Source organism: Pontibacter sp. LHS2 (genome assembly GCF_058932845.1).
Window position 1 is genome coordinate 288,357 of the sequence record NZ_JBZYWG010000004.1, and the last position, 115,343, is coordinate 403,699.

At 48.5% G+C, this 115,343-nt stretch carries 103 protein-coding genes and 1 tRNA gene (1 of these 104 only partly in view); 70 read left to right on the top strand and 34 right to left on the bottom strand.

All coding sequences use genetic code 11. The features are described 5' to 3' along the window. From AC5FX6_RS19155 to AC5FX6_RS19200, 10 genes are all read left to right on the top strand, one after another. A protein-coding gene (locus tag AC5FX6_RS19155; RefSeq protein ID WP_493598570.1) for an exodeoxyribonuclease III crosses the window boundary here: on the top strand, positions 1-248 show its 3' portion. 514 nt of this gene lie to the left of the window's left edge; the window shows 248 of its 762 coding nt (coding positions 515-762); the start codon falls outside the window, past its left edge; it ends in the stop codon at positions 246-248. A gap of 157 nt (positions 249-405) precedes the next feature. Further along, positions 406-3,714 carry a DUF4175 family protein gene (locus AC5FX6_RS19160; protein WP_493598571.1) on the top strand — a complete coding sequence of 1,103 codons (3,309 nt, stop codon included), beginning with the start codon at positions 406-408 and terminating at the stop codon, positions 3,712-3,714. 31 nt (positions 3,715-3,745) lie between these two features. Then, positions 3,746-4,171 (top strand): ATP-binding protein, encoded by a 426-nt coding sequence (locus AC5FX6_RS19165; protein ID WP_493598572.1) that lies wholly within the window; start codon positions 3,746-3,748, stop codon positions 4,169-4,171. After that, entirely contained in the window at positions 4,155-4,583 is a 429-nt protein-coding gene (gene ybeY / locus AC5FX6_RS19170; protein WP_493598573.1) for an rRNA maturation RNase YbeY, read from the top strand. The genes AC5FX6_RS19165 and ybeY overlap by 17 nt, the downstream gene beginning before the upstream one ends. A 67-nt stretch (positions 4,584-4,650) precedes the next feature. Next, complete coding sequence (gene mnmG, locus AC5FX6_RS19175; protein WP_493598574.1) at positions 4,651-6,513, top strand: tRNA uridine-5-carboxymethylaminomethyl(34) synthesis enzyme MnmG; 1,863 nt, start codon at positions 4,651-4,653, stop codon at positions 6,511-6,513. Beyond that, positions 6,514-7,401, top strand: a complete 888-nt coding sequence (locus AC5FX6_RS19180; protein WP_493598575.1) for a class I SAM-dependent methyltransferase — start codon at positions 6,514-6,516, stop codon at positions 7,399-7,401. It abuts the gene before it with no gap. A 76-nt stretch (positions 7,402-7,477) separates the two neighbouring features. After that, positions 7,478-9,088 (top strand): Ig-like domain-containing protein, encoded by a 1,611-nt coding sequence (locus AC5FX6_RS19185; RefSeq protein ID WP_493598576.1) that lies wholly within the window; start codon positions 7,478-7,480, stop codon positions 9,086-9,088. Positions 9,089-11,002: 1,914 nt separating this feature from the next. After that, entirely contained in the window at positions 11,003-13,081 is a 2,079-nt protein-coding gene (locus AC5FX6_RS19190) for a cation:proton antiporter domain-containing protein (RefSeq protein WP_493598577.1), read from the top strand. Next, entirely contained in the window at positions 13,071-13,559 is a 489-nt protein-coding gene (locus AC5FX6_RS19195) for a DUF4385 domain-containing protein (RefSeq protein WP_493598578.1), read from the top strand. The genes AC5FX6_RS19190 and AC5FX6_RS19195 overlap by 11 nt, the downstream gene beginning before the upstream one ends. A 91-nt stretch (positions 13,560-13,650) precedes the next feature. After that, complete coding sequence (locus AC5FX6_RS19200; protein ID WP_493598579.1) at positions 13,651-14,106, top strand: hypothetical protein; 456 nt, start codon at positions 13,651-13,653, stop codon at positions 14,104-14,106. 381 nt (positions 14,107-14,487) lie between these two features. Here the strand turns inward: AC5FX6_RS19200 and AC5FX6_RS19205 are convergent, their stop codons facing one another. Beyond that, positions 14,488-15,624, bottom strand: coding sequence for a hypothetical protein (locus AC5FX6_RS19205; protein WP_493598580.1), 1,137 nt, complete (start codon positions 15,622-15,624; stop codon positions 14,488-14,490). A 228-nt stretch (positions 15,625-15,852) separates the two neighbouring features. Here AC5FX6_RS19205 and AC5FX6_RS19210 point away from each other — a divergent pair, with 228 nt between their 5' ends. From AC5FX6_RS19210 to AC5FX6_RS19235, 6 genes are all read left to right on the top strand, one after another. Further along, a complete protein-coding gene (locus AC5FX6_RS19210) occupies positions 15,853-17,355 on the top strand; it encodes a glycine--tRNA ligase (protein ID WP_493598581.1) in 1,503 nt (500 codons plus the stop codon). A gap of 277 nt (positions 17,356-17,632) precedes the next feature. Further along, the gene (locus tag AC5FX6_RS19215; RefSeq protein WP_493598582.1) at positions 17,633-19,279 is read left to right on the top strand and encodes a mechanosensitive ion channel family protein; all 1,647 of its coding nucleotides are present in this window, start codon (positions 17,633-17,635) and stop codon (positions 19,277-19,279) included. A 418-nt stretch (positions 19,280-19,697) separates the two neighbouring features. After that, a complete protein-coding gene (locus tag AC5FX6_RS19220) occupies positions 19,698-19,859 on the top strand; it encodes a hypothetical protein (RefSeq protein WP_493598583.1) in 162 nt (53 codons plus the stop codon). A 309-nt stretch (positions 19,860-20,168) separates the two neighbouring features. After that, positions 20,169-22,661 carry an efflux RND transporter permease subunit gene (locus AC5FX6_RS19225; protein ID WP_493598584.1) on the top strand — a complete coding sequence of 831 codons (2,493 nt, stop codon included), beginning with the start codon at positions 20,169-20,171 and terminating at the stop codon, positions 22,659-22,661. A gap of 1 nt (position 22,662) precedes the next feature. Further along, the gene (gene ileS, locus AC5FX6_RS19230; RefSeq protein ID WP_493598585.1) at positions 22,663-26,016 is read left to right on the top strand and encodes an isoleucine--tRNA ligase; all 3,354 of its coding nucleotides are present in this window, start codon (positions 22,663-22,665) and stop codon (positions 26,014-26,016) included. 95 nt (positions 26,017-26,111) lie between these two features. Next, complete coding sequence (locus AC5FX6_RS19235) at positions 26,112-26,732, top strand: lipoprotein signal peptidase (protein ID WP_493598586.1); 621 nt, start codon at positions 26,112-26,114, stop codon at positions 26,730-26,732. A gap of 76 nt (positions 26,733-26,808) precedes the next feature. Here AC5FX6_RS19235 and AC5FX6_RS19240 read toward each other — a convergent pair whose 3' ends face one another. Continuing rightward, on the bottom strand, positions 26,809-27,471 hold the full coding sequence (locus AC5FX6_RS19240) for an HAD family hydrolase (protein ID WP_493598587.1): 663 nt from the start codon (positions 27,469-27,471) through the stop codon (positions 26,809-26,811). Positions 27,472-27,577: 106 nt separating this feature from the next. On the opposite strand from AC5FX6_RS19240, the gene AC5FX6_RS19245 reads away from it, so the two are divergent. The 8 genes from AC5FX6_RS19245 to AC5FX6_RS19280 all read left to right on the top strand — a co-directional run bounded on the left by AC5FX6_RS19245 (position 27,578) and on the right by AC5FX6_RS19280 (position 37,844). After that, on the top strand, positions 27,578-29,413 hold the full coding sequence (locus AC5FX6_RS19245) for an ABC transporter ATP-binding protein (RefSeq protein ID WP_493598588.1): 1,836 nt from the start codon (positions 27,578-27,580) through the stop codon (positions 29,411-29,413). A 172-nt stretch (positions 29,414-29,585) separates the two neighbouring features. After that, on the top strand, positions 29,586-31,844 hold the full coding sequence (gene rnr / locus AC5FX6_RS19250; RefSeq protein WP_493598589.1) for a ribonuclease R: 2,259 nt from the start codon (positions 29,586-29,588) through the stop codon (positions 31,842-31,844). Between the two features lie 8 nt (positions 31,845-31,852). Then, positions 31,853-32,827, top strand: coding sequence for a polyprenyl synthetase family protein (locus AC5FX6_RS19255; RefSeq protein ID WP_493598590.1), 975 nt, complete (start codon positions 31,853-31,855; stop codon positions 32,825-32,827). 199 nt (positions 32,828-33,026) lie between these two features. Next, the gene (locus AC5FX6_RS19260) at positions 33,027-33,653 is read left to right on the top strand and encodes a rhomboid family intramembrane serine protease (protein ID WP_493598591.1); all 627 of its coding nucleotides are present in this window, start codon (positions 33,027-33,029) and stop codon (positions 33,651-33,653) included. Positions 33,654-33,756: 103 nt separating this feature from the next. Continuing rightward, entirely contained in the window at positions 33,757-34,230 is a 474-nt protein-coding gene (locus AC5FX6_RS19265) for a fasciclin domain-containing protein (protein ID WP_493598592.1), read from the top strand. Positions 34,231-34,351: 121 nt separating this feature from the next. Next, entirely contained in the window at positions 34,352-34,789 is a 438-nt protein-coding gene (locus AC5FX6_RS19270) for a hypothetical protein (RefSeq protein ID WP_493598593.1), read from the top strand. A gap of 190 nt (positions 34,790-34,979) precedes the next feature. Beyond that, entirely contained in the window at positions 34,980-36,758 is a 1,779-nt protein-coding gene (locus AC5FX6_RS19275) for an SLC13 family permease (protein WP_493598594.1), read from the top strand. A gap of 360 nt (positions 36,759-37,118) precedes the next feature. After that, on the top strand, positions 37,119-37,844 hold the full coding sequence (locus AC5FX6_RS19280; RefSeq protein ID WP_493598595.1) for a DUF2490 domain-containing protein: 726 nt from the start codon (positions 37,119-37,121) through the stop codon (positions 37,842-37,844). Positions 37,845-37,894: 50 nt separating this feature from the next. Here the strand turns inward: AC5FX6_RS19280 and AC5FX6_RS19285 are convergent, their stop codons facing one another. Further along, positions 37,895-39,745, bottom strand: coding sequence for an ABC transporter ATP-binding protein (locus tag AC5FX6_RS19285; RefSeq protein WP_493598596.1), 1,851 nt, complete (start codon positions 39,743-39,745; stop codon positions 37,895-37,897). A gap of 139 nt (positions 39,746-39,884) precedes the next feature. On the opposite strand from AC5FX6_RS19285, the gene AC5FX6_RS19290 reads away from it, so the two are divergent. The 4 genes from AC5FX6_RS19290 to AC5FX6_RS19305 all read left to right on the top strand — a co-directional run bounded on the left by AC5FX6_RS19290 (position 39,885) and on the right by AC5FX6_RS19305 (position 42,263). Next, on the top strand, positions 39,885-40,328 hold the full coding sequence (locus AC5FX6_RS19290) for a toxin-antitoxin system YwqK family antitoxin (protein ID WP_493598597.1): 444 nt from the start codon (positions 39,885-39,887) through the stop codon (positions 40,326-40,328). A 43-nt stretch (positions 40,329-40,371) separates the two neighbouring features. Beyond that, complete coding sequence (locus tag AC5FX6_RS19295; RefSeq protein ID WP_493598598.1) at positions 40,372-40,725, top strand: energy transducer TonB; 354 nt, start codon at positions 40,372-40,374, stop codon at positions 40,723-40,725. A 125-nt stretch (positions 40,726-40,850) separates the two neighbouring features. Next, positions 40,851-41,783: a hypothetical protein gene (locus AC5FX6_RS19300; protein WP_493598599.1), complete on the top strand. Its 933-nt coding sequence runs from the start codon at positions 40,851-40,853 to the stop codon at positions 41,781-41,783. Positions 41,784-41,810: 27 nt separating this feature from the next. Next, positions 41,811-42,263: a hypothetical protein gene (locus tag AC5FX6_RS19305; protein WP_493598600.1), complete on the top strand. Its 453-nt coding sequence runs from the start codon at positions 41,811-41,813 to the stop codon at positions 42,261-42,263. Positions 42,264-42,858: 595 nt separating this feature from the next. Here the strand turns inward: AC5FX6_RS19305 and AC5FX6_RS19310 are convergent. The 3 genes from AC5FX6_RS19310 to AC5FX6_RS19320 are packed head-to-tail and all read right to left on the bottom strand — an operon-like array spanning position 42,859 to position 46,603. Further along, positions 42,859-43,908, bottom strand: coding sequence for a glutathione synthetase (locus tag AC5FX6_RS19310; RefSeq protein WP_493598601.1), 1,050 nt, complete (start codon positions 43,906-43,908; stop codon positions 42,859-42,861). Positions 43,909-43,934: 26 nt separating this feature from the next. After that, positions 43,935-45,791: a peptidase MATCAP family protein gene (locus tag AC5FX6_RS19315; protein ID WP_493598602.1), complete on the bottom strand. Its 1,857-nt coding sequence runs from the start codon at positions 45,789-45,791 to the stop codon at positions 43,935-43,937. Beyond that, on the bottom strand, positions 45,788-46,603 hold the full coding sequence (locus AC5FX6_RS19320) for an N-formylglutamate amidohydrolase (protein ID WP_493598603.1): 816 nt from the start codon (positions 46,601-46,603) through the stop codon (positions 45,788-45,790). The genes AC5FX6_RS19315 and AC5FX6_RS19320 overlap by 4 nt, the downstream gene beginning before the upstream one ends. A 232-nt stretch (positions 46,604-46,835) precedes the next feature. On the opposite strand from AC5FX6_RS19320, the gene AC5FX6_RS19325 reads away from it, so the two are divergent. From AC5FX6_RS19325 to AC5FX6_RS19345, 5 genes are all read left to right on the top strand, one after another. Further along, a complete protein-coding gene (locus AC5FX6_RS19325; RefSeq protein WP_493598604.1) occupies positions 46,836-47,018 on the top strand; it encodes a hypothetical protein in 183 nt (60 codons plus the stop codon). A gap of 64 nt (positions 47,019-47,082) precedes the next feature. Further along, on the top strand, positions 47,083-48,660 hold the full coding sequence (locus AC5FX6_RS19330) for a rhomboid family intramembrane serine protease (protein WP_493598605.1): 1,578 nt from the start codon (positions 47,083-47,085) through the stop codon (positions 48,658-48,660). A gap of 82 nt (positions 48,661-48,742) precedes the next feature. Next, on the top strand, positions 48,743-48,952 hold the full coding sequence (locus AC5FX6_RS19335) for a hypothetical protein (RefSeq protein WP_493598606.1): 210 nt from the start codon (positions 48,743-48,745) through the stop codon (positions 48,950-48,952). Between the two features lie 6 nt (positions 48,953-48,958). Next, positions 48,959-49,330 (top strand): hypothetical protein, encoded by a 372-nt coding sequence (locus tag AC5FX6_RS19340; protein WP_493598607.1) that lies wholly within the window; start codon positions 48,959-48,961, stop codon positions 49,328-49,330. A 176-nt stretch (positions 49,331-49,506) separates the two neighbouring features. Next, positions 49,507-50,238: a head GIN domain-containing protein gene (locus AC5FX6_RS19345; protein WP_493598608.1), complete on the top strand. Its 732-nt coding sequence runs from the start codon at positions 49,507-49,509 to the stop codon at positions 50,236-50,238. 76 nt (positions 50,239-50,314) lie between these two features. Here the strand turns inward: AC5FX6_RS19345 and AC5FX6_RS19350 are convergent, their stop codons facing one another. The 5 genes from AC5FX6_RS19350 to recF all read right to left on the bottom strand — a co-directional run bounded on the left by AC5FX6_RS19350 (position 50,315) and on the right by recF (position 54,620). Then, positions 50,315-51,694 (bottom strand): M28 family metallopeptidase, encoded by a 1,380-nt coding sequence (locus AC5FX6_RS19350; protein ID WP_493598609.1) that lies wholly within the window; start codon positions 51,692-51,694, stop codon positions 50,315-50,317. A gap of 147 nt (positions 51,695-51,841) precedes the next feature. Beyond that, entirely contained in the window at positions 51,842-52,402 is a 561-nt protein-coding gene (locus tag AC5FX6_RS19355) for an acyl-CoA thioesterase (protein ID WP_493598610.1), read from the bottom strand. A gap of 54 nt (positions 52,403-52,456) precedes the next feature. Further along, the gene (locus AC5FX6_RS19360) at positions 52,457-53,113 is read right to left on the bottom strand and encodes a hypothetical protein (protein WP_493598611.1); all 657 of its coding nucleotides are present in this window, start codon (positions 53,111-53,113) and stop codon (positions 52,457-52,459) included. A gap of 28 nt (positions 53,114-53,141) precedes the next feature. Continuing rightward, positions 53,142-53,465, bottom strand: coding sequence for a DciA family protein (locus tag AC5FX6_RS19365; RefSeq protein WP_188501016.1), 324 nt, complete (start codon positions 53,463-53,465; stop codon positions 53,142-53,144). Positions 53,466-53,513: 48 nt separating this feature from the next. Continuing rightward, positions 53,514-54,620, bottom strand: a complete 1,107-nt coding sequence (gene recF, locus AC5FX6_RS19370; RefSeq protein ID WP_493598612.1) for a DNA replication/repair protein RecF — start codon at positions 54,618-54,620, stop codon at positions 53,514-53,516. Positions 54,621-54,752: 132 nt separating this feature from the next. On the opposite strand from recF, the gene pdhA reads away from it, so the two are divergent. From pdhA to ribH, 3 genes are all read left to right on the top strand, one after another. Continuing rightward, positions 54,753-55,799, top strand: coding sequence for a pyruvate dehydrogenase (acetyl-transferring) E1 component subunit alpha (gene pdhA / locus AC5FX6_RS19375; RefSeq protein WP_299989856.1), 1,047 nt, complete (start codon positions 54,753-54,755; stop codon positions 55,797-55,799). Between the two features lie 117 nt (positions 55,800-55,916). After that, the gene (locus AC5FX6_RS19380; protein ID WP_493598613.1) at positions 55,917-56,636 is read left to right on the top strand and encodes a tetratricopeptide repeat protein; all 720 of its coding nucleotides are present in this window, start codon (positions 55,917-55,919) and stop codon (positions 56,634-56,636) included. Between the two features lie 158 nt (positions 56,637-56,794). Next, entirely contained in the window at positions 56,795-57,271 is a 477-nt protein-coding gene (gene ribH / locus AC5FX6_RS19385; RefSeq protein WP_493598614.1) for a 6,7-dimethyl-8-ribityllumazine synthase, read from the top strand. Positions 57,272-57,356: 85 nt separating this feature from the next. Here the strand turns inward: ribH and AC5FX6_RS19390 are convergent, their stop codons facing one another. After that, positions 57,357-57,953, bottom strand: coding sequence for a DUF3575 domain-containing protein (locus AC5FX6_RS19390; protein ID WP_493598615.1), 597 nt, complete (start codon positions 57,951-57,953; stop codon positions 57,357-57,359). A gap of 344 nt (positions 57,954-58,297) precedes the next feature. On the opposite strand from AC5FX6_RS19390, the gene AC5FX6_RS19395 reads away from it, so the two are divergent. From AC5FX6_RS19395 to AC5FX6_RS19440, 10 genes are all read left to right on the top strand, one after another. Further along, positions 58,298-58,687, top strand: coding sequence for a TraR/DksA family transcriptional regulator (locus AC5FX6_RS19395; RefSeq protein ID WP_493598616.1), 390 nt, complete (start codon positions 58,298-58,300; stop codon positions 58,685-58,687). Positions 58,688-58,699: 12 nt separating this feature from the next. Continuing rightward, a complete protein-coding gene (scpB, locus tag AC5FX6_RS19400) occupies positions 58,700-59,260 on the top strand; it encodes an SMC-Scp complex subunit ScpB (protein ID WP_493598617.1) in 561 nt (186 codons plus the stop codon). A 90-nt stretch (positions 59,261-59,350) separates the two neighbouring features. Further along, positions 59,351-61,213 (top strand): pseudouridine synthase, encoded by a 1,863-nt coding sequence (locus AC5FX6_RS19405; protein ID WP_493598618.1) that lies wholly within the window; start codon positions 59,351-59,353, stop codon positions 61,211-61,213. Positions 61,214-61,216: 3 nt separating this feature from the next. Next, positions 61,217-61,939, top strand: a complete 723-nt coding sequence (locus tag AC5FX6_RS19410; protein WP_493598619.1) for a type III pantothenate kinase — start codon at positions 61,217-61,219, stop codon at positions 61,937-61,939. Then, entirely contained in the window at positions 61,932-63,227 is a 1,296-nt protein-coding gene (gene bamG, locus AC5FX6_RS19415; RefSeq protein WP_493598620.1) for a BamG family beta-barrel-assembly machinery protein, read from the top strand. The genes AC5FX6_RS19410 and bamG overlap by 8 nt, the downstream gene beginning before the upstream one ends. A 94-nt stretch (positions 63,228-63,321) precedes the next feature. Beyond that, the gene (gene lptC, locus AC5FX6_RS19420; protein WP_493598621.1) at positions 63,322-63,858 is read left to right on the top strand and encodes an LPS export ABC transporter periplasmic protein LptC; all 537 of its coding nucleotides are present in this window, start codon (positions 63,322-63,324) and stop codon (positions 63,856-63,858) included. After that, positions 63,858-64,031, top strand: coding sequence for a hypothetical protein (locus tag AC5FX6_RS19425; protein WP_155800937.1), 174 nt, complete (start codon positions 63,858-63,860; stop codon positions 64,029-64,031). Before lptC ends, AC5FX6_RS19425 begins: the two co-directional genes overlap by 1 nt. Before the next feature lie 13 nt (positions 64,032-64,044). After that, entirely contained in the window at positions 64,045-65,343 is a 1,299-nt protein-coding gene (locus AC5FX6_RS19430; RefSeq protein ID WP_493598622.1) for a hemolysin family protein, read from the top strand. 74 nt (positions 65,344-65,417) lie between these two features. Further along, the gene (locus AC5FX6_RS19435) at positions 65,418-67,523 is read left to right on the top strand and encodes a peptidylprolyl isomerase (RefSeq protein WP_493598623.1); all 2,106 of its coding nucleotides are present in this window, start codon (positions 65,418-65,420) and stop codon (positions 67,521-67,523) included. 140 nt (positions 67,524-67,663) lie between these two features. Continuing rightward, entirely contained in the window at positions 67,664-69,499 is a 1,836-nt protein-coding gene (locus AC5FX6_RS19440; RefSeq protein ID WP_493598624.1) for a tetratricopeptide repeat protein, read from the top strand. 12 nt (positions 69,500-69,511) lie between these two features. Here the strand turns inward: AC5FX6_RS19440 and AC5FX6_RS19445 are convergent, their stop codons facing one another. Next, positions 69,512-70,132, bottom strand: a complete 621-nt coding sequence (locus AC5FX6_RS19445; RefSeq protein WP_493598625.1) for a hypothetical protein — start codon at positions 70,130-70,132, stop codon at positions 69,512-69,514. A gap of 288 nt (positions 70,133-70,420) precedes the next feature. On the opposite strand from AC5FX6_RS19445, the gene recJ reads away from it, so the two are divergent. Further along, positions 70,421-72,136, top strand: coding sequence for a single-stranded-DNA-specific exonuclease RecJ (gene recJ / locus AC5FX6_RS19450; protein WP_493598626.1), 1,716 nt, complete (start codon positions 70,421-70,423; stop codon positions 72,134-72,136). A 50-nt stretch (positions 72,137-72,186) separates the two neighbouring features. On the opposite strand, the gene AC5FX6_RS19455 is transcribed toward recJ, so the two are convergent. Together AC5FX6_RS19455 and AC5FX6_RS19460 are read right to left on the bottom strand one after the other, a co-directional pair. Next, the gene (locus AC5FX6_RS19455; RefSeq protein WP_493598627.1) at positions 72,187-72,471 is read right to left on the bottom strand and encodes a hypothetical protein; all 285 of its coding nucleotides are present in this window, start codon (positions 72,469-72,471) and stop codon (positions 72,187-72,189) included. An 81-nt stretch (positions 72,472-72,552) separates the two neighbouring features. Beyond that, the gene (locus AC5FX6_RS19460) at positions 72,553-73,416 is read right to left on the bottom strand and encodes a glycoside hydrolase family 25 protein (RefSeq protein WP_493598628.1); all 864 of its coding nucleotides are present in this window, start codon (positions 73,414-73,416) and stop codon (positions 72,553-72,555) included. A gap of 200 nt (positions 73,417-73,616) precedes the next feature. On the opposite strand from AC5FX6_RS19460, the gene lptB reads away from it, so the two are divergent. Both lptB and AC5FX6_RS19470 read left to right on the top strand, forming a co-directional pair. After that, positions 73,617-74,348 (top strand): LPS export ABC transporter ATP-binding protein, encoded by a 732-nt coding sequence (lptB, locus tag AC5FX6_RS19465; RefSeq protein WP_493598629.1) that lies wholly within the window; start codon positions 73,617-73,619, stop codon positions 74,346-74,348. 80 nt (positions 74,349-74,428) lie between these two features. After that, positions 74,429-75,961, top strand: coding sequence for a GH3 auxin-responsive promoter family protein (locus AC5FX6_RS19470; RefSeq protein ID WP_493598630.1), 1,533 nt, complete (start codon positions 74,429-74,431; stop codon positions 75,959-75,961). 101 nt (positions 75,962-76,062) lie between these two features. Here AC5FX6_RS19470 and AC5FX6_RS19475 read toward each other — a convergent pair whose 3' ends face one another. The 5 genes from AC5FX6_RS19475 to gltX all read right to left on the bottom strand — a co-directional run bounded on the left by AC5FX6_RS19475 (position 76,063) and on the right by gltX (position 79,605). Next, on the bottom strand, positions 76,063-76,269 hold the full coding sequence (locus AC5FX6_RS19475) for a hypothetical protein (protein WP_493598631.1): 207 nt from the start codon (positions 76,267-76,269) through the stop codon (positions 76,063-76,065). 55 nt (positions 76,270-76,324) lie between these two features. Then, a complete protein-coding gene (locus AC5FX6_RS19480) occupies positions 76,325-76,699 on the bottom strand; it encodes a hypothetical protein (protein ID WP_493598632.1) in 375 nt (124 codons plus the stop codon). A gap of 50 nt (positions 76,700-76,749) precedes the next feature. Further along, positions 76,750-77,517: a TIGR00266 family protein gene (locus tag AC5FX6_RS19485; RefSeq protein WP_493598633.1), complete on the bottom strand. Its 768-nt coding sequence runs from the start codon at positions 77,515-77,517 to the stop codon at positions 76,750-76,752. 44 nt (positions 77,518-77,561) lie between these two features. Further along, entirely contained in the window at positions 77,562-77,930 is a 369-nt protein-coding gene (locus AC5FX6_RS19490) for a hypothetical protein (RefSeq protein ID WP_493598634.1), read from the bottom strand. A 133-nt stretch (positions 77,931-78,063) separates the two neighbouring features. Further along, the gene (gene gltX, locus AC5FX6_RS19495; RefSeq protein WP_493598635.1) at positions 78,064-79,605 is read right to left on the bottom strand and encodes a glutamate--tRNA ligase; all 1,542 of its coding nucleotides are present in this window, start codon (positions 79,603-79,605) and stop codon (positions 78,064-78,066) included. Positions 79,606-79,770: 165 nt separating this feature from the next. Between gltX and AC5FX6_RS19500 the strand changes: the two genes are divergently transcribed. Further along, entirely contained in the window at positions 79,771-80,793 is a 1,023-nt protein-coding gene (locus AC5FX6_RS19500; protein ID WP_493598636.1) for a YihY/virulence factor BrkB family protein, read from the top strand. Positions 80,794-80,850: 57 nt separating this feature from the next. On the opposite strand, the gene AC5FX6_RS19505 is transcribed toward AC5FX6_RS19500, so the two are convergent. From AC5FX6_RS19505 to AC5FX6_RS19515, 3 genes are all read right to left on the bottom strand, one after another. Beyond that, positions 80,851-81,447, bottom strand: a complete 597-nt coding sequence (locus AC5FX6_RS19505; protein WP_493598637.1) for a hypothetical protein — start codon at positions 81,445-81,447, stop codon at positions 80,851-80,853. Positions 81,448-81,554: 107 nt separating this feature from the next. Then, on the bottom strand, positions 81,555-81,908 hold the full coding sequence (locus AC5FX6_RS19510) for a hypothetical protein (RefSeq protein WP_493598638.1): 354 nt from the start codon (positions 81,906-81,908) through the stop codon (positions 81,555-81,557). A 168-nt stretch (positions 81,909-82,076) separates the two neighbouring features. Next, a complete protein-coding gene (locus AC5FX6_RS19515; RefSeq protein ID WP_493598639.1) occupies positions 82,077-82,457 on the bottom strand; it encodes a RidA family protein in 381 nt (126 codons plus the stop codon). A gap of 49 nt (positions 82,458-82,506) precedes the next feature. Here AC5FX6_RS19515 and AC5FX6_RS19520 point away from each other — a divergent pair, with 49 nt between their 5' ends. Continuing rightward, positions 82,507-83,190 (top strand): 3-hydroxyacyl-CoA dehydrogenase family protein, encoded by a 684-nt coding sequence (locus tag AC5FX6_RS19520; protein WP_493598640.1) that lies wholly within the window; start codon positions 82,507-82,509, stop codon positions 83,188-83,190. A gap of 91 nt (positions 83,191-83,281) precedes the next feature. Here AC5FX6_RS19520 and glmS read toward each other — a convergent pair whose 3' ends face one another. The 3 genes from glmS to AC5FX6_RS19535 all read right to left on the bottom strand — a co-directional run bounded on the left by glmS (position 83,282) and on the right by AC5FX6_RS19535 (position 87,390). After that, positions 83,282-85,117: a glutamine--fructose-6-phosphate transaminase (isomerizing) gene (glmS, locus tag AC5FX6_RS19525; RefSeq protein WP_493598641.1), complete on the bottom strand. Its 1,836-nt coding sequence runs from the start codon at positions 85,115-85,117 to the stop codon at positions 83,282-83,284. A 94-nt stretch (positions 85,118-85,211) separates the two neighbouring features. Next, the gene (locus AC5FX6_RS19530; protein WP_493598642.1) at positions 85,212-86,591 is read right to left on the bottom strand and encodes a DUF4270 domain-containing protein; all 1,380 of its coding nucleotides are present in this window, start codon (positions 86,589-86,591) and stop codon (positions 85,212-85,214) included. Further along, positions 86,575-87,390, bottom strand: a complete 816-nt coding sequence (locus AC5FX6_RS19535) for a glycogen/starch synthase (RefSeq protein WP_493598643.1) — start codon at positions 87,388-87,390, stop codon at positions 86,575-86,577. Before AC5FX6_RS19535 ends, AC5FX6_RS19530 begins: the two co-directional genes overlap by 17 nt. A gap of 137 nt (positions 87,391-87,527) precedes the next feature. Between AC5FX6_RS19535 and panC the strand changes: the two genes are divergently transcribed. From panC to AC5FX6_RS19570, 7 genes are all read left to right on the top strand, one after another. Further along, positions 87,528-88,382, top strand: a complete 855-nt coding sequence (gene panC, locus AC5FX6_RS19540; RefSeq protein ID WP_493598644.1) for a pantoate--beta-alanine ligase — start codon at positions 87,528-87,530, stop codon at positions 88,380-88,382. Between the two features lie 97 nt (positions 88,383-88,479). After that, complete coding sequence (panD, locus tag AC5FX6_RS19545; protein WP_116545020.1) at positions 88,480-88,827, top strand: aspartate 1-decarboxylase; 348 nt, start codon at positions 88,480-88,482, stop codon at positions 88,825-88,827. A 9-nt stretch (positions 88,828-88,836) separates the two neighbouring features. Next, entirely contained in the window at positions 88,837-89,880 is a 1,044-nt protein-coding gene (locus AC5FX6_RS19550; protein ID WP_493598645.1) for a lysylphosphatidylglycerol synthase transmembrane domain-containing protein, read from the top strand. Next, on the top strand, positions 89,864-90,352 hold the full coding sequence (gene rfaE2 / locus AC5FX6_RS19555) for a D-glycero-beta-D-manno-heptose 1-phosphate adenylyltransferase (RefSeq protein WP_493598646.1): 489 nt from the start codon (positions 89,864-89,866) through the stop codon (positions 90,350-90,352). The genes AC5FX6_RS19550 and rfaE2 overlap by 17 nt, the downstream gene beginning before the upstream one ends. A gap of 15 nt (positions 90,353-90,367) precedes the next feature. Then, positions 90,368-91,045 carry a zinc metallopeptidase gene (locus AC5FX6_RS19560; RefSeq protein ID WP_493598647.1) on the top strand — a complete coding sequence of 226 codons (678 nt, stop codon included), beginning with the start codon at positions 90,368-90,370 and terminating at the stop codon, positions 91,043-91,045. 192 nt (positions 91,046-91,237) lie between these two features. Next, entirely contained in the window at positions 91,238-92,377 is a 1,140-nt protein-coding gene (locus AC5FX6_RS19565; RefSeq protein ID WP_493598648.1) for an acyl-CoA dehydrogenase, read from the top strand. A 158-nt stretch (positions 92,378-92,535) separates the two neighbouring features. Continuing rightward, entirely contained in the window at positions 92,536-93,459 is a 924-nt protein-coding gene (locus tag AC5FX6_RS19570; RefSeq protein WP_076421288.1) for an AraC family transcriptional regulator, read from the top strand. Here the strand turns inward: AC5FX6_RS19570 and AC5FX6_RS19575 are convergent. From AC5FX6_RS19575 to AC5FX6_RS19585, 3 genes are read right to left on the bottom strand one after another with little or no spacing between them, the layout of a single operon-like run. After that, a complete protein-coding gene (locus AC5FX6_RS19575; RefSeq protein ID WP_493598649.1) occupies positions 93,442-94,203 on the bottom strand; it encodes a phosphoglycerol geranylgeranyltransferase in 762 nt (253 codons plus the stop codon). The two genes, AC5FX6_RS19570 and AC5FX6_RS19575, sit on opposite strands and share 18 nt — an antisense overlap. Next, positions 94,181-94,816 (bottom strand): hypothetical protein, encoded by a 636-nt coding sequence (locus AC5FX6_RS19580; RefSeq protein ID WP_493598650.1) that lies wholly within the window; start codon positions 94,814-94,816, stop codon positions 94,181-94,183. The genes AC5FX6_RS19575 and AC5FX6_RS19580 overlap by 23 nt, the downstream gene beginning before the upstream one ends. After that, positions 94,813-95,187 carry a phage holin family protein gene (locus AC5FX6_RS19585; RefSeq protein ID WP_493598651.1) on the bottom strand — a complete coding sequence of 125 codons (375 nt, stop codon included), beginning with the start codon at positions 95,185-95,187 and terminating at the stop codon, positions 94,813-94,815. Before AC5FX6_RS19585 ends, AC5FX6_RS19580 begins: the two co-directional genes overlap by 4 nt. Positions 95,188-95,339: 152 nt before the next feature. On the opposite strand from AC5FX6_RS19585, the gene AC5FX6_RS19590 reads away from it, so the two are divergent. After that, positions 95,340-96,437 (top strand): tetratricopeptide repeat protein, encoded by a 1,098-nt coding sequence (locus AC5FX6_RS19590; protein ID WP_493598652.1) that lies wholly within the window; start codon positions 95,340-95,342, stop codon positions 96,435-96,437. On the opposite strand, the gene AC5FX6_RS19595 is transcribed toward AC5FX6_RS19590, so the two are convergent. Together AC5FX6_RS19595 and AC5FX6_RS19600 are read right to left on the bottom strand one after the other, a co-directional pair. After that, entirely contained in the window at positions 96,434-96,940 is a 507-nt protein-coding gene (locus AC5FX6_RS19595; protein WP_493598653.1) for a TlpA family protein disulfide reductase, read from the bottom strand. The genes AC5FX6_RS19590 and AC5FX6_RS19595 overlap by 4 nt on opposite strands. 280 nt (positions 96,941-97,220) lie before the next feature. Next, a tRNA-Phe gene (locus AC5FX6_RS19600) sits at positions 97,221-97,296 on the bottom strand. Between the two features lie 168 nt (positions 97,297-97,464). On the opposite strand from AC5FX6_RS19600, the gene AC5FX6_RS19605 reads away from it, so the two are divergent. From AC5FX6_RS19605 to AC5FX6_RS19620, 4 genes are all read left to right on the top strand, one after another. Then, complete coding sequence (locus AC5FX6_RS19605; RefSeq protein WP_493598654.1) at positions 97,465-98,838, top strand: 4Fe-4S dicluster domain-containing protein; 1,374 nt, start codon at positions 97,465-97,467, stop codon at positions 98,836-98,838. 162 nt (positions 98,839-99,000) lie between these two features. Further along, on the top strand, positions 99,001-99,819 hold the full coding sequence (locus tag AC5FX6_RS19610) for a (Fe-S)-binding protein (RefSeq protein ID WP_299984094.1): 819 nt from the start codon (positions 99,001-99,003) through the stop codon (positions 99,817-99,819). Between the two features lie 17 nt (positions 99,820-99,836). Then, positions 99,837-100,319: a hypothetical protein gene (locus AC5FX6_RS19615; RefSeq protein WP_493598655.1), complete on the top strand. Its 483-nt coding sequence runs from the start codon at positions 99,837-99,839 to the stop codon at positions 100,317-100,319. A 25-nt stretch (positions 100,320-100,344) separates the two neighbouring features. Then, on the top strand, positions 100,345-102,291 hold the full coding sequence (locus AC5FX6_RS19620) for a CHU_0125 family OmpA-like outer membrane integrity protein (protein WP_493598656.1): 1,947 nt from the start codon (positions 100,345-100,347) through the stop codon (positions 102,289-102,291). Between the two features lie 97 nt (positions 102,292-102,388). Here the strand turns inward: AC5FX6_RS19620 and AC5FX6_RS19625 are convergent, their stop codons facing one another. Further along, positions 102,389-102,937: a hypothetical protein gene (locus tag AC5FX6_RS19625; protein ID WP_493598657.1), complete on the bottom strand. Its 549-nt coding sequence runs from the start codon at positions 102,935-102,937 to the stop codon at positions 102,389-102,391. A 224-nt stretch (positions 102,938-103,161) separates the two neighbouring features. On the opposite strand from AC5FX6_RS19625, the gene AC5FX6_RS19630 reads away from it, so the two are divergent. The 3 genes from AC5FX6_RS19630 (at position 103,162) to AC5FX6_RS19640 (ending at position 106,099) form a co-directional block, all read left to right on the top strand. Beyond that, a complete protein-coding gene (locus AC5FX6_RS19630; RefSeq protein WP_493598658.1) occupies positions 103,162-104,331 on the top strand; it encodes an AIR synthase related protein in 1,170 nt (389 codons plus the stop codon). Positions 104,332-104,500: 169 nt separating this feature from the next. Next, on the top strand, positions 104,501-105,199 hold the full coding sequence (locus AC5FX6_RS19635; protein WP_493598659.1) for an outer membrane beta-barrel protein: 699 nt from the start codon (positions 104,501-104,503) through the stop codon (positions 105,197-105,199). A 168-nt stretch (positions 105,200-105,367) separates the two neighbouring features. After that, a complete protein-coding gene (locus AC5FX6_RS19640) occupies positions 105,368-106,099 on the top strand; it encodes a proline and serine-rich protein 1 family protein (RefSeq protein ID WP_493598660.1) in 732 nt (243 codons plus the stop codon). Positions 106,100-106,272: 173 nt separating this feature from the next. Here AC5FX6_RS19640 and AC5FX6_RS19645 read toward each other — a convergent pair whose 3' ends face one another. Continuing rightward, entirely contained in the window at positions 106,273-107,265 is a 993-nt protein-coding gene (locus tag AC5FX6_RS19645; protein ID WP_493598661.1) for a helix-turn-helix domain-containing protein, read from the bottom strand. A gap of 217 nt (positions 107,266-107,482) precedes the next feature. Here AC5FX6_RS19645 and AC5FX6_RS19650 point away from each other — a divergent pair, with 217 nt between their 5' ends. The 3 genes from AC5FX6_RS19650 (at position 107,483) to AC5FX6_RS19660 (ending at position 113,455) form a co-directional block, all read left to right on the top strand. Continuing rightward, positions 107,483-110,494, top strand: a complete 3,012-nt coding sequence (locus tag AC5FX6_RS19650) for a SusC/RagA family TonB-linked outer membrane protein (RefSeq protein ID WP_493598662.1) — start codon at positions 107,483-107,485, stop codon at positions 110,492-110,494. Positions 110,495-110,521: 27 nt separating this feature from the next. Then, positions 110,522-112,039 (top strand): SusD/RagB family nutrient-binding outer membrane lipoprotein, encoded by a 1,518-nt coding sequence (locus tag AC5FX6_RS19655; protein WP_493598663.1) that lies wholly within the window; start codon positions 110,522-110,524, stop codon positions 112,037-112,039. A gap of 75 nt (positions 112,040-112,114) precedes the next feature. Continuing rightward, positions 112,115-113,455 carry a PepSY-associated TM helix domain-containing protein gene (locus AC5FX6_RS19660; protein ID WP_493598664.1) on the top strand — a complete coding sequence of 447 codons (1,341 nt, stop codon included), beginning with the start codon at positions 112,115-112,117 and terminating at the stop codon, positions 113,453-113,455. A 105-nt stretch (positions 113,456-113,560) separates the two neighbouring features. On the opposite strand, the gene AC5FX6_RS19665 is transcribed toward AC5FX6_RS19660, so the two are convergent. Next, entirely contained in the window at positions 113,561-114,058 is a 498-nt protein-coding gene (locus tag AC5FX6_RS19665) for a DUF4293 domain-containing protein (RefSeq protein ID WP_493598665.1), read from the bottom strand. Between the two features lie 64 nt (positions 114,059-114,122). On the opposite strand from AC5FX6_RS19665, the gene AC5FX6_RS19670 reads away from it, so the two are divergent. Beyond that, on the top strand, positions 114,123-115,322 hold the full coding sequence (locus AC5FX6_RS19670) for a thiolase family protein (RefSeq protein ID WP_493598666.1): 1,200 nt from the start codon (positions 114,123-114,125) through the stop codon (positions 115,320-115,322). Positions 115,323-115,343: the final 21 nt, after the last annotated feature.

A 115,343-nucleotide genomic window follows, 5' to 3' on the forward strand; every position in this document is an offset into this window, starting at 1 on the left:
CCGAAGAGCGCAATTGGATGACGAAGTTCATCGATAGTGGCTTTGTGGATAGCTTCCGCCATTTCAACAAGGAGCCGCATAACTATAGCTGGTGGAGCTACAGAGCAGGGGCACGTGCTAAGAATCTGGGTTGGCGAATCGACTATAATATGGTGACTGGGAACTTACAGGAGCGTATGCAGCGGGCGGCCATTCTTCCTGAGGCCAAACACTCTGACCACTGTCCTGTTTTATTGGATATTATATAGTAGCGGGCACTGTACGTATACTAAATCGTCCGTACAGATAGTTAAATAGTAAAGGCTTTAGGAGATTCTCTTAAATTTCTATATTTTAAGAACTTATACCTTTAAGGTTAATCATTAGCTATAAGAATGGGTAAGTAACGATTAAATAACTAGGCAGATGAATCAGCACGATGCGATGGACAAGCTGTTATACCAGCTTCAGGCCTTTAAGAAAAAGTTCTACCTCAACCTATTGTTGCGGGGGAGCATTTTCGCCATAGGCTTGCTAATGTCTATCTACATCATTTACAGCCTGTTAGAATACATTTTTTACTTTCCTGTCTATGTACGGGCCTTTCTGTTATTCTCTTTTGTAGGCCTCACCCTATACGCACTGGTCCGTTGGATCATTCTACCGCTTTCAGCCTTAACAAATCTACGCAAGCTTCTCTCTGATGAACAGGCAGCTGCCCGGGTAGGGGATCACTATCCTGAGATAAAGGATAAACTCCTGAATGCCATTCAGTTGAAAGACCTTGATCGTACAAATGAACTTATTGCCGCCAGTATAGCCCAACGCTCTTCTCAACTTGTCAATTATCCTTTTGAGGAAGCAGTTACTTACCGCGAGAACAAGCCCCTCCTGAAGTACATTGCGCTTCCAGCTGCTATTATGTTATTGGTGGCCGTGCTTTACCCTACCATATTTGTACAGGGTACGGAGCGTATCCTCAATTATAAGAAACACTATACTCCATTGGCCCCATTCCAGTTTGTTGTGGAGAATGAATCTTTACAGACATATAGAGGGGAAGACTTCGAACTGAAGGTACAGCTCGAAGGCAAGACTATACCTAGTGAGGTATACATCCACTACAATGGCAGACGCCAGCGATTGCAAAAGAGCACCGATGGCTATACCTATACCTTTAAGCAACTGCAGCGACCGGTAGAGTTTCAGCTGGAAGGCTCCGGTTATATGTCCGATGACTATAACCTGCAACTTCTCTCCAGACCTAACCTGAAGAACTTCCACATGGAAGTGGCTTACCCCGCTTACCTGAAGCGGAAGCCTGAGCTAATCCAAAACACAGGGAACGCCACTATACCTGCCGGCAGCACCATCACCTGGAATTTTGATGCTACTGAAACGGAGCGTATCGAACTCAACTTTGAAAACCCCGAAGAGACTCTTGTAGCTGAACCTAAATCCGATTTATTCATTGCCAGCAAGCAGTTTACCGAAAGCCAGAGCTATGGAGTAAACTTACGGAATGCCCATAGTACCAACAAGGAAGAGATCAATTACCAGATCACCACTATACCTGACCGTCACCCGCAGATCTCATTAGAGCAGTACCACGATTCTGCTTTATACCGCTTTGTAGTACTAGCCGGTGAAATATCAGACGACCATGGTTTGACTCGATTAGTACTGAACTACAAGGTAACTAATGATAAAAATCCGCAGGCCAGGTATAAAAGCTTACCAATTGGGCTGAACCGACAACAACTCAGCCAGACTTATTACCACCAATGGAATACCGCTAGTCTGCAGCTTAATCCAGGTGATAAATTAGAATACTTTGTACAGGTATGGGACAATGACGGACTGAACGGGCCAAAGAGTGCGCGTACGCGTGCATTTGAACTTCGGGTGCCTAGCCGCCGTGACTTGGAGCAGGAACTAAACAATAATGCCCAGTCGGTAGAGAGTCAGCTGAGTAAATCTCTGGAAAGAAGCACAAAACTGAAAGAAGAATTAGCCCGATCCGAAGAAAAGATGAAAACCAAGCGCGACCTGAACTGGCAGGACAAAAAGCAGCTGGAAGATCTGGCAGAGAAACGCAAACAGCTCGAGCAGGACATCTCTTCTATGAAAGAACTGTTTGATGAGCTTAACAAAAAGCAGAACATGCTTTCAGAACAGGATAAGCAGCTAGCTGAGAAAGCACAGGAGTTGAAAAAACTGATGGACAGTCTGCTGGACGAAGAGACCAAGAAACTGTATGAAGAGCTGGAAAAGCTGTTGCAGGAACAAAACCCGAAAGACTCAGAACTACAAAAACTCTTAAGCAAGCTAGATAACCGTGAACGTAACCTGGAGCGAGAACTTGAAAGGGCATTAGAGTTATTCAAGCAGCTTCAATTTGAGCAAAAGCTTGACAATATTACCAATAAGCTGGAGGAGATGGCCAAAGATCAGGAAGAACTGGCTGATAAGACTGCACAAAAGCAGGAGGACAACAAACAGCTGAAACAGGAACAGGAGAGTATACAAAAAGACTTTGAGCAGCTCAAGCAGGACATGAAAGACCTGAAAGAGCTCAACGACAAACTTCAGAACCCAAACCAGATGGACGAGCAGCAGATGCAGCAGGAACAGCAGCAGATAGAGCAGGACATGGAACAAGGGAAGCAGCAGCTTGATAAGAACCAGAACAAAAAAGCCAGCGAATCGCAGCAAAAGGCAGGGGAGAAGATGAAGCAAATGGCTCAACAAATGGAGCAGATGCAGAACAGCATGAGCATGGATGGCATGCAACAGAACCTTGACAACCTCCGCGATATTCTGGAGAACCTGATTAAGCTGTCTTTCGATCAGGAAGGGCTGATGAAATCATTCCGGGGCGTTAACCAAAGTGATCCGCGTTTTATATCCCTGTCCCAGCAGCAGCTATCGTTACGTGACAACGCTAAAGTCATTGAAGATAGTTTGTTTGCGCTTGCCAAGAAGGTATTCCAACTTGAGTCGTTTGTAACACGTGAAGTGACTCAAATGAACCAGAGTATGGACAACAGCATGAAGGAGCTCCGTGACCGTAACGTAGGTCGGGCTACCGCCCAGCAGCAATTGGCTATGACTTCCATGAATAACCTGGCCTTGATGCTGAACGATGCGTTGAAGCAAATGCAGCAGGCAATGCAGCAAATGCAAGGCAGTATGTCCAGCAAACAGAAAGGAAGTAAGCCTCAACCCGGTGATTTTGGTCAGATGCAGGACGCTTTGAACAAAAAAATCGAAGAATTAAAAAAAGGTGGCAAGTCAGGTAAGGCACTGTCTGAAGAATTAGCTAAATTAGCTGCGGAGCAAGAGGCTTTGCGTAACGCCCTGAAGGAAATGGAAAAGCAGGGACAGAAACCTGGTGAAAAGGGCGGAAACGGTGAGTTAGGAAATATCAGTAAGATGATGGAACAAAGCGAGACTGATCTCGTTAATAAACGTTTGACTGAGCAGACCATCATGCGGCAGCGCGAAATATTGACTCGTTTGCTGGAAGCAGAGAAGTCTATGAAAGAGCGGGAGCTGGACAACAAACGGGAAGCCAAGAGCGCTCAGGATGTTGCCCGTAGAGTTCCGCCGTCATTTGAGAAGTATTTAAGAACAAAAGAAAAACAAACGGAATTGCTTCAAACCGTATCACCGGCCCTTACGCCGTACTACAAACAGAAGGTTAGCGAGTATTTCCAAAATATGAGTAACTAATACGCACCTTATAGCATCACTAACAAGTAATATGAATCAGGTTAAAATTCAGATTCCTTCCTTAATCGAGAACATCCGAGTTATAGAAAGCTTCATAGACAATTCAAAGGAAGAATTCGAGTTTGAAGACGATGTGTATGGCAACATTATGGTAGCCGTTACAGAGTCTGTGAACAATGCCATTCGGCATGGTAATAAATTCGACAAGGAAAAACTAGTATACCTTACGCTTCAGGTAGAGAATAATCAGCTTCTTTTTGAAATTGAAGATGAAGGACCTGGCTTCGATTTCGATACCTTGCCTGACCCTACTGCTCCCGAGAATTTGGAGAATCCCGGCGGTCGTGGTATCTTTTTGATGCGTAACCTTTGTGACGAGGTAAACTTCCTGGACAATGGTAAAAAGGTGCAGTTAATATTTAACATCACACAATTACAGAATGGATCAACCAATTGAGTTCTTCAGCGAGGAGATTGATTTCTCGCTGGAAAACCCAGAACAGATTTCCAACTGGATTGCAGACATTATTGAGGAGCATGATCATGAACTTGTAAGCTTAACTTACGTTTTCTGCTCTGACGATTACTTGCACCAGATCAATCTTGAGTATCTCGATCACGACACGCTCACAGATATCATCACCTTCGACAATGCCGACATAGAGGGCACTATCGAAGGTGATATTTTTATAAGCATAGATCGCGTGCGTGACAATAGTGTTACCCACGGTACCTCTTTCAACGACGAGCTTCACCGCGTCCTTATACATGGTGTACTTCACTTGCTTGGTTTTAAAGATAAAACCCCTGAGCAGGAAGCAGCTATGCGCAAACTCGAAGATTCTTCCTTATCTTTGCGGAAATTTTAATCGCAAATAAGGGAATTACCGACCTCCCTTTGATGTTTCACGTGAAACATCTCTAAATCCTGAATACATGTTTCCAGAATACGATATCATAGTTGTAGGTGCAGGTCATGCTGGTTGTGAAGCCGCAGCTGCAGCTGCCAAAATGGGATCAAAAGTCCTATTGGCGACCATGAACATGAATACTATTGCACAAATGTCTTGCAACCCAGCCATGGGGGGTGTAGCAAAAGGACAAATTGTGCGCGAAGTTGATGCATTGGGTGGCATGAGTGGTATCATCACAGATGAGACCATGATCCAATTCCGCATGCTCAACAAATCAAAAGGTCCTGCCATGTGGAGTCCACGTGCCCAGAGTGATCGTATGCGATTTGCCGAAGCTTGGCGCCTGACACTAGAGCAAACCGAGAACGTAGACTTCTGGCAAGAGATGGTGACCGGTATAGAAGTAGAGGATGAGAGGGCCGTTGGTGTGCGCACAAGCTTGGGGATAACTATACGTGGAAAGGCCGTTATCTTAACGAATGGCACTTTTTTGAATGGTATTATCCACATCGGTGATAAGCAAATGGGTGGTGGCCGATCAGCCGAGAAATCAGCAAAAGGTATAACCGAACAGCTGATCCAATTAGGCTTTGAGGCAGGACGCATGAAGACTGGTACACCTCCACGTGTGGATGGCCGTTCGCTAGATTATAGCCGCATGGAAGAACAGTTTGGAGATGCGAACCCTTCTAAGTTCTCTTATACCGAAACTACACCACTAGCACAGCAGCGCAGTTGCTATATCACTTATACCAATTCCGAAGTACACGAGATTCTGAAGACAGGCTTCGAAAAATCACCAATGTTCCAAGGCCGTATTCAGGGATTAGGACCTCGCTATTGTCCTTCCATTGAAGACAAGATCAACCGCTTTGCAGACCGTGACCGCCATCAGATTTTTGTGGAGCCGGAAGGGTGGAACACAGTAGAAGTATATGTGAATGGATTCTCCAGTTCATTGCCAGAAGATGTGCAGTTAAAAGCACTGCGTAAGATCGTGGGATTTGAGAACGCTAAGATGTTCCGCCCAGGATACGCTATCGAGTACGACTTCTTCCCACCAACTCAGTTGAACCTGACCTTGGAAACAAAGCTGGTGCAAAACCTATACTTTGCTGGTCAGATAAACGGAACGACAGGGTACGAGGAGGCAGCTTGTCAAGGATTGATGGCAGGTATAAATGCGCATAACAAGATAAATGAGAAGGCGCCGTTTATACTGAAGCGTTCTGAAGCTTACATCGGTGTACTGATTGACGACTTAGTAAACAAAGGTACAGATGAACCTTATCGTATGTTTACTTCACGGGCTGAACACCGTATTCTACTACGTCAGGATAATGCCGATATCCGACTGACAAAGCTAGGATACGAACTTGGATTAGCTGACGAAAGTAGACTGGCCGCTGTGGATAAGAAGAAAACTGAAACAGCTGAAATAATCGCTTACTTAAATAATAAGCCGATTGAGCCAGGAGATATCAACAACATGTTGGACCAACTGGGCTCAGCTCCAATAGTTGAGAAGCAACGAGCAGGACAACTGATCAAGCGACCCAATATTGACATTAAACACATAGCAGAAGCTATACCGTCAGTGCGGGAATATCTAAGCAAGTTTCAAACTGATAGTGTAGAACAAGCTGAAATTGCAGTGAAGTATGAGAGTTACATCGAGAAAGAGCACACAATGGCTGCTAAGATGGGCGAACTCGAAAACTATAACATCAAAGAGAAAATAGACTACCGCAACATACCTGCCTTGTCGGCAGAGGCACGTGAGAAATTGCTGCGCGTACAGCCTGAAACAATCGGACAGGCATCGCGCATCAGTGGTGTGTCACCAGCCGACATTTCGGTACTAATGGTATACCTTGGAAAATAAATGAGCTACGAAAGACTGGAGCAATGCCCAATATGTGGCAAAGAAGAATTTAAAAACTTCCTGGTAGTAACAGACAATGCAGTCTCGAAAGAGAGCTTCGTAATTGTGGAGTGTGAAAACTGCACTTTCAAATTCACGAACCCGCGGCCTGATGCTGCCAGTATTGATAAGTATTACGAATCTGAAGAATACATATCGCACAGCAACATTAAGACAGGCATTATCAACAGGGCCTATCATGTGGTGCGCTCCATCACAACGAAGCAAAAAGTAGAACTTATAAACAGACACGCTCCTGCAAAAGGGGCTATACTGGATTATGGTTGTGGAACGGGTGTCTTCCTGAATGCCTGCAAAAATGACGGCTGGGAAATAAGAGGAGTAGAGCCCAACATTCGTGCTCGGGAAGAAGCTTCCTCTCTTACAGGCGAAATTATTGCTAAAGAGCTCGGAGAAATTACCGGAGAGAAGTTCGAGGTTATAACCATGTGGCATGTATTAGAGCATATCCATACCTTAAACGAAACGATCGCAGAGCTTATAAGCCTGTTACAAGAGGATGGTACCCTGATCATAGCTGTTCCAAATGCTGACTCACACGACGCGCAGCAGTATAAAGCAGACTGGGCCGCCTATGATGTTCCGCGCCACTTGTACCATTTCACACAACCAACCATGAAGCGATTCCTCAAGAAGCACAAGATGCAACTAAAGGAAGTGCTGCCGATGAAATTTGATGCTTACTATGTGAGCATGCTGAGCGAAAAGCAAAGGGAAGGAAAGACAAAAATGATCAGCAGTGTGGTGAATGGGTTTAAGTCTAATAGCTATGCAGAGAAAAATGGCAATGATTATTCAAGCCTTATCTTTGTGGCAAAAAGAAAATAAGCATCATCAAACAGTGTTAATAAATAAGAACAAGGCAAGCGAAAGTTTGCCTGTTTTTCATTTAAACAAATAGTAAATGAAAATTGTCAACAACATTTTGCTCGCTGCTGCACTCTTAACAATAGCATCGTGTGCGAGTATAAATAACCCGGAAGGGGGACCAAAGGACGAAGAAGCACCGGAACTACTGAACAGTAACCCGAAACCCAAGGAACTTAATGTAACTACCCGTACCATCACCCTGGATTTCAATGAGGAAGTTCAACAGAACAACCTGCAAAAAGAGTTGCTGATCACGCCTTTCACTGACAATAAGTACCAGGTAAGATCAAGCCGCACCAGGATGGAATTAGTGTTCGAGCAACCTCTGGAGGAGAATACAACCTATACCTTAAATTTTAGAAAAGGTATTCAGGATATAACTGAAAAGAATATAGCGGAAGGACTGTCGCTGACATTTAGCACAGGTAATTTTATCGACTCCAGCAGAGTGAGCGGACAAGTCGTAAAGCTCCTGACACAGCAACCTGAAAAGGAGGCAGTGGTAGCGCTATACCCAACTAATGATACACTCAGCATCAGAAAAAGCAGACCTTATTATCAAACTCAAACAAATGCAAATGGGGAGTTTACCTTCGAGAACATAAAGGATGGCGAGTATAGGATCTATGCGCTGACAGATAAAAATAACAACTCTCTTTATGATAATGAAGATGAATGGATCGCTTACAAAGGAGAGCCTATACGCGTCACAAGTAAAGAACAGGAAGTCATATTGCAAACAGTACGTATCGATACAAAACGTCCGATCCTACAGCGAAGAGAAAGGTATACAGACCGTTTCGTAGCAAACTATAACGAAGGCATAGAATCGTTTTCAGCAAGACCGGTTAATTCTCCGAAAGACTCATTAGTTTATAAAATATCAACTGACGGCAAGATAGTGGATCTGTTTGGTGATAGTCGTTTCACTGGAGGAAGAGCCATTTTCACTGCGTTGGATTCAGCAGCCAATCGTACGGTAGATACGGTGCAAATTGCGTTTGAAGGAAAGCGAGCACAGCGTGTAAATGGAGTAAGACTGAAGGTAAATGGCGCTAACACCAATAACACCATCAGTGAAGGGCAAAGGGTCACTATAGAATTGGAAACACCCGTAAGAATTCAATCAAAGGAACCTGTGAGATTACAGGCAGATAGTATAGAAGTAGCCAGACTGACATACCCAGGGCAGGTATCATTAGATCGAACAGCAACGGAATTAAGCTTTGTAATGCCTAAATGGACTAACTCAAATCGGCAGGCAACAATCATATTGGATAGCGCAGGTATAGTACCGGTGCAGGGTGAACAATTCAGCAAACCACCTATGCAGATAACAGTATCAGAAGCACGCGGCGCTGGAAGTCTCAGAGGCGCTGTAAAAACCCAGCAGGCAAACTACATCGTTCAATTGATAGACAACCAGTATAAAGTAAAGCAGCAAGTGCGCAATGCGAAAACATTTAACTTCCGAAACATTGAGCCAGGAACTTACTTCATTCGGGTAATACTGGATGCCAACAACAACGGCAAATGGGATGGAGGAGATCCAGAACTGATAAGAGAACCAGAGCAGGTATACCTGCATGACAAGTCACTTGAGATCCGGGCAAATTGGGAAATGGAAGAGAATGTAGAATTTTAGTAAATCAGAAGGGGGCTAAAATAGCCCCCTTTTTTAATGCTTAATCTGAATTGGAAGGCCTGATATTCCGTGGATAAAACTTAAACTGAAATAGCAACAAACTACTCCAAGGCCAATAAACAGAAATTTTGTCTACACACAAGCAGCCCAATTATTCAGTCATGCTAACAAATAGGCATGTCGAAAAATAAGACAAGAAGTGACTTAAAAGATGAAGTAGGTATAACGGTATAAGAAGTTGTTGATGCCTAATATGACTTCATGAAATAGAAGAGAAGATAGGGTAGGGTATAGCTACGATTCACTTAATCTCGATAGAAGAAACCACCAAAATTAAAACAAGGATGATTGTGAAAACGATCGATGGATAAACGTTACTTGTAGGAGAAGGAAGTAGCCCGTTATTTGGTACAAGGCCAATCAGGCATGGAAAGTAAAAACTAAGTAATAAGATGTAAACGAAAAAGCAGCTAGACTACTAGGGAATAAATGGCAGCTTCCTGTACTTCATACATACTTCCCTAAAAGAACTTAATACGTGACGTCATACTCTAGAATAAGCTAACCATACCTGAAGAAACTAAAAGGTATAAAAGCAAACACGTAAGGGGCTGTTTCTTTACTGCCAATTTGAAAAGGAGGTATGCGCAAGATCCGATAAGCACTTGAAGAATCAACTAAGCCCCCCAAGCTACATCCCTTCCAAAAGTCTAAATCCTCCGAAATAAACATTGGAGTTACCAAATCAAAAAATCCTGAAAAGCGACTTAACCAGCCAGTAAATTAGAGGTGCACCTAACAAGGTAAGTTCCTGCAAGAATTAATAGGTTTAGAGGATTGCTATCTGAAAGATTCAGTGAAATCGTTAGGATTAAACCGAATACTGACTTGCTGTATACCTACCAATAGAGGGAGAGTGCGATTCGAATACAGAACCTATAAGACAGTATTTCCAGAAAAGCATACCCCGAAACACATCCAGCCATAAGAGCTTAAACTGAATCGATAAGTAAACTCAATAGGATGACAGACTCTGCAGAAGATAATGCATCAACCTACATTAAGAGTAATGGTGTTTCAAATCATATTCATGTTCCTCAGAAATGACTAATAAAAAAGGTTAGTACTTCACAGCCCACGGTTATTCCATCTTACAGACAACGTTTATCTATTCACTAAAACTCAAGACTCACTGTCTGTTGTCTTCCATCATTCATTCTCTATCGTAGTACAGAAACCCTGTGGAACAGCTATACTTTAAGGAAGTGCTGAACATTACAAATAATCCGGCAGAACTTCCGTAATAGAAAGAATCCAATGGATTGGAGCGCAGAAAAAGCTCCTAAATAATGAAATCAGAAAACCTGTTCAGAAATCCACAAAAAGAGTGGGTATAAATGTGGACAAGTGTGGAGCAATCCTGATAACTCAACTGGTGAATGTATCACAGGTATAACAAAAGGGCTGTGGAACACACAAAAAGTGGAAAGCGGTTAACAAAGGTATACCCAAAAATAGCTTTTCCACGGTGATACCTGAATGTGAAAAAAGTAATGCACATAGAATGGGCAAAAGTGGAAAAAGCAGTTAAGTGATTGAGAGATAAAAATTAACAGGAAAATAAAATGTGGGTAGTCAGGTGTACATACCAGGTATAGGAAATGAAAATGGGGACAAGTTCAGATGTTCCACACTTATCAACTTATAAACAGCCTTAATGATGAAAGAAGATTTATTTAAAGATTCATCTAATTAAAATTAATAAGGTCAGGTAAGATGTGGAAAGCTGGATAAGTCGGCCCAAAAAAGAGAAAGGAGCAGGATGAAAAGAAGGAAAAGGGCCGCCGCCGAAAAAGGCTAAAAAAATAAAAGCCTATATTTATAAGGAGAAAAAGAGAACGCTAACATAAAACTATGACATTACTTCTAAAGCTGGTGCCTCCATTTGAGGATCCGGTGTTGATCTTTACGTTGGTGCTGCTGATCATATTGATTGCTCCCATCATACTGAACAAGCTGCGCATACCTGGTATAGTTGGTCTCATACTGGCGGGAGTTCTTGTAGGGCCAAACGGATTCAATCTGCTACTCCGTGATTCGAGCATAATCCTCTTCGGAACAGTGGGAATACTATACATCATGTTCTTAGCTGGATTGGAGATGGATATGGTTGGCTTTAAAAAAACCAAAATGAGAAGCATCGTGTATGGTGCCCTTACCTTTCTCATTCCAGTCTTATCAGGAACGGTACTGTTTTTTTATGGGTATGACTACCAGATAAATTCAGCAGTACTGCTCTCATGCATGTTTGCGTCCCATACCTTATTGGCATATCCTATAGTAAGTAAAATGGGTCTTACGAAAAACGAGGCAGTAACAGTAACGATAGGGGGCACCATCATCACTGATACAGCTGTACTATTGGTACTAGCAGTAGTGGCAGGCGTGGCGCAAGGAAACATAGGTATAGGGTATTGGATCCAATTGATGGTCTCCCTATCTATATTCGTAGCTATCGTCGTTTTTGTATTCCCGATGATAGCGAAGTGGTTTTTTAAGCAGATAGAAAGCGAAAAAGGAGCGCAATTCATATTTGTACTAACCCTTGTGTTTGCAGCAGCATTTCTGGCTGAACTGGCGGGAGTAGAAGCTATATTAGGAGCCTTCTTGGCAGGGCTGGCTTTAAACCAACTTATTCCGCATACTTCGGCATTGATGAACAGGCTGGAGTTTGTAGGCAATAACATCTTTGTTCCGTTCTTCCTGATAAGTGTAGGGATGCTAGTTGATGTTAGTGTTCTGTTTGAGGGTGTAGAAACCATCATGATGGCAGTTGTCATCATAGTGCTGGCATTAGCAACCAAATGGCTGCCGGCATACATTACCCAAAAGCTGTATGGCTATACCAAAACGCAACGGAATTTGATGTTCGGGTTAAGTACGGCAAGAGCAGCTGCCACACTAGCCGTAATCCTGGTTGGCTACGAACTAGGTATCATTGGAGAAACCGCGCTCAACCTGACGATTGTATTGATATTAGCCACTTCCCTCAGCAGTTCTTTCATTACGGAAAAAGCTGCACGTGTTCTGGCAATCATTGAAAGCCGAAGGAGACCGGATCTTAGCGAAAAGCCAGATCGTATTATGGTACCGATAGCAAACCCCAAAACATTGGAGAACTTGGTAGACCTGGCTATCATGTTAAAGAATCCACAGTATCATGAACCGATCTACCCTCTGGCAGTGGTCATAGACAATGAACATGCGGAAGAGGAAATCTATAAGAAAAACAAAATGCTGCAGGAGGCCATTAAACATGCCTCAGCAACTGATCACGACGTACAGCTAGTATCCAAGATTGATATAAACGTAGCCAGTGGCATACTGCGGGCCATTAAGGAACTGATGATCACTGAGGTGGTACTCGGGTGGAATGCCAAGATAACCACCCGCGACAGAATTTTCGGTACTGTGCTGGACAACCTGCTTAAGAACACTGAACAAATGATTCAGGTATGTAAGATTGTGCAGCCGCTCAACACGACAAACAGAATTGTAGTGATCGTGCCAGCCAACGCTGAGTTGGAGAGAGGCTTCCTGCGCTGGATACGCTCCGTGAAGCTGTTATCATTGCAACTAGGGGCAAGAGTGGTGTTTATGGCAGGCAGAAGAACTTTAAACAGGCTAAAGGCAGAAGTAAAGGCTAATAAGCCGGCCATAGATGCCGAGTTCTTGCCACGACCAACTATGAGCGAGTTTGAGAATAATCAGACAGGTATAGGCAAAGACGATATGGTCATGGTGATTTCAGCACGCAAAGGAACCGTGTCTTATATCAGTGAATTGGATATTGTACCTCGTATACTGTCCAGAAACTACAAGGAAAACAGCTTTATCATAACATATCCGGAGCAGTACCCTGTGCTGTATGAGGACGACCAATTTAACATGACAAGCTTAACAGACGACACAAGGGCACGCAATGAGCTTTAACTACGAACTGGACTTTAAAAAAACCGATTTCAGGAAAAACCCGGAGCTATACCGTATAGGAAAAGGAGAGCAGGGTGTATTGTTAGTGGAGCCCTATAAGTCGGAGATCCTGCCGCATTGGCGCTTTAAAACGCCTGAGATCGCACAGGAGTCATCAGAGCATATCTACGGGCTATTTTTGGATTACCTGCGTCAGAACGACTTTGTAGGCGCTGATATGGCACGTAAGTTTTTGCAGATGGGGTATACGCGCTCCCGGCGCTATGCCAACCACCGAACCGGGCAAAAGTATAAAGGCCCCGTACCAGATGATAAAAAAGGCCAGAGTGGTGCTCACGGTCGCGACCAGTTGCCGCTGGATCCTGACCCGGTGAAAGCTGAGTCAGCGCGTATATTCAAAATGAAATGGGATGAGGCAAAAGAGAATGAAACGTATAAGCAACTGATGGCCGAGTTCAGGTCAAAATACGAATCCTAAAAAATTAAAAGACGATTATAGCGTTTAACCTTTTAATTCCGAAATTAGTAAATCACATATCTTTGCATACAAGATAAAACGAGAGAGCAACATGGTTAACAAAGAAATCAGGTTAGGCAAAGGGCTTGGAAAGATCAAGTTTGGCCTTACAATGGAAGAAGTAGAGCAACTACTAGGCGAACCTGAAGAGATTGAAGAGTCTGATGAAGAAGATGAGTTTGAGCATCAAGCCTGGAACTATTGGGAAGAGGGGTACTCCCTTTACTTTGACAAAGAAGATGATTACAAACTGAGCTGCATCGAAACAGCGAACCGCGACGTGAAGCTGTGGGAAGAGCGTATTTTCGAAATGAGCCAGGATCAACTGAAACGGCTTTTCGCAGATCACGGCTACGAAGACATAGAAGAAGAGGAAATGGAAACAGGTGAAACCCGCATTTCTTATGAAAAGGAAATGATCGACCTGTATTTCGACGAAGATCAACTGATCGCTGTAAACTTCGGTGTGTTCATCAACGACAACCTGGAAGTAGTTTGGCCAGAATAACAAGCAAACAGTATTTCTACATAATCCCGGTTTCTGCAAAGGAGTCGGGATTTTTTTATTGTGATGGATGAATGATAACCTAAATCGCTATTTCTGGAATGGAGATTATAAACTAAAATATGCTGATGCTATACCTGATAGTAGAGCGATTTGAGATTTATTGAGAACAACGTCACAGAAGAGGGCAGGATGAAATCAAATCAGCGATGATGATCAGACCGGTCACTTGCTAACAAATCAAAGCGTGGAAAAGGATTTCATTATGTCCTCTACAGCGTTAAGGAAGGCACTTTGAAGAATTATTATACACAGCTAATTCCAGGCTAAAAACAAAAAGGCCCGACGCATGCCGGGCCTTTTCTATAGTGAAGTAGGTATAGCCTATTCGAAGAAGAAATTCATGATCTCCTGCTGAATAACCGGGTTAATGGCGATGGCCATGATAACCGAGATAACCAAACCAATTGTCACAGATAAAATATCTTTCCCGATCAGGTTGAAAGTCTTGGCCAGTTTAGTGCTGCCTTCATGTGCTCTGATGCGCATACCTAACTCGCGGCCTGCCAGCAAACCGATGAACACCCAGGTAGTACTCATTGGCATGTTATTGAGCTCTTTAAAGAAATAGAGGATGATAGCGTAAACCAGGTCAATGATCGTGGCGCTGCGTACGTCACGCACATCTGATTTTTCGTTGATGATCTCCTGTATTTTCTCTCCTTTCTTGAAGAAAAGGAAGCCCATACCTAAGAAGATAAAGCCTGCAAAAGCGGCAAACTCCCAGACGTTGAGCGAGCGCGGCAGGTACACGGCTACGTTTGCCAGGTCTTGCGCCAGCCAGGTATGCCACAGGAAACCGGATACAACCCACTGTGCTACCGTCCAGAAGCTATGGGCCTCGCCCTTCACAAAACGCTTGATCACCTTTGATAATGCAAGGTATAAAAGAAGCGCCGTGCCAAAAGCAGCAACATAACCCAATAAACTCTTCTCAATCATGCCCACAATGGCACCCGAGCTTACCGTGAACACACTCAGGAGCATGAAGGTAGTAGAAACAGGTATACGGAAGCGGGTAAGGAGCAAGAGGATAATAGGTGCGGCCAGCTGCAGGAACACAAAGTTATCAGGTGTCTGGTCAAATCCCTTAGAGGCTAGGCGCTGGTAGGTTACGTCACCGTCAAACATGTACCAGCTGTAGAATACAGTAGCTAAGAAAATAGCGCCCATGAAGAGCCACTGCCAGTACCAGGCACGTTTTTCATTTGAGATAATGAAGGTACCGATGGTCTGAATACTATCGTTCGCGATAGCCGAGTAAGCGGCAAACAGGAAACCCACCCACATCGCGATCGATGCATATGGATAGACAATACCGGCGACAATAAAGGAGAAAGCAATGAAGTAAAGGAATCTCTTTTCTTTTTGGAAAAGCACATCCAGCAAGCTGAAACGCTTCCTGAACTTGTAAGGCTGGGTAGGAACAACTGGTTTTTTACCCTTTTTAGTCTTAGCCATTTTATAGAATTGGGTGAGTTTTACAAAAACGACGCAAGTTATTACAAATTGGGCGGTAGGTTAATCTATCCAATGTTAAGAAATTATTAACAGATGTTGCCTTATACCTTTCCGGATTGTTAGAGTTATAAAATTTTATAAAAGAGTAAAATATACGATGTTTTATATACTCTAAAATCTATAAATCGCGTATGGCAAAATCACACCTTAATGTTCTATCTTTGCAACATGGCGACACAAGAGAAAACCCCTGTAGAAAACGCACAATTGAAAGATATCATCTCGCACGCAAAGGAATACGGCTTCGTATTTCCGTCTAGCGAGATATACGATGGTCTGCAAGCCGTGTACGATTACGGCCAGATGGGCGTAGAGCTGAAGAATAACCTCAAAAACCTGTGGTGGAAGTCCATGACGCAGCTGCACCAGAACGTGGTAGGTATAGACGCCGCCATTTTCATGCACCCGCATACCTGGAAAGCCTCCGGTCACGTGGACAGCTTCAACGACCCGATGATCGACAACAAGGACTCGAAGAAGCGCTACCGTGCCGACGTGCTGATAGAAGAGAAAGCCGCCCAGTACGAAGCTGACGGTCACTATGACAAAGCCAGTGAACTGTTAGTAGAGATGGGCAAACTGCTGGGCGCTGAGGAACTGGACGCCGTGCGTGAGTTGATCATCCGTGAAGACATTAAATGCCCGATCTCCGGTACTACCAACTGGACCGAAGTGCGTCAGTTCAACCTGATGTTCTCGACGCAGGTAGGTTCTGTGGCCGAAGACTCGAGCACCATTTACCTGCGCCCTGAAACGGCTCAGGGTATATTCGTGAACTTCCTGAACGTGCAGAAGACCGGCCGCATGAAGGTGCCGTTTGGTATCGCGCAAATCGGTAAGGCATTCCGTAACGAGATTGTAGCCCGTCAGTTCATCTTCCGCATGCGGGAGTTTGAGCAGATGGAAATGCAGTTCTTCGTACGCCCTGGCACCGAGATGGAGTGGTACAACCAGTGGAAGGAAGCTCGTAAGAAGTGGCATCAGGCCATCGGTATACCTGCCGACAGTCTGCGTTACCACGACCACGAGAAGCTGGCTCACTATGCCAACGCCGCCGTGGACATTGAATTCAAGTTCCCGTTCGGTTTCAAGGAAGTAGAAGGTATACACTCTCGCACTGACTTCGACCTGACACAGCACCAGGAGCTGAGCCGCAAGAAAATGCAGTACTTCGACAACGACCTGAACGATGACGGCAAACCATACGGTAACTACATTCCGTACGTGGTGGAAACATCCGTAGGAGCTGACCGCCTGTTCCTGATGACCCTGTGCAGCGCCTATACCGAAGAAGAAATCACCGAAGGCGATTCTACCAAGAGCCGTACTTTCCTGAAGTTCCACCCGGCACTGGCTCCTGTAAAGGCCGCTATCCTGCCACTCACGAAGAAAGATGGCTTGCCAGAGAAAGCGACCGAGATCTTCAACTCGCTGCGTTACGACTTCAACATGATTTACGAAGAGCGTGACTCCATTGGCAAGCGCTATACCCGTCAGGACCTCATCGGTACGCCGTTCTGTATCGCCGTAGACCACCAAACATTGGAGGACAACACGGTAACCGTACGCGACCGCGACTCAAGAGAGCAGGTACGTATGCCGATCAGTGAACTGCACAGCTACATTGACAAAGCCGTAAACTTCAAGAGCATATTTGAGAAGCTGGCCTAAGCATCAGGATCTCTAGTTATAGAAAGGCGGTATTGCTTCGGCAGTACCGCCTTTTTTGTTTTATGCTGTCTGATATCTAACATAAAGCATGTGGAGAAATACCTGAAACTTTGTGAGATCTAACTTGTTAGTCAGATCATAAATCAAAGAATAGCAATAGATTGGTTGTTGTTGGCTTTGTTCTAACAGGTACATTAATCCACAGTATCTGGCGCACTATATGCGCGAGCTTTTGTGTTTTTTTATTATATTCAAGATTCATCCACCCTATTCGTACATGAGATTATTCTTATTGATGTGGCTGATTGTCTCGTCAGCTTTTGTAACGGCATTTGCTCAACCCGATACTACCTTCACTAAACCTGCCGGAGCCCCGGTTATCTTACACCGCGACACACTGTTTGTGCTTTATAACCCGGTAGGCTCCTTTACCAAAGAAGAGCGTGCCGAAGCCATTAGCAGACGTATCCGGATATTGGCAGAAGACCGTTTTTTCAAAGCTGATTCTATAAAGGTGCTGGAGAATGCGCTGTCAGCAGATGTGCTGTATGCAGACAGAGTACTGATGAGTGTCACGGAAGCAGACGCTAGTCTAGCGGATAAGTCACGCATGGAGTTAGCCGAGATTTACGCAACCAATATCAGGAGAAGCGTCAAGACGTTTTCAGAACAGTACAGTCTTCGTGAAATTCTGACCGAAATAGGCCTGGCACTGCTTGTGCTGGTAGTATTCTTCCTGCTGATCAAGTATGTAAACAAGCTATTCGGATACATTTTCCTTAAAATTGAAGAACAGCAGGACAAACGAATTAAAGGTCTAAAGGTGAGAAATTACGAACTGCTCACACCGGAGCGGGAGGTAGGCCTTGTGCTTACGGCCATGAAGTTTGTAAGACTTATCGTGATCTTCATGATGGTGTACTTCCTGCTGCCTGTGCTCTTCAGTATTTTTCCCTGGACAGAAGGTTATGCTGATACGCTGCTACTCTATATATTGAATCCGCTCCGCAAGATTGGGTTAGGCTTTCTTAGCTACATTCCTAACATGCTGACAATACTGGTAATTGTTGTGGTGACGCATTATACCGTCAAGCTGTTCCGTTTCCTGTCAGATGAAGTAGAGAGTGGCAAACTTGAAATACCGGGCTTTTATGCCGACTGGGCCAAGCCTACTTATAACATTGTGCGCTTTCTGCTCTATGCGTTCATGTTCATTGTCATCTTCCCATACCTGCCAGGCTCGAGTTCTCCCGTTTTTCAGGGTGTTTCAGTATTCATCGGTATTCTTTTCTCATTAGGTTCATCGTCTGCTATCGCAAACATGGTGGCAGGTATGGTGCTTACCTATATGCGCTCGTTCAGGATAGGGGATAGAATTAAGATAAATGACATCACAGGTGATGTGATAGAGAAAACGCTTTTAGTGACGCGCATCCGGACGATTAAGAATGAAGATATCACGATCCCGAATGCTATGATCTTAACTAACCATACTACTAACTATACGAACTGCTGCAGCGAACAAAACAAAGGACTTATACTCAATACCACGGTCACGATCGGTTATGATGTACCATGGGCAAAAGTGCACCAGGCTCTAATTGATGCCGCTTTAGCAGTACCTATGATCTTGCGAGAACCCAAACCATTCGTACTGCAAACCAGTCTTGATGATTTCTATGTGAGCTATCAACTGAATGCCTATACCCGCAATGCAGGAAGTATGGCCGTTATCTATTCTAATATCCATCAGCATATACAGGATAAATTCAATGAAAGAGGTATAGAGATCCTCTCGCCACATTATCGCGCACAGCGGGACGGAAACATGGTGACTATACCTGAAAATTACCTGCCATCCGATTACCAAGCACCAGTTTTTCGCATGCAACAGGTACAACAGGCCGCTCAAGTAGAGAACTAATTTGTCCTGAACACACTGAAAGTTTGTTACTTATGTTAAGTAGAAGTATCTTATAAAGGTATAGGTAGGGTGAACTGATGTGGATTAAGCTACTCAAGTTACTGCTTTATATGACGTAAGATATTGATTCATAATTTGTTGAGAATTAGGATTTGGTGGGTTTATGCACAAGGAGACTAGCGAAGATGTATGTCAACAGTAAAGCTGTTAATTGATGCACATCCTGTGTTGGAAAGCAAGATTACCAACAGTGCATAAACTGTCAATCGGTAATCTGTAAGTGATTACAATTGATTCAATAACAAACTGTAGGATCTACCAGTTATAAACACAGTAGTATGCTATTCAGAAAGGACAAGACACATTGATTGAAGTATTGCATGCTGCATTGCAAGTTTCAAACTTAAAACCAAAAGCTATGGCAAACACATCAAAATCGAAAAGCAGCTCAGAAAAGGACCCGTGTTGGAAAGGCTACGAGCAAGTGGGAATGAAGGAAAAGGATGGAAAGCAGGTACCGAACTGTGTGCCCGAAAACAAATCGTCTAACTCTTCGTCTTCTTCCAATAAGAAGAAATAAATCAGATTAATAATGTAGAGAAAGCCCTTGTATACACGATAAGGGCTTTTTTGTGTTCCATTCTTCTCTTCTGTCATCCTGTAAGGAACTTGGTAGTACATAGTGACAGCTTAAACTCCCAGCAACCAAGTTTCTTTACAGAATGACAGAATTTCTAAGCCCTTTTTAAAGTAACCTTCCTCTACATTAGCATTCCCATAACTGCACTTCCCATTCAAATCTTACAATCAGGCATTAAGGGCAGCATACCCTTAATACAAGCTCCCGGAAAAATTAAAATTCCTTACCTTTGCGGCATCAAAGGGGACCATGTGGAATAAGATTGCCATTTTCATTATCAAAAACAGGCTGAGACTGCTCATCCTGTTAGCGTTGCTTACTGCGTTTATGGGTTATCAGGCCAAAGACGCAGAAATGTCGTACGACTTCGCCAATGTTGTGTCGCCGGATGACCCGGACATGGTATACTTCCAGCGATTTAAAGAGACATTCGGCGAGGATGGCAACATTCTCGTGGTGGGTATGCAAAGCACCAAGGCCTACAAACTAGAGAACTTCCAGAAGCTCAAATCCCTTTCGGACCAGCTGAACACAGTAGAAGGAGTTAAGGCGGTTATCTCGCTGCCCAACCTGATACAGGTCGTAAAGGACACCGCCGACCGCAAGTTCACTACGGCCCCCATCTTCAACCCCATGCCCCAGACCCAAGCGCAACTCGACAGCATGCTGCGGGTGATGCGTAGTCAGGTCTTCTATGATGGCCAAATCATTAACCAAAAGACGGGAGCTACTTTGCTGGCCGTGACCGTTGACCCCGCCTACCTGAACTCGGCCCGCCGCGTGAAGGTGATGGATGACGTGATGGCCCATACCGAAGTCTTTTCCAAGGAGACAGGTATAAAGCTGCATTATGCGGGTCTGCCATTTGTGCGCGCGGTGATGACGACCAAGGTAGCTGCCGAAATGAAAATGTTTCTGGTGCTGGCCTTGCTGGTGACAGGCATCACACTCTTCATCTTCTTCCGCTCCTTCTACGCCGTTATCTTCCCACTCCTGATGATTAGCATGGTGGTGGTATGGGTGCTCGGCACGCTGGCGATACTGGACTACAAGATATCATTGCTCACTGGTCTTATACCTGCCATCTTGGTCGTGATAGGTATACCGAACACGACCTACCTGCTCACGCGCTACCATTACGACTACCGCCGGCACGGCAACAAAATAATGGCGCTGGCGCGGGTCATCAGCAAAATCGGGGTAGTGAATCTGGTAACGAACACGACGACTGCGATCGGCTTTATTGTGTTCACGTTCACGCATGTGGCCATTCTCTATGAGTTCGGTGTCGTGGCGGGCATCAACATCTTCGTGACGTATATCATCAGCATTGTGCTGATACCGGTGGTGTTCTCGTACCTGCCGCCCCCAACACCACGGCAGCTGCGCCACCTGGATGCCAAGCCGCTTAATAAGTTTCTGGAGTTCCTGGATTACATCGTGCACCACAAACGCCATCTGGTCTACTTCTTTACTATTGTCGCCTTGCTAGCTTCGTTCTGGGGAATCTATAAGGTGAAGACGGTCTCGTACATGGTCGACGACCTGCCGGCGGAGAGTAGCGTGAATGCCGACTTGGCGTTCTTTGAGCACCACTTTAGCGGGGTCATGCCACTTGAGATTATCGTGGACACCGGTATAAAGCAAGGTGTGATGCGGCTTCCCAACCTGAACAAGCTCAACCAGCTCGAAGACTTCCTGCGCACGCAGCCTATTTTGTCAGCGCCCATTTCTATCGTGGGACTAGTAAAGACAGCCACGCAGGCCTTCTATGAAGGCGACCCTAACTCTTACCGACTGCCAGACAATACCGAGCGCAACTTTGTGTTCAGTTATCTGGCCAAGCAAGACGGTGGCGACAACCAACGGCTCCTGCGCTCCTTCGTGGACAGCACCGGACAGACTGCCCGAATCTCCCTCAAAGTGGCAGACGCAGGTTCCAGAGAGCTCGACACATTGATCATCAGCAAAATAAAACCAGAGCTGCGCGACATCTACGGTGGCGAGGGCGTGACCGTGACGGAGGAGGGCAACACCATGACCTTTACCCGCGATGAGACAGGCGCTGAAACTAAGGTCAGTCTGACGGGTACAACGCTCCTGTTCATCAAAGGCAACGAATACTTAATCAACAACCTGCGCTCAAGTTTGCTGCTGGCCTTCGTGTTGGTAACTATTGTGATTGCTTTGTTGTTTAAATCGGCAAGGGTAGTGATTATCTCAGTGGTTCCCAACATGATACCGCTTTTGATAGCGGGCGGATTGATGGGGGTTTTCAACATACCGCTGAAACCGAGCACGGCACTGATTTTCAGTATTGCGCTAGGTATAGCCATTGATGACTCAATTCACTTTCTGGCTAAGTATAGGAGTGAGTTGCTGAGCAACGGGTTCCACGTGAGTCGCGCCATCACGACGAGTTTGACGGAGGCGGGCACGAGTATGATATACACGTCCATCATCCTGTTCTTCGGTTTTGTGATATTCGCCTTCTCTGAATTTGGCGGAACCAAGGCCTTGGGCGTGCTGATGTCGGTGAGTTTATTGATTGCATTATTCACAAACCTGATTATATTGCCAACTTTGCTGATGAGCTTTGATAGCGGCAAGTACAAGCGCGACCCGTACGCCCTGATAGAACACTACGACGAGTTTTATCTGGAGCACGAGGACGAGGAGCTTGACCTGAACCAGCTGAAGTTGAAATTACAAGACGAATTACCTGAAGAAGTAAGTGCTTAACATGGCAAAGTATAACGAATACAAAAATCTGAATTACGCCAAAGTAGGCGAAGATGTACTGGCATACTGGAAAGAACACAACATCTTCCAGCGGTCAGTATCGACAAGGGAAGGGCACAAGCCTTTCGTGTTTTATGAAGGACCGCCGTCGGCGAACGGTACGCCGGGTATCCACCACGTGATGGCCCGCGCCGTGAAAGATATTTTCTGCCGCTACAAGACCCTGAAAGGTTTTCAGGTGAACCGCAAAGGCGGCTGGGACACGCATGGTCTGCCGGTAGAGCTACAGGTAGAGAAGGAGCTGGGTATCACGAAAGAGGATATCGGTAAGAAGATAACGGTAGAGGAGTACAACCAGCGCTGCCGCGAAACGGTGATGCGTTTCAAGAGCCAGTGGGACGACCTGACTGAGCAAATGGGTTACTGGGTAGACCTTGACAATCCGTACATCACCTTCGAGAACGAATACATTGAATCGATATGGGCCCTGTTGAAGCGCCTGTACGACAAAGGCTTTTTATACAAAGGTTATACCATCCAGCCTTACTCGCCGGGTGCGGGCACTGGTTTGAGTTCACACGAACTGAACCAGCCAGGTTGCTACAAGATGGTAAAGGACACGACCATCGTGGCGCAGTTCGAGGTGAAGAAAGTCACCCGCGATATGTTCCTGTTCGAGTACGAGGAAGAGAACGTGTTCTTCCTGGCCTGGACGACTACCCCTTGGACGCTTCCTGCCAACACGGCACTGGCTGTGGGTAAGGGTATCAAGTACGTGAAAGTGCGTACCTACAACCCCTATACCTACGAGCCGATTTCGGTAATCCTGGCCAAAGACTTGGTGAGCCGCTTCTTCAATCCGAAGGCAGATGGCATCCCGTTGACAGAGTATAGCTCCGGCGATAAGCTGATTCCTTATAAGATAGTAGAAGAGTTTACAGGCGCTGACCTGGCCGGTGTGGAATACCACCAGCTGATGCCGTACGTGCAGCCAGACAAGCCCGCTTTCCGCGTGGTAGTGGGCGATTTCGTGACCACCGAAGATGGTACAGGTATCGTGCACATCTCCCCAACCTTTGGCGCGGACGACTTTAGAGTAGCTGCCCAGAACGATATACCTGCGTTGTTGGTAGAGGACGAGAACGGTAAACCCATGCCGCTCGTGGACAAGCAAGGCCGCTTCGTGAAAGAGGTAACTGACTTTGCGGGCATGTACGTAAAGAACTACACCGGCGAAGACGAATCAGCCCCTGACTACAAGCCAACCGACGTACTGATTGCCATCAAACTGAAAGAAGAGGGCAGAGCCTTTAAAGTAGAGAAATACGAGCACACCTACCCGCATTGCTGGCGTACGGACAAGCCCGTGTTGTACTATCCGCTGGACAGCTGGTTCATCAAGACTACCGCGGTAAAGGACCGTTTGATTGAACTGAACAAAACCATCAACTGGAAACCAGAATCAACCGGTACAGGCCGTTTCGGTAACTGGCTCGAGAATCTGGTGGATTGGAACCTGTCGCGCTCGCGCTACTGGGGTACGCCGCTGCCTATCTGGAGAACCGAGGATGGCGAGGAGGAAATCTGCATTGGCTCTATCCAGCAACTGAGCGACGAGATAGACCGTGCCGTGGACGCTGGTCTGATGGAGGCTTCCGTGGAGATAAACGACCTGCACCGTCCGTATGTGGACAACATCGTGCTGGTGAGCGACTCCGGAAAGCCAATGCACAGAGAGACAGACTTGATTGACGTTTGGTTCGACTCGGGCGCTATGCCTTATGCACAGTGGCACTACCCGCTGGAAAACAAAGAAATATTCGAACAGAACTTCCCGGCAGACTACATCGCCGAGGGTGTTGACCAGACACGCGGCTGGTTCTTTACGCTGCACGCACTGGCTGTTATGCTGGAAGATAGTGTGGCTTACAAGAACGTAATCGCCAACGGTCTGGTGCTTGATAAGAACGGCAATAAGATGAGCAAGCGCCTTGGCAATGCCATCGACCCGTTCGAGATGATTGGCAAGTACGGCCCGGACGCTGTGCGCTGGTACATGATTGCCAACGCGCCACCGTGGGACAACCTTAAGTTCAACCCGGAGGGTGTAGTAGAGACACAGCGCCGTTTCTTCGGTACGCTGCAGAATACCTACTCTTTCTTCGCACTGTACGCCAACTTGGATAACTTCACGTTCGCCGAGGACGAAGTGCCATTGGAGCGCAGAACCGAAAGCGACCGCTGGATTATCTCCAAGCTGAACACGCTGGTAGCCGACGTAGACACTTTCTTAGAAGACTACGACCCAACCCGTGCCGCCCGTGCTATTCAGGATTTCGTGGTGGACGACCTGAGCAACTGGTACGTGCGCCTGAACCGCAAGCGCTTCTGGAAGGGCGAGTACAACGAAGACAAAATGGCCGCTTACCAGACGCTCTATACCTGTCTGGAAACAATTGCCAAGCTGGCTTCGCCTATCGCGCCGTTCTACGCCGAGCAACTGTACCGCGACCTGAACGCCGTGAGTGGCAAGCACAAAGAAGAATCGGTGCATTTGGCTTACTACCCGGAAGTAGAGCATTCGGCCATCGACAAGGATTTGGAAGAGCGCATGGCGCTGGCCCAGACCATTTCGTCGCTGGTGCATTCGCTGCGTAAGAAACACTTCATCAAAGTGCGTCAGCCATTGCAGCGTATACTTATACCTGTGCTAAACGACAAGACCCGTCAGCAAATTCAGGCGGTGGAAGACCTGATCATGAGCGAGGTGAACATCAAGCACGTGGAGTACATCGACGATACGTCAGGTATACTCGTGAAGAAGATCAAGCCGAACTTCAAGAAGCTGGGTCAGGTATTTGGTCCGAAGATGAAGCTGGTGGCTTCTGCCGTGCAGCAAATGAACCAAGAGGATATCGCCCACTTGGAGCGTGAAGGTGGTATAGAACTGCAGATAAGCGACGAGGAAACCGCCGTGCTGACACCGGACGACGTGGAAATCTCTTCGGAGGACATCCCGGGATGGTTGGTAGCCAGCGAAGGCAAGCTGACTGTGGCGCTAGACGTGACCATCACCGAAGAGCTGAAACAGGAGGGTATCGCCCGCGAACTGGTAAACCGTATTCAGAACCTGCGCAAAGACAGCAATCTGGAGGTGCAGGACAAGATACACATCGTGCTGCAGGCATCAGTAGCTGAGGTAAACGTCGCTGTAGAAAACTTCCGCGACTACATACAGGCCGAGACACAGGCGCTGAGCCTTGAACTGGCTGACCATGTGGTAGATGGCACACTTCTGGAGGTGGACGATTATCAAGTAAATATCCGTATCCGCACGGAAGCGGTTACTGCATAAATCAAAAGCCCTGGCTGTATAAAATGGCTAGGGCTATACCTTACACCTTTATCCTGCAGTGACGAACAAACTGGCTGCAGCCTAATTGACGAAACATGAAATATTGGAAGTACTACCTGGTGGCCCTTATCGTCATCATTATCGACCAGGCTGTGAAGCTCATCGTGCATTACAACATGGAAATGGGTATGCCAGGCGAAATCGTGCTCCTGGGTGACTGGCTGAAGCTACACTATACCCTGAACCCGGGTATGGCCTTCGGTGTGCAGCTCGGCTCTGACTATGGTAAGCTCATCCTATCGCTGTTCAGACTGGTGGCAGTGTTCGGTATTGCCTATTACATCTACCATTTGGTTAAAACGAAAGCTCCTAAGGGTTTGATCTGGTGTATCGGCCTGATTCTGGGTGGCGCTATTGGCAACCTGATTGACAGTACTTTTTACGGTGTGTTGTTTGACAATCACCCGTATGGTTCGCCAACACCGTGGTTTCATGGACAGGTAATCGATATGTTCTATTTTGATATCTGGGAAGGTATCGTTCCGAACTGGGTTCCGATTTTGGGCGGCAAACCCATGTCCTTGTGGCCAATTTTTAATGTGGCAGACTCAGCTATTTTCATTGGAGTACTAATCATCCTATTCAATCAGAAGCGCTTCTTCGCGCATTATGACGAGCCTGTAAAGAAACCAGCTACAGAACAACAGGGTTTGTAAGGTATAATTAAAGTAAACAAAAAGGCGGCTGCTCCATATGGAACAGCCGCCTTTTTATTGTGACAATCAGAAAGCTCTATAAGATGCCTAACCGCTCGAGTCTTGCTCTCAAATCCTCCGGCGATGTGAAATGGATTGATTCAATCCCTAATTGCTCGGCGGCTTTGATGTTGCGCAGGTTGTCATCGATAAACAGTGCTGCGGTTGGCTGCACTTTATACCTGTTGAGCAAGGTATGGTAGAAACTGTGGTTAGGTTTGCGGTCTTTCTCGGTACCAGAAACAACAATCCCATCGAACCAGTTGAGAAAATCGTAGCGCTCCAGCGCAATTGGGAAGAGTTCTGCTGACCAGTTGGTAAGGGCGTAAAATTTATGTTCACCACGGTTTTTCATCTCCCTGAAGATCTCGACAGTGCCTTCAATCGGGCCGCCTAGCATTTCCTCCCAACGGCCGTAATAGGCTTTGATATGCTCTTCATGCTCCGGATGTTTTGAGATCAGGTAGTCATTGGCTTCTTGTATCGTGCGACCACCATCCTGTTCTTCATTCCACTCAAACGTGCAGACATTCTCCAGGAAGTGCAGCATTTGCGCTTCATCATCGAAGATCTTGCGGTAAAGGTGATGCGGGTTCCAGTCAATTAAAACGGCGCCGAGGTCCCAAATGATGGTGCTTTTAGAATTTATCTTAGTAGGTGTACTATTACCTGTCAGCGTGTTTTCAGAAGTGTTCTTCATATGCTTTAGTGTCAATCTTAAATGTACTGCGAAAAACGAAAACAAGAAAGGCTTCGCAATCATTCAAAAAAGCTTATTTTTACCAGAAGCACCTTATCCCTTACCCTTGTCTATACCTACGCCTATACTGCAGGTCACGGATCTGAAAACTAGTTTCTCCACATGCCAGGGTACGGTGCATGCGGTGGAGGGGGTTTCTTTTACATTACATGCAGGGGAGGCAGTAGCAATCGTTGGTGAATCGGGATCGGGAAAGACGGTGACGGCATTGTCTTTGATGCAACTACTCGATACGAATGCACAGGTAGGAGGGAAGGTCGAGTTTCAATCAGAGCGACTGGGAGCGGTGGATCTGTTACAGCTAAAAGAGAACCAACTACAACAGATCCGGGGCCGTGAACTAGGAATGATTTTTCAGGACCCGATGTCGTCCCTTAACCCCGTCTATACCTGTGGAGAACAGGTGGCAGAAGTACTCTTGTGGCATCTGGATATTTCTAAAAAAGAGGCCAGGATGCGTGTATTGCAGCTTTTTGAGCAAGCTAAGCTCCCGAGAGCCAACCAAATTTACGACAGTTATCCACACCAGATTTCAGGCGGACAGAAGCAACGTGTCATGATTGCGATGGCCATGGCCTGTGAGCCGGCCATTCTGCTAGCCGACGAGCCGACTACTGCTTTAGATGTAACAGTGCAAGCCCGCATACTCTCGTTGATTGACGAATTGCGGGTAAAGCAAAACATGGCGGTGCTGTTTATTTCTCATGATTTGGGAGTAGTAGCCGAGATAGCTGACCGGGTACTGGTGATGTACAAAGGCCGTATTGTAGAGCAAGGCAGTGTACTCGATATCTTTACGAATCCGCAGCACCCCTATACCAAGGGCTTGCTCGCCTGCCGCCCCACACTCAGCACCAAGTCACAATCCAAGTTGCCGACTGTAGCCGACTACATGGTAGAAGATGAGCAGGGCAACATCCGCGAGAAGCAGTCGCAGGTATACGCACCATCTTTAGTGGATGTGGTAAACGCTTATGTCGGGACGGTCTCAGGTATAAAACAGCAGCGTGACAACAGCCAAAAGCCACCTCTGCTGCAAGTGCAGGACTTACAGGTATACTTCCCGATCAGGAAAGGAATTTTCTCCCGAACCTCAGGCTATGTGAAAGCAGTGGACGGGGTGAGCTTTGAAGTGAAGCATGGCGAAACTATTGCCTTGGTAGGTGAATCAGGCAGCGGTAAGACTACGCTGGGACGAGCGATGCTACGACTGGTAGAGCCGACAGCGGGAAGTGTGCTATTTGAGGGTGACGACATGTGCAGTATGAACGCTGAAACGCTGCGCCGGAACCGTCGTCATTTCCAGATGATCTTCCAGGATCCTTATACATCCCTCAATTCCCTGTATACTGTCGGAGAAGCCATTCTGGAGCCCATGCGTGTGCATAAGCTCTACAAAAATGAAAAAGAACGCCGTGGAAAGATGTTGGAACTCATTGATAGAGTAGGACTTACAGCAGGGTATGCACAGCGTTATCCACAAGCTTTCTCGGGCGGGCAACGGCAACGCATCGCTATTGCAAGGGCTTTGGCGCTGCAACCCAAACTGCTGATCTGTGACGAGTCGGTGTCAGCGTTGGATGTGTCGGTACAGGCGCAGGTGCTCAATCTGCTCAACGAGCTCAAACGTGATTTCAATATGACGTACCTTTTCATCACGCATGACCTGGCCGTAGCCAAACACATGGCTGACCGCATTCTGGTTATGCACGAGGGACGCATCGTGGAGCAAGGTATACCGGCACACCTTTTTCAGAATCCGCAGCATGACTATACGCGTTCACTCCTGCAAGCTATACCTGCCGGTACGCCTGAATCTATTGTAATAGCACAGGAAAAGCGGGCGAATTTGAAAACAGGGATAACACTTCACCAGGATTAATATACCCTTCCGTATAGCCTATATATAGAGTTTTCTCTATAAATTCACCTGAATTTAATTCAGCTTTAACCTTAGTCTGCCTTACGGGCGTATAGAGGCTAAACTATTTGAGTTAAAGAATAGCATGGCCTGAGGCGCGGTATACCTGCGCCGGCCAAAAGAAACAAGATACATGAGAAGTAAAAGACCAAGCAAAGGCGGCAGAGATAAAGACAGCCGCAACGAAAAAGGCGGCTCCCGCAGAGGCGAGTCTTCCAGAAGAGAACCATCCAGCAGAGGCGACTCACGCAGAGGTGAAGGCCGCAAAGGCAGTGGCAAAGACCGCTCAGCCAAAGGCATCGTACTGGAGATGTTCTCCAGCAGCCCTGACACTGTGTTCACGCAGCGCCAAATGACACGCCGACTGGGCGTGATCGATAAAAAAGGCCGCGACGAATTGCAGGTTATTGTCAACCAACTGGTGCGTGAGAACAAACTCTTGCTCATCGATGGCGACAAGTACCAGCTCAATCTGCGCGTCAACATCATTACGGGCCGTGTAGACCTGGCTAATAGTAAGTATGCCTACATCGTGTCTGAGGATATGGAGGATGACGTGCGTGTGTTCCGTGAGCACCTGAAATACGCCATGGATGGCGATAAAGTGAAAGTGGAAGTACTGCCTACCATGCAGGGAGGCCGTGCCGAAGGTATAGTCGTGGAAGTGCTCGAGCGCTCCCGTACTGAACTGGTGGGCATCATGGAGCTATCCAAAAACTTCGGTTTTGTAGTGCCTGACTTCAAGAAACTATACTTTGACGTGTTTGTGGGCGAACGCAACCTAAACGGGGCTGAAGCCGGCGACAAGGTACTCGTGAAGATCGTGGAATGGCCGAAGGAACCGGGCAAGAACCCGACGGGCGAAGTAATTCGCGTATTTGGTCCGGCAGGAGAGCACGAGGCGGAGATACACTCCATCATGGCCGAATTCGGGCTGCCATTTGAGTTTCCAAAAGAGGTAGAAGAAGAAGCTGAGCAAATATCAGATAAGATACCGGCAGGCGAAATAGCCAAGCGCCGTGACATGCGTGATGTGACTACCTTCACCATTGACCCTGCCGACGCCAAAGACTTTGACGATGCCCTTTCGATACAGAAACTCGAGAACGGCAACTGGGAAATAGGTGTGCACATTGCCGATGTAACGCATTACGTGCACCCGCGCAGCCTGCTCGAGAAGGAAGCTTTCCACAGAGCCACCTCGGTATACTTGGTGGATAGGACCATACCGATGTTGCCTGAGCGACTTTCCAACGGCCTATGCTCCCTTCGCCCGAACGAAGAGAAATTCACTTTCTCGGTGGTGTTTGAGATCGACGACAACGGTAAACTCTACGATACCTGGTATGGCCGCACTGTTACGTATTCTGATCGCCGCTTTGCCTACGAAGAGGCACAGGAACGCATTGAGACAGGCGAGGGCGACTTTGCCGAGGAAATCAATGTCCTGAACAACATTGCCAAGAAACTACAGGCCAAGCGCTTCAAAAACGGCGCTATCAGTTTCGAAACCACAGAGGTGAAGTTTAAACTGGACGAGAACGGCAAGCCGCTTTCCATCTATGTGAAAGAGCGCAAAGACGCCCACAAGCTGATTGAGGAATTCATGCTCCTGGCAAACAAAAAGGTGGCCGAGTTTGTCTACAACAAAGGCAAAGGCAAGAAGCGCCCGACCATGGTATACCGTACACACGGTTCGCCGGACCCTGACAAGCTGAGCACCTTCTCAATTTTCGCGCGCAAGTTCGGCTACAAAGTAGACCCGGATGGTGACATCTCCGAAGAACTGAACAACCTGACGCACGAGATAGAGGGCAAGCCGGAACAAAGCGTACTGCAGAATCTGGCAATCCGAACGATGGCCAAGGCCAAGTATAGCACCGAGCCTGAAGGGCACTTCGGTCTGGCATTTGACCACTACTCGCACTTCACATCACCTATTCGCCGTTACCCGGATATGATGGCCCACCGCCTGTTGCAGCACTATCTGGACGGGGGCCAGTCAGAAGACAAAGAGGCCTACGAGGAGCGTTGCCGCCATTCTTCTGAGATGGAGAAACGTGCCGCAGACGCTGAGCGTGCCTCTATTAAGTACAAGCAGGTGGAGTTCATGAAGGACACCATCGGCAACCAGTACAAAGGAATTGTGTCTGGTGTGACAGAATGGGGTATATTTGTGGAGATTGAAGAGAACAAGTGCGAAGGTATGGTGCGCCTGTCGAGTCTGAATGACGACTACTACGAGCTGGACGCGAACAACTACCGCATCATTGGTCGTCAGTCGAAGCGCATTATCTCGTTTGGCGACGAGGTGATGGTCGAGATTGTTAGCGCCAACATGGCCGAGCGCACCATCGACATGGAACTGGTAGAAACCCTTAAAACACACTAATACACCCTGTGGATATTACGCAGCTTTCAACCCAGATCACCCAAACCCTGAATACCCTCCGCTACGGCGATAACCCTGCGGAATTGTACGAGCCCATCCGCTATATCATGGCCTTGGGCGGAAAGCGGATAAGGCCCTTACTGGTGCTTCTGGCTGCAAAAATGTATGATGATGATGTGGAAAACGTGCTATTGCCCGCTGCGGCAGTGGAGGTTTTCCACAACTTCACGCTCATGCATGATGACATCATGGACAAGGCCCCGCTGCGTCGCGGTCAGCAAACCGTGCACGAAAAGTGGAACGCCAACACCGCTATCCTAAGCGGAGACGTGATGCTGGTGCGCGCCTACGAAATGATGCTGGGTATAGCACCCGACAAATTGGGCAAGGTACTGCAACTGTTCAGTAAAACGGCTGCCGAGGTATGCGAAGGCCAGCAACTCGACATGAATTTCGAGCGCCGTGAGCAGGTGAGCATTGAGGAATATATCCAGATGATCACGTTAAAGACAGCCGTACTTTTGGGTTTCTGTCTGGAACTGGGCGCCATCCTGAAGGGAGCCCCCGACAGCGATGCTGAGCACCTGAAGCAATTCGGTGATAATGTAGGCATTGCCTTCCAGCTGCGCGATGACCTGCTCGACGTGTATGGCGACAAAGACAAGTTCGGCAAACAGGTAGGCGGCGACATCCTATCGGATAAAAAGACCTTTCTGATGTTGACTGCCCTGGAGCAGGCTAACAACGAGCAACTGCAAACCATCTTAAACTGGCGCGATAAAACTGAGAGCGAAACAGCCGAAGAGAAAGTACAGGCCATCACTAAAGTCTACGATCAACTCAACATCCGGAAGCAAACTGAAGAGCAGATCGACCTCTACTTCCAGCAGGCTTTACAACATCTAGATGCTGTGCAGGTAGCAGATTCCCAAAAAGCAACGATCCGTGGCCTAGCTCTGCAACTAATGGAAAGAGACAATTAAAGAAGTTAAATTGCGGCTTGGCAATAGCAATGCTCAGGTATAGGCTCGGAGGTATACCGGTACATACCTGTAAGTATGGCAGGCTATTGAGAAAAAACTAATGGCATCTATTATGGAGCGTCTGAGAATGCAATGAATCACTCATTCACTCATCCGCATCATTTACTCAATCACTCATCCACTCATTCAAAATTAAAAAATGAGCGTTACCATCATCCTGATCATTATTACAGTAGGCATTTCTATGTATGCCTGGAAGAATTACGATTTGATGCAGAACTGGATCTTTCATCCTTACTCTGTAGCACGTGACAACTCATGGCACCGGTTCCTGACCTCCGGCTTCCTGCACGCCGACTACACGCACCTGTTCTTCAATATGTTTACGCTCTTCTTTTTTGGCAATGCCGTTGAGATGACATTTGGCACTATTTTCGGGGATGTGACAGGTATACTTATCTACATGCTGATATACCTGGGTGGTATTATTGTCTCGGATATACCAACTTACTTGAAGCACCGCGATGATCCTTCTTACCGTGCATTGGGGGCATCTGGCGGTGTAGCTTCAGTAGTGTTCTCAAGTATCCTGTTCTACCCTACGCAGGATATCTGTCTCTATGCGATACTCTGTATACCTGGTTTTATTCTGGGCATTCTATACCTGATGTACTCTTACTTCCAGGGTAAGCGCATGGGTGACAACATCAACCACGATGCCCACTTTTATGGTGCGGTATATGGTATGGTCATTAGCTTGGCTCTGGTACCCAAGGCAGGCCCTTTGTTTATAGAGCAGATCAGCAACTGGCGTTTACCTTTTTAAAGAGGAAGTATAATTGTACTTTGCTGGCGTGGTTCTTTAGGATTGTAAACGGGCTATAAAGCCTTGGATTCCGTATAAATGCAATAAGTAAGCATTAAAACGGATGAAATCGAAACTTTATTATCTATACCTTGGAATAGTACTTCTGATAGCCTATTTCTTATCAGCACAACGGGTGTCAGCGCAGGACCCACGCTTGGAGCGCACCACCATCATGCAGTATGTGATCGATGAGCGCCCTGTACTGGCTGAATTGCTGACCACTGCAGGTATGGCACCTGTGCTATCAGGCAGTACCTCCTATACCTTGCTAATGCCGTCGCAAGCACGGATGCAGGAACTGAAAGGCAAGTCAGTTGAAGAAATACGTGCCGCTATGGCCATGCATTTGGTAAAGGGAGCACTTACAGGTGCCGACTTTAAAGAAGGTAGCTATTTGCAAACTTATGGAGGGGAAAAACTCTATGTTTGCCGTAAGAATAATAATACTTTGTTGAATGGAGTGAAATTGCGCATAACAGAAGTTGCCCTGCGCAATGGATCGGTTTATGAACTGGAGGGAGGCCTGCAACCTTAAAAACAGAATATATTCTCTCAAAATGGAGAATTGTATTGTTTTACCTTCTATCAGCCTATTCATCCTTAGATAGGTATAATGCATTTTGCAACAAACTGCGTATGCTATACCACAGCCCTTCATGGATAGCAAAACGCATCATACCGACCCTTCAATTTCTACCCGGCAATATGTCGCGCGTAATTCGTGCTATGTATTAGCTTATGACAGTGTTAGGAACCGAATCTACTTCAGCATTTTAGGTTTTTGGAAGAATCCTGACAGTGTACCCGACTTTCTGAATGACTGGGATAAAGTGTTGCAACTGGTTTCGCCAGGGTTTAGCCTCCTGGTTGATATGCGCACTATGATCACCCATCCTCAGCAACTTAACAGCTTGCACGAGGAGTCACAGCACAAAGTAAAGGCAGCTGGGGTGAACAGAGTCGCCAATGTCATGCCCATTGATAAAATTGCTAGCCTACAGGTAAGCGATATAACATCCCGCAGTCATCTCTCACTGCAAATTTTTGAAACCTGTGAAGCCGCAGACAAGTGGCTGGATGAATCGCTGGTCTAACACCGTAGTTCTCACATCTTTTCTTTTTTGGTAGGGTATTTTTTTCCTGCCCGCTTATGCTTATCTTTTGTAACCGTTTAGGTATAAATGAAGTTAATAGCTACCAATTGCCCTGTTTTGATCAGAGCGATAAGCCTTTGCCTTCTGCCTGGCAGCGCTTGCGGGCGGTTCTATTCTTAACTTTTCTAGCATGACGTACGAGATTGGCGTAGTTCTGTCTGTGATAGCGGTAGCTGTGGTGCTTTTCGTCAGTGAGAAGCTCTCTATCGACACGACAGCCATTCTGGTTATGTCACTGTTTATGATGCTTGGCATCTTAACCCCCGCCGAGGGTCTTTCCGGCTTCAGCAATCCTGCCACCATCACAGTTGCCTGTATGTTTGTGATCAGCACGGCTATTTTCAAATCGGGTGCGCTGAGCAGTGTGGGGTTTTTGCTTACACGCGTAGGAAGGCGCAATCACCTGCTCTGTCTGTTGGCTGTCATGCTAGTGGCCGGCTTGCTCTCCGCGTTTATAAACGATACGGCCGTGGTCGCCCTCTTGATGCCAGTAGTGATACAGGTGGCCCGTGACACGCGCATTAGCCCGGCTAAGTTGCTGATGCCTCTTTCCTTTGGTGCGCTCCTGGGCGGTGTATGTACGCTTATCGGCACCTCCACCAATATACTTGTCAGCGGAATAGCCGAAGCCCAGGGAGAGGCGCCCATTGGTATGTTTGAGCTTACGTCGGCCGGTGTCTGGTTTCTGATCGTTGGGGTGCTATATATGCTCTTTGTGGGTCGTTTTCTGTTACCTAGTCGTAAGCTAGCGGATGACTTAACCGAGGACTTCAACATGGGCGATTATCTCACGGAGATAGTTCTCTTGCCTGATTCGCCCTCCGTAGGTATGCCGCTGAGCAGTTCCAGCCTTGTGCAGAATCTTGATATAGACGTGCTACAGGTGACACGTGACAAGTATAAGCTCAATGCCACGCCCTATACCATGCTGCGTGCGGGCGATGTACTGAAGGTTCGCTGCGACGTGGAAAAGCTTAAGAAGATGCAGGAGGAGAAAGGCATCAAGCTGAAATCAGAACGTAAACTGAAAGAAGAAGATCTGAATAACACTGCTTCTAAACTCTACGAAGCAATTGTGACCCCAAACTCTTACATGGTAGATAAATCCTTGAAAGAGCTTGATTTCCGGGCACACAACCATGGTGCGACAGTAGTAGCAATACGCCACCGCGACGAAATCCTGCACGAAAAGCTCACCCATACCCGCTTGTCTGCAGGCGATGTGCTCCTGATCTCCGCTGACCAGGACCAGGCATCGAATCTCCGCAATAACGAGGACATTCTTCTGATTTCAGAGACCGAACGGAGCCCCTACGATTACACCAAGATCATTCCTGTATTAATAATAGGTACGGGAGTCGTGTTTACGGCAGCCACCGGAATCGCACACATTGTATTGAGTGCTCTTGTCGGTGTTGTGCTACTGGTACTCACCAAATCGATCCGCCTCGATGAACTCTACAAGGCCATTGAATGGAAAGTGATTTTTATGCTGGCGGGGGTGCTTTCGATGGGCACAGCGCTGGAAAAGACTGGGGCTGCCGGCTTGCTTTCGAGTTATCTGGTAGAATACATTGGTATTTACGGGCCTCACGCACTGCTGTCTGCTTTCTTTTTTATCACGTTCATGTCCACCAACTTTATGTCGAACAACGCAACGGCCGCCCTGCTCGCCCCGATTGCTATTGTAGCGGCCAAAGAGATGGGCGTTAGTGTGCGACCGTTTTTGGTGGCGGTTACCTTTGCTGCATCCCTCAGCTTTATGACGCCCATGGGCTACCAGACCAACACCATGATCTACGGTCCGGGCAACTACCGTTTCACAGACTACCTGCGGGTGGGCACGCCGCTTAACCTGCTATTCTGGCTGCTCGCTTCACTTATTATTCCGTTCTTCTTTCCGTTCTAGATTGTTCCACGTGGGACAGAAAGTCGAGCAGTGCGTATAAAAGGCTTTTGGACATAGCCTGGTCCTGTCAGGTATAGATACTTCTGCCCTAAAGCTTACAATTATATCTGAGGGACAAGCTTAGGTATAGAGGAGAGGCAGTCAAAATGGACTGTGCTGATTAGGAGCTATCAATCACTGAAAAATGCATGCACATGGGCGAAGACCTGTTTTTGATCATACTGGCTATCCTGAGTCTGGCTTGCGTGATACTGGTGTGGCACTTCATGGCTGAAGAAGAATAATCTATAAATTTGCCCTTCCTTACGCTCCTCTTATATGACCTTACGCAGCTTTTCTCTGGTTATGCTCCTGTTATTGATGGGTACATACGCAATGGCCCAATCCAATCAGCGGCAGGTAACGCAACAGCAGTTGATCTGGTATTCTTATAATAACACCCTTTTATTGAACTCCAACTGGTCATTTGGTACAGAATTGCATGAGCGACGGTTCTTCAACCCTGACAGACATCATCAGTTTTTGGTGCGCAACAGCATTCGCAGGAAAGTAGGGGAGGGCTGGGAAGCCTCTGCAGGTTTTACGTATTTCCTTCAAAGTCCGAATGAACCCGATGCCCTGGTGCGTCTTACCATCCCGGAGCTCCGGCCACACCTTCAGCTTAACTACAACCAGCCTCTGGGCAACCTGACTATCACACACCGGTATAGGGCAGAAAAGCGCTATTTCCGAAATGCGTCTGACGACAGGCTGATAAATGGCTATAATAGCAATTACAGGTTTAGATATAGGGTAGGGATAGAGTATAAGCTGGCAACCATACGTGAACAGCCACTCAAGCTGAAAGTGAACAATGAACTCCTTGTCAATGCAGGGAAGAGGATCCTGTTGAACAGATTTGATCAAAACCGTATCTACGCTGGCGTGAATTACGCTGTATTGGATAACCTTGAGCTAGAGGCAGCTTATCTGCATTGGTATCAGCAGCGCAGATCCGGCTATCAGTTCTATAACAGGCACATCATCAATCTGGCCATCTATCACAGAATCGATCTGAGCAAAAAAAGCGATAAGGAAGCGGAGTAGCCATACCTGTAGCAGTTTGGGAGCAGCTATTCATGCAGCCATCCTATACCTTACAGATAACCCTTGGCTTGCAGTGTAAACAGCTCCGCATACTTTCCATTCTGCGCCAGCAGTTCTTCATGCGAACCCAGTTCTTTCAGCTGCCCTTGTTCCAAGAACAGAATACGGTCTGCCATACGCACTGTCGAGAAGCGGTGGGAGATGAGCACAGCCGTTTTACCTTCTATCAGTTCAGAAAAGCGCAGAAATACCTCATGCTCTGCCCGGGCATCAAGTGCTGAAGTAGGCTCATCGAGGATGAGCAACTGGGCATCGCGCATGTAGGCGCGGGCCAGCGCTACTTTCTGCCATTCCCCACCCGACAGTTCTACTCCTTTGTTGAATCGTTTCCCCAACACTTGCTCATAGCCATCTGGCAGACGCTGGATCACGGGGTCAGCCAGGCTTTTCTGTGCGGAGCCCTGTATGCGGTCCCGATCGCTGATGTTGCTGATCTGGCCTATGGCAATATTGTCGGAGGCTGTCATCTGAAAGCGCACGTAATCCTGGAAGATGATCCCTACCTGGTGACGCAGGTCGTTCAGGTCGTATTCACGGAGGTCTTTACCATCAAGTAAAATACGTCCCTCGGTAGGTTCGTAGAGGCGGGCCAGCAGTTTCACCAATGTTGTTTTACCAGCTCCGTTCTCTCCAACCAATGCCAGTTTCTCACCAGCCTGTAGGTGAAAAGAGAGGTGGCGTACGGCCCATTTGTCACTGTTATGATACTTGAAACCAACATCCTCAAAGGTAAAACCCTGCTGAATAGGCCGAGGTATAGAGAGCGGATTAGAAGGCGGGGTGATTTGGGGTTTTAGCTCCAGAAAGTCGAATAGGTCCTGTAGGTATAGCGCACTCTCCGCAATCTGCGAGAAGCGTGTCATAATACCTTGCAACAGACCCCGCATGTTGCTAAACGAGCCGGCCAGGAAGGTAAGCGTACCTACCGTAATGATACCGGCTACCGTCTGAAATAATATAAAAACATAAGCTCCATAGTATGCCAGCGTGCCCAAAGAGGAGAGTGCACTGCCCCACACTGCCCGCCGCACAATCAGGCTTTTGTTCAGATTATAATAACGATCCGAGAGTTGCTTGAAACGGCTTGCCAGAAAGCCGGACAAATTGAAAGTTTTGATCTCTTTGGCAGTTTCGTCAGAGGCCCCAATGTAGCGCAGGTAGTCGAGTTCGCGGCGTTCGGGCGTCCAGGAGCGGGAGAGGGAGTAGGTGCGCTCGTTAAAGTGCGTTTCCCCCAGAAAAGAAGGTATGACCGCCACCAGCAGAATCAGGATGAGCCAGGGGTTAAAGGCAATCAGGCCGACCGCCAGAAAAGCGATCGTGACCATATCCTGCAGCTGCGACAGTACCTGTGACATCAGCACCACCCGGGTAATGGTTTGCCGACGGGCGCGTTCCAGCTTGTCATAGAAAGTGGCATCCTCGAACTGAGCCAGATCCAGCCGGGCAGCGTGTTCTATCAGTTGCACAGAAGTTCTGTTAGAAAACAGGTCACCCAGTAGGCTGTCAAGCAGCGTAATGCCCCGGTTAATGACATCCGAAAGCACGGCTAAGCCCAGTTCTGTTGCTACCAGTATCCAGAGAAAGCTCAGGTCGCGCTCCCCGGTTACATCTATTAGCCCGATCACCTCATCAATGATCAACTTGCCCACATAGAGCATTGCCAGCGGTATGGCCGACTTGACAAGGCGCAGCAGCAGGTTACCGATCGTCATGCTCGGGCTCGTTTCCCAGATGAGACGGAAAAACTTGGGCAGATTTTTCAAGGCGCCCACCTGATCGCGGAAGCTTTTTTTATCGTCTGCCTGAGCGGGCCCACGGGCACCTTTGTTTGGTTTATTCATAAACAGATTATACCTGAAGCTTATACCTATACCGAAATACCGGGCTTATGTTTTATCCTGAGGACTGAATCTTAACAAAAGCTGTAGGATACCATATAGCGCTATGCTCAATATCCAAAATTGTGCTTATTTTTAGAGGATGAAACAAATTTACTCATTCCTGATCATAGCTACAGCACTCCTGTTTGGGCACTTGGCTGCTGCGCAAACCGTGAAAACAAAGTATTTGTCCGAAATGGAGAAAGAGGTATCAGCTGCCGATGCGCATTTCTTCGAAGAGATAATAGAAGACTCACTTGGAGGCGGTACCCGGACACGATTCCTCATTAAAGACAACAGCAAGGTAAGGCAAATGAATTACAGTGACTTGGATGGTGGCAAATATGGCTATGGTATCATGCATGGACCACTTTATGAATGGTACCCCAACGGGCAGTTGAAACTTGAAATGACTTACCACTACAATAAGGTGAATGGTCCTTACACAGAGTGGTATGAAAACGGAAAAGTAAAACTTACCCGGGAATACAGCAGTGGTACCTCTGTAGATACATTAAAAGCTTATTATAAAAGCTTATTATGAAACAGGAGCACTCCGCAGGGCAGAAGTGTATAAAGAAGGCAAGATGATCTCGGGAGAGGTATATGATGAGTCGGGAAATAAAATTGATTTTATTCAAATGGAAGTGATGCCCGAGTTTCCAGGAGGAGAAAAAATTATGCTGAGGTGGATTGGCTTAAATCTAAAGTACCCCAAGACTACCCGTAAGGCAAAAGCAGAAGGATTGGTAATTATATCCTTTGTGGTAGACGAGCACGGCAAAATCGGAAAAGCAGAGCTGCTTAAAGGCATTCATCCCGACGCCGACGCCGAAGCTCTCCGTGTACTATATGCTATGCCCACCTGGAAGCCTGGCCTGCAGGAAGGCAAAGCCGTGCCTGTGCGCTACACACTACCATTGCGCTTTGCACTGCATTAACCGTATTCAGCAGGTACATAGAGCCAGTATAGTTTTTTTCTATATTTCTTAAGGATAGAAATATTCTTTGCGAATGCAGCACGATGTTTGAGCGGCGTAAGGTTGAAACATTCAAGTCAAGACCTATGAAAAAAACTGTTCTACTCATGTTGCTGGCAGGGGCAATTTCTCTATACAGCTGCACTTCATCGCTATACCCTGAAATAGACGAGCGACTAACCACTATTCCAACACAGCCGCATAGCAACGAAATAGAAGTATTCTTCAGAGGGGAGTGGCCACAAGAGGAGTATATTAAGCTGGCAGCAATTGAGGTTCATGGAGGTGAAAACACGGCCTATATTGATCTGGTCAAGGGTCTGCAGATGAAAGCTAGGCGCTATGGAGCCGATGCGGTAGTGATGCAGGAGAATAACCTTATTGGAGACGTGTACTCTAACAGAGTAGGTAATATAGAGACTGCTAGATGGTCTATATTATCAGCTATAGCCATCAAGTATAAAAAGAACCTGGATACCAGTTTAATGCCCAAAAGCCAGCAGGTTGAAATATACGATCATAAAACCGGGGCTTTTCAACCGTTGATTAACCTGGCTTATCTGCCAAATGGAAACTTACAGGCAAAGGAAGAGCTGCATGAAAATGCGGCGTTAATCTATAGCAACTATATCGGTAGCTATACCATGCGCCACCTGAAGGAGCCAGGCCCAGGTTGGTCGTATCGTATGCAGGAAGGTTATGTAGTGGAACGAGAACTGCATATGGGCGGCATGCTGCAAAAGCGTATGGAGTTCGACTACGACTTAGACAGACGGCTGAAGCAGATCCGGATCAAGAATGTAAACGGAGCCTCTGAAGAGATAAACTTTGTATACGACGAGTCCGGTAAGCTAAGCCGGCGCTCCATTTTGCGGAGCAGTAAACCTTACATAGAAGAGGTATACAGCTACAATGCAGATGGTCAGGCATACGAGGTGCAGATCTATAACGCGAACCTCCCCAAAAAGCTGCCACTCCTGCGGAGTACTTATACCTACTACATGGCCGAGGAAATCTGAAACCCGGTTTCTGCAGTATAGTAGCCTATGACGCGCTACTTGCTGCTTTTTCTGACGGGCTTTGCCCACGCACTCCTGATTCTGCTCTATACAGACCTGACAGGCGATGAAGCATTGTTTTACAGGAGAATGGGACTGATGGCAGCCGTTCCGCTTTTCGCCTTTGCCTCCTGGCTCACCTTGTTCAGCATGCGGCTGGGCGCGCTGGTGTCGTTACCCAGTTTATTAGTGCTCATTTACTGGAACCTGCGCACCGCTGAGCACAGCATGGGGCAGAGTACGACCTTTGACAACGCCATTGCCATCACCCACCTGGTAGTGGGCCTGCTGGCGATGGTGACCTTAATGACCAGCATCCGGTATGTTTTCAAAACAAAACTACCCTGGGGAGCGGGCACTCCTTCGCCGGGAATAGTGCTGAAATTACTCCTGGCGGCTATACCTGTGACTTTAGGGGCAGCCTATATGCTGTATACCTGATAGCAATCTTTAGTTGAGAGGTCGATCGAGAAAGGAAAAACAGAATCTATTAGAATGAGAAAAGCCCCGCCAAAATGACCGGGGCCTTCTCTCACCTTAAAACAAACTAATCTAAACTTTAACTAACCTTATCTTTATACCTGACGGAGCAGGGTGTATATCATTTTTTTAAAACTGTGCTGTACACAGCTAATAAAATTCTAAAAAATCAGAGCGAGATTTGGGTTTTTGGAAATTGCTTTACATATTAGCTTTCCGTTTATATGTCTCTCTCAAATCGGGTGCAAAATTATAGTTTTGTTTTTCTAAAAAAAAGCAAAACTGATAAATTTTTATGCACTTTTTCTATGTGTTTGATTGTCAGGTAAATAATTTTCATATCGCTTCGAAATTCTTCTCTGATCCCCTTTTAACAACGTCTCATTTGGCTTTGCCGGCCCAGGTTACCAAGGGTATTTAACTATAGTGATCTAGCCGGAAATTTGCTTCGCATAAGTTGTAGTGCAGGAAGATTATTTCGTAAAAAAAGTCAGCCGGAAGCATGATTGGTTAAAACCTGCTTCCGGCTGACTTTTAGAGGTATCTGCTACCGTATTTAAATCATGGCGACAGTCTTGTTATCGATCTGTGTACCGTAAGTGTTCTTGTAATGCACTTTGCGCTCAAGTGCTTCTATCAGAGGTATAGAGAAGTCGACACCCTCCAGGTTGCTGGCCGTTGGCATGCCGCCCGGACTAAACACGTTGATCTCCATGAGTTTGTCGCCTACAATATCAAGCCCTACCATGAACATACCGTCCTGTATCAGCTTAGGGCGTACTAACTCTACCAGGTCCAAAGCGGTTTGGCTGATCTTGGCGGCTACGGCTGAACCTCCGGCGTGTATGTTGCTGCGGATATCGTCTTTGCTGTTTACACGGTGTAAGGCGCAGTATTTTCCCTTGTACTGGAGTGCTTCGCCGTTTACCACAAAGAGGCGTATGTCGCCTTCAGAGGCTTGTGGAAGATACTCCTGCGCAATCACGTAGCCGTCACGGCTGATGGCCTCTACAATCTGGTTCAGGTTAGTAGAGTCGTTCTTCTTCACCATGAACACACCTGAGCCACCTGAGCCCTGCAGCGGTTTCAGGATGATGTTGTTTTTCTGCTCATTGAAGAAATCCTTGATCTCGTCCTTGTCGCGGGTAATAAGGGTACGGGGGCGAACTGCCTCTGGAAAATGCTGAAAGTACATTTTGTTCACCGCATCAGAGAGCGAAGTCGGGTCGTTCAGCACAATCACACCATGGCGCAGGGCCAGCTGACCAAAGATAATACCGGCGTTCTGAGCCCAGCCACGGCCCTCACCTTCCGAGGAGGGGTCGTTGCGGAGCATCAGCACATCAAGTTCAGGGGCTGTCACACGGGTCCGCTTGGCCTTTGGTCCCTGTATGGCCTCCAGGTAAGTGGCTGGCGATTTATACTTATGCTTCGTGTCAGCGATGGCGGCGTTGGCGCCCATGTAGCCATCAGGGTAGTAGGCGAGGTCGCCTACGCCCATCAGCAGCACTGTATGCCCCAAATTGTGCATGCGCTGCGCTATAAAAATAGTAGTGTGATCTGGCTTTTCTGTATTTACGTCGTTTACTACGAATCCTATTGTCATTTGCTATATATCAGTATATGTTGGGATTAATTTTCCAGTAAGTTAAATACTGATATCCCTGTTTTTAGTTTTTGCAATTTGGGTTGAACGGCCGGGTCTGTCAGGTACCGCGGTCGTATGGGCACTGGTCGCAGGACCTGGCGGTAGATCAGTTCCTGCACGATGGGGATATACTCCTGCCGGATCTTCCCGATCAGGAGCGGCTCCAGTTCATGTCCTTCTTTGAGGTAATGCAAGAGGTGGACGAGCCCGCGCAGGTATACGGCGTCTTTGGTGAGCCCGCCACCCCGGTGCACCCGCATGGCCACGTTAAAGGCCGTGTCGTCATCAAAGTGATAGTCCTCTTTGAGACGACAGAAGTTGTCAGTAAAGCTACAGCCTTTGGTCAGGTGATGTACGGCCACGACACGGGCGGCCAGTATCCGTAATCGATCCTGATCCAGGCCGCCCACCAAATACTCGCTCAGCACAGCCAGCCCTTCCTGCAGTTCCTCGTAACCGGGCACCCCCACATAGAGCTGTTGAAGCGGTTGTGCCTTTCCATTGAAGTACGTGAGGATGTGAGTGCCCACTTCATGTTGAATGAGTGCCTCGGCGCGGTGGCGGGGTATCTTGGCATCTGTGCCGATGTTGAGTCTGCCTTCAGAGACGATCAATCCCACAATGTCTTTGCGGATGTCCACGCCAGAGTCGAGCTTGGGGTACTGGCTTCTTAAAAAAGCGATCTCTTGCTCGGCCAGTGCTGCAAATTCATCCACAGGTATAAGCGGCACATTCTCGTCGCGCATCGGCTCAGGTATAGCAGCCAATATACCTTCGGCTACTTTCAGGAGTTGCTCATCTACACCGCCAAATAACTGCAAGCTGCTGTACAGAAAATGGGGCGTGTTGCGATCCGCCAGCATACTCAGGGTTTTATCGAGCTCATGGCGCTTGTCACGGAACAGGAAGGCCAGTGTTGGGTCCTCCACCTTCTCGATGGGTATGTTGTAAAGTTTTCGTTTGAGAAGATCAGCATCCACGGGCATGAGGCGGTAGTGAAAGTTGGGGGCGTGCTTGAACTTCTTCTTGCGAAACTCCTCCCAAGCCTCATCGGCATTGATGGGCGTGACAAGTAACAGAAACCGAAACTGGTTGCTGATAGCTGTTAGCTGCTTGTCGATACGCCATACGGCAGGCACGACGGCCTGCCTGCCGAGAGCTTGAAAGTGCTTGGGCTGGTGGGTGGTCTGCACACGCACAAAATCGAACACCGCCTTCTTGATGGCGCTCGAAACATGCCCGCGCAGGGTCCGCTGCAATAAAGGGTATACCTGACCAGTAGCCGCCTGCCGGTATACGGGCTTCAGTTCAAGACCCAGCATCAGTGTGCTGTGCTGCTTGAGCTCCTCTTCGCTCATCAGGCTGTTGGGCCCTTCAAGCAATGCCTGGTTAGAGGCAGTCGCTACTGTTATGGGCAAGTTGCTGATCTTGATGCTGGCCAACTCGTCTTTTAACGTGCGGATAGTGGCAGGAAGCGCCTGTTCCGGTCCCAGAACCCGAAAAGTCGGACTGTCGGCTGCGCTGATATCCGGTGCTGCAAAAAGCTCCAGTAGCATGAATGCACCAAATGTATCGGCCATGACCTCGGCAATAGCATGTACCAATTGCCGCAGCTCAGGAGTCTGCTCCTCACGGGCGATAATGTAGGCTGCTTCTGCTTTAACAAAGTCAGCGGTGGCGTGGTCCGGCTTTCCGGTTGGATGCCGGTAGATGACCAGAAAGGGCAGAGGACGGTCAATATGTACTAAGCCGCCCTCAGGCAACCGACGGCGTACCTGCTGGCCTCGTTTCAAACTCCGGACTATACCTTTGATAAATATGTCTGAAATGGTGTCGGTCATGGCGATAGGGTTTTGCATACCTGTTCGCGCGCTGCCAGCACAGGTTGCACCGTACTCTGCAGCGCTTTTTTGATTTCCTGCAGCTGGGCCTTGTCTGGTTTGCCAGTCCACTCGTCCATGAAGAACTTCTTGAACTCGATGGAGATCACACAGGCGCGGTCGGGGAAGGTATCGTGGATCCAGCGCATGAAATGACCACCCTGGAACTTCACGTTCTCGCGCACATCGAGGTGTCGGCCCTGGTAGTCGTATTGCTGCAGGTTTTGAATAAAGGCATCTACCACCGGAGCCCAGAGCTGACGATTCATGTTGCCGGTTCCGAGATTCACTTCCGGGTTTTCCTGTGGGTCAGCTTCCGGCCCGTCGGCCCCTTCACGGCGGTGGTTGTAGGTATGGAGGTCATATACCACAAAGCAACCGTGGCGGTCCACTATACCTTGCAGCATTTGTTTCACGTCGGCATAAAACTGGTCGTAGCGGGTCAGCGACTCCTGCGCCAACTCCTCCGGTAGTTCATCTTTCCAGACGGTAAGGCCCCAGGCATCCTCGGGTTGGCGGTAAATGGCTTTCTCTCTTGCACGGTTCAGGTCCATTTCAAACCGGGAATTCAAACCTATTACCTGGTTGTCGGTTATACTTACCCAACCTGCTGTGAAAGGGTCTTCCTCACGCAACCTTTCATCTGACGAGAGCGAAAATAGAGGGGTGATGTTATCGCGCACTGTATGGCCATCATGTATGGCAGTAGCGACGAGTGGACTTTGTCCGGTAGTGATAGTATAATAGGGCTGTGCTTGTCTATTGTCAGGCATAAATTCTTTTTGGAAACTTTTACCCGTAATTTATACCTAAGGTTATTTATCAGGCATATTTGTTTAAACCTTGATATTCAGTCACAAACTAATTACAATAAGAAAGCGAAAGCTTATGCTCAGATGCTTTGCAGATTGATTAATAATGAATAGATTTAAAAGACTATAACAAATTAAGATATTACAAAGTATAGCTATATACCAATTGTTTCACCATAAACCAGAGGTGCCTATGCGTCAGTTTTACAAGAATGCGCTATTAGCTATTGTGATTTTTTTAGTGGTTTTGCTGATGCAAAGTCTCAGAAACGGTGGAGTATTTATGACTGAAGCCTTGCCGCTTGGGTTATGGTATGCCATTGGGCTAACGGGCGCCTTGCTTGTTGGCAGGGGTGTGCTTGCCTATACCCGCTAAACCCCTCTGACTTGTATTCTGAATCCGCTGCCTTATCTTTACAAGAAGAGAATAAGGTTTGCAGATGGAAAACAGTTACGCAGCAGTGGCCTCAGGGAAAGAGGATTACCAACTGCTGAAAATACTAGGAGAGCACACAGCGTATGAGCCGGAAGCCGTTTTGGCCGTTATCGCTGAAATTGAAAAAAGAAATATACAGGCTCCTGATTTGGAGCGTATAAAGCAAGAGACCGTGCAGGCTCTCGAACTACGTGAGCAGCAGCTCAACCCTGAGCGCATCGGGCCTACCTCCCTGACAGATAAACTTAAAGATGTCGGAATGCTTTTAGTGCCTCAACGGCATTATTTCGTCACGCCCATCCTTGTCAATATCAACATTCTCATTTTCATTGTACTGGCGCTGGCAGGCATGCACGTGCTGTCACCCGAAGGGCAAGACCTCGTAGCTGCAGGTGCTAACTTCGGTCCCTATACCTTGACAGGAGAGCCTTGGCGGCTTTTCACATCCATGTTTTTGCATATCGGCATCATCCACCTGCTCGTGAATATGTATGCACTGGCCAGCATAGGAGGTGAGCTGGAATCACTGGTGGGTCGTAAGCAGTTTGTAATAGCCTATGTGCTGTGCGGACTAGCAGGGAGTTTGGCGAGCCTTTGGTGGGACCAGCAACGGATAAGTGCCGGAGCGTCGGGGGCGATCTTCGGGATGTTCGGTATGTTCATGACCATGGTATTGCTGGAGCGACAGATGACTTGGGCCGAGAAGAAAGGGATGGTACTTAATTTACTTGGTGTCATCGCTTTTAACCTGCTCTTCGGACTGCAGGGCGGCATAGACAATGCGGCGCATACTGGTGGACTGATACTAGGTATAGGGTACGGGGCTGTGTTGATGCTTCGCTCAGAGAGATACTTTACCCAACAGTATAAGCTGGGCGGAAGCTTGGCAACAGTAGTGCTGCTACTAGGTGCTTTTGTGGGTTTATTCCTGCAAATACCAACTGAGAACGCCAGATACCTGACCGTGCTGGATCGCTTTGGTGAGCGAGAATCCATTGCGATGGATGTAATGGAGGAAATGGAGCTTGATGCTAGTCTGATCAATGGCGGAAAGTACCTGCAGGGTTTGGAGCAGGGTATAGTTTTGTGGGAGGAGAGCATCAAAGAACTGATAGCACTGCAGGAAATGCCTGACTTAGAAGAACAGCAGGCAAAAGAGGTAGAGATCTTATTGAATTACACGCATCTGCGCAAAACGTCCTATACCATGATGCGCGATGACATCCAGCACAATAAGCCGTGGATGCACCCGCAGCAGCAACGTGTACTCTGGGCTATAGGAACATATGTGCAGGAACTAACTGATCTGCGCGAAGGCAAACCCTCTAAAATGTACGAAGGCGTAAACGAACTGCCATTGCCCGAAGCACTTGAGGAAGTGGCAGGTCTTAAATTAGAGTCAAAACCACTCATTGTGCTTAATGGTGAGGTGCTGGAAGGTATAGCGCCTGATAATATAGAAGACCATGTGCACCCTGATGAAATAGAAGCAGTGAATGTGCTGAAAGGTGAGCAGGCAGTTACGAAGTATGGACTGGCAGCCCAGAACGGGGCGATTGAGATAATCACAAAGCAGGAGTAAACCGCCTTTATAACCTGATAAGCTAATTTAGGGTATTTATATAGGCACGCTTCCATCCAACACTAACTCAAAAGCTACCGCTGTGCCTTACAGAGACATTCCCGAAAACAACTTGATTACTTGTCCGCACTGCGGGCAGGAGGTGCCGCACAAAAACCGCTGCCCAAATTGCGGGCAGTACTTGCCCAAGCGCGAAAAGAAGAAGTGGAAGATCCCTGAGATGACGCCAACTGAGATCTTTCTGGCCGTACTGGGATTCATTATGCTAATGATTGGACTGGTAGCCGTGTAATCTGCGATGCGTACGCTTCTGCATCCGATCTTTCTGGCCACTGTGTTGCTATTTGTATGTAACCAAGCCTTTGAACTGGCCGGCCTTTACTTTCCGCTACTCTTCAGCTACCTCGACGACCTGCTGGCCATGCCCATTGTGCTTACCATTATACTGGCCATTGAGCGGATTTACTTTCAGAATGGCAAGTTTGTGATGCCGCTCGTCTGGTTGGCAGGGGCAGTTGCAGCTTTCAGCGTCTTCTTTGAGTTGTTGCTCCCGCCCATCTCCACTAAACACACCGCCGACTGGCTCGATGTAGTCGCCTATACCCTGGGCGCACTGGCTTTCCAACTCACTATCAACAAACCGCTATCAGAATCTACTCTCAGGCAGTAGGCTATACCTGGCAGAGCCTTTTGCAGCTGAGCTTCAAAAAGTATGATTTTTTTCTGGTGCTCAAGCAACCTTTACGGAATCTGTGCATCTATTAGGCGTGAGAGTACACAGAGAGGATGCAGTCTGCTGCTGATCCAATGCACTTTTAACCAGAAATCATCAAACAAAATAAAACTATGAACACCATCAACATCTACAAAACGCTTGCCTCTGTTTTCGTAATGGCTTTCATGCTGACTAGCCTGATGGCGACAGCACAGGATCGTCGCAACCTGAAAGGCGAAGGAGAGCCCATTTCACAAAACAGAGCGGTATCAGGTTTCAAAGGGATCGATGTGAGCGGCGGCTTTGCGGTGGAAGTGACCCAAAGCGGCAAAGAGGGCGTACGCATCGAGGCGCAGGAGAACCTGCTCAACAGTATCAAGACAGAAGTGAAGAATGGCGTGCTCCACATCTATACATCAGACAACATCAGCACCAATAAAGGACTGAAGGCATATGTTTCGATCAAGGAGCTGAACATGCTAGACATAAGCGGTGGTGTGAAAGTAACAGGCAACTCTACCTTTAAAGCGGATGCATTTAAAATGGACCTGAGTGGCGGTTCTAAAGTGACGCTGGCGCTGAACACCAAAAAGCTGACTGCCAACATGAGCGGTGCCAGTAAGGTGATGCTAAGCGGCCGTGCTGACGAAATGCGCATGGATATGTCTGGATCTTCTAAAGTAGACGCAGCTGAGCTGGAAGCCAAAACCGTGTACCTGGATGCCAGTGGTGCCAGCAATGTGAAGGTGTTTGCCAAAAATGAACTGAGCGTGAATGCTTCAGGAGCCACCAAAGTGGCTTATAAAGGTGACCCTAGTGTGTCGTCCAACGTATCGGCTGCAGCCAAAATTTCTAAAATGTAAGAGAATACATCGCATATAAAGCAGAAAAGGGCAGCCCGCTGGGTTGCCCTTTTTTTATGCTTGAACTTGTTCAAGCCTACTCGCGCACAGGTACCGGCAGTACTGGCAGACTGGTATGGCCTAGCTCGTCTGTGGCCTGTACGGCAAAGAAATAGTTGTCTTTCGAGTAAGGCAGCGTCACTTTCGTGTCTTTCACAAAAAACTTCTTATCCCAGTTCTGGCTGCTGGTTTCACGCATCAGGATATAGTAGCCTGCTGGTTTTTTGCCCTTTGCCGGGGCATCCCACTTCAGGTCGGTTTTGTTGGTCAGGTTGGCGGTGAGCACGCCTACTTTTTCAGGGGCATGCGGCGCACGGCCCAGGTTTGCCATCGTAGCCAGGTTCACAGCCGTGTTCTTGCGCAGGTACTCAAAGTCCATAAACTCTGTCAGGTCACCGTACTGCTTGCCGTTCTCTTTGCGCACATCCTGGTGCTGATGGTCAAAGTCCTCGTTCATCTCGCTCATGCGCACAGCGGCATAGCCCTGCTGGTTAAACGGTGTGTGGTCACCACCACGCAGGAAGCGGTCGGGGCGATAGCCGAGCACCACCTCGATCTGGTCGACGTAAGCCTCGCCGGTCATTTTCATGTAGCGGGCCAGGTTGCGGCTTGGGCCATCGTTTTCAGAGCCCAGGGTACGACGCAGGCGAGCCTGTTCTTCGGTTTCGTTGGAAGGAGTAGCTTCGCTGAACACACGCACGCGGGTGTTGTCGTGGATGCCCATCTCGGCGGAGTAAGAGTTGCCCACAATATCGTTGTTGAGCACCGCTACCAGGTTCCAGCCTTCTTTCTTTACACGCTCAGCCATGTGGCGGGAGCCATACAGGCCCTGCTCTTCTCCCTGAAATGCCACAAATACCAAGGTAGCCGGGAACTGACGTGAAGCCATTACACGGGCCATTTCCATTACAATGGCTACGCCAGAAGCGTCATCATTGGCACCGGGCGCTTTGCTTTTGGCATCCATTACATCGGTAGCGCGGGAGTCAAGGTGGCCTGCCACAATGATCACGCGGTTATCGTTCGGGTCGGAGCCTTTGAGCGTAGCGACTACGTTGGCCATTTCCACGTCCTGCGGTATGCGGCGGCCGTCAGCTTTTACGGTGTAGCGGTCCATGTCCACGGTCATGCGGCCATTGGAGGCTTTGGCGTATTTCTCAAATTCCGACTTTACCCATTCGCGGGCCGCGCCTATACCTCTTTTCTTGTCAGTGGTAGAGCTCAGGGAGTGGCGGGTTTCAAACGAAACCATTTTCTCGACGAGTGCCCGCAGGTTGTCTGCCGACACTTCGCCGACCATTTTCTGAATTTCTTCGTCATGCGTGGCTGGTGCCTGCGCCGCCACGGTTTGGGTAAGGTATAGCCCTGCCAGCATGCAGAGTGCCAGCAGTCGGGTGAACTTTGTTTTGTAAGTCATTTGTGTTAGGTGAGGTCGATAAAGTGCTCGTTCGTTTAGATTTAGATTCTAAATATAAGCACCTTCAGTAAAGAATGAAAAGAAAAGCCACTTCAAAGCCCAAGTGAGCACAGGTATAGCAGAAAAGTGAAAGTCTCTCCAGCTAGCCTACAGCGTGTAAGCTAAATGACAACGCTCTCCCTCAAGCTTATAGAGTTCTGCTTCTACGGCGATTCCGTGTTTTGCCTCGGCAAGCTCCGTCTGGTAGCGCTGTGCCAGTTCACGGCGTTTAATAGCTTCCAGAAAACGGCGGGCATCCTCGCGGCTCTCCAGTGTGAGTCCAGGCACCTGTGTCGGTTTATCGTCGTCACCTTTGGCCACCATGGTAAAGTAGGAGGTGTTGGTATGCTTGACTATACCTGTTTTCACGTTTTCGGCGATCACTTTTATACCTACCATGAGCGAGGTGTTGCCCACGTAGTTCACAGAGGCCAGCAGCGACACCAGTTCACCTACCTCGACAGGCTGCAGAAAATGCACGCCATCCACTGTTACGGTCACACAGTAATTGCCGGCATGTTTGGCAGAGCAGGCATAAGCCACCTTGTCCATAAGCGAGAGTAGGATGCCCCCGTGTATCTTGCCTCCGAAGTTGGCATAGCTCGGGATCATCAGTTCAGTCAGGGTGGTGCGGGAGTAGGAAACAGGACGGAATGCAGGTATAGCCATATGCAGTTTTAAGTGTTCTGGCAAGGTATACGGGGCTGGCGCAAGAGGGGTATACTACTGCTGCAAATAGGGTGTTACTTCGGAAAGCTTAAAATAAACGGAAGCGCCATCTATAGTGAGGCACACTTCAGGTAAACCTAGTGATGCGTGAAATACCAGCTGATCATCCTCAAAACCAATGTTCAGCTCATCAAAACCAAACTCAGGTATAGACTCTACCATGCCAAAACAGTCGGTGAAGTCAGGATCGCTTGAGAAGAGGTGGTATTCCGCCTGAATCCGCTGGTTCACTTGCCTGAGCAGGGCGTCTCGATTTTGGTTGAACAACGAGGCATTGTCTATCGGCATATATTCACCATTTTCCATCTTGAATAGTGTATACTCCCAGGTATAACGGCCTTTGTAATCGGGCATGGCAGTGGCCACCGATCTGTAATTTTTGTAAGTGCAGGTTCTGACAATGATCGGATCTTCGGAGCCAGGATTGTCCTCGTCTCTTTCCTCACATGCAGTGATAGCACCCTCAGCTGAAGTCCATTTCTCAGGTTCGGTTTCAGTTGAAGCGGCTACAACAGGTGTTTCCTCTATTGTTTCTTCTGCGGACTCGATTGTAATGCCGTTGGCCTCTGTTAAGCCCCGTTTGCTTTGCTCACAGCCCATACCCATGCTCAGGCAGAGCACCGAAGGGATCAAAAACACAAGGTTTCTCATAAAGAATGCAGCAGGTCAGGTATAGCGCCTACAAAAATACTACTTCTTTTACCACTTCGTCGCCCATGGCGCGGTTAAGGAGTTCAACCACTTTGCTTTTCGACATGTTGAGTTCATGCTTAAGTGGGGCAGAGGTGAGGCGAACAAACAGTTTCTGATCACGGAAATAAAGCTCTTTGGTTTTCATGGCAATGGGTTTGCCCATGATCTGCTCCCAGCGCTGCACCAGATCCACTTCATTGAGCTTGCCCTGCAGCCGGTAGGCCTTCAGCAAACCCTTGATGCTGTCGCCGATGGTCTGCACGTCAGCCTTTCGCTTCGCAATCTCCTCTTTCTTCTTGTAGTAGCGCACGGGTGGTTGGTTTTTGAATGAGTGGTTGAGTGAATCAGAGATGCAAAATTAAGCAATCAATTTCACCGTTCCTTCCTTTACATCAAATCTACGGATACTTTCCGACAGGTTCTCGAGTATTTTGTCTGTTCGCTCCAGGTGCGTATCAGTCAGGAAAATCTGGCCGAAGGTATGGGCGGCTACCATTTGCATGAGCTTGGTGATGCGCTTCTCATCAAGGCGGTCGAAGATATCGTCGAGGAGGAGGAGAGGCTTGTGGTGCTGGCGCTCGTCCATTACCTCGAAGTGTGCCAGCTTCAGGGCAATCACATAGCTTTTCTGCTGGCCTTGCGAGCCGAAGCTCTTAACGGGGTTGCCGTCCATCAGGAAAACGAAGTCGTCTTTGTGCGTACCCACGGTAGTGCGCTGCAGGGCACGGTCCTTCTGCTCAGCCTGCTCCAGCAAAGTAGCGAAGTTAGCGCTGGGCAGCTGGCTTTTATAAGTGAGCGTGACCGTTTCACTGCTGTCGGATATGTGGCGGTAGTGCTTCTGAAACACGGGTTCGAAGGTCTTCAGGAAATCCATACGCTCCTGCGCCAGTTGCTCGCCCAGCGGCACCAGTTGTTCGTTAAGGATGTGCAGGTAGTCGCGGTCGAAGTAGCGGCGCTCGGCAAACTGCTTGAGCAGGGAGTTGCGCTGCTTGAGGATGTAATTGTATTGGATAAGCTGCTCCAGGTAGCTATGGTTGAGCTGCGAGATCAGGCTATCGAAATACTTACGGCGCTCTTCGCTGCCTTCCCGGATCAAATCGGTATCATAAGGCGAGATAAGCACCACCGGGAAGCGGCCGATATGGTCACTCATTTTCTCATAAGCCACCTTATTGTGTACGACTGTCTTCTTCTGGCCCTGTTTCAGGCTGCAGGTCACAGTATGCTTCTCACTTTCTATCTTAAAACGGCCTTTCACCATAAAATACTCCTCGCCCTGCTTGATATTGAGGGCATCGGAACTGTTGAAAGCGCTGCGGGTCATGGAGAGGTAATGGATGGCGTCGAGCAGGTTGGTTTTGCCGCTGCCGTTGTCGCCGATAAAGCAATTGATGTGCGGCGAGAAACTAATGTTAGCTTCGTCGTAGTTCTTGAAAAACAGCAGACTTAGATTTTCGAGGAGCATTAGTTTCTTCTTTGATTACTTTTTCCTTAATTTCGCAAGCTAAAACCCGACAGTAGCCTGATTTGCCGTCCATTGAGGCCCGAATCTCGCTAAAAAAGCTGTACGGACAACAATAACGATACACAAATACCCATGGCTGATACGAAAGAAAAGGCAAAAGCGAAGTCGCAGAAAGCAAAGGTACAGGCTGAACCAACATTTTCAAAAGAGACTTACATGTGGTGGTACGAGTCGATGAAACTCATCCGCCGCTTCGAAGAAAAAACAGGCCAGCTCTATGGCCAGCAGAAAATCAAAGGCTTTTGTCACCTGTACATCGGCCAGGAAGCCTGTGTGGCAGGTGCTGTAACGGCTCTTGAGAAAGGCGACAAGTGGATCACTGCTTACCGTGACCACGCCCACCCACTGGCCCTTGGTACATCACCAGGCGCTGTAATGGCCGAAATGTTTGCAAAAGCAACCGGTTGCTCTAAGGGCAAAGGTGGCTCGATGCACATGTTCGACAAAGAAGTAAACTTTGTTGGCGGTCACGGTATCGTAGGTGGTCAGGTACCACTGGGCGCAGGTTTGGCCTTCGCTGAGAAGTATAACAAGACCGGCAAGCTGTGCATCTGCTACATGGGTGATGGTGCAGTGCGCCAGGGTGCTTTCCACGAGGCCTTGAACATGGCCATGACCTGGAAGCTGCCTGTGATCTTCGTGATCGAGAACAACGGCTATGCGATGGGTACTTCGGTAACGCGTACTTCTAACGTAAACGACCTGTATAAACTGGGTCATGCCTACGAAATGCCATCTGAGCCGGTAGAGGCCATGAGCGTGGAGAACGTGCACAATGCCGTGGCGAAAGCTGCTGAGCGTGCCCGTGCCGGCGAAGGACCTACTTTGCTCGAGTTCAAGACATACCGCTACAAAGGTCACTCTATGTCTGACCCTGCCAAGTATAGAACGAAAGAAGAACTGGAAGACTACAAAGGCCGAGACTCCATCGAATCTGTAAAAGCGACTATCCTGAAAAATGGCTGGGCGACAGAAGAGGAACTGGACGAGATCGACGAGAAGCAGAAGCAGATCGTAGCCGAGGCCGTGAAGTTTGCCGAAGAGTCTCCATACCCGGACCCGTCTGAGCTGTACACCGACATTTACGTGGAGCCGGACTATCCATACATAATGGACTAAATTTTAAATAATTAAGGATTAGGAATTAAAAAACATAAATTTGATGTTCTGATCTTACGAGATTTGGAACGAATTGCTTTTAATTTCTATTTTTGAGTTCTTATTTCAATTAAACTGATGGCAAAAGAGACAGTACAGAAGCACAGCGAGTTTGAGGAGCTGGTAGAAAATCCGGATGCGTTGGCAGAGCGCCTGACAACGGGTTCTGAGGATTTCGTGAAGAAAAATAAAACCAAGCTGCTCGGTGTGTTTGCCGCCATTGCCGCTATTATTGTTGCAGGTTTCCTGTATTATAACCACCGCACTACCCAGAACCAGGAGGCGCACGAAGCCATGTTCCAGGCAGTGTATTATTTCGAAGCAGACTCTTTGAACAAAGCACTGAACGGCGACGGCCAGTACGATGGTTTGTTGAGTATAGCAGACGAGTACAGTGGAACTGAAGCAGGCAATCTGGCTAAATTCTATGCTGGTGTTGCTTTGCTTAAGCAAGGAAGCTATGCTGAGGCCCAGTCGCACCTGGAAGACTTCAAGTCTGACGACTACCTGCTGCAGGCACGTGCTTACAGCTTAACAGGCGATGCACTTTCTGAGCAGGGCAAGTACAAGGAAGCAGCTGACCTGTATAACAAAGCCGCTAACCACAACAGCAACCCATACTTCTCGCCTCAGTACCTGATGAAGGCTGCCGTAGCTTACGAAGCTGCCAACGACTTTAAGGCTGCCGCAAACATGTATGACAAGATCATCAAGGATTTTGTAACATCGTCTGAAGTAACGGATGCCAAAAAGTTTAAAGCACGCGCTGAGGCAATGTCCGGTGCAGCTGCAAATTAAGATCTGACAGGCTAATGCCTTGAAATAAAAAGCGCTTTTGTCAACCCGACAAAAGCGCTTCTTTTTTTAAGTTCGTGAGCGGGGAGCAGCAGCCCTATACTTGGTATTTCTACCTGCGAGCTCAACTATCAACCATTTAACCATCAACAATTAATCATATGGCTACTTCTCTTAAAAACCTGAACGACTACAAGAAAGAGGGCTTCGGCGATATATCTGATAAGAAATTTGGTATTGTAGTGGCCGATTGGCACAGTGAAATCACCGATGTGCTGTGTGCGGGCGCCATTGAGACACTGTTGCAGCATGGTGCTAAGAAGGAGAATATTTTCCGCAACACGGTGCCTGGTAGCTTCGAGCTAACACTGGGCGCGCAATTCCTGGCCATACAGGAGGAGATCGATGCAGTGATCTGCATTGGGGTCGTGATCAAGGGTGATACAAAGCATGATGACTACATTAATCATGCAGTGGCCAATGGCCTGACGAATGTCTCACTTAAGTTTAACAAGCCGGTTTCATTTGGCCTGGTTACCACTAACAACCTGGAGCAGGCGCTGGATAGAGCCGGTGGCAAGCACGGTAACAAAGGTGTAGAGGCTGCTGCAGCAGTTATTCACATGCTGAGCTTCTAATGACTCAGGTATAGGAAGGCACAAAAAGAGGCTCCTGCTATTAAGCAGGAGCCTCTTTTATTTACTTAAATGGCAGGTATAGGGATTAAAAATTATAACCGATGGTTAAACCTGGTCGAACAGCAAAACCGCCTCCCAGAATCATATCGCCGATAATACCTGTGTCAAAATCTTCTTCAGTGCCAACGTTCACTTTAAGACTACCACCATTATAACCAGCACCTAAAAATAAATCTAAGCTAAAGCCGCTGTTAAAAATCCATTGGTTACCTATTGCCACACCTGCGCCTACCGGAGCATAAGTAGCGCTGTAGTCACGCCCTTCCTGGTCCTGCTTTCCTACTGTTAGCTTAAAATTTTGGATGCGACCATAACCTGCCACATATGGCCCCATGGGAGCGACTTTATTTTCGGAGAAGTAATACCGCACCTCAGGAGTGAAGGCATAGCCTCTAAACTTTATATTAGAGATAGAGACACCTGTTACGGAAGCACCAAGCTGAGCACTCAGATTATCAGTGACGGCATATTCCAGAAAACCGGAACCCGTAAGTGCAAAAGCGCTCAAAGGATTAACTTTAATAACCGCTCTTTTAGGCTGTTGTGCCTGCGAGAAAGCATGCTGTGAAGAAATGAAGAAGAGCGCCGTAGCGGCAAAAGCAAGTATTATTCTATTTTTCATATATGAATTAAATAATCCGGAGTATAAATAGTCTGATCGATTTTAGGCTTTAAGCAAGTTCCATTCCACTATTGCGGTAAGCTGGATAAAAGACCAGAAAGACAAAATTAAAATTAAAATAAAGAAGGCGGGTAGCAAGTTATCGATATAACTTCTATTTTTGCACGAAATTTAGCTTAAATAATAACCTGAACCTCAGAGTGGTTCGGTTTTTGGGTTTAAAATTCAAGCTTTAAACTAAATCTAACCCTTTGCTGTTGATAGCCACGAGAGCGGAGCTCTTGAAGGGGGAGGTTTTTTAGCTTACCAGACAAAAAACTATAACCTAGTTCTAAGATAGTATCATGAATACAAACGAAGAGAAACAACGGTATTCCCGTGAGGAATTGGCAGAGTTTGCGGCAATCATTGAAGAGAAGCTGACAAATGCACGCAAGGAAGTGTCGTTTATCAAAGAAACCTTGAGCCGCAAGAACGACTCTGGTACTGATAACACAGCCTCTCCAACTAAAGTATTGGAAGACGGTGCGGATACAGCGGAAAAGGAAAGCCTGAACCAGCTGGCCTCACGTCAGATGAAGTTCATCCAGCAGTTGGAGAATGCGCTGATCCGTATCAAAAACGGCACTTACGGTGTTTGTATCGTGACAGGCAAGTTGATCCCGAAAGAGAGACTGCGTGCCGTGCCGCATACACAACATACCATCGAAGCGAAGCTTCAGCGTAACGACTAGTAAACTTATACCTTGAATATACTGCAAAACCACATTCAGGCACTGGTTTTTTGTGCCCAATCGCCAATAAGCATCGAAGAGATACAGCGCTGCCTTACGGAATCGCTGCAAATGGAGGTGCTGGTAAGCGACGTGCTCGAAGCCGTTGAAAACATCAATGCGCAGCTGACCGATGCAGGTTTTGCTTTTCAGATATATGCCATCGGCGGAGGCTATCAGTTCCTGACCAAGCCGGAGTACCAGGAAACGGTGAGCACCTATCTGAAGCATAAGTCAAAAAAGAAATTGTCAGCGTCTTCTCTGGAGACGCTGGCAATTATTGCCTACAAGCAGCCGATCACCCGCTCAGCTGTAGAGCAAATCCGTGGCGTGGGCTGTGACTACGCCATTCACAAACTATTAGAGAAAGAACTTATCGAGATCAAGGGTAAAGCCGAGACCATTGGGAGACCCGTATTGTACGGCACGTCTCAGAAATTCATGGACTACTTCGGTATTAACCACATCAAAGACCTTCCACAACTGAAGGATTTCGCCTCAGAAGAAAACATGATTGGCGAAATAGCCGATTAGAAAACTCCCATCATTCATTAGAGTATACTATTCTTATATATACTGCACACAAAGGTACAGTAGCGATACTGCATCGTTAATATTTAGACAATGGCAACAGAAAACGAAAGACCATCCCGCGACAACGACGGCGAGGGCAGAAGATCATCTGACAGAAACGAGTCAGGCAGGCCGTATAACGACCGCGGCGAAAAGAAAATCTTTAACAGAAGAGATAAAGGCGAAGGAAGAGATGGCGGAGAGCGCCGCTCCTACGGAAACGATAGAAGAGAAGACCGCGGAGACCGCAAACCATACGGTGACCGCCGCGAAGGCGGCGAGCGTCGCAGCTTCGGAGGCGACAGAGAGCGTCGCGAAGGTGGCGACAGAAAGCCTTATGGTGATAGAAGAGAGTCAGGCGATGGCCGTTCATTTGGCGGAGACCGCGAGCGCAAGCCTTACGGCGACCGCAGAGAAGGTGGCCAGAGAGAAGACCGCGGTGAGCGCCGCAACTTCGGTGACCGACGTGAAGGTGGCGACCGTGGTGAAAAGCGCTCTTTCGGAGGTGACCGCAGAGAAGGCGGCGAACGTCGCTCTTTTGGAGGTGACCGTGAGCGTAAGCCGTATGGTGACCGCAACGAAGGTGGAGAACGCAAATCATACGGTGATCGCAAAGAAGGCGGTGAACGTCGCTTTGACGCTGAGCGTGGCGAAAGGAAATCTTTCGGAGGCGACAAAAGAGAAGGTGGCGAGCGTCGTTCATTCGGTGAGAACCGTGAAGAAAGAGGCGAGCGCCGCTCTTATGGCAATGACCGTAGAGAAGGCGGAGAACGCAGATCTTTCGGTGGTGACAGAGAGCGTAAACCATATGGTGATCGCCGAGAAGGTGGCGAAAGAAAGCCATACGGTGATAGAAGAGAGTCAGGCGAAGGCCGTTCATTTGGCGGAGACCGCGAGCGCAAGCCTTACGGCGACCGTCGTGAAGGTGGTGACCGTGGCGAAAAGCGCTCTTTCGGAGGTGATCGCAGAGAAGGCGGCGAGCGTCGCAGCTTCGGAGGCGATAGAGATCGTCGCGAAGGAGGCGAGCGCAGATCATTTGACCGCAAAGACAAATTCAACAAAGGGGACGGAGAGCGCCGTAGCCGTAGTTTCGACGACCGCAGCTCTGATTCAGAGCACAACCCGGAAACGCCAAACTACGACCTGCGTCGCTACAAGGACAATCCGCGCATCAAGAAAACCAACCGCAAAGGCGAAGACGAGGACGGAAGCATCCGTTTGAACCGTTACATCGCTAATGCAGGCGTGTGTTCCCGTCGTGAGGCGGATGAACTGATTCTATCAGGCGAGATCAAAGTGAATGGCGAAGCGGTAACTGAAATGGGCTTCAAGGTACAGCCTTCTGATACGGTAACGTACGGCAAAAAAGTGCTGAGCCGCGAGAAGATGGTATACGTGCTGCTCAACAAGCCAAAGGATTTCATCACGACAACAGAAGACCCGGAAGGTCGCAAGACAGTAATGAGCCTCGTGGAGAAAGCCTCGAAAGAGCGTATCTTCCCGGTTGGCCGTCTGGACCGCAATACCACTGGTTTGCTGCTTTTCACAAATGATGGTGAACTGGCCCAAAAGCTGACGCACCCATCAAACGAGATCAAAAAGATATACCAGGTAGAGCTGGACAAGCCAATCACGAAAGACGACTTCCAGAAAGTAGTGGAAGGCGTGGAACTGGAAGACGGCAAAGCGATGGTAGACGATGTGGCTATGCTGGGTGACTCTAAGAAGTTTCTTGGACTGGAGATCCACATTGGCCGTAACCGCATCGTGCGCCGCATATTCGAGCACCTCGGTTACGAAGTAGTGACACTGGATCGCGTGCAGTATGCTGGCCTTACGAAGAAGGACCTGCCACGCAGCGAATGGCGTTACCTTTCTGAGAAAGAAGTGATCCGTTTGAAGTACTTCATGTAATATATGCGCAGCATCGCCATTGACATCGGGAATACGGGCGGCAAATACGGCATTTTCGAAGAAGATGCACTTGTTTCCCTGGGTAATTTCAAGGAGCAGGAAGGATTGCCTCAAGAGGTAGTCTCCCAGTCTTTTGACAATGCCATTATTGCCTCGGTGAGTGGTGGTGCAGTAGAGCAAATAAAGACAGGGCTGTCAGTGTCCGGAAGCATTGTATTGCTTTCGGCGCAGACAGCCCTGCCTGTTTCTAATGCTTACAAAACCCCAGAGACACTCGGGGTAGACCGCATTGCAGCGGCTGTCGCGGCAAATTATTTCTTTCCGGGCCGCAATTGCCTGACCATCGATGCTGGTACGGCGATCACGTACGACTTCATTGATGAGCACGGTCATTATCAGGGAGGAGGTATAGCGCCGGGTATTCGGATGAAATTCAAAGCGCTGCATAATTTTACAGGCCGCCTTCCGTTAGTACAAGGAATCCATGAAAATTTTCCTTTGATAGGGCAGACCACGCAGGAGTCGCTGGAGAGCGGTGTATTGGGTGGTACGGTGGCAGAAGTAGCGGGTATTATCAGTACATATCGCCAAAAATCAGATAAACTGGTGGTTATACTTTGTGGAGGAGACGCAGGATTTTTTGAAAGTACCATAAAACACCCCATCTTTGTAATTCCTGAACTGGTCCTGATTGGACTTCAAAGAATATTAAGACATAATGTATAAAACGCTCCGTTTACTTATTTGCGCATCCGTGCTGTGCCTGGCGCAGGGCGTGCAGGCGCAAAGCATTGGTAACTCGCCTTATTCCCGTTACGGACTGGGAGAACTCAACACAAACTTAGGTAACTTAAGAACGGCAGGCATGGGCGATGTGGGCGTAAGCACAGGCAACAGCTTCCATTCCAATACTGCCAACCCGGCACTTCTTTACTACAACAGCATCACCGTATTCGATGTAGGAGTAACGGGTAGGTATAAAACCCTCAAGAATGCTGCCCAGTCGCAGCGCGACGGCGATGCAAACTTATCTTATTTGACCCTGGGAGTGCCTGTTACCAAGCGCTGGAGCTCTGTCGTTAGCCTAAGACCATACAGTTCGGTAGAGTATAACATCAGAAACATGGGCTCACTTCCTAACAGGCAAGAGGCCGTAGTGATAAACGAATACAGCGGCGAGGGCGGCATTTCAGAGATTTACTTCGGAAACGGCTTCCGAATCACGAACGGACTAACAATAGGAGCGAGTGCCTCATATCTGTTTGGCACTATCTCACAGGAATCATCTTCTATTGTAGCGGATACATCGATCAGCAACACTTCGCTGGAGCGAGTAGCCTATGTAGAGCGTACCCGTTATACAGATTTCATGTTCAGAGCGGGGGCTAATTACCGCAAGAAAGTTGCTGACAAAGCTTTCCTGAGCGCAGGGGCGGTATATGCACTGGGCACTGACATAAATGCAAAGCGTAAGTCTGCCTACGAGCGTCGCGATCTGGGTGATGCCCTGAAAGGCTCGCCGATGTTGCCTGACAGTGTGGAGTCTTCTGTCAATGTTCCAGCGAGTCTGAATGCCTCTATCAGCTATGACAATGGCTCAAACCTGACGATCGGCACAGAATTCATGACGCAAGACTGGTCAAAATACCGCAATCTGGACGGAGAGCAGGAACTGGGCCAAAGTTATAAACTAGGTTTGGGTGCAGAATATACCCCGAACCCAACTGCCATTGATAACTACCTGAAACGCGTGACGTACCGAGGCGGTATTCGCTATGGACAGAGCCCTTACATGGTCAACGGCGAGAACATCAAGGACATGGCAGTTACAGGCGGCATGACCTTTCCGATTGGACGAGGAAATTACTTTGAGCCACCCTATATGCTTAATGTCATGATGGGCTATGGCAAAAGAGGTACTATTGACAATGGCCTGATTCAGGAGAATTACTTTCAGTTTGGCGCGGGTGTAACCATTAACAGCCGTTGGTTTGTAAAACGTAGAGTAGAGTAAACTATTCCGACCTTAAAAGCATTATTAAAACAGGCCGTTCTACTGACGGTCTTTTTTAATTTTTAGTATCTTCACTTTCGATAAGTATAAAAGCATGCCGAGATCTATTTTTTCAGTGCTGATTGCCCTACTTGTTATGTTGACAGCAAGCTGCGGAACAGAGCTGAAAGACCCGGACCAGGAGAAGAAGTACGATGGACCGTTTAGGGAAACAGCTAATGTGCTGACGCTCTACAGTGACTCAGCCAAAGTGCTCATCAGGTTGCAGGCTCCTATGCAGGCAGACTATGAGAACGGAGACATGGTTTTTCCTGACGGTATTGACGTGGAATTTCTGGAAGAGGGAGAGGCTGTGACCTCCACGCTGCGGGCCAACTACGGCAAGCAGGAGCGCAACAAAGACTTATACCTGGTAAGGGGCAACGTGATCGTGCACAACCTGCAAAAACAGGAAAAGCTGGAGACCGAAGAACTGTACTGGAACAAAGGCAAAGCCGAGATCTACACAGACAAGTTTGTGAAGATAACGACGCCCGAGGAAATCCTGATGGGGCACGGTCTGCAGGCGAACCAAGACTTTAGCGTTTATAAAATCAAAAAAGTAACGGGCGTATTCAGCCTGAAAGAATAATGAACCAAAAACTGGTTAATACTATTTTGCTGTCCCTGGCTTTTGTGGCTATGGTCATTGGCGTGCACAGAAGCATTCAGGAATCAGATATAGCAGGAAACTACTGGATCTACATGATCGGCTTTATGCTGTACATCGTGTACCATTACCGCAAGAAGAAACAGACAGAGTAGTCTGTAACATCTTATGATAGACCCCGACCAGATACTATTACTGTTTGCTGCCCTCTTGGCCTGTGCTTTTTTCTCAGGTATAGAGATTGCTTTCACGGCAGCGAATAAACTGCAGATAGAGCTCGACGAGAAAAACAACGTGCTCTCCGGGCGCATTCTTACGCACCTGTTGCGTCACCCTGCCCGACTAATGGGTACCACTCTGATTGGCTATGTCATTTCGCTGGTTTTATATGGTTTCTTAATAGCAGGTATACTCTATACCTTGTTTCAGACCTATTTGCCGGCCTCATTGCAATTAGCGCCGCTTATACTGGTGTTGCAGGTGCTGGTCGCTTCGGTTATCGTACTGCTCACAGCCGAGTTTCTGCCCCGTAGCCTCTTTGCCATCAACCCCAATCGTATGCTGGATGTGCTGGCTATACCTATGGTGGTGCTGCACTACCTGCTATACCCTGTTGTGGTTGTGCTGGTGGGGCTCAGTAAATGGATCGCCGAGCGGATACTTAAGATCGAATTTTCGGACGAGCACCCGGTATTTGGCGTGACGGACCTGAATGCCTATATTAAAAACAGGCTATACCACCCGGTAGAGGAGGGGGCCCCTGAAGTAGATCAGGAGATATTCCATAATGCGCTTGAGTTTAAGAAAGTGCGTGTGAAAGAATGCATGGTGCCCCGCACAGAGGTGGAAGCAGTCGAGGTGAACGAGCCGGTAGAAGTGCTGCGCGACACCTTTATCCAGACAGGGCATTCCAAGATACTGGTATACGAAGACTCCATTGACAACATCATCGGTTACTGCCACCAGTTGGCCATGTTCCAGCAGCCAAGCCAGATCCGCGAGATCCTGTCGCCGGTGAGCCTGGTGCCGGAAAGCATGCTGGCCAGCGAGTTGTTTTTGCGCTTTGGTACCGAGCATCGCACTGTGGCCGTGGTGGTAGATGAGTTTGGCGGGACATCCGGTATAGTAACCGTGGAAGACGTGATCGAGGAGATTGTAGGCGAGATACAGGACGAATATGACTACGAAGCCCTGCTGGAGCAAGTGTTCCCGGCCAAGTACCTATACCTGCTAAGTGGCCGTCACGAGATTGACTACCTCAACGACAAGTACGAGCTCAACTTACCAGAAGGGGATTACGAGACCCTGGGAGGACTTATTTTTTCGGTGTTGGGGGAGATCCCTAAGACAGGTGAGGTGATTGAACTATCGCCTTTCACCATCACGATCCTGTCGATGGACGATAACCGCATCAATGCGGTGAAGCTCTTCAAAGATCCAGACTTACAGGCAGATGGCGTATTTTAAACAGATGCGCACAAAATTTTGAATTTTTACACGATTACCCTTATTTTGCAGTTCCTTTATCATTTGTATAACACATGGCATTAATTAACAAGATTAGAGAAAAGTCGGGTTGGGCTGTTGGCGCTATCGCCATTGGACTTGGCGTATTTGTAGTAGGCGGTGACCTATTAGGGCCAAACTCAAGACTTTTGGGTAATGACGCTACTTCAGTAGGTGAGATAGCCGGTGAGAAAATCGACTATCAGCGCTTCGATATGGTGTTCCAGCAGATCAAAGCCCAATACGAAGGACAGGTGCAGCGTGCTGCGACCGAGAGCGAAATGGCCATGATGCGTGAGCAAGCCTGGAACCAACTAATCTTCCAGATAGCCCTGCAGAAGGAATATGATCGCCTAGGCATTCAGGTATCAGAAGAAGAACTAGCCGATATGGTACAGGGTAACAACATCCACCCATCGGTTCGCCAGGCATTCACAAACCCGCAGACAGGCGAGTTTGATCGTAACCAGGTGGTACAATACCTGCAGAGCTTAGACCAGACAGGTGGCCGCCCTATGTGGGTTAACTTCGAGCAGAGCATTCTGAATGACCGTATTCAAACAAAATACAGCAACTTACTGACCAAGTCAGAGTACGTAACAACAGCTGAAGCGAAGAAGCACTTCGAGGCACAGAACACGATCGCCAACATGAAAGTGTTGTATGTACCTTACTTCTCGATTGCTGACTCTGCTGTTAGCGTGACAGACGCACAGTTGAAAGACTACTACGAGCGCAACAAAGAGCTTTATAAAGTAGAAGATGGCCGTACGTTGGAGTTTGTAACCATTCCGGTTGCTGCTTCTACGGAAGACATGAACTACTTCCAAGAGGAGTTGAAAGATCTGACAGCGCAGTTTACTGCTTCTACCAACGACTCAGCTTTTGTGAATACGCACTCAGACCTGCCATACGACGGCACTTACCTGCACACAGCAGAGTTGCCTGAGCAGCTGCACGAGATCGCTCCATTGGAAGAAGGCAAGGTATATGGCCCTTATAACAATGGCGATACTTATGCCCTGTACAAAGTGATAGATATCAAAGACGGTAGCACGAACACTGCCCGTGCCAGCCACATCCTGATCAAGCCAGAAAACGATTCGCCTGAGGCAAAGCAGGCTGCTCTGGCCAAAGCAAAAGATATCCAGACGCAGATCAGAAACGGTGCTGACTTCGCGGCGATGGCTGCACAGCATGGCTCTGACGGTACGGCCGCTGTTGGTGGTGACCTGGGTTACTTCACAGAAGGCCGCATGGTGCCAGCTTTTGAAAAGGCTGTATTTGGCGCTACAACTGAAGGCCTGTTACCAGCTCCTGTTGAGACAGAGTATGGTTACCACATCATCAAAGTAACGGCTCCTAAGTCAAAGCGTACTTACAAAGTTGCTGCGGTGCAGCGCTCACTTGACGCAAGCGACGCTACACGCGATCAGGCCTATGCGATGGCGGACGAACTGGCTGGCACAAGCGGTTCAAGCAACGAGTTCAGAGAGAATGTGAAGAAAAACGAAGCACTTTCTATTGAAGAAGCAGCGAACGTAGGCAAAAACAACGTGCTGGTAGGCAACCTGAGCAACGCCAGAGAGCTGGTACGCTGGGCTTACTCTAAAGACACGTCAGTAGGTGATGTATCGCCTGTATTTGAGATCAACGACCAGTACGTAATCGCTACCCTCACGGGCAAGCGCGATAAAGGCTACGCTAAACTGGAGAATGTGAAAGAAGAGCTGACTGCTGCCGTTCGCAACGAAGTGAAGGCACAGCAGATCATCGGTAAGCTGAAAGGCGCTACAGGTTCTCTTGATCAGATCGCGGCAAACTACGGTCCGGATGCGATCATCAGAAACGCTGAAGAAGTATCACTTGCTTCTGGTGCTATACCTGGCTTAGGCCTGGAGCCAGTGGCGATCGGTAGAGCGTTTGGCCTGAAGCCAGGCAGCCGCACTGCTCCAATCGAAGGACAAGGCGGTGTGGTTGTAGTAGAGCTCATCAACCTGACAGGCGCTCCGGATGCACAGGATCTTTCAGGTGTGAAAGCACAGCTGGTAAACACCCGCAGATCACGTGTAGAAACTAACGCGTTTGAGGCGATCAAAGAGAAAGCCGACATCAAAGACAACCGTGTGAGATTCTTCTAAGACTTGCACAAGAGGTATACGAAAAGGGCTGTTCCATACGGAGCAGCCCTTTTCTATTTATGGGTAAATCGAAATTAATGGCTATCTTCATTTTCGGGAGATAAGTCCATATCAAAAAGCCCGTATACACGTTGTAGTAGATGATGTCTTTACCTGTCCATACCTATCTGTTGCGCCTGCTGTTTGTGCTCCTCTTCATGGTGCTGGCTGTGCCTTTTTCCATGGCGCAAAACCAGGAGCTGGCACTGGCTCGTGAGTACCTGAGCAAAGGCGAATACCAGAAAGCAGAGACAATCTACAGCAAACTCATCGACGATCAGCGCCTTTTCTCTGTCGTGTACCCCGACTACCTGAAAACCCTGTTGGCGCAGAACAATTACAAGGAAGCCGAGAAACTGGTGAAGCGCACCATCAAGCGTTACCCGGGACAGGTGAATTACAACATCGATCTGGGCATCGTGTACCAGGCAGCTGGTGACAAGTCCGCCGCTGAGAAACACTTTGACAAACTGATCGCACAATTAAAGCAGGAGGAAGTGATCGTAGCTGCCAGTGGCTTTGTGCAGAACGAGCTGTTTGATTATGCCGAGAAAGCCTACCTGCGTGGGCGCGAGCTCAGCAAGAACCCTTATGAGCACAATCGCTCCCTTATAGCGCTCTATACCTTCCGGCAGAAGCACGAAAACCTGATAGGGGAGGCGCTCAACCTACTGCAGGAGAATGAAAGTGAGCTGATCTATGTGCAGAACATGCTGCAGAACAGCATGCAGGACGAGAAGACCTTTGAAGCACTCGAGAAAGAGCTTATTACCCGGGTACAGCAAAACCCGGACCTGCTGGCTTACAACGAACTGCTCATCTGGCTCTACATCCAACGTCGCGACTTCTATAGCGCCTTGTTGCAGGCCCGCTCCGTAGACAAGCGCACACGCAGCGGCGGTACCCGAGTAATGGAACTGGGGGCCATCAGTGCCCGCAACAGTGACTACCAGGGTGCCATTGAAGCCTATGAGTATATTATCAAAGAATACCCGGACGGCCCCTATTACCTGATCGCACGGCAGCGACTTATACATGCCCGGGAGGAACAGGTGGAGAATACGTTTCCGGTTGATTTAGACAAGATCAGAGCGTTGATATCAGACTACGAGGCGCTGCTGGCAGAGGTCGGACGTAATGCCCAAACAGTAGAAGTGCTACAGCACATGGCCAACCTATATGCCTTTCACCTGGATGAAAAGGAGAAGGCTATTGAGCTGTTGCAAGAGGCCATCAGCACACCACGGGCAAAGCCTGACTTTGTAGCTGAGAGCAAGCTGACGCTAGGCGATATTTACCTGCTGAAAGGGGAACCCTGGGAGTCAACCTTGCTGTACTCGCAAGTGGAGAAGTCACACAAGGAAACGACAATCGGGCACGAGGCTAAGCTGCGTAATGCCCGGCTCAACTACTACAAAGGCGACTTCGAACTGGCCCAGGCTCACCTTGACATTCTGAAGCTGGCCACCAGCCGTGAGATCGCCAATGACGCCATGGACCTAAGCCTGCTGATCACCGACAATACCGGTCTGGATACCTCTACTGTAGCTATGGAGGAGTATGCGGCCATCGAACTGCTTATCTTCCAGAATAAACTGGACGAAGCGCAAAACAGGTTAAGCGCTATGCTGCAGAAATTTCCGGGCCATAGCTTGACAGATGAGATTCACTTCAGGAGAGCCAGCATCTATGAGCGCACCGGTGAATTTGACAAAGCCATAGCCAGTCTCGAGAAAGTGGTGAATGCGCCCACTGACATTCTAAGTGATGACGCCTTGTATAAGATGGCCTACATTTACGAAGAGAATCTGAAAGACACACAGAAGGCACAGGACCTATACAATGAGTTTCTGGTGAAGCATCAGGGAAGCATCTTTGTGGCCGAGGCGCGCAAGCGTTTCCGCAAACTGCGTGGCGATACGCCTGTGGTGAACTGACAGGTATAAGGCTTAGTCGTAAATGTAATACTTCCAGTTCTCAAGCCCGGTATCATGCAGGGTAGTCAGTTCCCCCTCCGCTTTATGTGAACCCGATGGATCATACACGACCACTTCAAAATTAAAACCGAGGATCACGTTTTGAGTGAAGGATAAGGTATAGGCCTCGTCTGTTTTAGTATATGCATAAGCCGGAATGCCAATCACCCAGGAAGAGGGCTGCTTCATCATTGCCTCATCCAATGCATTTGGGTAAGCGCCTTGTTCGTGGTAATAGTTTTCGACCTGCTCAATTAACCCGGAAGCATTGGCTATCGCCAGGTTGCGGCTTATATCACGTGTCATGTTAGCAAGCCAGATGGTAGAAACCAAAGCAGTAGCGGGCAGAGCCCAGCACAACACAGCAAATGCTTTGGACAAGCTTGGTTCCGGGTGTTTTATAAACACCCATACCGTCCAGATCAGTCCGATAGGTATTAGTAGAAAGCCCAATATGCCAAGGAACATACCCAACGAAAAAAATAACTGAGCAGGATGGTTCAGGAAGGAAGGACCCGGCAAAAAGGGAAGATTTGTTAGCGGGACAGTCAGCAGGCAGGTAAGAATCACAATCAGCCAAAGTCTTCTGTTCATACGAGGGAAGGTTTTGTGAGCACCAGCTGCTTTTACAGATATAGGTCTCCTACGAGAAGAAAATGAACAGGATCAGGATGAAAAGAATGAAAAACCCATACATGATCAGGTCCAGCGAGTAGTTCTTATACTTCTCAATAATTTCTTTGAGGCGTTTCATGATCTGGTGGATTGCGTAGCTGCAAATTACAAAAAATAGGGGAAAGGTGCTGTGTAATGGGCTGCGTCGGACCCAAATCCTGCGTAAATTGACTACCTTTGCAGTCGGGTTTATTTGTGAAGCAGCATATGGAGAAAAGGTGGGTATTTAACAACAGCGTGGCGCCAGATATGATCAATCAACTGGCCGAATCGCTTCGGATTAGCACCACACTGGCCGATGTATTGTGCCAGCGCTCTATCTGTACCTTCGATGAAGCCAAGGCCTTTTTCCGCCCCAGCCTGCATGACCTGCACGACCCTTTCCTGATGAAAGACATGCAACTGGCCGTCGACCGACTGGCCGAGGCACTGCACCGCTCCGAGCGGATATTGGTATACGGCGACTACGACGTAGACGGCACCACCTCTGTGGCGCTAATGTTTAGCTTTCTGCAAACGCTCGCTCAACCCGACCAAGTCGAATATTACATTCCGGACAGGTATAAGGAAGGTTACGGCGTATCTACCCAAGGTATAGACTATGCAGCCGAGCAGGGCTTCTCCCTTATCATCAGCCTTGACTGTGGCATCAAATCCGCCGACAAGGTGGCGTATGCCAAATCACTGGGTATAGACTTCATCATCTGCGATCACCACTTGCCTGACGAGGACATCCCACAGGCGGTGGCCGTGCTTGACCCAAAGCAAATCGATTGTCCATACCCTTACAAAGAGCTGTCGGGCTGTGGCGTTGGCTTTAAGCTGGTGCAGGCCTTCTGTTTTCAGCAGGGTATACCACAGGAAGAGGCGTTTAAAATGCTCGACCTGCTGGTCGTGAGTATTGCTGCCGACATTGTGCCGATCACGGGAGAGAATCGTATCCTGGCTTATTTCGGCCTTCAACTGATCAACGGTCAGGGACCACTGCGTCCGGGTCTTGAGGCACTGAAGGAGCTGGCAGGTATAAGTGGCGATATGGACATTACCAGCGTCGTGTTTGGCTTTGCGCCACGCATCAATGCGGCAGGACGTATGGGCGATGCCAAGCGTTCTGTGAGCATGCTGTTGGCCAAAACGAAGGTAGAGGCCTTTGAAATGGCCGACATCATCAACGAATCCAATAAAGAGCGGCGCGACAAAGACTCCAACATCACCAAAGAGGCACTGCAGATGATTGCCGAGGATGAGTTTCTGCGCAATGCCAACTCTACAGTACTCTACAAAGAAAACTGGCACAAAGGTGTGATCGGTATTGTGGCTTCGCGCTGCATCGATCACTATTACCGGCCTACGATTATTCTTACACAGTCGAATGGCAAGGCGTCGGGTTCGGCCCGATCCGTGCATGGCTTCAATGTGCACGACGCCATCGAGAGCTGCTCTGACCTGCTCGACCAGTTCGGAGGGCATATGTATGCGGCAGGCCTGACACTACCTGTAGAGAACGTGCCGGCCTTTAGAGAGCGTTTTGAAGAGGTGGTGGCCCGCACGATAACCGCTGACCAGAAGATACCGCAAATAGAGGTGGACGCTAAGATCAGACTCAACCAGATCAGCCAGAACTTCTATAAGATCGTGAAGCAGATGGAGCCGTTTGGTCCGGGTAACATGAAGCCCGTGTTTGTGTCGGAGTGCGTGTATGATACGGGCAGTGTGCGTGTGGTTGGTGACAGCCACCTGAAGCTACGCCTGACACAGGATGGATTTTACGACATCGACGCCATCGGTTTTGGATTTGGTGACTTTTTCAAGTTCATCTCTAAGGGTATACCTTTTGATGTGTGCTATACCGTAGAGGAGAACGAGTTCAGGGGAAATGTAACGCTGCAACTGCGCATCAAGGACATCCGGATGCTGAAGTAGCAGAAAAGCAGTTTTGTATCTGTGCTCTCTTAAATAAGTTTGGTCTGACTCTAAAAAGAATACCCATACAGCAGAATCAGACAGAGTGCGCACAACCCCATACCTGATAGCCCCAGCTTTACATATCGTTGCCTAAAGGCCAAGTAGCCAAACACAATGCCTACTGCTTCTACTGCAAACAGCGACATCACCACAGGAAGGCTCATGGGAAAGCTCGTTACAGTGTGCTGCACATCGTCTAAGTCCACCAGAATCTCTTCTGCCTGCAAGTAGAAATAGGTGATGACGATAAGCCCTATGAAGCCGATCAATACAGAAGCGACGCCTGTTTTCATAAACCCAAGTTACGAAAGACTTATAGAACGCAAAACGGGCCCTGCATGTTAAGTGCAGGGCCCGTTTTGCGTTATGGTGTGTTACTGTATATCGTAATTATTAGCTAAAAGCTTGACAGCTGGCAATTGCTCCAGCTCTGCTAAGATCATCTTCTCTGGGTATGGCGTTAGCTTAGGCGGCACGCACATCATATTCAAGCTGTTCATGTCGCCCGTGAAGTAATTAAGATCGATCGCAGCATTTACGCCCGCCAGTCTGCCTGTGTCGGTGTACTGCCAGAAAAGCCACTTGTCTTCATGATGAATCTCAGGCTCTACGGTATTGTAGCGGGCGATCCAGAAATGATAATCTTTGAAGTGTCCCTGTAACCAGCGTCGGTAAAAATTCTGATTTGTATAGATGATGGGCTTTACGCCATAATGTGCTGTCACGGCTTCCAACCAGATGCGCATGTTTTTTCGCATTTCGGCAGGAGAGGTATGCTTTTCGATCACTTCCACATCCAGCACAGGCGGTAGGTCTCCCTCGTGTAGCTCCACTGTATTGATAAACATCTCGATCTGGCCCTGTACCGGAGCGGCAGGTATGAAGAAGTGGTAAGCACCGCGTTTAATTCCGACACGCTTGGTTTCCTCCCAGTTGCGGGCAAAATAAGGGTCCAACCTGTAATCGTCCTGTGTCGCCTTCACAAAGGCGAACGACACACCCGCGTCCCGCACCTGCTCCCAATTCACCTCTTTCTGCCACTTTGATACGTCTATACCTTTCAGGCTAGAAGAAGTAATCAGGGTGGATTTAGTGGTAGCGCCCGTGCTTTTGGCTGTAGCACCGTTGTTTTTTGTATTATCGGAGTTTCCAGAAGGAAGCCCGGTGAACACCAACGAGAGTAATAAGCCAGAATAAGCCAACTTGTGGGCGGCCAGGTAAAGTAAAGAGAACATCATAAAGGCTGGTTAATCGGAATTCCAAACTAATAAGAAGACGCGACACTAACAACAGCTTGCTCAGAAAAATTTCATTTATAAAATTACATTTTTTGAATATATGCGAAAGTGTATCTGTTGTTATACCTGGTCGGGATGAGGATAAAACTTGGCAGGGTTACTGCATTGCAGGACGGGACTAGAATGTGTAAATTAGCCCGATGATACTAAGAGCCGATAATTTATTTAAAAAATATAAGTCGCGCATGGTCGTGAACGACGTGAGCGTGGAAGTGAATCAAGGCGAGATTGTGGGTTTGCTGGGGCCAAACGGTGCCGGTAAAACCACCTCTTTCTACATGATTGTAGGCCTGGTGAAGCCAAACCAGGGCCGGATATTCCTTGACAAAGAAGATATCACCGATCTGCCGATGTACCAACGTGCCAAGCGTGGCGTAGGCTACCTGGCGCAGGAGGCCTCTGTTTTCCGGCAACTGACGGTGGAGGAGAACATTCTGGCTCCGCTGGAGATGACCAATCGCCCTAAGAAAGAGCAACTCGAAAAGGTAGAGGAGCTGCTGGAGGAGTTCTCACTTACGCATGTGCGCAAAAACAAAGGCATCGTGCTGTCTGGTGGGGAGCGCCGCCGCACTGAGATAGCCCGTGCTCTGGCCGTGGATCCTAAGTTCGTGCTACTCGATGAGCCCTTCGCTGGCGTAGACCCGATTGCAGTGGAGGAGATCCAGAGTATCGTGGCTAAACTTAAAAGCAAAAATATCGGCATCCTGATCACCGACCACAACGTAAACGAAACCCTTTCTATCACTGACCGCGCTTACCTGCTGTTTGAGGGCAAAATCCTGAAATCCGGTACCGCCGAAGAACTTGCCGCCGACGAGCAGGTGCGCCGCGTATACCTGGGCAAACATTTCGAATTAAAACGCAAGGTTTAGTCTTTAATAGGTATATTACAAGGCTAATGTTTGCAAGTTCAGTGATAGGAAAAGCAGTTTAACAATTTAGCCATCAACCTTTGGAAATCATAAACTCAATCGTGACGTGGGTAATGAAGAAACGGATTCATGACATTGATCTGTTTCGGAAATACCCGCATGAAGTGCAGAACGAGCTGTTTCAGGACCTGATCAGTACGGCAAAAAACACGGAGTTTGGCAAGAAGTATGGCTTCGGCGATATAAAGTCGGTGAAGACGTTTCAGGAGCGGGTGCCCATTGCAGCATACGAAGACCTGTACCCCTACATAGAGCGGGTGATGAAAGGCGAGCAGAACATCCTGTGGCCGAGTAAGATTGAGTGGTTTGCAAAGTCATCGGGCACGACCAATGCCCGTAGTAAGTTTATACCTGTCAGCCCGGAGTCGCTGGAAGACTGCCATTACAAGGGCGGCAAGGACATGCTCTCGCTCTACGTCAACAACTATCCTGATACCAAGCTTTTCACGGGCAAGGGCCTCTCTATTGGTGGCAGCCACCACCCTAACGAGTTTAATGCCAAGACCTCCTGCGGCGATGTGTCAGCGGTGATCATGCAGAATTTGCCGATCTGGGCCGAGGCCATGCGCACCCCGCCACTCAAAGTGGCGCTCATGGACAAGTGGGAGGAGAAGATCGAGAAGATGGTGGAGGTGACCGTACCTGAAAATGTGACCAGCCTGAGCGGTGTGCCGACTTGGACTTACGTGCTCCTAAAGCGCATCCTCGAGGTGACGGGTAAAAAGAACATCCTGGAGGTATGGCCGAACCTGGAGCTCTTCACACACGGCGCAGTGGCTTTTGGGCCTTATCGCCAGCTGTTCAAAGAGATCATACCTTCTGCCCAGATGAACTACCTGGAGGTATACAATGCCTCGGAGGGCTTCTTTGGCATACAGGACCAGCGCGACACCGAAGACGAAATGCTGCTGATGCTGGACTACGGCGTGTACTACGAGTTCATCCCGATAGACCAGTTCGATGAGGAAAATCCTAAAACACTTACACTGGATCAGGTAGAGTTGGGCAAGAACTACGCTATCGTGATCTCGACCAACGCCGGCCTGTGGCGCTATAAGATCGGCGACACAGTGCGCTTCACGAATCTGAGCCCATACCGCATTAAAATATCAGGTCGCACAAAGCACTTTATCAATGCCTTTGGAGAGGAAGTGATCGTGGAGAACGCGGAGGTGGCCATTACCAAGGCCTGCAAAGCTACTGGCGCGATTATCTCGAACTTCACAGCTGCACCTGTGTACATGGAGAGCGGCAAGCGTGGGGGGCATGAATGGCTGATTGAGTTTGAGAAAGAACCCGACAACCTTCCCCGCTTCACCCAAGTGCTCGACGAAACGCTGCGCGAGATCAACTCCGACTACGACGCCAAGCGTCAGAACGACATCGCCCTGCAGGAGCCCATTGTGCACGCTGCCCCGAAAGGCACCTTCATGAACTGGCTCAGCAAAAAAGGCAAACTCGGTGGCCAGCACAAGGTACCAAGGCTCAGCAATACCCGCGAGTATCTGGAGGAGATCATGGAAGTAAGTGGGCTGGCAAGTATAAAAAATTAAACTCTCGTCTCGTGCGTGCTAGCAAAGACAATAAAAATGCCCGACAGGTATAAGCTGTCGGGCATTTCGTTTTAAAGCTATACCTAGGGCGTATAGTAAGGCTACGGGTTACGCAGCTTATAGATAGTTGCGAATACCGCGAAACTTAAGAATAACAGAAGGAGCACATTCAAATACACTGGTACCGTCTTGTCTTTAATTTCTTTGTAATTAAAGCCTTGAGCAGTCAGCATCATAAACAAAAAGAGGTTGATGATAGTCAATACCCTGTTAATGGCGTTCCAGGTATTCTTGATTTCTAAAGTCATTATACAGCCTTATAGTGTAAAGATAGATGTAGGTATGAGTTGGCAAATCTGCAGTTTAAATTGCCAGTTTTCGCATGTTTGTTATGATCAGTACAAGCCCCATAGCAAGTCCGCATAACGAAAGTACTGAGCCGACAGCTATCAAATGAAAAGCGCTTTGAGTAACAACTTCAAAATCTTTAAACTCTGACAATGTTGCTAAAAAAGCTATAAAGCTGACCGCTGAAGCGAGTAAGCCCAGACAGGTTCCGGCAATTTTATTCTGCCATACTGCTTGAAAAATAAGGGCGGCTATAGTGCCAAGAGCAATAAAACTGAAGCGCTGTATGGCAATTAGGTCCCCAAAGAACCAGAATGCGGCTAACCCAATGAAGTAGGTATAAGGAAGGATCTTACCTCCATGGTTTTTCAGTTTAGAATATCCTTCCATTAACAATGTGATTTAAGGTTTCGACCCATTTACTCACTCATCATTACCACTTATTCAAGAAAACTACTCATAAAGCCGCCTTCTTTCTTCGCATTCTCCCCACGAGGCATCAGCGCTTCGATCAGCTTCTTCACTGGCATAGACTGCAGCCATACCTTGCCGGTACCGCGCAGTGTGGCCAGGAATATACCTTCACCACCAAAGATCATAGATTTGAGTCCGCCGGCACGCTGGATGCTAAAGTCTATACCTTGTTCAAAGGCGACTACACAGCCGGTGTCTACGCGCAGGGTTTCGTTGTTGAGCTCTTTCTCTACAATGGTACCACCCGCATGCAGGAAGGCCAAACCATCACCTGAGAGTCGCTGCAAAATGAAGCCCTCGCCACCAAAAAAGCCGGAGCCCAATTTCTGGTTGAAGTGCATAGCCAGTTTGGTGCCTAAGGCTGCTGCCAGGAAAGCGTCTTTTTGCGCAATCAGGGTATTACCGCTGAGTTGCTGCAGGTCGATGGGTAGAATTGTGCCAGGGTAGGGGGCTGAGAAAGCTACACGGCTTTTGCCGTAGCCACGATGCGTAAAGTGCGTCATGAATAGCGACTCACCCGTGATCAGGCGACTGCCGGCCGAAACCAGTTTGCCCAGAAAGCCTTGGCTCGGATTGGAGCCATCGCCCATCTTGGTCTGGAAATCGATGCCCTCTTCCATGTAAACCATGGCGCCGGCTTCGGCTATTACTGTTTCATTAGGATCCAGCTCGATTTCGAGTACCTGTATGTCGTTACCAAAAATGCGAAAGTCAATTTCGTGTGCGTTTCTCATAGTTTTTAGGACTTGATGTTCAGATAGACAAGATAGTAAATTATCTAATCCTCTTCATCTTCTTCGTCCTCATCACTGCGCCCTTTTTTTCGTCGGGCTTTGGGCAGGTCTTTGTCGTCTTCGTCGTCCGAAACGGAATTGGTGCCCTTCACGAAATCCTCGTCAGTTTCTTCTACTTCTTCTCCTTCCTCTACATGGTACTCATCTTCTTCCTCTTTCTTGGCACGTTCGGCGGCGTCGCGCTTCACGAGCTTCTTGTCCTCCACGTTTTTATTCAGAAACTCGTTTATCTTATCGATAGAGTAGTTGGAAGTGATCTCGCCCTGTTGGTTCACCTTGATCTCAAAGCCTTCGAGGTCTTTGTGTACCCGTGTCTTCTTAGAGCTTTTATTGTCTTTTTTATTCTTAGCCATAATTAGGTTCTCATAGTTCTCACTGAAGTATAAGGCGAATCGACTAAATTGTTACAGGCAGGTATAAGAGGCAGGTATAAAAAAAGCGGCTACCCCTTTCGGGATAGCCGCCTAAATAGGTATAAGATATAGCCTAAGCTGTTACGTATTGGCTCAGGGAGCTGATAGCCGCGTCGATGCGGTTAGCTGTTTCCTCACGGCCAATCACCTCGATGATCTGCATCAGATCAGGGCCAGCCTCAGCACCGGTTACAGCCAGACGAAGTGCCTGCATCACCATACCGATCTTCATGCCGTGACGCTCCAGGATGCTTACCAGCAGATCCTTCACCGCATCAGCGTTAAAGTCGCTCAGAGTAGAGAGTTCGTTTCGGAAGTCTGTGAATACGGCTACGGCCTGGCTGTTCCATTTCTTAGAAGCTACTTTCTCGCTGTACTCAGTTGGAGCCACGAAGAAGTAAGCTGCCTCACGCCAGAACTCCTGTGGGAAGCTCACGCGCTCTTTCATCAGGCCGGCGATTTTCTCAGCTTTCTCAGGCGAGCAAGAGATGTTATGATCTTCCAGTGCTTTGAGCAGGTAGCCTGCCAGTTCAGCGTCTGGCTTGGCACGCAGGTACTGCTCGTTGAACCAGCGTGCTTTCTGTATATCAAAGCGGGTACCGGACTTACCGATACGCTCGATCGTGAATTCATTGGCAAGCTCCTCCATCGAGAAGATTTCCTGCTGCGTGCCCGGGTTCCAACCCAGGAAGGCAAGGAAGTTGATGAATGCCTCCGGAATGTAACCTGCCTCGCGGTAACCAGAAGATACTTCGCTAGAGAACGGATCTACCCAGCGAAGTGGGAATACCGGGAAACCCAGCTTGTCGCCATCACGCTTGCTCAGCTTGCCATTGCCGTCAGGCTTGAGCAGGAGCGGTAAGTGGGCGAACTCAGGCATGGTGTCTTCCCAACCCAGGTAACGGTATAGCAACACGTGTAGCGGCGCCGATGGCAACCATTCCTCGCCACGAATTACGTGGGTGATTTTCATCAGATGGTCGTCCACGATGTTGGCCAGGTGGTAAGTCGGCATACCATCCGACTTCATCAGTACTTTATCATCAATGGCAGAAGAGTGTACCATGACCCAACCGCGAATCAGGTCTTTTAAACGCACTTCTTCTTTGCGCGGCACTTTCAGACGGATCACGTATGGATCACCTGAGTCCAGACGGCGCTTCACTTCATCCTCCGGCAGCGTGAGCGAGTTTTTCATTGTCATGCGGGTGATGGAGTTGTACTGCGGGGTAGCTACTTTGGCAGCTTTCAGGCGCTCGCGCATTTCGTCCAGTTCTTCAGCCGTATCGAAAGCGTAGTAAGCATGGCCGCTCTCGATCAGCTGCATGGCATACTGCATGTACATTGGCTTGCGCTCCGATTGGCGGTATGGTGCGTAAGGGCCACCGTTCCATGGGCTCTCGTCCAGTTGGATACCGCACCACTCCAGCGACTCGCGGATGTAATCTTCAGCGCCGGGCACAAAACGGTTCTGGTCTGTGTCCTCGATGCGCAGGATCATTTTGCCGCCTGTTTTCTTGGCCAGCAAAAAGTTGTAAAGGGCCGTGCGAACACCGCCGATATGGAGAGGCCCTGTCGGGCTTGGGGCAAAGCGTACTCTAACTTCTCTTTCCATGTATGGTTATTTCAAAAAGGCATTGCAAATGATGCCACAAAGGTACAAAATAAATTCTCGTTTCGGTAAGGACTTGCCCTCTGTGATGTATACCTGTGTCGAGGGACTGCATAAACATAACCTGAAAATTGCGTATCAGTTTTAAATAGTGTCACACACTGCTCCATGCCCCGCAACACGCTGATCAAGATATGGTGCCTGCTCAAAGAAGCTGGTCTCGAGTTTATAGAAAACAACTCCTTCCAAAAAGGGGCTGCGCTGGCATACTACACTATTTTCGCACTGCCGCCGATTCTGCTAATTCTCATCAACGCCACGGGCTATTTTTATGGTGAACAGGCAGTTTCAGGTGAGATCTATTACCAGATAAGGGAATTGATCGGCTCTGAGGGGGCCTTTGCAGTACAGCGGATGGTGGAGAATATCAATGAGATCACGGATTTCAATTTGGCCACTATCATCATTGTGATCACCTTGTTTATTGCAGCTACAGGGGTATTTGTATCGCTTCAGGACTCATTGAACGAGGTATGGTATGTAAGGCCTGCCCCCAAGCGTGGTTACCTGAAGCTGATCCTTGACCGCTTCCTGTCCTTCGGTATGATCCTGATTATCGCCATACTACTCATCGTTTCTTTGCTGGCTAACACCATTCTGGTAGCCATAGGGGACTTCCTGGCGGCCCGACTGGCTAGCTGGTTCGTGTATGTGTTGCGTGGTGTCAACCTGGTGTCAGGGTTTGTGCTCATGACTTTTATGTTTGCTTGCATTTACCGATTTCTGCCCGACGCCAAGATCAAATGGCGCGACGTATGGGTAGGGGCCGTCGTGACATCGGTGTTGTTTGCTTTAGGGCGTGAGATTATTGGCCTATACCTTGGGACAAGCAATATCACCTCCATCTATGGAGCAGCGGGCTCCGTGATCGTCATCTTGCTATGGGTGTTCTATACCTCCCAGATCATGTTTTTTGGAGCTGTGTTCACGTTTGTATACTCCCGTAGGTATGGCTTCAATATTTACCCAGCTGATTACGCCGTTCGCTTCATCCGGCAGGAAATAGAGGTAGGCCACACGGCTGTGAATGCTGAGCCAGGCAAGTTCACGAAAGATATTTATGGTGAAGAAGAAGCAAAAGAAGCAGCTGAATCTCAGGAGGAAGGTAAGTCGCTGGGAGAGGGAATTTGAGAAGGGTGTTGAAGTAACGTCCTTTCTGAGCGGTGGCAAGCTGCAGTATAGGTTTTGTTAGCGGTTTGGGTTTTTATTGAGATTACTCATCAGTTTCCCTGTCAGCATCAAAATAAATGGTCTGATAAATCTATAGGTAAGGAATCCAATAGCTGCCAATATGAGTATAAAAATGGCTGGCAATATGGCTCCAAAGGTATAGGTCATGCCAAGAATAAAGCCTAATATAAACTCAGAGTAATATATGGGAACAATTAGGCTGAGCACTAATATGATGAAAGGAACATTGTCTAAAAAGACGCTGTATCCGTTCGCAAATGAGACTGCTATTAAAATTCCCAGACCTAAACCTGTTATAAAAAGTCTTAAAGCTTGGTTCCGTAAATTGTTCGTTTGTTGTCCTTGTGAAGACTGTTTGCTATGTCTTTTTTCTGTCCTCGCTATCAGAAACCAGGTAAGAATAGGAAGTAATAATCCGCTCCACCAGTTAGAGATTTCTGGTAGGTTTTGTTGTTGTAGTATATGATGACTGGCGACACCACCATGAAAATGCTCCCAAAAAAGGAGGCAGAAAATAAAAACCGTTACAATACCTGTAATTAGGGCTTTAGTATTTGATCTGCTTTGTCTTTGATGGGGCTCTCTATTTATCATCAATTTCTATCTTTCATGTGTCTATTTGAACGCTAACGGCTCGTGCATAGTGTGGGCAAGGCGTAGCCGCAGCATAAACTATGAACCTTGTTGGGCTATGTTTTATTTCAATCGGTTATGAACTTGTAGTTAAACTGTGGCAATTTGCTCCTGCCGTTTAAAGCTTTCATGCTGCTTATAACTTTATCAAGCTGTTGCTTTGAGCCTTTCAGTGCATACTGTTCACCCTGATACTCCACTTCTATTCCTGAAATCAATGCTTTAAAGTATACCAAACCCTTAAAGTCATATTCATGGTTGATGATTTGGTCAACTTTTTTTACTTCTCCTAAAATTGATTCATTCACATATCCGCTGCTTGGATGCCAACTATCACCCAATTCATTCACTTCAACCTTATCTTCTGGTTGAAATAGCTTTAGGAAAAGCTTGAGAGGTACATCTTCTAAAATCAATTTCATACTTATAAATACAGCCCAACTACTAGATAAACGGTATAAACATCCGGTTTTTTGTCGTTTTTGACAGATAACCGGAACTGGATTACCGAATATACTATATAAGTGCTATACCTTCAGCTCTCTAACATAAAAGAACTGAAGGTATAGCACTTATGAAATCAGCGTTTTCTACAAAGCGGCAATACAAGATATTTCTACATTCACATCTTTTGGCAGGCGGCTTACCTCCACTGTCTCACGGGCAGGTGGGTTGGAGCTGAAATAGCTGCCGTATACCTCGTTAATCTTGCCAAAATTGTTCAGGTCCTTCACGAAGATGGTGCACTTGAGCACGTTGTCAAAGCCCATGCCAGCCTCCTGCAGAATGGCGGACAGGTTTTTCATTACCTGGTGCGTTTCCTCCTCAATAGTGCCGCTTACCAAATCGCCGCTTTGCGGATCTAGTGGGATTTGGCCTGATACATACATGATGCCGTTGTGAAGTGTGGCTTGGCTATAAGGCCCGATAGCGGCTGGCGCGTTGGCCGACTTGATAATGGTATGGTTCATCGTCTGATTAGTTTTAATGTGTATATTTACTGATCAAAAGTACAGAAATATGCACATACTTGTTTTGTCTGGCGATGAAATGGCCGCTGAGTTCCGACAGAAATTTCCGGAAGGAGCAAACGGCAACACCTATACCTTTCTGCATAGCCGACACCTGACCGATGCCCAGCTGAATCCAGATGATGTGGTATTCGATTTTTTGCTGCACGAAGAGCCCGAGCGCCTCAGCGACTATGCCCCTAATCAAGTCGTGTTCTGTCAAGCTGTAACCAAACAACTGGCTGCTTTGGTACACGCGTCAGGTTTAGAAAATACCTGTACCCTGTTCGGCTTCAACGGCCTGCCAACACTATTCAATCGCCCTGTATTGGAAGTGAGCCTATACAAGCAAAACGACGCTGAAATGCTGCATAGCATATGCGAGCAGCTCCATACAGAGTATCAGGTAGTAGACGACCGTGCAGGTATGGCAACACCGCGCATCCTGTGCATGATCATCAATGAAGCCTGCTATACCTTGCAGGAAGGTACTGCTTCTATCCAAGACATAGACTTAGGTATGAAACTCGGCACGAACTACCCGCACGGACCATTCGAGTGGGCTAATGCGATAGGTATAGCCAATGTATACCAGGTGCTGGAAGCGATGTATGCAGACACGAAAGAAGAACGCTATAAAATCTGCCCACTGCTTAAGACCAAGTACCTGAAAGGCGAGAAGTTTGAGGTATAGGCCTGATAAGCTCAGTAACAGTAGTTTAATTTCTAAGACACAAAAAAGGGGAAGCTAACTGGCTTCCCCTTTTTAATTAAACTTATTTCGATTACTCTACCGTTACAGACTTCGCCAGATTACGAGGCTGGTCTACGTTACAGCCACGCATTACCGCGATGTGGTAAGATAGTAACTGTAGCGGAATAACAGACAGTAATGGCACCAGGTGTTCGCTTGTATCCGGAATCTCGATCACGTGATCGGCCATAGACGGGATAGTCGTATCGCCTTCCGTCACTACAGCGATGATCTTGCCTTTGCGGGCCTTCACCTCCTGTATGTTCGATACGATCTTCTCATAAGAGCTGTCTTTCGTAGCAATTACCACTACTGGCATGTGCTCGTCGATCAGGGCAATCGGGCCGTGCTTCATTTCAGCAGCAGGGTAACCTTCTGCGTGTATGTAAGAAATCTCTTTCAGCTTCAGTGCGCCTTCCAAAGCTACAGGGAAGTTGTAACCACGACCCAGGTATAGGAAGTTTGTAGCATCCTTGTACTGCTCAGCAATGCGTACGATCTGGTCGTTCAGCTCGAGGGCTTTCTCTACTTTGGCAGGAATGCTCTCCAACTCCACCATCAGCTGGTGCAGTTTAGTCGTTTCCAGCGTACCACGCTTGCTGCCAATGATCATGGCGATTAGCGAAAGCACGGTCACTTGTGCGGTAAAGGCCTTTGTAGAAGCAACACCAATCTCAGGACCAGCGTGTGTATAAGCACCGGCATCGGTTGCGCGGGCGATAGAAGACCCTACCACGTTGCAAATACCAAAAATGGTAGCACCTTTCGACTTGGCCAGTTCCAGTGCCGCCAGTGTATCAGCTGTCTCACCAGATTGTGAGATGGCTACTACAATGTCACGCTCACTGATGATCGGGTTACGGTAGCGGAACTCTGAAGCATACTCCACTTCCACAGGTATGCGGGCAAGGTCTTCGATCAGGTATTCAGCTACCAGACCGGCGTGCCAGGACGTACCGCAGGCTACGATAAGAATGCGGTCTGCATTCACGAATTTGTTTTCGAACTCACGGATACCACCCATCATCAGGTGATTGCTTTCCGCGATCATACGGCCGCGCATGCTGTCCAGGATAGAGCGAGGTTGCTCAAAGATCTCTTTCAGCATGAAGTGCTCGTAGCCACCTTTCTCAATCGACTCGAGGGCCATTTCAAGGCGCTGTACGTAAGGTGTTTGCACAACGTCCTCTTTTGTGCGGATCTCCAACTCACCGTTTTTGATCACCACCAGTTCAAAGTCGTTAACATACACCACATCGTTCGTATACTCGATGATAGGAGTAGCGTCAGAAGCAAGGAAGTATTCGCCTTCTCCTATACCTACTACCAGCGGGCTACCTTTACGGGCAGCGATCAACTGGTTTTGGTCCTCTTTGGAAAGCACCACGATGGCATAAGCTCCTACTACTTCGTGCAGGGCCAGGCGCACCGCTTCAGCAAGCGAACAGTTGCTGTTCTGCTTGATGTCTTCAATCAGATTAATGAAAACTTCCGAGTCAGTTTCAGACTGGAAAGTATGGCCTTTCTGGATCAGGAGCTGCTTCAGGGAAGCGTAGTTCTCGATAATGCCATTGTGAATAATCGCAATGTTCTTGGAGCTAGAGTAGTGCGGGTGTGCATTCACGTCGTTTGGTTCGCCGTGGGTAGCCCAGCGGGTGTGACCCATGCCGATGCTGCCATGCACATCTTTGTCTGCAATAAACTCTTCAAGGTCGCTTACCTTGCCTTTTCTTTTGAAGACGTTTAAGCCTCCATTCATCAGGGCTATTCCTGCGCTGTCATAGCCTCTGTATTCAAGTCGTTTCAAGCCTTTAAGGACAATAGGGCAAGCATCTCTATGCCCTACGTACGCTACAATTCCGCACATATAGTATTAAATTACAATGAAAAAAATAAAGGTACCTGCAAAGGTACCTTTTTCTTGAGAATGTATAAAGTATCTGCTTAATATTTGCGGGATACTACTGTAGCTTTGAATAGTATATCAGTAGCCTTACTGGATTAGCCTCGTTGTTTGTGACAATGGCGCGATAAGGACGCACTTCAGGACGTATTGTAACAGAGCGGTCCTGCTGTGAAGCAGCCGAAACAGCGCCCAGCATCAGTCCGTTGTTTTGCTTAAGACCCATCATAACACCCTGCAGGTAGCTCGTTACGTTCAGGGTATAATAGTCAACACCATTTTTGCGGCTGCTGGCAACCAGCGCTGGGTAACTCGCAGCCAGGGGGTTGATGCCGTCCTGCTGTACGGTGCGTACTGTACCGGTGATGTCTCGCAGAAACTGGTTGTTACTGTTCGTCTCATACATGACCAACTGCGGCGGTCTTGGCAGGTTGTTTGCCGAAGAGGCTGCTTTAACTGGTATGATCAACTCTGCCCGGTTAATAATCAGAGTGCCCGGCAGGTCCTTGAACTTGTCCAGGTAAGGGAAAGTAACCTTGCTTAGCAATTGTGTTCCCGCCTGCACATATGAGTCTCCGCCAGTTTCAGAGGCAGGTATAAAGTCACCGTTTTCCTGAAGTGCCGCCACAGCGGTACCCGTGCGGTCAGATGATATTTGCGTAAAGTAATTGCCCGAACCTAACAGGAAGTTGTGCTGTCTGGCAGTGCCATCAGCTGTTTTATAATGCAGTGTCAGGCTCGTGTTGGTGCTGCCCAATGTTAGGCCTACTATACTTGCATTCTCCCCTTCAGGCACTGTTAATGCAATGCCTTTGAAGAAGTTAAGGAAGCTGGCCTGATTTGTAAAGGCAGTCTGGCCTGACTGGGCCATAAACTCATTAGCGAGTTCGTTGCTCAGCTTTATTCGAAGATACCTTGTCTTTTTGGTCGTTGCTCCTGCTGTTGTTTCAGAGTCTATGCGCGGCAGGAAAGCCTTCGTTCCAACAGGTTCAGAGTTATAAGGAAAAGAAGTGTTCGTAAAGTACGACGTTCTCTCATCAAAAGTACCTGTAACACGGTGCACGTTAACCTGCATCGCTTTCAGCGTATCCGCATACTTAAACGAGTAATCCAGTGAGAGTACCAGCGAATCTGCTGTAGCACCAGCGCCAAAGTTCAGGCTGGTTCCGTTAAGCGACACCTCCGCAATGGTGCTGGCACGCACCTTCCCTAATACGGGATCCACGTATTGGCCCACCAGGGGTGGTTGTGTACGGAACGTGAGAATGGAGTCTCCCTGAAATACAGTTCCGGTCCGGATGGTAACAGTGTCAATGAACTCTGTTCCTATCAGGTTTTCGTCCTGTAGTTCAAGTCCAATATCTTTTGGGTCTTCGCAGGCTGTAAGAGCGGCAAATGAAAAGAAGAAAAAGAATAATCTCCTAACGGCTGAGTTCATTATATAGGTTGAAGTATGAATCACACAGGTTGTCGTCGGCACTGATGGTGTTGATGTTCTTGTTTGTCTCCACAAACTCGTTGAACAGGGCGTTGATGTTCTCGCCAAAGTTCTCGTTTGTCTTGATCACAGAGTCAGCATACTCCATGCCTACCTTGATAAAGCTGTCCAGATCGGCTTCCTGCAAAGAGGCCAGCATGCTGTCATCAATATCAAGCATTTTTACTTTCTCGAGCAGGTCGCCGTTGAACTTATGCTTGTACTCGTGGTTGTAAACCGTAAAGATAGACTTCGAATCCTTAAAGATCGGGTCTTTCTTGTAAGTAGTTTTCAGGTACATCGGGATCAGACCTGTCATCCAATCGTTGCAATGTACGATATCCGGCTGCCAGCCCAGCTTCTTCACTGTTTCAAGGACACCCTTGCAGAAGAAGATGGCACGCTCGTCGTTATCCTGGTGGAAATTGTTGTTCTTATCCACAAAAACGGACTTGCGCTGGAAATAGTCTTCGTTATCGATAAAATATACCTGTAACTTGGCATTCGGGATGGAAGCAACCTTGATAACAAGCGGCTTCTCGTCATCACCCACAGCGATGTTGATGCCCGACAGGCGAACTACTTCATGCAAACGGTTTTTGCGCTCGTTTATTATGCCAAACTTCGGAACAAAGATGCGGATCTCCATGCCTCTTTCCTGCATGCTCTGCGGTAGCGTGTTTAGAAATTCTGCTACTTTAGTGGTTTGGAGGAAAGGAAGGATTTCGGTGGCGGCGTACAGGATTCGCAATTTCGACATGGATATGTAATTAAAAATTTAATAAGCAACAGTAATGGGACGTGCAAAATTAGTATTTTTTATTCTAATTTTCAATTTAATGTTCTATAACCTACTTTTACCGGCTTTTAGCAATTGCATCATTTATACCTATTAATATGGAAGTTATAGAGCAGGTGTCAGCCCTCAGGGCCATTGTGGCGGCGCTGCGTTGCGGCGGTAAGCGCATTGGTTTTGTGCCTACTATGGGCGCCCTGCACGAAGGGCACCTGCAACTGTTGCGCGCCTCGGCCCGCGAGAATGACGTGACGATCTGTAGTGTGTTTGTGAATCCGACTCAATTCAATAACGCCTCTGATTATAAGCTATATCCCCGCACACTCGATCAGGACATCAGCCTGCTGCAGACCGTTGGCTGCGACTACCTGTTTGCCCCGAGTGCAGAGGAGATATACCCACAACAGTCTGTGTTACAGTTTAGTTTCGGGAAGCTTGAAGCCGTGATGGAAGGGGCACACCGCCCTGGGCACTTCAACGGAGTCGCTACTATTGTAAGCAAACTGTTCCATATCGTGCAGCCCCATAAAGCCTATTTCGGACAGAAAGACCTGCAGCAAGTAGCCATCGTGCGACAGTTGGTGCAGACACTGAGCTTTGATCTGGAGCTGGTGTGCCATCCTACCGTGCGAGAAGCCGACGGGCTGGCCATGTCTTCGCGCAACAAGCGCCTTAATGCGACGCAGCGACAGCTGGCTCCGCAGCTTTACAAAGCCCTTCAGCTGGCTAAGCGTGATCTGCAGCAAAAGTCTGTGGTTGCCATTAAAAGCGAGATAGCCCACATTTTAACCCAGGTGGACGAGCTTGAACTGGAGTACTTCGAGATCGTTGATCCGCTCACCCTGCAGCCGTTGCAGGATGTGAGCGGGCAGGAAGAAGTAGCCCTCTGCATAGCTGCTTTTGTGGGGGAGGTGCGCCTGATCGACAACATGCTTGTGAATCTAAAGGAGGCTTGATTTGTTTGGGTCTGTAAAGGCTCAAGAAGATGCTGAGTCGCTGGTAGTTTATCTGCAGCTAATTGCATAACTTTGCGGCCTATTACAAAAATAAACCATGTATATTGAGGTTTTAAAATCCAAAATTCACCGTTGCCGGGTTACACAGGCTGAGTTGCACTATGTGGGAAGCATCACGATTGATGAAGACCTGATGGATGCCGCCAACGTGGTGGAGAATGAGAAAGTACAGATCGTCAACATTAACAACGGCGAGCGTTTTGAAACTTATGTGATTAAGGGTGAGCGCGGTACCGGTACAGTGTGTCTGAACGGACCAGCTGCCCGCAAAGTGCAGGTGGGCGATATCGTGATCGTGATCTCTTACTGCTCTATCAAGTTCGAGGACGCTAAGAGCCACCAACCAACGCTCGTATTCCCTGATCAGCACAACCGATTGGTGTAACGCCACTGCATGAGAAAACTGCTCTCTTTTCTGAAGTACAGCCTGCTTCTGGGGCTTTCCGCATTTCTGATGTGGTATGCCCTCAAAGAGCTTGACTTCGAAAAGCTATGGGCAGAACTTCAAAGCATCAATTACAGCTGGCTGGTACTTTCTTTGGTAATGGGTCTGGCAGCATACCTGAGCCGGGCATACCGTTGGTACATGCAAATAAAGCCAACGGGCTATACCCCTTCTTTTAAGAATACCTACAATGCCATGATGGTGGGCTATGTGGCCAACCTCGTGCTGCCCCGCATGGGTGAGGTGGTGCGCTGCAGCATGCTGCGCCGCAGCGATGGCATACCTGTCAACAAGGCTTTCGGCACAGTGATCGCCGAGCGCATCATCGACATGGTCATGCTGCTCCTTTTTCTGGGGCTCACCTTTCTGCTGGAGGTCAACCGCCTCCGTGATTTTCTTTTCGGTCTTTTCACAGATAAGTACGCCAGCCTGGAGCAGAGCTTCGGGTCGCTATACCTGCTGGTTGTGCTGGTGATGGCAGTAAGCATCGTGTTTTTGGTGCTGGGCCTGCTATACCTGAACAAACTACGACAAAATACTTTCTTTAAAAAAGCAGTCACCTTTGTGCGTGGCATGTTGCAGGGAGTGTTCAGCATCACCAAAATTGAGAATCAGGCTGCTTTCTGGGGGCACACCCTGTTTGTGTGGGCTATGTACTATGGGATGAGCGTGGTGGTATTCTATGCCATACCTGCTACTTCCGGTCTTACACTCGTTGCCGGACTCTCGGTGCTGGTGATCGGATCGCTGGGGATGGCAGCACCAGTGCAGGGCGGGGTAGGGGTATACCACCTCCTCGTGCAAACTGTGCTGCTGCTGTATGGTGTACCCAAGGAGGCAGGTATGGCTTACGCCTTGGTGGCGCATACTTCGCAAACGCTTTTGGTAGTTGCCATGGGAGTCCTTAGTTTTATAGCAGGGATGTTGCAGAAGTCTGCTCTAACTGAGGAGCACACGCCGGCAAACCCATCACTACATGAATTCGAAAGATAAAATCCTATCCCTCCCTGATCTGCAAGAGCTTGTGCAGGCATGGCACAGCCAAGGGCAGAAAATCGTTTTTACCAATGGCTGCTTTGATATTTTGCACCTTGGCCACGTCGACTACCTCGAAAAAGCACGCCAACTTGGCGATAAATTGGTGCTTGGACTTAACACAGACGCGTCAATAAGCCGTATAAAAGGTCCGAGCCGCCCGCTTCAGGACGAAATGTCACGTGCGCGCGTCATGGCATCCCTTTTGTTTGTGGATGCTGTAGTATTGTTCGATGAAGATACGCCGCTGGAACTGATCAAGGCCGTGCAGCCTGATATACTGGTAAAAGGCGACGATTACACCATCGAAAATATAGTGGGGCAGGATGTCGTTACAGCACGTGGGGGCGAGGTGAAAACCGTGCCACTCGTGAAGGGCTACTCCACCACCAACGTTGTTAAGAAAATAGAAAACCGACCAAACCCTTAAAAGCTAAATAGAGAAATGGGAATATATGTGATTGTTATTCTCTTCATGGGTCTCAGCATGTGGGTAAGCTGGAGACTGAAGAGCAAGTTTAAGAAGTACTCTGAAATTCCGTTGCAATCTGGCTACACCGGCCGTGAGATTGCCGAAATGATGCTGGCTGACAATGGCATCCACGATGTGAAAGTAATATCGGTAGCTGGCCGCCTGACGGACCACTACAACCCGGCTGACAAAACTGTGAACTTGAGTGAGTACGTGTACGAGGCACGCAGCGCGGCTGCAGCTGCCGTGGCAGCGCACGAATGCGGTCACGCCGTACAGCATGCCAAAGCGTACAGCTTCCTTAAGTTCCGCTCGGCCATGGTACCCGCGTTGAGTATTGCTTCACGCTACATGCAGTGGATTATCCTGATCGGTATCTTTATGCTGCAGACTACTCCGGTGCCTCTGGCTATTGGGGTGGCACTGTTCGGTCTGACTACCATCTTCAGCTTTGTAACACTGCCTGTGGAGTTTGACGCCAGTAAGCGAGCGCTTGCGTGGATTAGCTCCAACAATATAGTAACACAGCAAGAACTGGCCATGTCGAAAGACGCACTGAAATGGGCAGCCATGACATACGTGGTCGCAGCACTTGGATCGTTGGCTACACTGCTTTACTATGTGTCCTTATTAATGGGCCGTCGAGACTAAGCTGTTCCTGATGCGACTAATAAAATAAACAAAGCGCCATCCGTTCGTTCAGAGTGGATGGCGTTTCTGTTTTGTTGCACTGGTTTGTGCAACAACCTAACAAATATTAGTTAGGCAGGTTATTTAAATATTACCAAATTTCATAGTTTTGTACTATAATCCATTAATTACAGTCCTTTTATATATAAAAGCATGAATTTTCAATTAACTGAAGAACATTTAGCAGTGCAAGCTGCTGCCCGTGAGTTTGCACAAACAGAATTACTACCTGGTGTAATTGAGCGCGATGAGCACCAGAAGTTTCCGGCTGAGCAAATCAAGAAGATGGGAGAGCTTGGCTTTATGGGTATGATGGTAGATCCGAAGTACAACGGTGGTGGTATGGATACCATTTCTTACGTGCTGGCCATGGAGGAAATCTCTAAGGTGGATGCTTCCGCTTCTGTAGTGATGTCGGTGAACAACTCACTGGTATGCTGGGGTCTTGAGAAATACGGCACAGAAGAGCAAAAGCAGAAATACCTGACCCGCCTGGCTACAGGCGAGATCATTGGTGCCTTCTGTCTTTCGGAGCCAGAGGCTGGTTCTGACGCTACTTCACAGCGCACCACTGCCGAAGACAAAGGCGACTACTACCTGCTGAATGGCACCAAAAACTGGATCACAAATGGTAGCACGGCCTCCGTATACTTGGTAATAGCGCAAACTGATCCTGAGAAGAAGCACCGTGGTATCAACGCGTTTATCGTTGAGAAGGACATGGAAGGTTTCCAGGTGGGTCTGAAAGAAAACAAGCTGGGTATCCGTGGCTCTGACACGCACTCGCTGATGTTCACGGATGTGAAAGTGCCTAAAGAAAACCGTATCGGAGAAGATGGCTTCGGCTTCAAGTTCGCGATGTCAACCCTGGCTGGTGGCCGTATCGGTATTGCTTCGCAGGCTTTGGGTATTGCTTCAGGTGCTTATGAGCTGGCTGTGAAGTACTCAAAAGAGCGTAAGGCATTCGGTGTGGAGATTGCTAAACACCAGGCAATCCAATTCAAACTGGCTGACATGGCCACCAACATTGAGGCTGCCCGCATGCTGTGCCTGAAGGCCGCTTATCACAAAGACACACACCAGGATTATGGTATGTCCGGTGCAATGGCGAAGCTTTTTGCATCCAAAGTTGCCATGGACACAACAGTAGAAGCGGTGCAGGTACACGGTGGCTACGGTTTCGTAAAAGAGTACCATGTGGAGCGTTTAATGCGCGATGCCAAAATCACACAAATCTACGAAGGCACTTCTGAGATTCAGAAAATAGTAATTTCAAGAGAATTGTTAAAGTAATTTGGCACTTAAACCTTTGTTATTGTGTTATTTAGGCTAAGGATAGGGTTTATTGAATTAAAATTAAATATTTAAAATATTTTGAATTTTATAAAGATTAGCCTAGCTTTAGGACAAAATATAAGGGTTTATAGTATAAAAGTTAGTTGGTAACACACATGGAAGATTACAATAAGATTATTGAGTCGCTTGGGGTGCGGTTCATTAAAGCGAAAAATCTGGTGTTGCAGCAGCCGTTCTCGGTACGCAACTACTACGACGTAGGCAACAACCTGATTCTGCTTCATAAAGGTACAATTTTCTTTGGTGAGGAGGAACAGATGGTAGAAGAGGGCGAACTGCTCTTCATACCGGGTGGACGTAGCACAAAGGTAACCTATGGTTCCGGCGATGGCAGATCCATTACAAACGATGATCTGATCACCAACAGAGAAAAGTTCTTTAAGAGCAACAACGACCTCGACCTGATCGGCGACGCGGAAGAGAGCCACAGCTATGTGAGCTTCGAAGCCAAGGTGTTCGATTCAGTTAACTTCTTTGCATCACTTGACCTGCCTGCGTTCCTGATCTCAGGAAACAATAAGCTGGCTAACCTGGTGATCAAGGTAGTGGAAGAAAGCATGCAAGACTTGCCAGGCAAGGAGCGCTTGATCAGCATCTACACTGAGAACATCGTGGTAGAGATCGTGCGTCACATCCTGCGCAACAAAATGTTTGTGGAGCAACTGGCAACCAACAGCACATACTTCAAAGACCCTCGCCTCATCGACCTGTTCAACTACATCAAGGAGAACTTAGGTGGCGACCTTTCTAACAAAGTGCTATCTAACGTTGCCAACGTGTCTGAAGATTATGTAGGCCAGTACTTCAAAATGCTGACAGGCATCAACCCTCAGGACTATATTGAGTACCAGCGCATGGAGCGTGCTGTGTTCCTGCTTCGCACAACGAAGAAGAGCATCCGCGAAATCGGTAAGGATGTGGGCTACAAAGATACAGCTTACTTCTGCCGTCGCTTCAAGATGATGTTTGGTATACCTGCCGGTAAGATGCGTCGTCGCGAATCAGCGATGAACATCTAAGGCTAGATTATAAGAAGCTACAGTATGAGAGACCTCGGCCAAAAAGCCGGGGTTTTTTTCTATGTGGTTACCTACCACGATCACATCAGCACCAGCCTCCAACGCTGCTTTTGCCTTTGCAGCCGTGTTGATGCCTCCCCCTACAATAATAGGTACATCCACCGACTGGCGCACAGCCTTAATCATATCTGCACTGATAGGCTGTAGGGCACCGCTGCCTCCGTCCAGGTAAATATAACGCAAACCCAGCAACTCACCAGCCATGGCGGTGCAAGCGGCAATAGCCGGTTTATCATAAGGTATAGGAGTCGTGCCGCTCATGTAAGAAGCGGTGGTCTGGCGGCCTGTGTCTACGAGCATGTAGCCGGTAGGGTATACCTGCAGTTCGCTGGCTTTCAGGATAGGGGCCGAAACCACATGCTGGCCGATCAGAAAATCAGGGTTGCGGCCCGAAATAAGGGAAAGAAGTAAAATGCCGTCGGCCTGTTTGTCGATGTGCAGGCTGTTGCTTGGGAAGATAATGACAGGTATAGTGCTGTTCTCTTTGATGAGTTTGATGATGGCGGCCTGGTTGTCAGTGGTGATGAGGCTGCCGCCTACAAAGAAAAAATCTACCTGATGAGTTTCGCTCAGAGAGAGCAGGTTCAGGCAGGAAGCTTCGTCCAGGTTATCGGGGTCGATCAGGAGGGCGAAGTGCTTTCTGCCTGTTTCATGCTGTCTGTTACAAAGGTTGTTGAATGGCATCCTCTTCTGGAATGGTATAAGCAATGGTTTCTACTTCAGTCACCTCAATGGGTGCTGCTGCAATATCGTTATTTTTAGAAACAGTGCTTAAGTATTCCTCTACCTTTTTAGTAAGGTATACAAGGAGCAGGGCCATAACCTGTTGGCTGATCACCTGCATTAGGTCCGAATTGACGAAGCTTTTGGACACGCCGGTTTGCTGCTGCGATTGGTGTGGCATGCGCTCTGATGACAAGGTATAGTCGTCCTCTTGTTCATGTACAAAGGAGTTATAACCTGCCACGTCTGTATTACTTGCGGTGTAGCTGTCTTCCTGGTCGTACGCATACCTGTTAAAGCCAAGTGCGTCCGTATCCTTATCATGGGACTTTGAACTCTTTAGAGCCTTTTTGTTCTTCAGCTTTTTAATTTTTTTTTTACCGCCGCCGAACATGCTTTTGAGCAGGAGTCCGGCTACCAGCACACCACCAGCAATGGCGACTTTTTTACCGATCTGCTGGCTCTGCGTCTTTATCTGATCCACATCACCCATGAGCGCGTTCTTGTACTCTTCTTTTTGACGTTCCAGAAGTTCGCGCTCGCTGTCGAACAGGGGGTTGTTAGTCTCGCTCATATTTGTTTCTCTCGTTTGTCAGTCTTATAAATAGTGTTGTCAAATGTTTTGTCAGCCACGCCCTGGAAAGCTTTCTTGTCAAGGCCTACCAGCAGAACCACCAATACTGCCACATAAAAAAGCGCAATGATACCGAAGCCCCAGAAAGAGCTGTCAAGCAGGTGATTGAGTAAGAGACCCAGAAAAATGCTCACAAAAAGTACGCTCATCAGGCCAAAGAAACCAAGCAGTACCACATGTAGTAAACTTACGAAAGAGGCTTTTAGCTTCTCTTGTATTTCGAGGCGTATAATATCTATGCGGGTATCGATATACCCCATCAGGTTATCGATGAGGTTCGTGCTTTTTTCTCTTGTGCCGTTGTCGTTCATATTGCCCAGCTTTTTTAGTGCTTTTACTGTATACGGTAGTACATTAAAATATTTACGGAAGATACCATCAGTTCAAGTTGTAGTACGGAATTTGCTGTATCTTGTCCGTGTTTACTTAACTTAAGTATCACTTTTTTGTTACATTAGCCTCTTTGGATCATAACCTATATAGCATATTGGGCGTGAGCCCCACGGCTTCGGCGCAGGAGATCAAGCTAGCCTATAAGCGGCTGGCTTTGAAGTATCACCCTGACCGCAACCCGGGCGATGCACGTGCCGAGGAATTATTCAAGGTGGTTAATTCAGCCTACCAAACCTTGTCAGATCCCGGTAAACGGGCGCGCTATGACATGCGCCTGCAGTACCTGCGTGAACAGCGGCAGGCCATCCGGCAGCACCAGCCGCAGCATAATGCCCGCTACCGCCAGACACGGCCACCGGCGTCGGTATCGGAGCGGCACTATCAGAATATTCCCCGCCGTGAAGGGCGTCGTTTCGTGCGCAAGGACCTGTATATCACACTTGGCTTTTTCGCTTTCATGTTTGTGTTCAGCGTGCTCCTGAAGTCTACCATGGACTATATCACAGGAGAGGACAGGTATAAGACCGCCCTTAGTTACATTGAGCATGGTAAGTATAGCAGTGCCCACAGTCTGCTGACCGATGCCATTTACTTCCGGCCGAAGCATGCCGATGCTTACCTGACAAGGGCGAGCATTTCGATGAACGTATATGAAAACTACCGATCGGCTGTGGAAGACCTGAACCAGGTGATTGCACTGCAGGACAGACCCTCTGCGGAGGTGTTTATGATGCGGGGCAAGAGCTTCGCCAAGCTGGAAAAGTACGATGAGGCTGAAAGGGATTTTGGTATCGCGCTGACGCTTGACAGTACCTTACACACGGCACAATTAGAGCGGGGAGAGGTGCGCTTATTTTACCTGCAGAAATTTGAGCCAGCCATAGCCGATTTCACCAACTTTCTGCGGCATAATTCCAAAGGCGAGTCATGGGCAAATGCCTTGACTTTCCGCGGCTTTGGGTACTATAAAACAGGAGATTTTGCCGCCTCGGAGGCAGATTATCGCAAGGTGCTGCAGGCTGATAATGCCAATGGTCGTGTGTTTTACCTGCTTGGCCGCACCGAGCTGGAGCAGGCGCAGCCCGATTCTGCCTGCACGCACTTCAACGAAGCCTATCGCCTGGGTTACTCCGCTGCTCTACTGGAGCTACGGGCTAATTGTCGCTAGTAGTACTTTAGCAACTTTTTCTGCATCTTTTCACTATCCCAGGACTGTCCTCCCAAGTAGATTTCCTTCACCTCACCACTTGGGTTCAGGATGTATGTGGTTGGGTATACTGTCAGCTGTTGACTGGCCAGCGGCGTGTTGGCTTTGAGGTAAGTAAAGGTATAGGGCTGGCGGCTTCGGAATTTCAGCAGTTTTTCAAGCTCCTCATCGGATACCGTGACCACAGCTATTTTGTCTGGGTATAGCTGCTGCAGGCGGTCCATCGAGGGCATCTCTTCAATACAGGGCTTGCACCAGGTGGCCCATACGTTCAGCACCACTACTCTTCCTTTGTACTTGTCAAGAGATGCCGACTCACCTTGCAGACTGGTAAGCTGCAGTGCCTGCCAGTTTACACGCTGGGGCACTGTTTGGTTGAGCATATAAAAGGCGAACACGGCAATAATGCCTGTCACGGCAAAGCCCACTATATAAGCGGCCCAGAAGGTTCGTCGTCGGGTCATGCGTTTAAAACTGTATGTTCTGGATGAAAAACATATAGATAAGAGCCAGGATGAGCACCGTGCCGATGCCGGCGGCCATACCTGCGAAAATAGCGCTCCAGAAGATTTTTTTCATGGCGGCAATAAGTGTTGCAACAGCTAAGGTACTAAAATGCAAGGATAATTGCAGGCTGAAAACATTTTAGGCAACCAGGGGCTTATTATGAAGTATAGTAGGGCAGTAGAAACGAGAAGGGCATAAAAACAAAAAACCCTTACCGGTTAGGGTAAGGGTTTAAGCTGGTGGTGATGATTGGAATCGAACCAACGACACATGGATTTTCAGTCCATTGCTCTACCAACTGAGCTACATCACCAGCTCCATTGTGCCCCCCTCTTCCGAAAGGGTATGCAAAAGTAGTAACCAAAATTGAAGACGCAAACTTTCCGGCAAAAATATTTTAAAAAAGTGGCCTTGTATACGTTTATTCTCACTATTCTGCTATCTTTATCTACGAATTGGTATGTATAACGAATAATTCACCGTGATTCAACTCGAGAACATTATCTTTCTAATAGTAGCAGGCCTGGGCATTGGTCTATTTGTGTGGCAGATCCGCAAGATTCGTAAGAACATCCTGATGGGGCGTGACATTGATCTGAGCGACAATCCGTCGGAGCGTATCAACAAGACCTTGCTGGTGGCTTTTGGGCAGCAGAAGATGTTTAAGCGCATGCTCCCGGCTGTGCTACACCTTTTTGTGTATGTGGGCTTCCTGGTGATCAACATCGAGGTGATCGAAATCCTGATCGATGGGGTTTTTGCCACGCACCGTGTCCTGGCTTTCCTGGGACCGCTTTACAGCGCCCTGATGTTTATCAACGAGGTATTGGCCGCGCTTGTAATCGTAGCCTGTGTGATTTTCCTTTGGAGACGAAACGTAACTAAGGTGCCGCGCCTGGCAAGTGGCGTAGAGATGCGCGCCTGGCCGAAGCTAGACGCCAACTTTATCCTGGTGACAGAGATCGTATTGATGTTTGCGCTCTTTACCTTCAACATTGCCGGTCTGAAACTCGTGCAACTGGAGGGCGGTGAAGTAGCGGGCAGCTATCCGATCAGCCAAATGTTCGTCAACATCTTTGGCGATGACCCGACTAGCCTGCACATCATTGAGCGTGTCGGTTGGTGGTTCCACATTATCGGTATCCTGGCCTTCATGAACTACCTGCCGAGCTCGAAGCACTTCCATATCATCATGGCCTTCCCGAACGTGTATTACTCCAAGCTGTTGCCAAAGGGTAAGTTTACAACCAATCCGGCTATCACGCATGAGATCAAGGCCATGCTGGATCCAAGCTACCAGCCACCAGCTCCGGAAATGGATGCTGAAGGTAACCCAATCGTGCAGCGCTTTGGTGCCAAGGACGTGGAAGACCTGACCTGGAAACAGCTGATGGACTCCTATACCTGTACAGAGTGTGGTCGTTGTACCTCGGTGTGCCCGGCCAACCTAACCGGTAAACTGCTTTCTCCGCGTAAGATCGTGATGGATACACGCGATCGCATGGAAGAGAAAGGGGAGCACCCGGCCATCTTTGCGCCGAATCATTACAAAGAGTTGGGTGTGGAGCGTGTTGAAACTACTGACGAGAAAACATTGCTGCGTGGCTACATCACCCCAGAGGAACTGTGGGCTTGTACTACCTGCAATGCCTGTGTGGAATCCTGCCCGGTGAACATTGACCAGCTGTCCACGATCATGGACCTGCGTCGCTACCTGGTGCTCGAAGAATCGGCAGCCCCAGCCTCGGTAAACGCCATGTTCACCAACATCGAAAACAACGGCGCCCCGTGGGCCTTCTCACCGTCCGACCGCTTCAACTGGGCGGAGGACCTGTATGTGCCTTCTAAAAATTAATTGCTCACTGCTTATTGTTAATTGCTTATATGTTGACTGTTATGATTGATTGTGACGCCTAATTTCGGGAAAGCTTAGGGCCTTTGACAAGGTATAGCAAAACCTATAGGAGCGTAGAAACAGCAATCATCACTTAACGATCAACGATTCATACCCTACCAGATGGAAGAGAATAAAAGACTAGTGAAAGTGCCAACCATGGCGGAAATGGCAGCGAATGGAGAAGAGCCGGAAGTGCTGTTCTGGGTTGGTTGTGCCGGTTCGTTTGACGATCGTTACAAACGCGTAACACGTTCCTTTGTACAGATATTAGAGCATGTGGGTGTAAAGTATGCCGTATTAGGTACTGAAGAAAGCTGCACAGGCGAACCTGCCAAGCGAGCTGGCAACGAATTCCTGTTCCAGATGCAGGCCATTACCAACATCGAGGTACTGAACGCCTATAATATCAAGAAGATCGTGACGGCTTGTCCGCACTGCTTCAACACGCTGAAGAACGAATACCCAGACCTGGGAGGTAACTACGAAGTGATTCATCACTCTACTTTCCTGCAACAGCTTATCAACGAAGGCAAAGTGAAGGTGCAAGGCGGTGAGGCTTTCAAAGGGCAGCGCATCACGTTCCATGACTCTTGCTACCTGGGTCGTGCCAACGACATTTATGAAGCACCGCGCGACGTACTGGCCGCTCTGGACGCCGACCTGGTAGAAATGAAGCGCAGCCGTGCCAACGGACTTTGCTGCGGTGCCGGTGGTGCCCAGATGTTCAAAGAGCCAGAGCCAGGCAACAAAGACATCAACATCGAACGTACGGAAGAAGCATTGGCCACACTGGGTACCGGCAGTGGTGTGATTGCAACAGCCTGCCCATTCTGCATGGTGATGATGAGCGACGGCGTGAAGAACAAGGAGCAGGAAGAAAGCGTAAAAGTTTTTGACATTGCCGAGCTGATCGCACAGGCAGAGGGGTTGAGTAAGTAACCATCCAAAAATTAAAAATGTATATTCCTTTTGACCAATTGCCACCGCATGCCCGGCTCTGGATTTACCAGGCTGACAGGGCTTTGACGGAGGCAGAGCAGGAAGAAATAAAACCAATGCTGGAGCGTTTTGCTACTGACTGGAGCAGTCATGGCAAGGGGCTACAGGCATCGGCCAGCCTATTGCACGACCGCTTTTTGGTATTGGCCAATAATGAAACCGTAGCCTCAGCCAGTGGCTGCTCTATTGATAAGTCCGTGGCCTTTGTGCGGGAACTAGAGCAGCGCTTTGATATTTCGTTTTTCGATCGTACCCGACTGGCTTTCCTGAAGGACGGAGAGATGCAGGTGGTGGGTATGAACGAGTTAAAAAACAAAGTAGCTGCCGGCGAAATTGACGGACAGACCTTATATTTTGATACATTGGTAAATAATTATGGAGAGTTGCAAGATGCCTGGCCCCGGCCGGCGCAGCAGAGTTGGCTCTCCAGGTATTTTTAGATCCGCTAATCCAAAACCTACCCTCATGCAGCAAACGCTATCGACCAAGTCAGTGGCCCAATACCTGAAGTTTACAGCAGCCATTCTGCTGCTGGCAGTGGTGCTTAGCTCCTGTGGGGCAGGCATGTACCTCAGTAAGGCTGATAAGCGCTTCGAAGAAGAGCAGTATGAGCGGGCCATCGAGTACTACAAGCAGGCGCTGAAAGGGGCGAATAATGTTGGCGAGATCAACTACCGTATAGCTGAGGCCTACCGCTTGTCGAACCGACTGGCCGAGGCTGAGACTTACTACAAAGCCGCACTTGACAACAACTACCGCAAGGAGGAGGGCTTCTTCTATTACGGCATGGCACTGAAGGCCAATGGCAAGTACGAAGCCGCTTTGGGTCAGATGCAGGACTACGCCCGCATCGGCAGCAAGCAGGAGCTCAAAACACTGGCTCTGCGCGAAGTGGAAACCCTGAGCCAGTTAAGCGGCATCCTGAAGAAGAACACAGGCTTTGAGATCTACAACCTGGAAGCACTGAATACAGAAGGCTCTGACTTTGCCCCTTTTGTGCGCGGCAACGAACTGGTTTTCTCGTCTACACGCGGACCGGGCAAAACGTACCAGGGCAATGGCGAAGGCTTTATCAACCTGTATGCCACGACGCTGGGCGACTCGGCCAATATGGGCGCTGCAGTGCGTAAGCTGGAAGGTATAAACACCGATGATCTGCACGAAGCGCTGGCTACGTTTGCTGACGAAGGTAACACAATGGTATTTGCACGTGGCAACGAAGGCACCAAGAAAGGCCGTCGTAACGTGGACCTGTTCATTTCGTTCTACCGCTCCAACGCCTGGACCGAGCCGAAATTGCTGAGCATAAATGACCCGCGTGCATGGGATTCATCTCCGGCTTTCTCACCTGATGGCAGAACGCTCTACTTTTCATCTGACCGCCGTGGCGGACTAGGTGGTAATGACATTTACAAATCAACCATCGATGACAACGGCCGCTTCTCGGCACCTGAGAACCTGGGCCCGGACATCAACACACCGGGCAACGAGAGCTATGTGTATGTAGGCCCGGATGGTACTTTATACATTGCATCTGACGGACTACCAGGTTTGGGCGGGCTCGATGTATTCAAGATAGAAGAAGGCAAGCCCGTGAACATGGGCGTGCCGGTTAACTCTAGCGGCGACGATTTTGGTATCTTCTTTCAGGATGCTTTCACAGGGTATATCTCTTCTAATCGTGAAGGTGGCAAAGGAGGGGACGATATCTACGCCATTGCCAGATCAGCCCGCAAGCTGGTTAACTTCTTTGTAGACGGAACGGTATACCAGCGTCGCGAGAAAGACAAGCAGCCGACGGTGGTGCCAAACATACCGGTAGTACTACAGGATAACCGCGGACAGAAAATAGCGGAAACCACTGCCGATGAAGAAGGAAAGTTCTCTTTTGCACTTGACAGTGCTTCTACTTACTCTTTACTCGCTGAAAAAGCAGGTTTTTTCGCGGCCCGCCAGCGTGTGAGCACCGTGGGTAAAATGCCGCCACAGAACCAGCTGCCAAACGAAGTAAACGAGGTGCGCCTCACCGCTGACCTGCTACTGACTGAGATAGTGAAAGAGAAAGCCATCGTGCTCGAGAATATCTTCTACGACTTTGACAAAGCTGACATCAGACCAGACGCTGCTGAGGAGCTGGACAAGCTGGTGCAGATACTGGTGGACAATCCGCGCATCTCCATCGAGCTGAGCTCACACACGGACTCCCGCGGTAACGATGCTTACAATCAAGACCTTTCACAGCGTCGTGCGCAGTCGGCCGTGAACTACATCATCTCGAAAGGTATAGACAAGTCGCGCATTACGGCCAGGGGCTATGGCGAGAGCCGCCCGGTAGTGCGCAATGCCAAGACAGAGGAAGAGCATCAGCGCAACCGCCGCACCGAGTTCAAGGTGGTGCGCATTCAGGAATAATAGGTATAAGGTGTAGCGCTATACCTTACCAATAACAGCATCGGCGACTATAGTCTTGCACTGTAGTCGCCGATGCTGTTTTATACCTGTGCTAAGCCTAACGGAAGGTGTACTTGAGACCGAGGCCAATATTGCTGGAATTGTTCAGGTTGACATATGCTGGCGTCGAGTGCCCATAGCGGACAAAGGTTGACCTGTAGTCCAGTGAAATGGCCAAAGGGATTTTCTTTAAAGAATATTCAACGCCAAAAGAAGCAATGCCTACGGGGTTGGTATAAGAGGCAGGTCCATCATAGTATCCTGGCATAGGGTTATTAGTCCGCAGCAGACCAACACCTATACCTGCGTAAGGCCTGAAACGATCTGAGGTGGCGAGTTTCGGTTGCCAGATATAGCTGAGGGAAGCCAGGAAGTAACGCGATTCAAAGTTCAGGTTTGAGAAAGCTTCCAATGCCGATTGTTTTCCAATAAAATACTTGGCAGTTACCCCCAAGTCAGTGCCAGTTGGTCCGGCTATAGCGTAGCGTATACCTATGGCTACCTTGTAGGGAGCCGTTACCTGCGGCTTTATCTGCAACGAATCCTGCGCCTGCATTGCACCAACAAAGCACAGGCTGAAGGATAAAATCAAGAGTATCTTCTTCATAAGTTTTAAGTTTGTTTATATAGAGGAGTCAATATATTATGGAATGGTTGCAAGGTATAGCGTCTGTTTTCCTTAATGGCCTACAGCGTATACTAGTTGCCTGTGAGGTGACAGAGAGCTCATTCCTCCAGTATTTTTGCCGCTACACCCTTTTTTAAAGGACTGCTTTTGCCGTATATACCAAGGCCTTTCTTAAATTTGTAGAGCAAGTAAGACCAAGCACTATGGAAAATAGATACCTCCGCCGTGGCGTGTCCGCCTCAAAGGAAGACGTACACAATGCCATTAAGAACATAGACAAAGGGCTTTTCCCGAAAGCATTCTGCAAGATCATCCCCGACATCCTGACCGGAGACCCGGAATATTGCGCCATCATGCACGCCGACGGTGCCGGTACAAAGTCAGCCTTAGCCTACATGTACTGGAAAGAAACCGGCGACCTGAGCGTATGGAAAGGTATAGCGCAAGACGCCGTGGTGATGAACACCGACGACCTAATGTGTGTGGGCGCCACCGATAACATTTTGCTTTCTTCCACCATTGGCCGCAACAAGAATCTTATACCTGGCGAAGTGATTGGCGCCATCATCAACGGCACTGAAGAGGTGCTGCAGATGCTCCGCGACAACGGCATCGGCATTTACAGTACCGGCGGAGAGACAGCCGACGTGGGCGATCTGGTGCGTACCATCATCGTGGACAGCACCGTGACGGCCCGCATGCGCCGCGACGAAGTGATCTCAAACGACAACATACAAGCCGGCGATGTGATCGTGGGTTTTGCCTCGCATGGGCAAGCCACGTACGAAGATGAGTACAACGGCGGCATGGGTAGTAACGGCCTTACCTCCGCCCGCCACGATGTGTTCCATTCTTACCTGTCGGCTTCTTACCCGGAGAGTTATGACCCGGAGCTGCCAAAAGACTTGGTGTACTCGGGCAATTATCGCCTGACGGATGTAGAGCCTGAGACAGGTATGGAAGTAGGGAAGCTGGTGCTTTCGCCGACGCGTACCTATGCGCCGATCGTGAAAGCTATTCTGGAACAGCACCGCCCGCACATACACGGCATGGTGCATTGCAGTGGCGGCGCCCAGACCAAAGTGCTGCACTTTACTGACAAGGTACACATCATTAAAGACAACCTCTTTCCAGTGCCGCCCCTGTTCCGCATCATACAGGAGCAGAGCCACACCGACTGGAAAGAAATGTACAAGGTTTTCAACATGGGCCACCGCCTCGAGATATACCTGCCGGAGCAATATGCCCAAAGCCTGATCGATATTTCAAAGTCATTTGGGGTAGAAGCGCAGATTGTAGGTCATGTAGAAGCCAGTGAGCGCAATGAGTTGACGATTAAAAGCGACAAAGGGAAGTTTTATTACGAAGGGTAAAATTCGTATAACTTATGAAGAGAAACCACAGGTATAGCGCCTGTGGTTTTTTGTTTTATAGGGGCAACGATTAGCGTTTCTATAAATAGGCTAGGTGAAATTTAGAGATAGACTAATTCATTCAAAATATAGTTATATATTAAGAATGTAATTCTTGCGCTATACCTATATGAAAACATGCCTTAACCTTTTATGGATTTTCTTACTAATTCCATCTTTTGCTTTTGCCAATGAAGTAGATACAGCGAAAGTGCGCGAAAGCAAATTTTATATAGGTATAGGACTAACAACTATTACCTACCACATCTATTATAAAGATCCCTCACCAGCGGGACACCTGACTTCGGGCTATTTTACCCCCGTCTCTTTGCTCGTCGGGTATAAAATGAATGACAGGGTTCGTGTACAAACAGGAGTAGGCTATGGAGGCAGCGGCGATAAAGCAGAGTGGTCGCCTAATTATCGGGCTACTGATACGCTAAAGTATAGAGCGACTTCCCGTACTCATGTGTTCTCAATACCTGTTACAGTACAAATAGACCTATTCAAAGCTTTCAGGCGCGTTCCTTTATATGGTACGGTGTCAGCTATAACAGCTTACGGGAGCACCAAGAGCAGCATGACAGAAACACTACATGGTGTGCCCAGCACAGCTTACTCAAAGGATAAGGGAGTGAATGTTTTCCTGATGGCAGGCTTGGGGACTAACTACAAAATCAGTAAACGCTTCAGCGGTTATACGGAGCTGTTTCTTTTTAAGAGGAATCTGATGGGCGACAACTCCTTTGATTATGACTGGGAAGCTTACTCGCCTTGGGGACGTCGCCTTTTCAAGTCATTTGCTTTTGGTGTAAATTATCAGCTGTAGATAAGGCACGTCTTTAAATTAAAACCCACAGGTATAGTGCCTGTGCTTTTTTCTTATATCTATGCCTGCAATTCAACAAATCCCCGCATACAAACCCTACCGCACTTTAGTTCCACAAACTGGCACAATAATTGGCTTGGCGAAAGTATACGCTAAAACCTATAAGCCATGAAAAAGCTTCTACTTCCGCTTCTGTTTGTGCTGTTGGCGCTGCCGGCTTTTGCACAACCTACCGTCGTGACCTTTACTACCCACCGGGGCGAACTCTTCCAGATGGCGCTGGATGGACGCGTGATTAACCGCTCGGCTTCTAATTTTGTGCGCATCACCCACCTGCGGCCTGGCAACCACTATGTGGAGTTCAGGATTAGAGGCCGCCATGGCATTTACAGGACAGGTATAAATGTGTTTGCCCGCGCCGGCTTTGAGACAAACTATGCTGTGCGGGTGTCTGGCCGCAGGGTAAGTCTGCGCGTAATCAGCGAAATACCGCTGGGTCCGCCGCCAGTAGTGGTAGTGCCGCCGCGCTACCCTGACCGATATGAGCCAGTTCCTCCACGCTACGAGCCAGTGCCACCTCGCTTTGAAGAGCCTGCCAATGACTGCCGCAACCTCCTGGACCGCTATGACGTGGACCGCCTGATCGACGCTATGAAAGGCCGTGACTTTGAGAGCACCCGCCTTACTATCGCCCGCGAGGCCGTACGCAACGGCAGCATCCTGTCAGAGGACCTGCGGAATGTACTGTTACAATTCGAGTTTGAGAGCACCCGCCTGGAGTTTGCCAAGTTCGCTTACGACAACGTGTGCGACAAAGAGCGCTTCTACTACATATACGATATCTTCAAGTTCGACCACCATGTGCGGGAACTGGAGGAGTATACCAGCCGGAGAAGGTGAGTTAAGTTAGAGAGTTAAAAAGTTGATGTTTGTGTTGAGAGCAGTGTGGGGTTTTCCTGCGCTGCTCTTTTTTTGCTAAGGTATAGACAGGATCAACGTGTGATGCACTTATCGAGTTTATAGCAGTAGATTTTTCCTAGAGGGAGCAAGAGGGAGGTATAGCCAGTCTCAGACTAGCTTTTAATCTGCTGTGGCAGGTAGCCAAAATGTTTCTTGAAAGCCGATGTGAAGTGTGCGGCATACTTATACCCCAGCAGCGCAGCAATATCACCTATCTTATGGTCGCCTTGCAGAAGCATTTCTTTTGCCTGCTCCATTCTATAATTGTTCAGGTAGCCGAATACGGTAGTGCCGAACACCTGCTTAAAGTGTTTTTTGAGGTAATACTCGTTGGTGCCCACTAAATGAGCCAGCTCTACCAACGAGTGCGGATCCTCCAGGTTCTGCAGCAGGATGTCGCGGGCATGGTACATCTTCTCAACATCTGTCTCCTTCATTTTAAACTGCAAGGGCGTGCTGCTCGCTTGTTCGCCCTGCTCCAGCTGCAGCATCAGGATCTCCACCACTTTTGCCTCCAGAAACATACGCTTGTAGTGGCCTGCATGCGGGCAGTTGAGCAATTCATAAAGGAGCGTCCTAACCCGGGGAGTTATTGAGAGGTTCGTCTTGCAGAGTTTGCCGGGTTTGAGAGAAGTCAGGCATTCCTGCAACCGCAATGCGGCAGGGGAGCTATCCTTGAGGTAACGTAGCAGAAAAGACTTCGACAGATTAATAATGATGACTTCCAGCTGCTCCTCGGGCTCTACCTTTTTCTGCACAGGCTGATCGCCAAAGTACAGCAGGTTGTGTTGCTGATGATCGAACCGGGCAAATATGCGATTGTCTGTAGTTGAGGTAACCGCACAGCGGCAGCGCAGCGAAAAGTGCATCTGCACAAAGTCCTGGCAGTTTTGGTAGGTGAGTACCTTTATACCTTTCAACTCGCACTGGGTATAGCCGAAATAGATATCCTCAAAGTAAAACTCACGGAGCTGGCCGTTTCCTTCGCAACAGCTTCTATTAGAGAAAGCCCGCTCCTTTTCTATCAGGGTATCATTGGCACCACTTAACAGGGTATGATAATAAGCTGCATGCTCAGGTCCGGAAGTGCTTAAATCTTGCTCCATAATTTTCCCTTATATGATATAAGAATTCCCGCACTTGTAAGTGGAAGTGCTCAGCAGGTTATACTTTTGCGCAAGTTAAATTTATTTAGACTATTTCTAAATAGCAAACAGCAAAATATTACGGCTTAACCCGAAGGAAAGAAAAATCTTTCATAGAGCCCTCAACAAAACGTTAACCTCAGCACAATAAGACATGTTAAAAAATTTACTGCTATGTATGCTCTTGCTAGTAACTGCCATGGGAGCCAATGCCCAGGAGCTTCAGGTACTCGGGCAGGTAGTAGAACAAACCACAGGCACTGCGCTGCCAGGCGTGACAGTACGCGTAAAAGATACGAACCAGGCTACTACAACAAATAGTGAAGGTGAGTTCAAGCTGAAAGCCGCCGAAGGGCAGGTGCTGGTATTCTCATACATTGGTTTTGCTTCCCGTGAGCTGCCCGTAAATGGTGACGCGGGCTCCATGCAGGTACAGCTTCAGTCTGGCAACACCCAACTGTCAGAGGTAGTGGTAACAGGTGCCTTGGGTATAAAGCGGCCCGCCCGTGAGTTGGGTACGGCCAGTGCGCAAGTTAACTCTGCTGAACTGAATCAGGCTAAGATCGTGAACCCAATACTTGGACTGGCCAGTAAGGTGTCAGGCCTACGCGTCAACATGTTCGACAGCAAAGTAGACCCGGATGTGCAGGTGAACCTGCGCGGTATACGCTCCCACACGGGCAATAACGCCCCGCTCTATGTAGTAGACGGTGTACCTATACCTGACATCAACCGCCTCAACCCGAATGACATCGAAAGCATCAACGTGCTCAAGGGCGCTAACGCAGCAGCTCTATACGGTTCTGACGGTGTGAATGGTGTACTGATGATTACCACTAAGAAGGGTCGTGCAGGCATGCAGCGCATCAATTTCTCCAATACCACCACTTTTGAAATGATCTCCCGCCTGCCGGAGCAGCAGACAGAGTTCGGGCAAGGGCTGAACGGCATCTACGATCCGCTGCAGTACCAGTCCTGGGGTCCTCGTTTCGATGGGGAGATGCGTCCGGTTGGTCCTGTGCTGCCAGATGGTAGCCAATGGCAGCTGCCTTACAGCGCCAACCCGGATGGCAGAAAGGCTTTCTTTAATACCGGGATTACGACGCAGAACGACCTGTCTTTTTCAGGCGGCGACGACCGATCCACCTATTACTTCTCGCTGCAGGATGTGCTGGTAAAAGGCATTATCGAAGGAGACAAGAACAGACGCTCAGGCGCACGCTTCAACGGATCGCGCTCGTTCGGAAAACTGAGCACCAGCTATAATGTCAACTACGTGTTCAATAAGAGTGACGTGACGCAGAGTGAGCCATGGTCCACGGTATACCGCCTCCCGGCGAGCCTGCCTTTCGCCGACCTGAAAGATTGGGAAAGCAACCTGTTCGTGAACCCTAATTACTGGTTCAGTACTAACCAGCCTAACCCATACTTCAACGCTGCCAACCAGCGCACTGTAAACGATCAGCAGACCCTGACCGGAAACATCGAGCTCAATTACGAAATAGCTCCCTGGATCAATGCCATTTACCGTTTGGGACTCTATAACCGTAACACCGACACTCGCACGACGGTGGGCAAATATACCTACACTACACCGGGCCGCACGAACATACCGGGCAACGTGAACGATGCTTCCCAGACGTTCAGAAGAATCAACAGCGATTTCATTCTTGACATGCACAAAGACTTCGGCAAGTTCAGTACCCGCTTGCTGTTGGGCAACAACGTACGCACCGACGATAGCAAGGCTGTCAACCTGAGCGCCTCGGCGCTGGTAGTACCTGGCCTGTTTAACCAGGACAACCGCCTGGGGCAGCTGGGTGGCAGGTCCAACATCAGCCAGAGAAGACAAGTGGCAGGCTTCGGAGAGTTTACCGCAGGCTACAACAACTACCTGTTCCTGACGTTGACCGGTCGCCAGGAAGCTGTGTCCGTGTTGAGCCCTGAGAACCGCAACTACTTTTACCCGGGTGTGAGTTCGTCTTTTGTTTTCAGCGATGCGATCTCTTCACTCAAGAACAACAATACCTTATCATACGGCAAGGTATACGCTTCTTATAACAAGACTGGCAACGTAGTAGTAGACCCATACCAGCTGCAGAATGTGTATGCGCAAAGCAATGGCTTCCCTTACGGTAACCTGCCGGGCTTTAGCCTAGGCACCTCTGATGCCAACCCGAACCTGAAGCCGGAGTTTGTGACCTCCTTTGAAGTGGGTACGCAGCTGAGCTTCTTCCAGAACCGCCTGAACCTGGAGGCCGCCTATGTGGATGCCAAAACAACAGACGGTACCATTCTGGCTGATATTTCCGCCGGATCCGGTTTCACTTCAGCTTGGGTGAATGCCTTTAAAGCAAGCAATAAGATCATCGAGCTCAACCTGAACGGCGACGTGATTCAGCGCGGGTACCTGGTATGGAACGTAGGCGCCAACCTGACGCATATCAAGAGTGAAGTGCAGGAGATTTATGGTGGCATCGATCAGCTGTTCCACTTCCGTCAGAATTACCTGATCGTGGGCAAACCTTACAACAGCTACCTGTTCACCGACTACAAGCGCGACCCACAGGGCAGAATAATTGTAAACCCGGCCACAGGAAACCCGGTGAGTGGTTCAGAGCTTTATTATGGAGGTACCGGTACGCCGCCTTATCAGATAGGCCTCAACACCAACCTGCAGTACAAAGGTCTGCAGTTGGGCGCGCAGTTTGACTGGCGCATGGGTGCCGTGGTATACACCGAGGCTGCTGCCCGCATGATATCAGACGGTACCAGCCCGCTTACCACACAGTATGGACGCGAACCATTCGTGATTCCGAACTCTGTGATTGAGACCTCACCGGGCGTGTTCACACCAAACACCGAGATCCAGACCAAAGGCGATCGCAACTACTGGGCAAACCACTATGCGACGGTGCAGTCAAACTATGCCGTAAGCGCCGACTTCTTCAAAATGAGAGAGTTGAGCCTGAGCTATACCTTGCCAACTAACTGGCTGGACAATCAGAATCTGGTGAAAGAGGCGACGATCGGTTTTGTGGGGCGCAACCTGTTCTCTATCTGGGCAAAAGACAACATCTACAACGATCCGGAGTTTGTTTACGCCGGTGGAAGCAGCGAAGGCTACATGAGCTGGCGACACCTGCCACCGGCCAGATCATTCGGCTTCAATGTAAATGTGGTATTCTAAATAACATCATCCTTCATACTTAGTGATATGAAAAAAGTATTATCTCTACTCCTGATAGTATTGGCGGGTACAACCTTTACCGCCTGCGATAGCTTCCTGGATACAAATGTGAACCCCAATGCTCCGGTCGATGTGCCGGTAGAACAAAAACTGCCTAATGCGCTTGTGAAGACAGTAAACCTCGAAACAGGTGCCTTAAACCAATTAGGCGCCGTGTGGGTAGGCTACTGGGCCAAAGCTACTGACGGACCCAGCAATACCTCTTTGTTCAGACTAGAGGAGACTTACGGTGTGGAAGCCATGTCCTTTGACCGCGACGGCCGCCCGATCTGGGAAGACAGCTACACTACGCTGGTGAACTACAAAGACATCGAGAACAGTGCCGCAGCCACCGGCGACCTGGCGTATGTAGGTATAACGAAGATCATGCAAGGCTGGCATTTCATGCGCCTCGTAGACCTCTACAACAACGTGCCGTTCTCGGAAGCACTGCAGGGCAGCACCAACGTGACCCCAAAGTACGAAGACGGACAGGCGGTATATGAAGGAGCCATCAACCTGATCACAGCAGGCATACAAGATATAAAAGCCGCAACTGCTCTGTCTAAAAAGCCAGTAACCGACGACGTTATTTTCAAAGGCAACCTGACACTCTGGGTGAAGTTTGCCAACACCATTAAGTTGAGAGCCCTGCTTCGTCAGTCTGAAGCCGGTAGAGAAGGCTACATCAACGACGAACTGGCCAAGATCAAGCAGGAGGGAAGCGGCTTCCTGGGTGCCGGCGAGAGTGCTATGGTGAACCCGGGTTACCAGATCACGGCAGGTATGCAGAACCCTTTCTGGGACGCTTACTACCGAAACCAGGCCGGAGCTCTTACGACAGGCTATAATACCCTGCGCCCGACAGCTTATGTGGTACAGCAGTACAAGGAACGCAACGACCCGCGTCTGCCGAAACTCTACCGCAGTGTAGCAGGCGATTATGTAGGCGTGCCACTGGGCGCGACGAGTGCAGACTTTACTATGGCGAAAACCTCGGCTTTGCTGGGGCCAAATGAAAACGGAAACCAGCCGGCGGGTTTATTGAAGAGCGCCCAGCAGCCATCTGTGCTTCTGTCTTCCTTTGAGAGCTTGTTCCTGCAGGCCGAAGCAGCTGAAAGAGGCTGGCTGACCGGTGCGCAGCTGCTTTATGAGGAAGCCATCAAAGAGTCTTTCAAATACATGAATGTGCCTGCCTCCGAATTTACTGTTTACAATGCGCAACCATCTGTTAACTTTGCTTTGGCATCGAATAAAATAGAGCGCATCATCGAGCAGAAGTGGTTGGCCCTGAACAGCATCAGCAGCATCGAAATCTGGAATGACTACAGAAGACTGAACTACCTGAGCAAACTTCCGCAGTCGTTGCAAAGTCCGTCTGCCGACCCTGATTTCAGACCGCGCCGACTGACCTACCGCCAGTCGGAGGTATACACCAACAGCGAGGAAATAGCGAAGCAGGGTGCCATCGATCCTTTCCGCTCGAGAGTGTTTTGGAATAAGTAAATAGATTGAAAATAGAAATAGTACCTACCCTCCTTCGCTCCAGAAGCGGAGGAGGTTTTTAGCTAAACTCTCATCATGAAAAAGAATCAACAACCATCGACCTGGCAAAAGGCGCGCAAGCTGTTCAATGACCTCCACCTGTGGATGGGTATAGCGAGCGGTATTATTCTGTTTGTAGTCTGCTTGAGCGGCACGATCTATACCTTCAGCTCAGAGATACAGGAAATGCTGGAGCCCGAAAAGTTTACGGTACAGGCAGCGGAAGGCGCAACGCCCCTGGCAGCTGAGGCGATCATAGCGAAAGTGGCGGCCGAAACAGGCGGTAAGGTAAGCGCTATCACCATACCTGCCGATGCCAGCCGTAGCTATACCTTGAATGTGAAGAAAGAGGAAAAGAAAGAGGGCGAAGGCAGAGGTCGTGGTGAAGGAAAAGGTGGCGAGAAAGGCAATAGCGGAAAAGCTGCCGAAGGCAAAAAAGGCCCTGAAGGCGCTGTAGCGAAAGGCGGTCCTGCTGGTGGTGGGCCGGGAGGTAAAGGAGGCCCAGGAGGTGGGCGTGGTACCAATTACTTAGTGAATCCCTATACTGGTGCGGTACTGGGCACAACTGATGGTCCTGCCTCAGAGTTTTTTATGTCGATGTTCCGCCTGCACCGCTGGTTGTTACTCGATACAGAAGTTGGCCGTCCGATCGTAGGCTGGGCAACAGTTATCTTCACGCTGATCATTATCAGTGGTCTGGTAATCTGGTTCCCACAGAAAGTAAGGAACTGGAGACAGGGCCTTAAGATCAAGTGGAGCGGCAACTGGAAGCGCATCAACCACGACCTGCATAACTCGCTTGGTTTCTACTCGTCTTTCCTGCTTTTGATTATGTCACTCACAGGCCTTACCTGGTCATTTGAGTGGTACAAAGAGGGCTTTTTCAAGGTACTGGGCGTAGAGCAGCAGAAAGACCGCAAAGAAGAACCACTCTTCTCAAAGGTGCCAGCTGACCTGTCGCAGGCTGCTACCCTGACGATTGCAGACTATGTAAAGTCAGCCGACCAGGTGCTTCCTTACGAAGGCGACTACCGCATTTCACTGTCAACTGACTCAGCCGCTACAGTTTCAGTTAATAAGAACAAAGTAGGTTTTTTCGCACCGGCAGCATCAGACAGACTGCAGCTTGACCAGTACAGCGGCGAAGTGCTCAAGGCCGATATATTCGCAGACAAGGCTTTCAACGAAAAGATCACATCGTCCATTAAGCCACTGCACGTGGGTAATGTATACGGCACCTTCTCTAAGATCCTATACTTCATCGCTTGCTTGGTAGCCACCAGTTTGCCTGTAACCGGCACGATCATCTGGATAAACAAGCTGCGCAAAAAGTCAAAGCGCGGTACTGTGCCTGTGGCTAGAAGAGCAGCAGCTTAGCAGAAACCGATATCTCAGGTATAGCAAGCGATTGAAACTATACCTGAAAAGCAAAAAAGGCTTCCCCGGTCAGGGGAAGCCTTTTTTGTTAGTTGTTGCTATACCTTAGCGCAGTCTGTCTACAGAGCGAACCAGGTCTTCGTCTTTCTTGATGAAGCGGTTAGCAAGTGCATTGAGCAGTAGCGCCAGCACCGGCATATAGAAGCCAGCCTCGTAGTTGCCTTCGTTGCCAGAAACCATCACGTTGCCTACATAGTTGGCATAGTAAAATGACGTACCGAACAGTGCCACCAGCACCAGGGTGTTGATCAGGCCAAACTTCATCTGGGTGATGCGGCTCTTATACTGGAAGATTTCGTAAAGCGCTATACCTGCCGCCACAATGGCCAAAATACCAATGGCGATCGTGCTCGTGCCAGTCTGTGCACCGGTCTGCACTGCTTCACCTTGTTCGTTCACTGACTGAAAAAACAGGTTCCAGGCGGTCAATACTACTTCTTCGCCAGATACGGCATCTACTTTAGACCAGAGCGGCAAAAACAGCAAAGAGATCATGGCAATCACGATGAGCGCCAGAAATACGGTTTGAATTCTTTGTATCATAAAGGGGTTAATTTAACTTGCAAAGAGATGCAAAATTAGACAAAGACCTGTAAAACAAAAATTGATGAGCACAGCTTATATAATTGATATAGTCAGAACACCCGTTGGCAAGTTTACCGGTGCCCTCAGCAGCGTGCGTCCCGATGACATGGCTGCCTTTATCCTGAAGGAGTTAATGGCCCGCAATCCGCAGGTGGACCCGAGCCTGATTGAGGACGTGGTGATGGGCGCAGCCAACCAGGCCGGCGAAGATAACCGTAATGTGGCCCGCATGGCGCTTCTGTTAGCAGGCCTTCCGGCTGAGATTGGCGGCGTGACTGTCAACCGCCTTTGCGCTTCGGGTTTGCAGTCCATTATGGATGCAGGCCGTGCCATTAAGAGTGGCGATGGCGATGTATACCTGGCCGGTGGTGTGGAAAGCATGACGCGTGCACCTTTCGTAATGGCCAAAGCTGAAACGGCTTTTGCCCGCACCCCTGAAATTTATGACACGACCATTGGCTGGCGCTTTGTGAACAACCAGCTTTCTTCATTGCACTACCCTTACAGCATGGGCGAGACGGCCGAGAACGTGGCCGAGCGCTACGGTGTTTCACGTGAAGCGCAGGACGAGTTTGCCTACAGTTCACAGCTCAAGTATAAGGCGGCAGCTGAGGCAGGTAAGTTCAAAGACGAAATCATTCCTATACCTGTTCCGCAGCGCAAAGGCGACCCGATTATCTTCGACACCGACGAGCACCCGCGCCTTTCTTCCGTGGAGAAACTAGGCACACTGGGTGCCGCCTTCAAAAAAGGCGGCACCGTGACGGCAGGTAATGCCTCCGGTATTAATGATGGGGCAGCCGCTTCATTGGTGGTAAGCGAAGAGATAGTAAAGCGCTTCAACTTAAAGCCGATGGCACGCATTGTTTCGGCGGCAGTGGCAGGCGTAGAGCCGGCATACATGGGCATGGGCCCTGTGCCCGCTACCCTGAAAGCACTGAAGCGTGCCGGACTCACCATCAACGACATTGGTCTGGCAGAGATAAACGAGGCTTTTGCAGCACAAGCTATACCTTGCGTGCAGGAACTGGGCATCAATCCGGACATTGTGAACGTGAACGGCGGCTCTATTGCCATTGGTCACCCGCTTGGCGCCAGTGGTACCCGCATCTCGGCCACCTTGCTACATGAAATGCAGCGGCGCGACAATGTGCGCTACGGTTTGGCCACCATGTGCGTAGGTGTAGGGCAAGGAGCAGCCGTGATCTACGAAAAGCTGTAAAAAATGATCTACCCGATTTGC

Bases quoted from the DNA above. Each gene is read 5' to 3' on its own strand.
- AC5FX6_RS19160 (WP_493598571.1), top strand. From the start codon at position 406: ATGAATCAGCACGATGCGATGGACAAGCTGTTATACCAGCTTCAGGCC.
- AC5FX6_RS19165 (WP_493598572.1), top strand. From the start codon at position 3,746: ATGAATCAGGTTAAAATTCAGATTCCTTCCTTAATCGAGAACATCCGA.
- ybeY (WP_493598573.1), top strand. From the start codon at position 4,155: ATGGATCAACCAATTGAGTTCTTCAGCGAGGAGATTGATTTCTCGCTG.
- mnmG (WP_493598574.1), top strand. From the start codon at position 4,651: ATGTTTCCAGAATACGATATCATAGTTGTAGGTGCAGGTCATGCTGGT.
- AC5FX6_RS19180 (WP_493598575.1), top strand. From the start codon at position 6,514: ATGAGCTACGAAAGACTGGAGCAATGCCCAATATGTGGCAAAGAAGAA.
- AC5FX6_RS19185 (WP_493598576.1), top strand. From the start codon at position 7,478: ATGAAAATTGTCAACAACATTTTGCTCGCTGCTGCACTCTTAACAATA.
- AC5FX6_RS19190 (WP_493598577.1), top strand. From the start codon at position 11,003: ATGACATTACTTCTAAAGCTGGTGCCTCCATTTGAGGATCCGGTGTTG.
- AC5FX6_RS19195 (WP_493598578.1), top strand. From the start codon at position 13,071: ATGAGCTTTAACTACGAACTGGACTTTAAAAAAACCGATTTCAGGAAA.
- AC5FX6_RS19200 (WP_493598579.1), top strand. From the start codon at position 13,651: ATGGTTAACAAAGAAATCAGGTTAGGCAAAGGGCTTGGAAAGATCAAG.
- AC5FX6_RS19205 (WP_493598580.1), bottom strand. From the start codon at position 15,624: ATGGCTAAGACTAAAAAGGGTAAAAAACCAGTTGTTCCTACCCAGCCT.
- AC5FX6_RS19210 (WP_493598581.1), top strand. From the start codon at position 15,853: ATGGCGACACAAGAGAAAACCCCTGTAGAAAACGCACAATTGAAAGAT.
- AC5FX6_RS19215 (WP_493598582.1), top strand. From the start codon at position 17,633: ATGAGATTATTCTTATTGATGTGGCTGATTGTCTCGTCAGCTTTTGTA.
- AC5FX6_RS19220 (WP_493598583.1), top strand. From the start codon at position 19,698: ATGGCAAACACATCAAAATCGAAAAGCAGCTCAGAAAAGGACCCGTGT.
- AC5FX6_RS19225 (WP_493598584.1), top strand. From the start codon at position 20,169: ATGTGGAATAAGATTGCCATTTTCATTATCAAAAACAGGCTGAGACTG.
- ileS (WP_493598585.1), top strand. From the start codon at position 22,663: ATGGCAAAGTATAACGAATACAAAAATCTGAATTACGCCAAAGTAGGC.
- AC5FX6_RS19235 (WP_493598586.1), top strand. From the start codon at position 26,112: ATGAAATATTGGAAGTACTACCTGGTGGCCCTTATCGTCATCATTATC.
- AC5FX6_RS19240 (WP_493598587.1), bottom strand. From the start codon at position 27,471: ATGAAGAACACTTCTGAAAACACGCTGACAGGTAATAGTACACCTACT.
- rnr (WP_493598589.1), top strand. From the start codon at position 29,586: ATGAGAAGTAAAAGACCAAGCAAAGGCGGCAGAGATAAAGACAGCCGC.
- AC5FX6_RS19260 (WP_493598591.1), top strand. From the start codon at position 33,027: ATGAGCGTTACCATCATCCTGATCATTATTACAGTAGGCATTTCTATG.
- AC5FX6_RS19265 (WP_493598592.1), top strand. From the start codon at position 33,757: ATGAAATCGAAACTTTATTATCTATACCTTGGAATAGTACTTCTGATA.
- AC5FX6_RS19270 (WP_493598593.1), top strand. From the start codon at position 34,352: ATGGATAGCAAAACGCATCATACCGACCCTTCAATTTCTACCCGGCAA.
- AC5FX6_RS19275 (WP_493598594.1), top strand. From the start codon at position 34,980: ATGACGTACGAGATTGGCGTAGTTCTGTCTGTGATAGCGGTAGCTGTG.
- AC5FX6_RS19280 (WP_493598595.1), top strand. From the start codon at position 37,119: ATGGGTACATACGCAATGGCCCAATCCAATCAGCGGCAGGTAACGCAA.
- AC5FX6_RS19285 (WP_493598596.1), bottom strand. From the start codon at position 39,745: ATGAATAAACCAAACAAAGGTGCCCGTGGGCCCGCTCAGGCAGACGAT.
- AC5FX6_RS19290 (WP_493598597.1), top strand. From the start codon at position 39,885: ATGAAACAAATTTACTCATTCCTGATCATAGCTACAGCACTCCTGTTT.
- AC5FX6_RS19295 (WP_493598598.1), top strand. From the start codon at position 40,372: ATGATCTCGGGAGAGGTATATGATGAGTCGGGAAATAAAATTGATTTT.
- AC5FX6_RS19300 (WP_493598599.1), top strand. From the start codon at position 40,851: ATGAAAAAAACTGTTCTACTCATGTTGCTGGCAGGGGCAATTTCTCTA.
- AC5FX6_RS19305 (WP_493598600.1), top strand. From the start codon at position 41,811: ATGACGCGCTACTTGCTGCTTTTTCTGACGGGCTTTGCCCACGCACTC.
- AC5FX6_RS19310 (WP_493598601.1), bottom strand. From the start codon at position 43,908: ATGACAATAGGATTCGTAGTAAACGACGTAAATACAGAAAAGCCAGAT.
- AC5FX6_RS19315 (WP_493598602.1), bottom strand. From the start codon at position 45,791: ATGACCGACACCATTTCAGACATATTTATCAAAGGTATAGTCCGGAGT.
- AC5FX6_RS19320 (WP_493598603.1), bottom strand. From the start codon at position 46,603: ATGCCTGACAATAGACAAGCACAGCCCTATTATACTATCACTACCGGA.
- AC5FX6_RS19325 (WP_493598604.1), top strand. From the start codon at position 46,836: ATGCGTCAGTTTTACAAGAATGCGCTATTAGCTATTGTGATTTTTTTA.
- AC5FX6_RS19330 (WP_493598605.1), top strand. From the start codon at position 47,083: ATGGAAAACAGTTACGCAGCAGTGGCCTCAGGGAAAGAGGATTACCAA.
- AC5FX6_RS19340 (WP_493598607.1), top strand. From the start codon at position 48,959: ATGCGTACGCTTCTGCATCCGATCTTTCTGGCCACTGTGTTGCTATTT.
- AC5FX6_RS19345 (WP_493598608.1), top strand. From the start codon at position 49,507: ATGAACACCATCAACATCTACAAAACGCTTGCCTCTGTTTTCGTAATG.
- AC5FX6_RS19350 (WP_493598609.1), bottom strand. From the start codon at position 51,694: ATGACTTACAAAACAAAGTTCACCCGACTGCTGGCACTCTGCATGCTG.
- AC5FX6_RS19355 (WP_493598610.1), bottom strand. From the start codon at position 52,402: ATGGCTATACCTGCATTCCGTCCTGTTTCCTACTCCCGCACCACCCTG.
- AC5FX6_RS19360 (WP_493598611.1), bottom strand. From the start codon at position 53,113: ATGAGAAACCTTGTGTTTTTGATCCCTTCGGTGCTCTGCCTGAGCATG.
- recF (WP_493598612.1), bottom strand. From the start codon at position 54,620: ATGCTCCTCGAAAATCTAAGTCTGCTGTTTTTCAAGAACTACGACGAA.
- pdhA (WP_299989856.1), top strand. From the start codon at position 54,753: ATGGCTGATACGAAAGAAAAGGCAAAAGCGAAGTCGCAGAAAGCAAAG.
- AC5FX6_RS19380 (WP_493598613.1), top strand. From the start codon at position 55,917: ATGGCAAAAGAGACAGTACAGAAGCACAGCGAGTTTGAGGAGCTGGTA.
- ribH (WP_493598614.1), top strand. From the start codon at position 56,795: ATGGCTACTTCTCTTAAAAACCTGAACGACTACAAGAAAGAGGGCTTC.
- AC5FX6_RS19390 (WP_493598615.1), bottom strand. From the start codon at position 57,953: ATGAAAAATAGAATAATACTTGCTTTTGCCGCTACGGCGCTCTTCTTC.
- AC5FX6_RS19395 (WP_493598616.1), top strand. From the start codon at position 58,298: ATGAATACAAACGAAGAGAAACAACGGTATTCCCGTGAGGAATTGGCA.
- AC5FX6_RS19405 (WP_493598618.1), top strand. From the start codon at position 59,351: ATGGCAACAGAAAACGAAAGACCATCCCGCGACAACGACGGCGAGGGC.
- AC5FX6_RS19410 (WP_493598619.1), top strand. From the start codon at position 61,217: ATGCGCAGCATCGCCATTGACATCGGGAATACGGGCGGCAAATACGGC.
- bamG (WP_493598620.1), top strand. From the start codon at position 61,932: ATGTATAAAACGCTCCGTTTACTTATTTGCGCATCCGTGCTGTGCCTG.
- lptC (WP_493598621.1), top strand. From the start codon at position 63,322: ATGCCGAGATCTATTTTTTCAGTGCTGATTGCCCTACTTGTTATGTTG.
- AC5FX6_RS19425 (WP_155800937.1), top strand. From the start codon at position 63,858: ATGAACCAAAAACTGGTTAATACTATTTTGCTGTCCCTGGCTTTTGTG.
- AC5FX6_RS19430 (WP_493598622.1), top strand. From the start codon at position 64,045: ATGATAGACCCCGACCAGATACTATTACTGTTTGCTGCCCTCTTGGCC.
- AC5FX6_RS19435 (WP_493598623.1), top strand. From the start codon at position 65,418: ATGGCATTAATTAACAAGATTAGAGAAAAGTCGGGTTGGGCTGTTGGC.
- AC5FX6_RS19440 (WP_493598624.1), top strand. From the start codon at position 67,664: ATGATGTCTTTACCTGTCCATACCTATCTGTTGCGCCTGCTGTTTGTG.
- AC5FX6_RS19445 (WP_493598625.1), bottom strand. From the start codon at position 70,132: ATGAACAGAAGACTTTGGCTGATTGTGATTCTTACCTGCCTGCTGACT.
- recJ (WP_493598626.1), top strand. From the start codon at position 70,421: ATGGAGAAAAGGTGGGTATTTAACAACAGCGTGGCGCCAGATATGATC.
- AC5FX6_RS19455 (WP_493598627.1), bottom strand. From the start codon at position 72,471: ATGAAAACAGGCGTCGCTTCTGTATTGATCGGCTTCATAGGGCTTATC.
- AC5FX6_RS19460 (WP_493598628.1), bottom strand. From the start codon at position 73,416: ATGATGTTCTCTTTACTTTACCTGGCCGCCCACAAGTTGGCTTATTCT.
- lptB (WP_493598629.1), top strand. From the start codon at position 73,617: ATGATACTAAGAGCCGATAATTTATTTAAAAAATATAAGTCGCGCATG.
- AC5FX6_RS19475 (WP_493598631.1), bottom strand. From the start codon at position 76,269: ATGACTTTAGAAATCAAGAATACCTGGAACGCCATTAACAGGGTATTG.
- AC5FX6_RS19480 (WP_493598632.1), bottom strand. From the start codon at position 76,699: ATGGAAGGATATTCTAAACTGAAAAACCATGGAGGTAAGATCCTTCCT.
- AC5FX6_RS19485 (WP_493598633.1), bottom strand. From the start codon at position 77,517: ATGAGAAACGCACACGAAATTGACTTTCGCATTTTTGGTAACGACATA.
- AC5FX6_RS19490 (WP_493598634.1), bottom strand. From the start codon at position 77,930: ATGGCTAAGAATAAAAAAGACAATAAAAGCTCTAAGAAGACACGGGTA.
- gltX (WP_493598635.1), bottom strand. From the start codon at position 79,605: ATGGAAAGAGAAGTTAGAGTACGCTTTGCCCCAAGCCCGACAGGGCCT.
- AC5FX6_RS19500 (WP_493598636.1), top strand. From the start codon at position 79,771: ATGCCCCGCAACACGCTGATCAAGATATGGTGCCTGCTCAAAGAAGCT.
- AC5FX6_RS19505 (WP_493598637.1), bottom strand. From the start codon at position 81,447: ATGATAAATAGAGAGCCCCATCAAAGACAAAGCAGATCAAATACTAAA.
- AC5FX6_RS19510 (WP_493598638.1), bottom strand. From the start codon at position 81,908: ATGAAATTGATTTTAGAAGATGTACCTCTCAAGCTTTTCCTAAAGCTA.
- AC5FX6_RS19515 (WP_493598639.1), bottom strand. From the start codon at position 82,457: ATGAACCATACCATTATCAAGTCGGCCAACGCGCCAGCCGCTATCGGG.
- AC5FX6_RS19520 (WP_493598640.1), top strand. From the start codon at position 82,507: ATGCACATACTTGTTTTGTCTGGCGATGAAATGGCCGCTGAGTTCCGA.
- glmS (WP_493598641.1), bottom strand. From the start codon at position 85,117: ATGTGCGGAATTGTAGCGTACGTAGGGCATAGAGATGCTTGCCCTATT.
- AC5FX6_RS19530 (WP_493598642.1), bottom strand. From the start codon at position 86,591: ATGAACTCAGCCGTTAGGAGATTATTCTTTTTCTTCTTTTCATTTGCC.
- AC5FX6_RS19535 (WP_493598643.1), bottom strand. From the start codon at position 87,390: ATGTCGAAATTGCGAATCCTGTACGCCGCCACCGAAATCCTTCCTTTC.
- panC (WP_493598644.1), top strand. From the start codon at position 87,528: ATGGAAGTTATAGAGCAGGTGTCAGCCCTCAGGGCCATTGTGGCGGCG.
- panD (WP_116545020.1), top strand. From the start codon at position 88,480: ATGTATATTGAGGTTTTAAAATCCAAAATTCACCGTTGCCGGGTTACA.
- AC5FX6_RS19550 (WP_493598645.1), top strand. From the start codon at position 88,837: ATGAGAAAACTGCTCTCTTTTCTGAAGTACAGCCTGCTTCTGGGGCTT.
- rfaE2 (WP_493598646.1), top strand. From the start codon at position 89,864: ATGAATTCGAAAGATAAAATCCTATCCCTCCCTGATCTGCAAGAGCTT.
- AC5FX6_RS19560 (WP_493598647.1), top strand. From the start codon at position 90,368: ATGGGAATATATGTGATTGTTATTCTCTTCATGGGTCTCAGCATGTGG.
- AC5FX6_RS19565 (WP_493598648.1), top strand. From the start codon at position 91,238: ATGAATTTTCAATTAACTGAAGAACATTTAGCAGTGCAAGCTGCTGCC.
- AC5FX6_RS19570 (WP_076421288.1), top strand. From the start codon at position 92,536: ATGGAAGATTACAATAAGATTATTGAGTCGCTTGGGGTGCGGTTCATT.
- AC5FX6_RS19575 (WP_493598649.1), bottom strand. From the start codon at position 94,203: ATGCCATTCAACAACCTTTGTAACAGACAGCATGAAACAGGCAGAAAG.
- AC5FX6_RS19580 (WP_493598650.1), bottom strand. From the start codon at position 94,816: ATGAGCGAGACTAACAACCCCCTGTTCGACAGCGAGCGCGAACTTCTG.
- AC5FX6_RS19585 (WP_493598651.1), bottom strand. From the start codon at position 95,187: ATGAACGACAACGGCACAAGAGAAAAAAGCACGAACCTCATCGATAAC.
- AC5FX6_RS19595 (WP_493598653.1), bottom strand. From the start codon at position 96,940: ATGACCCGACGACGAACCTTCTGGGCCGCTTATATAGTGGGCTTTGCC.
- AC5FX6_RS19610 (WP_299984094.1), top strand. From the start codon at position 99,001: ATGGAAGAGAATAAAAGACTAGTGAAAGTGCCAACCATGGCGGAAATG.
- AC5FX6_RS19615 (WP_493598655.1), top strand. From the start codon at position 99,837: ATGTATATTCCTTTTGACCAATTGCCACCGCATGCCCGGCTCTGGATT.
- AC5FX6_RS19620 (WP_493598656.1), top strand. From the start codon at position 100,345: ATGCAGCAAACGCTATCGACCAAGTCAGTGGCCCAATACCTGAAGTTT.
- AC5FX6_RS19625 (WP_493598657.1), bottom strand. From the start codon at position 102,937: ATGAAGAAGATACTCTTGATTTTATCCTTCAGCCTGTGCTTTGTTGGT.
- AC5FX6_RS19630 (WP_493598658.1), top strand. From the start codon at position 103,162: ATGGAAAATAGATACCTCCGCCGTGGCGTGTCCGCCTCAAAGGAAGAC.
- AC5FX6_RS19635 (WP_493598659.1), top strand. From the start codon at position 104,501: ATGAAAACATGCCTTAACCTTTTATGGATTTTCTTACTAATTCCATCT.
- AC5FX6_RS19640 (WP_493598660.1), top strand. From the start codon at position 105,368: ATGAAAAAGCTTCTACTTCCGCTTCTGTTTGTGCTGTTGGCGCTGCCG.
- AC5FX6_RS19645 (WP_493598661.1), bottom strand. From the start codon at position 107,265: ATGGAGCAAGATTTAAGCACTTCCGGACCTGAGCATGCAGCTTATTAT.
- AC5FX6_RS19650 (WP_493598662.1), top strand. From the start codon at position 107,483: ATGCTCTTGCTAGTAACTGCCATGGGAGCCAATGCCCAGGAGCTTCAG.
- AC5FX6_RS19655 (WP_493598663.1), top strand. From the start codon at position 110,522: ATGAAAAAAGTATTATCTCTACTCCTGATAGTATTGGCGGGTACAACC.
- AC5FX6_RS19660 (WP_493598664.1), top strand. From the start codon at position 112,115: ATGAAAAAGAATCAACAACCATCGACCTGGCAAAAGGCGCGCAAGCTG.
- AC5FX6_RS19665 (WP_493598665.1), bottom strand. From the start codon at position 114,058: ATGATACAAAGAATTCAAACCGTATTTCTGGCGCTCATCGTGATTGCC.
- AC5FX6_RS19670 (WP_493598666.1), top strand. From the start codon at position 114,123: ATGAGCACAGCTTATATAATTGATATAGTCAGAACACCCGTTGGCAAG.